This is a genomic window from Streptomyces sp. NBC_01433 (assembly GCF_026340105.1).
GTDB lineage: Bacteria > Actinomycetota > Actinomycetes > Streptomycetales > Streptomycetaceae > Streptomyces.
The window spans coordinates 2977867-3092701 of sequence record NZ_JAPEPM010000001.1 but is presented as its reverse complement, the minus strand read 5'-3'; the positions used below and the strand labels follow the sequence as shown (position 1 = coordinate 3092701).

Sequence of the window (114835 nt, the reverse complement as noted above, 5' to 3'; positions counted from 1 at the left end):
GGAGTGGCCGAGGATCATCGGCCCCCACGAGCACACGAGGTCGACGTACTCGCGGCCGTCGGCATCGGTGAGGTACGGACCGGTGCCGGACACCATGAACCGGGGCGTACCGCCCACGGCCCGGAAGGCACGCACGGGAGAGTTCACGCCGCCGGGCGTCACGACGGACGCACGGTCGAACAGCGACTGCGAAACTGGGGCTTCGTATGAATACGACACTTTGGTCCTGATCTGCGATTCGGGTGTCGGAGGGCCGGGCCGGAAATCTCGGCCGCCGGTGAGCAGGGAGCGCGCTCTCCCCGTATCACGAAAGGGCGTCGACCCTCTCACGTCTGCGAAACTGAGGCGTCATAGGGAAAGCTCACACATGCCATGGTGTCAGAGGCACGGACGGTCTTGCGGACAGGTGTTTCACCGCACGCCCGTGGGGGAGGTCACTGACACGATGATCGGGTTGCGCGGCGGGGGCTGTGTCTCCTAAGAAGTAGTCGGGTGGATGAGATATGCATCGCGGTGGCGGAGTGGGCGAAGGGACCGACGACCTGGGGCCCGAGCCTGCCCGGCGAGGGCGGCACCGGCGCGAGGCCGAGCGCGCACAGGGCAGGCAGGCGGGGAACGCCGCAGGCCCCGGGAGCAGGAGCAGTGGCCGGGTGGGGGTGACCTACAAGTATTTCGGTGCCCCCAACGGGGCCACCGCCGCACGCGTGCCCATTTCGATGCGCCCGGAGGAGCTGGGCGGCGACGAGCTGGGCATGGGCGGCATGTTCAGCAAGATCAAGCCGGAGACGGTGGCGGCCATGGTCCTCACCGGCATCCAGGGCATACCCCTGTACAAGGTCCCCCCGCTCGAACTGGTCGTGCTGCACCCCGACTACGCGGTGGTCAAGCTCCCCATGACGGTCGTCGACCCGCTGCGCGGCGTCGGTGAGGAATCGGTCGGCGCGGCGGCCTTCATCTGGTCCACGGTGCCCGACCGCGGCGGACCGCGTGACGCGTTCAACGTCTACCAGCTGCTCCACGAGTGGCAGGACTTCTCCCACCGGCTGCACGACGCGGGGCACCAGGCGTACTGCCTGGTCTGGCCCTGACAAGAAGCCGGATCCGATCCACGCGATGAGGGCTCGGCCGACAGGTGTCGGCCGAGCCCTCATCGCTTCTCGTCCGGCTGTCTTCGTGCCGGTGGATCACTGGTAGCTGAAGTCGCCCACGGTCCAGGCACCGACGTCCTCGATCGAGACGCGGTACATCCCGCCCGTCTCCGGGATCCCCACCGTGCCCTGCAGAATCCGGGCGACGTGGAAGTGAAGGTGCGTGGGCGGTCCGTCCGCGCGTACGGGGGCGGAGGCCGACGCGGGGGACGCGGCGGAGGCCGACGCGGTGAAGGTGCCGGAGAACTCGCCCAGCTGGGCCGAATCCGTCAGCACCTCCGCGACACGCCGCCTCCACACCGCTTCGGGAGCCAGGCGGCCGGTGATGACTGTGCCGCCGACGACCACGGTCAGGGACATCTGGTTGCTTTGTCCGGACTCCACCATCGTGGCGACATCAACGAGCAGTTCGTCAGGCTTCGACATGAGAGCCGAGTCTATTCCGGAGGCCCGCCGGATCGCGCGGCGCAGGTGTGCAACGGGGAGACACGGGAAGGGTGCCCCATCACTGGAGTCAAACTATCTACACCTCCAGCCCGCCAAAATCTGTCCTCGCGAGGATAGACATTGGCGATGGGCGCGGCTATGGTTTCTCTCGTAGCCAAGAACACGAAGGGTCCGGCAGACACGAACTGCCGGGCAGTCGGTGGTGCGCGGTATCTCGGCGGAGGCGCCTTCGGGCGCACGCGCCGAGGAGTTCGGCACTCGGGTCCTCCGCCCGGCCACGCAAGCGGGCGGCGGGACGGTCTGCCGGGCAAGGTGCCCGCAGTTGCAGGGGGCACCGCCGGGCACCACCGGTTCAGCAGAACGTTGATTCAGAGGAAGAACGCCAGAGGGAAGAACGGAGGAAGCAGGCGCCATCAGGATCGCCCGGGTGAGAAGTACGCAGCCCGGGTACCGCAAGACCCCGGAACGGAAGGTGGTCCCCGGTCACCGCAATCGCGATCCCCGCACTCCCGCCCTTCTCCAGGGCGAACCGCGGAAACAGGAGGTCGGCGCGGCACTAGCGTCGGCAGATGGTGTTGAATTTCCTTCGGGGCCCTGGTGCCGTACGGCATCGGGGCCCCTCGACGCGTTCCCAAGAAGAGGTGCAGATGACAGCGGATAATCCGCTCGGCGGCCGACTGGACGATGACGACTACCCCGCCTACACGATGGGCCGGGCGGCGGAGATGCTCGGCACCACGGCCGGTTTCCTCCGTGCCATCGGAGAGGCCCGCCTGATCACCCCGCTCCGCTCCGAAGGCGGCCACCGGCGCTACTCGCGCTACCAGTTGCGGATCGCCGCCCGCGCCCGTGAGCTCGTCGACCAGGGCACCCCGGTCGACGCCGCCTGCCGCATCGTCATCCTTGAGGACCAACTTGAGGAAGCCCAGCGCATAAACGCCGAATTCCGCCGCACCGCAGCGGCCGGGCGGGGTGCCGACGGTCCGGGCGGTCCCGGCGGACGTGGCGTGTCACCTCAGAAGCCTTGAATCAGAAATCCTGAATCAGAGGCCCTGGATCAGAAGCCTTGAAGCGCGCGCCGGGCGGTGGCCTCCCGCAGTTGCGGAGTCTGCGCCTGGATCAGATGGAACTGCGCCTCCCTGGCCAGCCGTCCCGCCGTGTTGCCGAACTGGACGGCCCGGCCCCCCGTCGCCGCGACACAGGCGGTGGCCGCCCGGACCCCGAGGTCCAGGATCGCGGCCCGGTTCTCGATCCGGGCCGCGACCTCCTCCTCGGGCGCCAGGTCGTCGCGCAGGGCGTACGACTCGGCGCGCAGCAGGACCGCCTCCTCGGCCACCCGGTGGGCAAGGGTCTCGAACGGGGCGCCCGCGCGGGGCGCCGACGCGAGCAACAGGTCGACGGCGGCGCGGATATGGCCGAGGACGGCGGGGTGACAGTTCGCGTTCTCCAGGTCGTAGTCGCGGGCCCAGTCCGACCGGGGCGCGAGGGAGATCACGTCCTCCGGCGGTACGACGACATCCCGTAGTTCCACCGACGCGGTGTGGGTCCCCTCCATCGACCAGAGCGCCTGCGACCCCACCGGGACGAGCCCGCTGCCGGGCGCGCAGCCGGTCCGTACGAACAGGGCCCGGTCGTCCGGGGTGACGGCCCCGATGATCGCCACGTCCGCAATGCCCCAGCCGGTCATCCACGGCACCCGCCCCCGCAGCCGCCACCCGCCGTCGGTCTCCTCCGCGGTCACCGGGGGACGCGGGTGCCGCAGGTAGGCGAACCCGGCCGTGGCCAGCGTCCCGCCCGTGAGCAGCGAGGGCAGCCACCGGTCTCTCAGCTCGGTGTTGGCGGTCTTCTCCAGCGCTTTCACCAGGGCGTAGTGCTGGGTGAACACGAACCAGGTGGAGGGATCGACGGCGGACAGGATCTCGTGCACCTCGCGGGTCACCCGGCTCCGCGACGTACCGCTGCCGGGGGCGGGCCGGTAGTCGGCGAGACCGTGGGCACCGCAGCGGGCCAGGGCGTCCAGGTGCGAGCGGGTGACGCCCTCCTGAGCGGTCCGCTCGGCGAGGGGCCGCAGCACGCCGACCGCCACCTCGGTGACCGCGCGGACCAGCGGCTCGGCCGCCAGCTCCGGCGGGGTGGCCAATACGGTTCCTTCACCCGGCGCCCCATGCATGCGGAGATCTCCTTGTCCTGGGTCGGTCACTGGCTCGTACGGTGAATCCACTCTCCCCCGCGCCCGCCGCGCGAACACGGTGTATTCACCAAGTGGCCGGACCTCCGCGCACCCGCCCCGCCGACCACCGCACGCCGAATGCCACACGCACACCCACACGCCCCTATGCACATACATTCGGTCATATTCAGCCATTCATTGGCCGAAGAATGATCTTCGGCTGACCTGTCCGCCCGTCGCCCACCCGCCCCACCGGCGGTCCCGGCCCGGCGCGACAAGGACGGCGAACCTCGCCGGGCATTCCCGGGAACGACCGGGCCCCTGCACCACCGTCCGCCTCCCCGACCGACTACGCGCCCTGCGCCCTCCCCGCAAATCCCTGGCCGCCCACGTCCCCCCAGTGGCATCCTGACGGCGTGAACGGACCCGAGATCGCCCTCGAAGTCGCCCCGGAACTAAGGCTCTTCGTCGCCCATGAACGCCGCAGGGGACGTACGGCCGTCACCACGGACGGCGCCTCGACGCTCGGCCATGTCATCGAATCGCTCGGCGTCCCGCTCACCGAGGCCGGCCGGCTGCTCGTCGACGGCCGCCCCGTACCCCCCTCGCACGTTCCGGCAGCGGGCGAACTGATCGAGGTACGCGCCGTGGAACGCCCCCAGCAGGTCCCGGGCGCCCCCCTCCGCTTCCTCCTCGACGTCCATCTCGGCACGCTCGCACGGCGGTTGAGGCTCTTGGGCATCGATGCCGCGTACGAGAACGAGGACATCGGCGACGCGGCGCTGGCCACGCTGTCGGCGCGGGAACAGCGGGTCCTCCTCTCCCGGGACCGCGGACTGCTGCGGCGGCGGGAGATCTGGGCCGGGGCCTACGTCTACAGCGACCGGCCCCAGGAACAACTCCGCGACGTACTGGGCAGGTTCGCGCCGGTCCTCGCCCCGTGGACGCGGTGCACCGCGTGCAACGGGACGCTGGCCGAGGCCGACAAGGACTCCGTCAGCACCCGGCTGGAGCACGGCACGCAGCAGGCGTACGACGTGTTCGCGCAGTGCACCCAGTGCGCCCGCGTGTACTGGCGCGGCGCCCACCACGGCCACCTGGAGTCGATCGTCGCGGACGCGGTAAGCGAATTCGGCGGAACGGCGGCGTAGCAACGTCGGCGGCGCGGCGACGCCCGACAGCGGCCCACCGGCTCAGAAGACGTACGCGTCGCCGGTGGACGGAGCCAGCACCTCGTGCACGTTGTTCCGCGGGTCGCGGTCCACCGCACCCCCGTTCCACACCGTGTCGATGCGCACGACCACCTCGGCGGGCCGGCCCGCGAGCCGCAGATCGAAAGCGGTCCGCCGCTCTTGGCCGTCCGCGGTCAGCGCCCCCGTCCCGCACAGCACCGCCCGGCTGCCGCCCCGCAGACAGCCCGGCGGCAGCCCCCGCGGGGCGGAGAACGGATCCGAGAAGCGCAGCCGTACCGTCGCGTCCGTCAGATCCGCCGGACCCCGGTTCTCGCTCCGGAGCCAGACCCCGAGCCGGTCGCCACTCAGCGAGACGTGACCGTGGTGGGAGACGTCCGCCTGCGGCCCCGCCTCCCTGCCCGGGGCCACCGGGGTGGCCGCGGCCGAACCGCCCGTCCCCGCCCCCGGGATCACGGCCGTCGCGACCATCGCCGCGGCTGCGGACAGCACCAGCAGAGCTCTACGCGTCACTACCATGCCCGGAACATACCGATAACGCCGAATTCCCCCTATTTAATGACCGATCCGACGCGCCCGCAGCAACCCGCACAGCCCACGCACAGCCGGGGCGCGGCCCACCCATGGCCCGCCCGCGGACCGCCCGCAGACCACCCGCGGCATGGGCGCGGCCCCAGCTCATGAAATTCTGCCGCCATGCTCTTCGCCCGCTCCGCCGCCCTCTTCGTCGTCGCCGCCCTCTTCGAGATCGGTGGCGCCTGGCTCGTCTGGCAGGGAGTACGGGAGCACCGGGGCTGGATCTGGATCGGCGCCGGAGTCATCGCCCTGGGCGCGTACGGTTTCGTGGCCACGCTCCAGCCGGACGGCGAGTTCGGCCGCATCCTGGCCGCGTACGGCGGGGTCTTCGTCGCCGGTTCGATCGCCTGGGGCATGGTCGCCGACGGCTACCGCCCCGACCGCTGGGACGTCATCGGCGCGCTGGTCTGCCTGGCGGGCATGGCCCTGATCATGTACGCCCCGCGCGGCCGCTGAAACCCGCCGCGGACGGCCCCCCTCCGTCGTCCGCGCGGCCGCCGGAACCCGTCCGCACCGGCCTGCCTATCCTTGGCCCGTACCGATCAGCTGTCCGAGGAGATCGCCATGGCCGCCACCCCCATCGCCGTCATCACCGGCGCGAGCAGCGGCATCGGCGCCGCGACCGCCCGGCAGCTGGCCGCCGCCGGCTACCGCGTCGTGCTCACCGCCCGCCGCGAGGACCGCATCGAGGCGCTCGCCGCCGAGATCACCGCGGCGGGTCACCAGGCGACGGCGTACGCCCTGGACGTCACCGACCGCGCCGCGGTGGACGAGTTCGCCACCGCGTTCCGCAGCCTCGCCGTGCTCGTCAACAACGCGGGCGGAGCGCTCGGCGCCGACCCCATCGCGTCCGGCGACCCGGCGGACTGGCGCCAGATGTACGAGACGAACGTCATCGGCACCCTGAACGTCACCCAGGCCCTGCTCCCCGCCCTCACCGCGAGCGGCGACGGCACCATCGTGGTCCTCACCTCGACCGCGGGCCTGTCCACCTACGAGGGCGGCGGCGGCTACGTGGCGGCCAAGCACGGCGAACACGTCCTGGCCGAGACCCTGCGCCTGGAGATCGTCGGCACCCCGGTCCGCGTCATCGAGGTCGCCCCCGGCATGGTCAAGACGGAGGAGTTCGCGACCACCCGCTTCCGCGGCGACACCGAGAAGGCGGCCAAGGTCTACGCGGGCGTCGACGCCCCCCTCACCGCCGACGACGTGGCCGACACGATCACCTGGGCCATCACCCGCCCCAGCCACGTCAACATCGACCTCCTGGTGGTCCGCCCCCGCGCCCAGGCCTCCAACTCCAAGGTCCACCGGACGGTCCGACCCGACGGGGCGAGGTCAAGCGCTGAGGGCCACGGGCCGAGGCCCGAGGACCGACGGGGCGCCGTCAGCCCTTGACGCACACCACCTGCTTGAGCTTCGCGACGACCTCGACCAGGTCCCGCTGCTGATCGATGACCTGCTCGATCGGCTTGTAAGCGGCCGGGATCTCGTCCACGACACCGGAGTCCTTACGGCACTCCACGCCCCGCGTCTGCTCCTCCAGGTCCTTCGTGGAGAAGCGCCGCTTCGCCGCGCCACGGCTCATCCGGCGTCCCGCACCGTGCGACGCCGAGTTGAACGACTTCTCGTTCCCCAGGCCCTTCACGATGTACGAGCCGGTTCCCATGGAGCCCGGGATGATCCCGAATTCACCGGCTCCGGCGCGGATCGCGCCCTTGCGCGTGACCAACAGGTCGAGGCCGTCGTAGCGTTCGGCGCTGACGTAGTTGTGGTGGCAGCTGATCTCGGGCTCGAAGGCGACCTTCGCCTTCTTGAACTCCCGGCGCACGACGTCCTGGAAGAGCTTCATCATGATCGCGCGGTTGTACTTCGCGTACTCCTGCGCCCAGAAGAGGTCGTTGCGGTACGCCGCCATCTGCGGGGTGTCCGCGATGAAGACGGCCAGGTCACGGTCGACGAGGCCCTGGTTGTGCGGCAGCTTCTGCGCCTGGCCGATGTGGAAGTCGGCCAGTTCCTTGCCGATGTTCCGGGATCCGGAGTGCAGCATCAGCCAGACCGAACCTGTCCCATCGAGACAGAATTCAATAAAATGGTTGCCGGACCCGAGTGTTCCCATCTGCTTCGTGGCGCGTTCCTGACGGAATTTGACCGCATCGGCGACCCCATTGAACCGCCCCCAGAAATCGTCCCACCCCGATGTCGCGAACCCGTGCAGCGAGGCCGGGTTCACCATCTCGCCGTGCATCCCCCGGCCCACCGGAATGGCCTGCTCGATCTTCGAGCGCAGTCGCGAGAGGTCACCCGGCAGATCGTTGGCGGTCAGGGACGTCTTCACCGCGGACATGCCGCAGCCGATGTCCACGCCCACCGCCGCCGGGCAGACCGCGCCGTGCATCGCGATCACCGAGCCGACGGTCGCGCCCTTGCCGAAGTGGACGTCGGGCATCACGGCGAGGCCCTTGATCCAGGGCAGCGTGGCCACGTTCTGCAGCTGGCGCATCGCGACGTCCTCGACCGAAGCCGGGTCGGCCCACATTCGGATGGGAACCTTCGCCCCCGGTATCTCTACGTACGACATAACCCCTCGATTCCCCCGAAAAGACTGAAAGCGCAAAACCGGTGCCAAGATCGGCAAATGAGTCGGCCGACCGGCATTCACAGCGGTGCGTGCGATACACATTGTGTCCATCGGCCGCCTCCGAGCGGCAACCTGTTTTCTCGTACCGAAGGGAGCCTGGGACCGTGCGACACATGGCGTACGTACCCGGCGTCGCGCTCCTCGCAGCGCTCGTCGTCGGCTGCAGTTCCGGCTCGGACGGCGACGCTGCCGACGCCGACAGCAAGCCGGGCAGCCCCACGGTCTCGGCCGCGCCCCCCGGCAAGTACCGCACGCTGCCCGAGGCTTGCCGCGCCGTGCCGCCCGGCACGCTGAAGGACCTGCTCCCCGGAACCGCCGAACTGCCGCAGGACCAGCAGGAGAAGGTCTTCCAGGGCGCCCCGTCCGTCACCTATGACACCGATCGCAAGGTCGGCTGCACGTGGAAGGCCGAGGCCCCGGACGGGTCCCGGAACCTGGTCATCGACTTCGAGCGCGTCGTGTCGTACGACCCCGCCGTCAGCGACGACGACCGCGCCCGCGACGTGTACGCGCAGCGGGAGAACGCGGCCGACCTGCCGACCGCCGCCGCGCCCCACGAGGACGAGAAGAAGGACAAGGAGGAGGAGACGGCGAAAAAGGACAAGGCCTCGGTCACCCCCTCCGGCACCCCCACCACCCCGTCCGCTCCCGCCACCGACGCCTCCACCGGCGGCGGGAGCGACACCGACGACCTCCGGCCGCGCGTCCTGGACCACCTCGGAGACACCGCGTTTCTGGACGATCTGCTCACACAGGCAGGTTCCACCGCACAGCACCGCACCGTAAGCGTGGTATTCCGCACATCGAACGTCATCGTGACCGTCGAGTACACCGAGCAGCCGTCCCTCGTCACCGAGGTGCCCGACAGCAAGGAACTCCAGGAGAAGGCCCAGGCACTGGCCCGGACGCTGGCCGAGGGGCTCAGCGAGTAGACCCGTCGCGGCCGCCGCCGCGAGGGCGGATTCCGGTCCGCCGGGGTCCGTGACCGTGGCGGCATCCGGGCCCCGTCCGTCGTACCGTGGCTCTTCGGCACCACCCACACCGACCGGCAGCACCCCCACCGACCGGCAACCCCCACCGACCGGCCGCCCGCCGAGAGACCGCCCGCCCGCACGACCGAGATCTCCGTGCCATCCGAGTGAAGGAACCATGCACCGATCAGCCCCGCGACTGTCCCGCATACTCGCCTGCGCCGCCGTTCCGGTGATGCTCGTAGCCGCCGGCTGCTCGTCGGACTCCGACGGCAAGAAGGACTCGGGCTCCTCCTCGGCCGCATCCCCGAGCGCGAAGAAGTCGAAGGCGACCGTCGAGGCGGCGAAGTTCGACGCCCTGCCCGACCCGTGCACCTCGATCACCAAGAAGACGATCGAGGACCTGGTGCCCAAGGCCAAGAAGAAGGGCGGCACGGCCGGCAAGTCCAGCGACCTCACGTCCCGCGGCAGCTGCTCCTGGAACGGTCTGGACGACAACGGCGTCAAGGGTTCGCAGTACCGCTGGCTCGACGTCGGCTTCACCCGCTTCGACTCGGACCAGGCCCTGGGCAGCGGCGCCAAGCGCGCCACGGACGACTACGCGAAGCAGATCGTCAAGGCCCAGGCGAGCGAGGGCGCCGAGAAGCTCGCGACGGCCCCCGTCACCGGCATCGGTGAGCAGGCAACCGCCGTCACGTACGGCCTGACCAAGACGAGCGAGGACTTCAAGTACGCGACGGTCGTGGCGCGTACGGGCAACGTCGTCGTCACCCTCACCTACAACGGTGCGGGCTACGCGGGCGCCAAGACCCCCTCCGCCTCGGACATCCTGAAGGGCGCCGAGAAGGCGGCCAAGGAAGCGGTCGCCGCGGTCGGCGGCGCCGACGGCTCCGAGGCCCCCTCCACCACCACCGGCAGCCCCTCGACGAAGCCCAAGGCCAAGACCGACGCCAAGGACGACGCCAAGTCCGGCTCCGGCGACAAGGCCAACCCGAAGACGACCCGCAAGCCGTCCGCGAAGACCACGCACTAGTCACCCGGGGCCCGGTCCGACGGCCCGGCAAGAAGCCGCCGGGCGCCCGAACGGCCCTGCCCAGCGGCACTTTTCCGAAGCCCGGTCCGCCCCCGCGGACCGGGCTTCGCCCCTCCCCGCGCAACGCGACCCGCACGCATGTGCCAGGCTGTGCCCGCGCCGGAGGTCGAAATCCGGGCGGAGAAAGACATCGGGGAGGGGATCGCGGGTGGCCGCGATGCAGCTGACACGCACGCACCGGATACTCATCGGGGTCGTCGTCGCCGGTGCGGTGCTCATCGCCGCGATCGGGTTCGCGGGCTCGTACGCCGCCGTGCGCGAGCTGGCGGAGCAGAAGGGTTTCGGGGACTTCGCCATCGTCTTCCCGATCGGCATCGACGCGGGCATCTGCGTCCTGCTGGCGCTGGACCTCCTGCTGACGTGGATGCGTATCCCGTTCCCGCTGCTGCGTCAGACGGCCTGGCTGCTGACGGCCGCGACGATCGCGTTCAACGGCGCGGCCGCCTGGCCCGATCCGCTCGGCACCGGCATGCACGCCGTGATCCCGATCCTGTTCGTCGTCTCCGTCGAGGCCGCCCGCCACGCGGTGGGCCGGATCGCGGACATCACGGCCGACAAGCACATGGAGGGCGTGCGCCTCACCCGCTGGCTGCTCTCCCCCATCCCCACGTTCAAGCTGTGGCGCCGGATGAAGCTGTGGGAGCTGCGCAGTTACGAGCAGGTCATCAAGCTCGAACAGGACCGGCTGATCTACCAGGCCCGGCTCCAGGCCCGGTTCGGCCGCAACTGGCGCCGCAAGGCCCCGATCGAGTCCATGATGCCGCTGCGCCTGGCGAAGTACGGCGTTCCGCTCGCCGAGACCGCCCCCGCCGGACTCGCCGCCGCGGGTATCGAGCCCGCCCTGCTGCCGCCGGTCGACGCCGGTCAGCCGAAGGGCGAGCTGCCGTACGCGTCGCAGCAGGAGCACGAGCAGGGCTACGAGCAGCAGCAGTACGGCGCCCCGCACCCGCAACAGCAGCAGCACCCCCAGCAGCACCCGCAACACCAGCAGCAGGTTCAGCAGCAGCAACTCCAGCAGCAACAGCAGTACCCGCAGCACCAGGGCCCCGGCTCCCACGACAGCCCCTGGTTCGCGGCCCCGCAGGTCCCGGACAACGCGCACGAGAGCGCGTACAACCCGACGTACGTCGAGGGCCTGGAGCCCATCCCGGTCATGATCCCGTCGGGCCCCGGTGGCCGGACCCGCCCGCTCGGCAATGTGGGCACGATCGGCGCGGTCCCCCACCCCCGCGCCGCGGAACCGCAGCCGACGGCCGGAGAGCCGCAGGAGCAACAGGCGCAGGAGCAGGACCAGGAGCAGGGCCGGCAGGAGCAACAGCAGTCCCAGCCGCCGCTTCTGCAAAAGCAGGAGCAGAGGCAGCAGCAGGCACAGCAGCAGGCTCAGGACCAGGAGCCCGACGCGGCGCAGTCCGCCCAGCTGGCCGAGGCCGAGGCCGAGTTCGTGGGCATCGCGTACGAGGTCTACGCGGCGTACACCAACCAGAACCAGAGCTACCCGAGCCTGGAGATCCTGGATATACACCTCACGGACGGGCACAACGTGCACCACCCGGACAGTGAGTCCCTGCTCCGTCGGCTGATGCCGGAGTTCAAGAAGCGCTTCGACAGCGAGATGGAAGCCGAGCACATCGCGTAACGGCTGTCCCGCGGCCGAGCACCTCGCGCGCCAACGACGAAGGGGCCGTCACCCCGGTTTCCGGCGTGACGGCCCTTTCGTTTTCGTACGAGAAACGCGACGCCTACGCGCCCAGCAGCCTGCGCACCCGGTCCGCTCCCACGGCGAGCAGCAGCGTGGGCAGTCGCGGCCCGGTGTCCCGGCTGACCAGCAGCCGGTACAGCAGGGCGAAGAACGACCGCTGGGCCGTCTTCAGCTCGGGCGTCGGCTTGGCGTCCGGCTCCAGACCGGCCAGCGTCTTCGGCACCCCGTAGACGAGCGTCGTCAGCCCGTCCAGCGACCAGTGCGAGTCCAGCCCCTCCAGGAGCAGCCGCAGCGACTCGCGCCCCTGCTCGTCCAGCGAGCCGAGCAGTTCCTTGTCCGGCTCGTCGCGCACGATGGTGCGGGCCTCGGCCGGGACCTGGGTGGTGATCCAGTTCTCGGCGCGGTCGAGGCGCGGGCGGGCCTCGTCCAGCGAGGTCAGCGGGTTCTCCGGGTCCAGCTCGCTGAGGATGCGCAGCGTCTGGTCCTCGGCACCGGCGGTGATGTCGGCGACCGAGGCGAGGGTCCGGTACGGCAGGGGGCGCGGGGTGCTGGGCAGCTCACCGGCGGCCGTGCCGATCGCGCGGGCGTACGCGGCGGCGTCGGCGGGCAGCACCGAGCCGTCGGCGACCTTGCGGCCCAGTGAGTCCCACTCGTCGTACAGCCGCTGGATCTCCTGGTCGAAGGCGATCTTGAAGGACTGGTTGGGCTTGCGGCGGGCGTACAGCCAGCGCAGCAGCGGCGCCTCCATGATCTTCAGGGCGTCGGCCGGGGTGGGCACACCGCCCTTGCTGGAGGACATCTTCGCCATGCCGGAGATGCCGACGAACGCGTACATCGGGCCGATCGGCTGGACACCGTCGAAGACCTCGCGCACGATCTGGCCGCCGACGACGAACGACGAGCCGGGCGAGGAGTGGTCCACGCCACTGGGCTCGAAGATCACGCCCTCGTACGCCCAGCGCATCGGCCAGTCGACCTTCCAGACGAGCTTGCCGCGGTTGAACTCGTTCAGCCGAACCGTTTCGGCGAAGCCGCACGCCGAGCAGGTGTAGTTCAGCTCGGTGCTGTCGTCGTCGTACGAGGTGACGACGGTGAGGTCCTTCTCGCAGTTGCCGCAGTAGGGCTTGTACGGGAAGTAGCCCGCCGAGCTGCCGCTGCCGTCGTCCTCGTCGGCGGCGCCGGAGCCCTCGGCGGCCTCCAGCTCGGCCTCGTCGACCTTCTTCTGCTGCTGGGGCTTCTTCCCGCCCTTGCCCGCAGGACCAGAACCGGCACCGGCGGCCGCACCGGGGTCCTTCTTCGTCCGGTAGCGGTCCAGGACGGCGTCGATGTCACCGCGGTGCCTCATCGCGTGCAGGATCTGCTCGCGGTACGTACCGGCGGTGTACTGCTCCGTCTGGCTGATTCCGTCGTACTCGACGCCCAGCTCGTCCAGCGCGCCCGTCATCGCGGCCTTGAAGTGCTCGGCCCAGTTGGCGTACGCCGATCCGGCCGGGGCGGGCACCGAGGTCAGCGGCTTGCCGATGTGCTCGGCCCAGGACGAGTCGACGCCGGGGACCCCGTTCGGGACCTTGCGATAGCGGTCGTAGTCGTCCCAGGAGATCAGGTGCCGCACGGTGTACCCACGGCGGCGGATCTCGTCGGCGACCAGGTGCGGGGTCATGACCTCGCGGAGGTTGCCGAGGTGGATCGGGCCCGACGGGGAGAGGCCGGAGGCGACGACGACCGGTTTGCCAGGCGCACGACGCTCCGATTCGGCGATGACATCGTCCGCGAAGCGGGAGACCCAGTCGGTCTCGGTGCTGCTCTGACTCTCGGCCACGGTCGGCACGTCCTTCTCTCGTGTAGGTCCCATCGGGGGCACCGCCCATTCTCCCAGGTACCGCCCACAGCGCGAAAACGGCTTTACACCACGTGGGATACTCGGGAGATCCCCTGTACCCCTACGGAAACGGCAGCCAGGCCATGGCATCGGTCACTTCCCTCGCTTCCACGCTCCAGCAGCAGCTGGCGGACGCCCTGACGGCAGCCCTGCCGGAGGCCGGCACCGCGGACCCGCTGCTGCGCCGAAGCGACCGGGCCGACTTCCAGGCCAACGGCATCCTCGCCCTCGCCAAGAAGCTCAAGGGCAACCCGCGCGAGCTGGCGTCCCAGGTCACCGCCGCCCTCCCGGAGACCGGTCTGATCAAGGACATCGAGGTCTCGGGCCCCGGCTTCCTGAACGTGACGCTCACCGACCGGGCGATCATCGAGACGCTCGCCGCACGGGCCGCGGACGGCGCGGGCCGCCTCGGTGTCCCGCTCAGCCTCACCGCCGGCACCACGGTCATCGACTACGCCCAGCCGAACGTGGCCAAGGAGATGCACGTCGGTCACCTGCGGTCGGCGGTCATCGGCGACGCGATGGTCCAGATCCTGGAGTTCACCGGCGAGAGCGTCGTCAGGCGTCACCACATCGGCGACTGGGGCACCCAGTTCGGCATGCTCATCCAGTATCTGATCGAGCACCCGGACGAGCTGGGCCACCAGGACGTCGAGGGCCACGACGGCACCGACGGCACCGACGGCACCAGCGACAGCGACAGCAGCGCGGGCGAAGCCGCCATGTCCTCCCTCAACCGCCTCTACAAGGCGTCGCGGGCGCTCTTCGACTCCGACGAGGAGTTCAAGGCGCGCTCCCGGGACCGGGTCGTCGCCCTCCAGGCGGGCGAGCCGGAGACGCTGGCCATGTGGCAGCGGTTCGTCGACGAGTCGAAGATCTACTTCTACTCCGTCTTCGACAAGCTCGACATGGAGATCCGCGACCCCGACATCGTCGGTGAGTCCGGCTACAACGACATGCTCGAAGAGACCTGCCGCATCCTGGAGGAGACGGGCGTCGCCGTCCGCTCCGAGGGTGCCCTGTGCGTGTTCTTCGACGATGTGAAGGGCCCGGACGGCAACAAGGTCCCGCTCATCGTCAAGAAGACGAACGGCGGCTACGGCTACGCGGCCACCGACCTCTCCGCGATCCGCGACCGGGTGCGGAACCTGAAGGCGGACACCCTGCTGTACGTCGTGGACGCCCGGCAGTCCCTGCACTTCAAGATGGTCTTCGAGACGGCCCGCCGGGCAGGCTGGCTGAACGAGGACGTCCATGCGCACCAGCTGGCGTTCGGCACGGTCCTCGGCAAGGACGGCAAGCCGTTCAAGACCCGTGAGGGCGTGACGGTCCGGCTGGAGGACCTGCTGGACGAGGCCGTGGCCAGGGCGACCGCGGTGGTCCGGGAGAAGGCCGAGAAGGTGGGCCTGTCCGAGGAGGAGATCGTCGAGAACGGCCGGTACGTCGGCGTCGGCGCGGTGAAGTACGCGGACCTGTCCACGTCCGCCGTGCGGGACTACAAGTTCGACCTGGACCAGATGGTGTCGCTGCACGGCGACACGTCGGTGTACCTCCAGTACGCGTTCGCGCGTATCCGGTCGATCCTGCGCAAGGCCGGGGACGCGAAGCCGGTCGCGCACCCGGAGCTGGAGCTGGCCCCCGCCGAGCGCGCGCTGGGCCTGCATCTGGACCAGTTCGGCGAGGTGCTGGCCGAGGTCGCCGCCGGGTACGAGCCGCACAAGCTGGCCGCGTATCTGTACCAGTTGGCGTCGCACCTCACGACGTTCTACGACCAGTGCCAGGTGCTCAGCGAGGACAACCCGCCGGAGGTCGTCGAGAACCGGCTGTTCCTGGTCGAGCTGACCGCCCGCACGCTGCACCAGGGCATGAAGCTGCTCGGCATCCGGACGCCCGAGCGCCTCTGAACGCCCGGCGGATCCGTTACGCGGACGGCGCGGCACACATGGTGTGTGCCGCGCCGTCCGCGTAACAGCGTCCGAAGCCGCGTAACCGCGTCCGAAGCCGCCGCGTTCCGGCGTCAGAATCAGAAGTCGGGTTCCACCCACTGGGCCGTGTCGTGCCGGTAGCGGTACTCGGGCCGGGTCTTGATGCTGCTCGTACGGAACAGCTTGCCGTGGTCGTCGATGCGCAGCGTCCCCTTCCGGCCCCCGCTGCTCCAGTCCAGCTCCAGGTACCAGGTGACGTCGTGCCCCTCCACGTGCGCGTCGAGGTTGAACACCTCCACGTCGGTGGAGCTGACCTGGTACGGGAAGTCCTTCGCGGGTACGACGGTGTCGCCCTGCTTCCCGGCGACCGGCTTCGAGCGCGGCCGGCCGTCGTCCAGGTCGATGTCGAAGCTCTGCGGTGTGACGCCGCTCCCGCACCCGTCGCCCATCGAGTACGCGGACCAGGGCAGCGGCGCGTTGCGTGCCAGTACCCGTACGTGCAGCCCGTTGAGGACGACCACGTCCTTCGAGGTCCCCTGGAGGGTGAGTTCGAGCATCATGGCGCCCCCGTCCACTCCGCCCAGCGCCCTCGCCCAGCCCCGGGTGTCCTGCGGTACGGGCGGCGGCGGTACGTCGTCGGGCTTCTGGTCGAGGAGGTAGTACTGCCCGCAGGGCTCCTCCCAGTTGTACGAACTGATGGTGGCGGTCACGGGTACGCCACCGGCGGCCGGTGCCTTGGGCGAAGCGGACCTCGGGGGCGTGGAACCCTTTGCCGGTGTGGAAGGCGTGGCCGGGGAACCGTCCTTGGAGGGTGTCCCCGAGGGCGTCGGAGTGCCGGTCGCCGCCAGGGCGCTCCTGTCGGCACCGGGCACCGGGGGGACGTCGCCCTCGGATGCGCCGGAGCCGTTGCGCGCGTCGTCCGCCGGTGCGCCCGCGAGGTTGCTGGCGATGAGCGCACCGGAGACGGCGAGCGCGACGACGGCGGTCGCCGCCAGCAGGACGCGCAGCCGCCGCGAGGCGAACCGCCCCGGACGGGCCGGGACGGTCCGCCCGGCGGCGGGTCCCCCGGCGAGTACGTCCGCAGGTTCATCGGCCTGTGAGTCGGCCTGCGTGTCGGCGGGTTGGCCGGCAGGTTGCCCGGCCGGTCGGTCGGCAGGCGCGTCGGACTTCGATACGGCCTCCGGCGGTGACGACGGCTCCGACACGGCCACCGGGACCACCGGCTCCACCGGAACCGCTGCCTCCGCCGGAGGCACAGGCGCAGGCACAGGCGCAGGCACCCGGCTCGCCCCCGCCTCCGGCTTCCCCGCGCCCCGCCGCCGCGCCTCATCGGCCACGATCCACCGCCGGTGCAGCGCCACCAACTCGTCGCCCGTGGCCCCGCAGAGCCGCGCCAGCCGCTCGACCGGCGCGTACTCGTTCGGCACGGCGTCCCCGTTGCAGTACCGGTGGAGGGTGGACGTGCTGACGTGGAGTCTTCCGGCGAGAACCCCGTAGCTGCGCCCCGAACGGTCCTTCAGTTCTTTCAGCAGAGCCGCGAACTCCACGGCCTCCGGCGTCGCCACTACGGCGTTCCCCCTCCTGATGCGTCCCGGAACACCGTTCCAGGGACGTGGAATCTGCCCAGGTCACCGTACGCGCAGGCGTTCCAGCATTCCCAATGGGCCGAGCGGCGTTGCGGCCGGAATCGTTCGCCCCGCAAGCTGTGACCACACCGCAGGGCAGCCCAGCACTCACCGGGAAGCAGCCGTGTCATTTCGTTTCCGCATCGAACCCATCGATGTCCTGGCGATCTGCGTGTTGATCGCGGCCACGACGGTCGTGACCCTCCTGATCCGCCATCACTGACCTGTCGGGTCAGCCTTCACACCACATCACCACGCACCACTCCACGGGGAGAAACACCATGCGCAGCAACCGCATCCGCACGACCGCCCTCGCCGCGACCGCCCTCCTGGCCGCCCTTTCGCTCACCGCCTGCAATGGCGAGGACAGCGCGGCGGGAGCCTCCGGTTCCACGCCTCCGGCGGCCTCCACCGGAGGCCAGGCGGACCAGAAGCCCTCCGCGAAGGACGATGCCAAGGACAGCGGCGGCGACACGGGAACCAGCGACGGAACGAGCAGCACCGCCGCTCCCGCCGCCAAGGCCCCGGATACCAAGACTCCGGACACCAAGACCCCGGCCAAGAGCTCCAGCTCGGGCGGCACGGCGTGCAAGGCCTCGAACACCAAGCTCACGCTCACCCCCGTGAGCCGCCCCGTCAACCACATGCTGCTCACGGTCACCAACACCGGCAGCAAGAACTGCGACGCGTACTACTACCCCGCCCTGCGCTTCGGCGAGGCCCAGTCCGTCCCGCCGGTCTACGAGGACAGCCAGCCGCAGGCCGTGGTCACCCTCGCCCCGGGTGAGTCCGGATACGCCGGTGTCATGACGTCCTCCGCCGACGGCAGCGGCACCGGCGGCTACTCGACCAAGAACCTGTCCGTCGGCTTCGCGGGCCGGGGCGGCATCTCCGACAGCACCGGCCCCGCGGCCGTCGTCCCGCTGGGCAAGAGCGTGTACGTGGACAGCACCCTGAGGGTCACCTACTGGCAGAGCGAGATGTCCGACGCGCTCAGCTGGTGAACCGCACTCCGCCGGAACACCGACCCGCCCTCCCCGAAGGGCAGTAGCTCGTACCATCGGGGAGGGGGCCGAGGACCGGGACCGGGGATCGGCACGGGGGAAGGGCGTGGTGGGTCATGCGCGGGACGACCGAACAGCCCGCCCGGCCCCCCTGGCCGTCCCGTGTGAGGACATGGGGCGCGATCGTCGGCCCACTCCTCCTGGCCTCCTTCCTGCCGCTCCTCATGGTCCTGTGGGCCGGGGACGGCGCACGGAAACTCATGACCGGCGAGTCCGCCACCGTCCGGAGCGTCGCGCGGTGCGTGGAGGGCGGCGCCGGACAGTCGGGCCCCTCCTACTGCTACGGGAGGTGGGCGTTCGCGGACGGCCACACGGAGTCCGGGAAGATCACCGGCGGAAGAGTGACCGAGGGCGACACGATCTTCGCGGGCCCCGGCTGGGCGTACGGGTCCACCTCACCGCTCCACACGAAACTCTGGATCACGATCGCCCTCTTCTGCGCCGGAGCCGGCGCCCTGGGCGTCAGTTGGGTGAGCTACCGCAGGAGCCGGGACGGCCGAGCCCCGGGCAAGGCCCCCGACGAGAATCCCGGCGACGCCGTCGCGGACACGGCTTAGCATCAGCGGCATGGCGATGTTCGTGCACCTGACACCCTCGGCGAACGCGGCGCGCATCCGCCGCTCCGGAATACGGGCCATCAGCCACGGCCGCACCGGATCACGGGGCCTCTACTGCTTCCCCGTTCTCCCCTCGTACACCCTCACCCACCAGTGGCTGCGCGAACTGGCCCGGCACTGCGGGCAAGGCCCCCTCGTCGCCGTCCACATCCGCCTGCCGGACGACGAACCCGTCACCCTGGGCCGCTACCACCTGGACCCCGCGACCACCACCGCCGCCGAGGCGGTCCGCCGCACGGCAGCCCTGGAGGACCCGCGCGGCTGGGAGGTGTTCGTCCCCCGTCCGGTCACCCGACGCGAGGTGCACCGGCTGCGCTCGGTCAAGCAGGTCACCGGCTGGCGCTACGTCCCCGACGCGCACGGCAGGCCCCCCTGCACCTGCTTCGGCTGCCGGGTACGCGGCGAGTACGGCTCACAACGCCTGCGCCGGCGCCGCCCGCACCCCCTGGACGGCCCGGCCCCCGCCACAGCGGTGCTCCTGCGCCGGATCGCCGCGGCGGGCGACCCCGGGGACCCCGCCCAACTCACGGATGCGCTCTACTGGTTCCGGATGCGCCGACGCGGCCCACTGGACCAGCTGACCCACCTGGCCGACCACCCCGCCCCCGCGGTCCGGGTGGCCCTGGTGGACGCGGTCGCCCACTGGTCGACGCCGGGCGTCGCGGACCTTCTCCACCGCCTGTCGGCCGACCCGGACGCGGACGTCCGCGAGGCGGTCGAAGACGCCACGCCGGACCGGGACGCCTGACCCGGACGAAGCCCCTGTCGAGAACCACGCACGTGCCGCGTTCGGCCAGGACGAGATCAGCGTCCTGGAACAGCGGGTATGTGATGCTGCGGAACAGGTCCTGAACGCCATGGACCGAAGCACCTGTTGGACCGGCTGCTAGGAGAGTTATGAGCACGGCACGCGAGTGGTTCAAGTCGAGCAACAGCGGCAGCGACGGCGGCGAATGCCTCGAAGTCGCCTACGACTGGCAGAAGTCGAGCTTCAGCGGAAGCGAGGGCGGGCAGTGCGTCGAGGTCGCCGCCCACCCCGCCGCCGTCCACGTCCGGGACTCCAAGAACCCCGAGGGCCCGACCTTCACCGTCGCGCCGGACGCGTGGTCCGCCTTCGCCGCGTTCGCCGGAACGGCCTGAACCACCTCACGCAGGAAGCCTGACCCGGACCCGTACAAATCTTTTGTACGGGTCGTGCGTGCGTGACGTCGGCACGTCGGTGGGAGTTCGAACCATATGCAACCCGGGAAGCGACAGCGCAAGAACGCGTCGGCCATGAAGCTCGTGGGCAAGCTCGTCGGACTGTTCCGCGTGACGGCGGGCCTGACCCAACCTCAACTGGCGGCCTCTGTCGGCGTACAGGTGGAGACCATCGCCTCCATCGAGCAGGGCAGACGCGCTCTGCTGCCCGATCTCGCCCGCCGCATGGACGTCCTGCTCGGTACGAAGGGCGCCCTGGAGACGTCTGTGGAGAACATGCCGGAGATCGACCTGATCCCGGCGTGGGCCGAGCAGTACATCGACATGGAACAGGAGGCGCTGGCCCTGTCCTGGTACGACAACCAGGTCATCCCGGGGCTCCTCCAGACGAAGGCGTACGCGGAGGCGGTCTTCCGCAACAAGGTTCCGGTCTTCAGCGCGCAGGAGATCGAGACCCAGACCGCGACGCGGCTGAAGAGGCAGGAGATCCTCAAGCGGGACGTGCCGCCGACGATCAGCATGGTGATCTGGGAAGCGGTCCTGATGCTGAAGATCCTCCCCGACGACGAGCACCGGGAACAGCTGCGTCATCTGCGTTACAGCGCCCAACTCCCCGGTGTCTGCCTTCAGGTGCTGCCCTTCAGCAGCAGCACGCACGCAGGACTGGCTGGCCCCTTCACTCTCCTGGAGACCCCGGACCATCAGCACGCCGCGTACTCCGAAACCCAGCGCGGCAGCCAGCTGATCTCTGACCCGAATGAGGTCAGCATCCTCACCCAGAAGTATGCGATGCTGCGAGCTCAGGGCCTCAGCCCCGAAGAGACCCTGCGCCTGCTGGACCGTTTACTGGGAGAGCGATGAACACCGCACTGGACTGGTTCAAGTCGAGCTACAGCGGCAGCGAAGGCGGCGCCTGCCTCGAAGTCGCCCACCAATGGCACAAGTCGAGCTACAGCGCCGACGAAGGCGGCGCCTGCCTTGAAGTCGCCTACGACTGGCAGAAGTCGAGCCACAGTAGCGACGAGGGCGGGCAGTGCGTCGAGGTCGCCGCCCACCCCGCCGCCGTCCACGTCCGGGACTCCAAGAACCCCGAGGGCCCGACCTTCACCGTCGCGCCCAACGCGTGGTCCGCCTTCGCCGCGTTCGCCGGAACGGCCTGAACCACCTCACGCACCGCACACCGCACACGCCGCACCCCTCACGCCCGGACCGCCTCATAACGCAGCTGCACCACACCGTTGCCGAAGGTCCGGGTTCCCGCCAGGCGCAGGTCCTCCCGTGTGTCCGAAGGCGCGAACAGCGGCCTGCCGCGCCCGAGCAGTACCGGGTGGACGTAGATCCGGTACTCGTCGATCAGGCCTAGACGGCGGAAGCCCGCCGCGAGGTTCGCGCCCCCGAGCGCGAGGTCCCCGTCCGCCCGCGCCCGTAGATCCTCGATCTGAGCGGCGTCGATCTCGCGCACCACGGTCGTGCCCCAGTCGGCCCGCTCCAGGGTGCGGGAGTACACGTACTTCGGCATGTCCCGCCAGATACCGGCGAATTCGGCCATCTGCGGAGAGCTCTCCGGGTCGGCGTCGGCGGTCGGCCAGAACCCGGCCATCAGTTCGTAGCTGACCCGGCCGTCCAGGAACGCGCCCACTGTGCGGAGTTCGTCGTTGAAGTGCTGGTGCAGCTCCTCGTCGACGAGGTGCCATGCGATGTCCCGCTCCGGACCTTCGAAGAAGCCGTCGAGGGACACCGACATCATCAAGACGATCTTGTTCATGGGGTACCCGCCGTTTCCGTATCCAGGAGTACGCCCTCCCGGGAACGGCCGCCGACGTTACGCCCGAGGCGCCCCCAGCACCCGCAGCCGCGCCGTCGCGCTCGCCGTCGCACTGTCAGTGGCGCCGCTTAGAGTCACGCTCATGGCATCGCTTCCGAACCCCCTGCCGTCGCTGGCCACCTCCGGCCTGGACCTCCCGCCCGGTTCCCTGGTGGACAACACCATGGACGGCACCTGGGACGAACCGCTCCTCTGGTACGCGAACGACCCCGCCACTCCCCGCACCTGGTCGGCGATGCGCGCCGCCGGGAAGCCGCTGGGGCTGCTGCCGGTGCTGATCGACGGCGGCAGGCGGGACCAGTGGCCCGAGGAGTGGGACCTCGACCCGGACGGGACGTCGTATCCCGGCGACCACGATGCCGAAGAGGTCCTCAACGACTACCGGTCGTACAACACCGAGGAGTTCGAGGACGACCCCGAGCACCTGGTCCTGGCCCCCCGCCCGGAGGCCGACGGGCTGGACGGCCCGGACTCGCTGGCCGCCGAGATCGCGGGCCAGATCATCGACGTGCGCGGCGGGGAGTCCGGTCCGCGGATCGCGCTCGTCCCGGCCCGCCGCAGCGCCGACATACCCGCGTCGATCGGCTGGACCGGCCCGATGAACCACGAGAACGACGTGGCCAGGCTCTGCGCGGTGCTCCGATCCTGGGAGGACCGGTTCGACATCCGGGTCGTGGAGCTGGGGTTCGACACCCTGGTCGTCTCGGTCGGACGGCCGCCCACGACCCCGGCGGAGGCGCGGGCACTGGCCGAGGAGCACTACGCGTTCTGCCCGGACAACATCGACCAGGGCCCGTCGGACGACCTGGCCGTCTACGCGGAGAAGTCGCTGCTCAACCAGGAGGCGTGGTCCTTCTGGTGGGACTGACCCACCGGCGTACGGGGAGGGTGTCGGCAGCACTTCCCGTACGTTCCTGAACGCCACCACGCCTCGCGGCCCCGCCGCCTCCGGCCCGACAGACAGAAGGCACCGCAGCGCCATGACCCACCCGGATGACGCGGGCGACACGGCCCACCCGGACGACGCGGACACCGCGCGACGCCTCATCGCGGAGTACCGCGCCCTGCCCGCCGACAGCGACCGCAAGCGCGCGATCATCGCCGAACTGGACGCCAACGTCGCCGCGCAGCCGTTCCTCGTCTCGGTGGTCGCCGACGCGGGCGAGTACGACCTCGCCCGCGTCGAGTGCGCCACGCTCCTGCGCCTGTGGCCACCGGCCGACCCCGCTCTTGCCCACCGCGCCGGCCGGGCCCTGCTGGCAGCGCTGAACGACCCGGAGGAGGACCTGGTGCGCCAGTACGCGGTGCTGGCGCTCGGCCCCTACGCCACGGCCGACCCGGCGGTCACCGAGGCCCTGACCGCCGCCGCGCGGGCGGACGAGGACCCCCTCGTCCAGGCCGGCGCGAGGTCCGTCCTCGAAGAGGCGGGCAGGGCCTGAGCGCTCCCACGGCCCGATGCCGCTCGGGCCACTTGTGCAGGTTGGGGCCCCCGAGACAACCTGATCGCTATCCGGAACATCTCCTCTCACAAGTCCGCGCCCCCGCTGCGGACGGTGAACGAGGAGCTGGAGCATGGCCCGACGCCCCAAACGCCGGAACCGCCACCGCGGACGCCTGATCGACTACCCCCGCCGGGGCAGAACCAGCTGGCGCCGCTGGGTCCCTTCGTGGCGGCACGTGCTGACCGGGGTCCTGCTCGGATTCAGCGCGCTGGCAGGGCTGTTCGCCGTGGTGTACGCGTCCGTCGACATCCCGGACGAGAACGCGGAGGCGCGCCGGCAGGGCTCCGTCTACTACTGGGCGGACGGCAGCCAGTTGGTGAGCGTGGGCACGGTCAACCGGCAGAACGTCACGCTCGCCGACATACCGGGTTCGGTGGAGGACGCGGTCATCGCCGCCGAGAACGAGACCTTCTACGACGACCCGGGGGTATCGGTGACGGGGCTCGCCCGCGCGGTCGTCAGCGTGGTCAAGGGCGGTGAGACCCAGGGCGGCTCCACCATCACCCAGCAGTACGTGAAGAACACCTATCTGACCCAGGAGCAGACGGCTACCCGGAAGCTGAAGGAGTTCTTCATCTCGCTGAAGCTGAACAACAAGCAGACCAAGCAGGAGATCCTCCAGGGGTATCTGAACACCAGCTGGTTCGGCCGCGGCGCCAACGGCGTCCAGGCGGCGGCGCAGGCGTACTACGGAATCCCCGCGAAGGACCTCGACCCCAGCCAGGCGGCGCTGCTCGCGGCCCTGCTCAAGGGGGCGGAGCAGTACGACCCGGCGATCAGCAAGGGCAACCACGAACGCGCCGTCGGCCGCTGGAAGTGGATCCTCGACCGGCAGGTGGAGACCGGCAGGATGACGAAGGCCGAACGGGCCAAGTACCGGGAGTTCCCCGAGCCGCGCACGGCCGCCAAGCCGACCAGCCTCGGCGGCCAGACCGGCTACCTCGTCGACATCGCCAACAAGTACATCAAGAAGAGCTCGGGCCTCACCGACAAGGATCTGGCCCGGGGCGGCTACCGGGTGCACACCACCTTCGAGAAGGACCGGACGCAGCAGCTGGAGCGGGCCGTGCGGAGCGTGCGCGAGCGCGACCTCGACCCCAAGAAGCGCCCCGAGGACAAGTACGTCGAGATCGGCGCCGCATCCGTGCGGCCCGAGGACGGGGCCGTGGTCGCGGTGTACGGCGGGGCCGACGCGACCACCCGCTTCGCCAACAACGCCGACACCGCGGGCGTCCCCGTCGGCTCGGCCTTCAAGCCCTTCGTGCTGGCCGCGGCCCTTCAGCACGGCCGCGGGATCACCCTGGAGAGCGGCTACGACAGTGAGGGGAATCTGATCTCGGGCGGCCCGCTGGCGGTGTCCACCCATCCGCCGGGGGCCGTTCCCGGCGGGGTGAAGGTCACGGCGCCGACGACCCTGAGCGAGGCGCTGATCACGTCGGCCAACGCCACCTTCGTCCAGCTCGGCAAGCACATCGGGCTGAAGAAGGTGAAGGAGCTGGCGGTCGCGGCCGGGCTGCACGAGGAGAGCCTGGCCCGCCTGGACAAGTCCTTCCCCCTCGGAACGTCCACACCGAGCGCGGTCAGGATGGCGGACGCGTACACCGCCTTCAGCAACGAGGGCATGCGGGCCGATCCCTACTCGGTGACCCGGGTGACCCGCGACGGCGAGGAGGTCGAGGGCTTCGCGAAGCCCGAGCTGCGGCGCGCGATGGACGCTTCGGTGGCGAACAACGTGAACAACGTCCTGGGGACGGTGGCCTGGACGAAACTGGCACGGGAGAAGCAGCTCGAACCGTTCATCAGGTCCCAGGCCCTCGACGGCCTCTCGGCGGGCGCGACCGGCGAGGGCGACCGGATGAGGTCGGCCTGGTTCATCGGCCACACCGAGGGACTGACCACCGCTGTCACGATGTTCCGCAACAAGCCCGGCACCCCCCAACTGCTGGGAATGCAGGGCGTGGGCGGGGACAAGTCGGACCGCGGCAACGCCTTCCCGCTCCGGATCTGGAGCGCCTACGCCACAGGGAAGTAGGCGCGCCCGCCGGGCGGGAGATCCCCCGGCCCGCGGCGGTGCGACGCCGAGGGACGCCCTCGGCGGTGCACCCGCCGAGGGACGGCCGTCAGGAGCCGCTGCGGCCCAGCCGCTGGGCGACCTCGGTCGCCCAGTACGTCAGGATCATCTGCGCCCCGGCCCGCCGGATGCCCGTCAGGCTCTCCAGAATGGCCGCGTCCCGGTCGATCCAGCCCTTCTCCGCCGCCGCCTCGATCATCGCGTACTCACCGCTGATCTGGTACGCGGCGACCGGCACGTCCACCGCGTCGGCGACCTTGGCGAGGATGTCCAGGTACGGTCCGGCCGGCTTGACCATGACCATGTCGGCGCCCTCGTCGAGGTCGAGCGCCAGCTCCCGCAGGGACTCGCGGGCGTTCGCCGGGTCCTGCTGGTACGTCTTGCGGTCGCCCTTGAGCGAGGAGCCGACGGCCTCGCGGAAGGGGCCGTAGAAGGCGGAGGAGTACTTCGCGGTGTACGCGAGGATCGACACGTCCTCGTGGCCCGTCTGGTCCAGCGCGTCGCGGACGACCCCGACCTGGCCGTCCATCATGCCGCTGGGGCCCACCACATGGGCGCCCGCGTCGGCCTGGACCTGGGCCATCTCGGCGTACCGCTCCAGGGTGGCGTCGTTGTCGACGCGGCCGTCGGCCGTCAGGACCCCGCAGTGGCCGTGGTCGGTGTACTCGTCCAGGCAGAGGTCGGACATGACGACGAGATCGTCACCGACCTCCTGCCGCACGGCGCGCAGACCGAGCTGGAGGATGCCCTCCGGGTCCGTGCCCGCCGTGCCCCGGGCGTCCTTCTTCGCGTCCTCCGGGACACCGAAGAGCATGATCCCGGAGACCCCGGCCGACACCGCGTCGACGGCGGCCTTCCGCAGGGTGTCCAGGGTGTGCTGCACCACTCCGGGCATGGCCGAGATGGCGACCGGGGCGCCGATGCCCTCGCGGACGAACGCGGGGAGGATCAGATTCGCCGGGTCGAGCCGTGTCTCGGCGACCATCCGCCGCATCGCCGGGGTCGTCCGCAGCCGCCGGGGGCGGGAGCCGGGGAAGTTTCCGTACACAGTCATCCTTCGACCATAGACCCGCGCACATCGGCGTCTTACCGACACCCGTGACGGAAAAGGCCCGGAAAAAGGCCCGGAACGACGGACGGGCCCGGCCACCGAAGCGGCCGGGCCCACAGCGGAATCCGCCGGTCAGGTCGTCGTACGACGGCGCCGCGCGCCCGGACGGCGCTCGCTCGGCCGGGTCACCGGGTCACCGGCCTCCTTCGCCGCGTCCCGGCGCTGCGCGCCGAAGGCGGCGAGCGCCTCGGCGAGCTTGTGCACGGACGGCTCCGGCGACAGGACGTCGACCCGCAGGCCGTGCTCCTCGGCGGTCTTGGCCGTGGCGGGGCCGATACACGCGATGACGGTCAGGTTGTGCGGCTTGCCCGCGATGCCGACCAGGTTGCGCAGCGTCGAGGACGAGGTGAAGAGCACCGCGTCGAAGCCGCCGCCCTTGATGGCCTCACGCGTGTCGGCGGGCGGCGGCGAGGCGCGGACCGTGCGGTACGCGGTGACGTCGTCGACCTCCCAGCCCAGCTCGATGAGGCCGGCCACCAGGGTCTCGGTGGCGATGTCGGCGCGCGGCAGGAAGACGCGGTCGATCGGGTCGAAGACCGGGTCGTAGGGCGGCCAGTCCTCCAGCAGACCGGCGGCGGACTGCTCACCGGACGGCACCAGATCGGGCTTCACACCGAAGTCGATCAGCGCGGCGGCGGTCTGCTCGCCGACGGCCGCGACCTTGATCCCGGCGAAGGCACGGGCGTCGAGCCCGTACTCCTCGAACTTCTCCCGGACGGCCTTCACCGCGTTCACGCTGGTGAAGGCGATCCACTCGTAGCGGCCGGTGACCAGGCCCTTGACCGCGCGCTCCATCTGCTGGGGCGTACGCGGGGGCTCGACGGCGATCGTCGGGACCTCGTGCGGCACGGCACCGTACGAACGCAGCTGGTCGGAGAGCGACGCCGCCTGCTCCTTCGTCCGCGGCACGAGCACCTTCCAGCCGAACAGCGGCTTGGACTCGAACCACGCGAGCTGGTCGCGCTGGGCGGCTGAGCTTCGTTCCCCGACCACGGCTATGACCGACTGGTGCCCGTCCGGCGACGGGAGGACCTTGGCCTGCTTCAGGACCTGGGCGATCGTCCCGAGGGTCGCCGTCCAGGTGCGCTGGCGGGTGGTCGTGCCCGCGACCGTGACGGTCAGCGGGGTGTCGGGCTTGCGGCCCGCGGACACCAGCTCACCGGCGGCGGCCGCGACCGAGTCCAGCGTGGTCGCCACGACGGCCGTCGCGTCGCTCGCGCCGACCTCGCTCCAGCAGCGGTCCGAAGCGGTACGGGCGTCCACGAAGCGCACGTCGGCACCCTGCGCGTCACGCAGCGGCACCCCGGCGTACGCGGGCACACCCACGACGTTCGCGACACCGGGGACGACCTCGAAAGGCACCCCCGCGGCGGCGCAGGCGAGCATCTCGGCGCCCGCGTTGCCGTCGAGACCGGGATCGCCGGTAACAGCACGGACGACCCGCCTGCCACCCTTCGCGGCCTCCATGACAAGATTGGCCGCGTCCCTGAGAACGGGTACTCCGGCGACTGTTGACGCCACGTCAACAACCGTCAGCTCAGGGGTGCTTACGCCTGCCCGCGCATGGCAGCGAACGACGTCGAGCACCTCCGGTTCGGCGACAAGGACGTCCGCGCTCGCGAGCGCCTCGACGGCGCGCAGGGTCAGCAGTCCGGGGTCGCCGGGACCGGCGCCGAGGAAGGTGACGTGTCCCTGTGCGGACAGGACCGGAAAGTCGGATGCGGCGGGGCCGGTGGGGCTCAAAGTGCTCGCTCCCCCATAAGACCGGCCGCACCCTTGGCAAGCATCTCGGACGCGAGTTCGCGACCGAGGGCCGCCGCGTCGTCGTGCGACGTGGGAACGGGACCGGTGGTGGACAGCTGCACCAGCGTGGAACCGTCGGTGGAACCGACGACACCGCGCAGGCGCAGTTCGTTGACAGACTGACCGTCGACCAGGAGGTCGGCCAACGCACCCACAGGTGCGGAGCAGCCGGCCTCCAGGGCGGCGAGCAGGGCACGCTCGGCGGTCACGGCGGCCCGGGTGTACGGGTCGTCGAGCTCGGCGAGCGCGGCGGCGAGGTCCGCGCTGGTCGCAGCGCATTCGATCGCCAGTGCTCCCTGGCCGGGAGCGGGCAGCATGATGTCGACCGACAGGAAGTCGGTCACCTCATCGGTGCGGCCGAGGCGGCTGAGCCCGGCGGCGGCGAGAACCACCGCGTCCAGCTCTCCGCTTCGTACGAAACCGATCCGGGTGTCGACGTTGCCCCGGATCGGCACGGTCTCGATGTCGATGCCGTGGGTCCGGGCGTACGCGTTGAGCTGCGCCATGCGGCGCGGCGAACCGGTGCCGACGCGGGCGCCGGACGGCAGCTGCGCGAAGGTCAGCCCGTCGCGCGCCACCAGGACGTCGCGCGGGTCCTCGCGCAGCGGCACGGCGGCCAGCACGAGGCCCTCGGGCTGTGCGGTCGGCAGGTCCTTGAGCGAGTGGACGGCGAAGTCCACCTCGCCCCGCAGCAGTGCGTCGCGCAGGGCGGCGACGAACACACCGGTCCCGCCGATCTGCGCGAGGTGCTCGCGGGAGGTGTCCCCGTACGTGGTGATCTCGACGAGCTCGACGGCGCGCCCGGTCACCTCGCTGACCGCGTCGGCCACCAGGCCGGACTGCGCCATGGCGAGCTTGCTGCGTCGGGTGCCCAGCCGCAGGGGCGCGGTGCTCTGCGCGCCCGGGGATGAGTTGTCGGTCATGACCGCCCTCTATTCGGGTCGTTCAGGTCTGCCCGGGAGACGGCGGCCACCGTCTGCGGGTCGAGGTCGAAGAGTTCCCGCAGCGCGTCGGCATACCCGGCGCCGCCGGGCTCACTGGCGAGCTGCTTGACCCGCACCGTGGGCGCGTGCAGGAGTTTGTCGACTACGCGGCGCACGGTCTGGGTGATCTCGGCGCGCTGCTTCTCGTTCAGGTCGGGGAGGCGCCCGTCGAGCCGGGCGATCTCACCGGCCACCACATCGGCGGCCATGGTGCGCAGGGCGACCACGGTCGGGGCGACATGGGCGGCGCGCTGAGCGGCGCCGAACGCGGCGACCTCGTCGCCGACGATGGTGCGCACCTGGTCCACATCGGCGGCCATCGGGGCGTCCGCGGACGCCTCGGCGAGCGACTCGATGTCGACGAGGCGCACACCGTCGATGCGGTGGGCCGCTCCGTCGATGTCGCGCGGCATGGCGAGGTCGAGCAGGGCGAGCCGGACGGGGCCGGTGCTCTGCGCGGGCACGAGGGCCCGCGCGGTCCTGGGGGCGGCAGCCGTGGCGGAACCGTTCTCCACCCACGCCGCGTGCTGGTCGAGGTCGCCGGGGGCGGCGGCGGCGGCGGCCGCGGGCGCCTCGACGGCGGCGTCGTAGGGGACGCCGAGCGCTCCGGCGACGGCCTCGGCGGTCAGGACGAGCCCGGTGGCGCCGGTGCAGGAGACCACGACGTCGGCACGTGTCAGTTCGTCCGCGACCACGGCCATCTCGACGGCACGGGCGCGCACACCGGTGCCGTCGGCCTGGTGCAGGATCTCGACGAGCCGGTCGGCGCGGGCCCGGGTCCGGTTGGCGACGACGATCTCGGAGACGCCGGTACGGGCGAGGGTGGCGGCGGCCAGCGAGGACATCGAGCCCGCGCCGATCACCAGGGCGCGCTTGCCGCCGGCCCAGGCGGCGGGGTCGGCGTCACCGGCGAGCTGCTGGAGCCCGAAGGTGACGAGCGACTGCCCGGCCCGGTCGATCCCGGTCTCGCTGTGGGCGCGCTTGCCGACCCGCAGGGCCTGCTGGAAGAGGTCGTTCAGCAGCCGGCCCGCGGTGTGGATCTCCTGGCCCAGCGCGAGCGCGTCCTTGATCTGGCCGAGGATCTGGCCCTCGCCGACCACCATCGAGTCGAGGCCGCAGGCCACCGAGAAGAGGTGGTGGACGGCCCGGTCCTCGTAGTGCACATAGAGATACGGAGTGAGCTCGTCGAGCCCGACCCCGCTGTGCTGGGCGAGCAGGGTGGACAGCTCGGCGACGCCCGCGTGGAACTTGTCCACGTCGGCGTACAGCTCGATGCGGTTGCAGGTGGCCAGCACGGCGGCCTCGGTCGCGGGCTCCGCGGCGAGGGTGTCCTGCAACAGCTTGGTCTGGGTGTCGGCGGCCAGCGAGGCCCGCTCCAGGACGGAGACGGGGGCGCTGCGGTGGCTCAGACCCACGACGAGGAGACTCATGCCGGCATCACGGCGGGCATGTCCCCGTCGGGTCCCTTCCGGCTCACCGGGGTGGCGCGCATCGGCGGCGCCGCCTCGTCGTCGCCCTCGGCGGCCGCGGCGTCCTCACTGGCCTTGCGCTGCTCGTGGAAGGCGAGGATCTGGAGCTCGATGGAGAGGTCGACCTTGCGCACGTCGACGCCGTCGGGCACCGAGAGCACGGTCGGGGCGAAGTTCAGGATGGAGGTCACGCCCGCGGCGACGAGCCGGTCGCAGACCTGCTGGGCGGCGCCGGGCGGCGTGGTGATCACGCCGATGGACACACCGTTGTCGCTGATGATCCGGTCCAGGTCGTCGGTGTGCTGGACGGCGATCCCGGCGACGGGCGTACCGGCCATGGCCGGGTCGGCGTCGATCAGGGCCGCGACCCGGAAACCGCGGGAGGCGAAGCCGCCGTAGTTGGCGAGCGCGGCGCCGAGGTTACCGATACCGACGATGGCGACCGGCCAGTCCTGGGTGAGCCCGAGTTCGCGGGAGATCTGGTACACGAGATACTCGACGTCGTACCCGACACCGCGGGTGCCGTAGGACCCCAGGTAGCTGAAGTCCTTGCGCAGCTTCGCGGAGTTGACCCCCGCGGCCGTGGCGAGCTCCTCGGAGGAGACCGTGGGGACCGATCGCTCGGAGAGCGCGGTCAGTGCGCGCAGATACAGCGGAAGTCGGGCGACGGTGGCCTCGGGAATTCCTCGGCTACGGGTCGCCGGTCGGTGAGTTCGGCCAGTTGCCACGGTGCTCCTGCGGGATGAGCGGGGCTGCAGGCGGCCGTATGTCCCAAGACCGCCCCGTCGAATGCAGGCTATGTCTTTGTGAACGCGTGCACAAAGATGGTGTCCGTTTTGTCCGGTCAAAGTGACCGGGGTCACGCACATTGCCTGCGCGATCCCGGAACCATGGACCGCATCAACCCGTTGCGGGCTCGAAGGGGACAAAGCGGTGCACGCTCCTCATGTCTACGCCCCCGAGACCACCCAAAACGCCCATGATGGTAACCGGGTTTTCGTCAGGCACCCAGTGCGTCCCGCAGCCTCGCCGGGTCCACGCGCCAGAACGTGTGCTGTTCACCATCGATGAGCACCACCGGAATCTGCTCCCAGTACTCCTTGTACAGCGCCTCGTCCTGGGTGATGTCCTTCTCCACCCACGACGCGCCGGTCTCCTCGCAGACCGCCCCCACGACCGCCCTCGCGTCGTCACACAAGTGACAACCGGGCTTCCCCACCAGGGTGATCACCCGCTCGGCGGGCTTCTTCCTCTTACGACGCAGCAAGGCACTCATGCACTCATTCTGCGCCCGCCGGAGCCCGGTCCGGTCCCCCGCGCCGCACGGCCGCCGATCCTGCGGCGGGCCGATGCCGTACGCCCGGAATCACCCGTTTAACGATTCGGCCTCGGAGAGTTCACGTCCGCGCATCCCGGCAGGTCGGGCACGTACGGACGGACTGGTTATGCTCACGGCATGGCCGCTCTTGGATGGCTCACACCTCGTAGGCGTTCCGCCACTGCACGGAGCGTGCTGGCCGGCGAGGCAGCAGCCGAAGCAGCACGCAGGACCTCGCTCGACACCGATGACCCCTCTCTTCTCCCGGAAGCGCCCGACGCGCCGGAAGCCGCGGCATCCGAGGCCGCCGGGGAACCCGCGTTCCCGGTGGCCGGGGACGACCGCGCCGCCGCCTTCTTCGACCTCGACAACACCGTGATGCAGGGCGCCGCGCTCTTCCACTTCGGCCGCGGCCTGTACAAGCGGAAGTTCTTCCAGCGCCGCGAGCTCACCCGGTTCGCCTGGCAGCAGGCGTGGTTCCGGCTGGCGGGCGTCGAGGACCCGGAACACATGCAGGACGCCCGCGACAGCGCCCTGTCCATCGTCAAGGGCCACCGCGTCTCCGAGCTGATGTCCATCGGCGAGGAGATCTACGACGAGTACATGGCCGACCGCATCTGGCCCGGCACCCGCGCCCTCGCCCAGGCCCACCTCGACGCCGGACAGAAGGTCTGGCTCGTCACGGCCGCCCCGGTCGAGACCGCCACGATCATCGCCCGTCGCCTCGGCCTGACCGGCGCCCTGGGCACCGTCGCCGAATCCGTCGACGGCGTCTACACCGGCCGCCTCGTCGGCGAACCGCTGCACGGCCCCGCCAAGGCCGAAGCGGTACGCGCCCTGGCGGCGGCCGAGGGCCTCGACCTGGACCGCTGCGCGGCGTACAGCGACTCGCACAACGACATCCCGATGCTCTCCCTGGTCGGCCACCCCTACGCGATCAACCCGGACACCAAGCTCCGCAAGCACGCCCGCGCCCTGGACTGGCGGCTGCGCGACTACCGCACCGGGCGCAAGGCCGCCAAGGTCGGCATCCCCGCCGCCGCGGGCGTGGGCGCCCTGGCCGGCGGCACCGTCGCGGCGGTCGCGCTGCACCGCCGCCGCCGCTGATCGCACGCGTGAGCACACCCGCGAGCGCGCCCGCGGCCCCGGCGCCCGTCCCGCGGGCCCCGGGCCACGCCCGGGGCCGCAGGTCCGATCGGAAGCGGATGAACACGCACCGCGACCACCCCTCCGGCCAGTCGGATTACCGACGCCCGACCACAACCTGTCGCGCCCGTAGGCAGATCACGAAGTAATCCGATCAATAACCGGTCACGATGTGCTACTTGATACGTCGCTAAACAGTAAGAGAAGCGACGTAATCGATGATTTGAGCAACTCGGTGTAGCGCCGCCTGTACGAAGCGTTATTCTCCTCAGACGCATACCGGAGCCGTCACCCGCTACGACGTGTGACGGTATTCGAACTGCTCGTGATGGAAGCTCTGCCTCTGGGAGTCCCGTGTACCCACACGTCGGGGTTGACGCCTCGGGCCTGGCTACGCTGCGTGCAACGGTCATTGACCGCTTGCGCGGCTTCGTCCCCACCGCGTACGCCGTCCCCGCCTTTGCCACCCCTGCACCTGCCGGCCCCTGCTACGCCCTGGCCGAACGCGGTGCGGCGGTCGGAAGACGCAGCAACCGCGGCGCCACGACCACGTCAACCGTTCGCCGGCCCACCGCCGACAGCGACAGCGCGCGCATGATGGATCTCGTCGAGCGCGCACAGGCCGGTGAGGCGGATGCCTTCGGCCGCCTATACGACCAGTACAGCGACACCGTGTACCGGTACATCTACTACCGCGTGGGCGGCAAGGCGACCGCGGAGGACCTCACCAGTGAGACCTTCCTCCGCGCGCTGCGCCGTATCTCCACGTTCACCTGGCAGGGCCGCGACTTCGGCGCCTGGCTGGTCACCATCGCTCGAAACCTGGTCGCCGACCACTTCAAATCCAGTCGATTCCGACTGGAAGTGACCACCGGCGAAATGCTCGACGCCAACGAGGTCGAGCGCAGCCCCGAGGACTCCGTCCTGGAGTCCCTCTCCAACGCCGCACTGCTCCAAGCCGTGCGCCGACTCAACCCACAGCAGCAGGAGTGCGTCACGCTGCGGTTCCTCCAGGGCCTCTCGGTCGCCGAGACCGCCCGCGTGATGGGCAAGAACGAGGGCGCGATCAAGACCCTCCAGTACCGGGCCGTACGCACACTGGCCCGGCTCCTCCCCGACGACGCCCGCTGATCCCACAACCGGGCAAAAAAATCACCTTCGGCAACCAATCCGTCACACACTGGTCCGATCATCCTTCGTGCGTAACCCAAGTGCCGAACAGCTCGTTGTGCCGGTCGAAGGCCCCCTGTCGTCACCCCCTGTCCGTTACCACTCACTCAATCGTGTGGAAACGCTCAAGGTGTGCAACCTTCCGGATCCCCAGGGGAGTCGACCGTCCATGACGAGAGGAGGTGCCGCCAGTGATCGCAAACGTTTCGGCACACCGGCGGGCGAACGCCTTCGCCCAGGCCCTGGAGGAGCAGACGCCCCAGGGTGCGGCGGCCGTACAGCCCGAGGAACCGGCCGAACAGGCCGACCACGGAAAGCTGTTGGCCCTGGCGAACGGCCTCGGTGAGCTACCGAAGCCACAGTTGGATCCCGAGGTCAAAGTGGTGCAACGAGCCCAGCTCGTCGCTGCCATGGAGACCATGTTCGCCGAGGGTGGCGCGTCCACGGCCCCTCCGGTACCCGAACAGCGGAACAGGGGGGCCCACCGGGCCTCCTCGCTCCGGAAGTTGCGCCCCCGCTCACGCTGGGCGAAGGGCCTCACCGCCGGTGGGCTCACCGTCGGTGTGGCCGCGGGCGCTTTCGGCGGAGTGGCCGCCGCCAGCTCCGACGCCCTGCCCGGTGATTCCCTCTACGGCCTCAAACGAGGCATGGAGGACATCAACCGCGGCATGGCCGACGGCGACGCGGACCGCGGCGAGGTCTACCTCGACCAGGCGTCGACCCGGCTCAGCGAGGCCCGCCGCCTGATGGAGCGGGCACGCTCGGGCGAGATGGACCACGAATCGCTCGGTGAGGTCAGGCGCGCCCTCAACGGCATGTCGCACGACGCCTCCGAGGGCCACCGGCTGCTCCACTCCGCCTATCAGCGGGACGGCACCATCGGCCCGATCCAGACCCTGGACTCCTTCTCCCGCTCGCACCGCGAGAGCTGGAGCAGCCTTCGCGACCGGCTGCCCGTGCAGCTGACCGACGTCGGCGAAAAGGTCAGCTCGGTCTTCGAAGCCATGGACGAGGAAGTCGCACCGCTCCAGTCCCTGTTCCCCCGTACTCCGGGAAAGGGCGGCGACACCGCGCGTTCCGGCTCCCCCGGACAGTCCCGCGATGCCATCCGGCCCCAGCGACCGGCACCCTCGCCCCCCGCGGCCTCCGAAGGCCGCGGCGGCGACACCACGTCACCGAAACCCTCCGGCTCCGGCGACGCCTCCGCAGAGGGCCTGCTCGGCGGCGGTACGGGCGGTCTGCTGGACAACCTCCCCACGGACGGCACCCTCCCGTCCCCCGACGACAAGGCCAGCACGTCCCCCGCACCGGACGTGACCCTGCCACCCCTGCTCCCGGGCCTGCTCCCGGGCCTGGGAATCGACGGCGAGAGCCTGAAGCCGTAAGGCAGCACGGGAGGGGGGGCCGGTCACTCGGATCGAGTGACCGGCCCCCCCCTCCCCGCGCGTCAGAAGAAGACCGACCGCCGCTGCACCAGCAGCTTGTACAGCGTGTGCTGGATCTGCTCCCGCACCTGGTCCGTCAGGTTGAACATCAGCATCGGGTCCTCCGCCGCCTCCGGCGGATACCCGTCCGTGGGAATCGGCTCCCCGAACTGGATCGTCCACTTCGTCGGCAACGGCACCGCCCCCAACGGCCCCAGCCACGGGAACGTCGGCGTGATCGGGAAGTACGGGAACCCCAGCAGCCGCGCCAGGGTCTTCGCGTTGCCGATCATCGGGTAGATCTCCTCCGCGCCCACGATCGAGCACGGCACGATCGGCACGCCGGCCCGCAGCGCCGTCGACACGAAACCGCCCCGCCCGAAGCGCTGGAGCTTGTACCGGTCGCCGAACGGCTTGCCGATGCCCTTGAAGCCCTCCGGCATCACCCCGACGATCTCGCCGCGCTCCAGCAGCCGCTGCGCGTCCTCCGCGCAGGCCAGCGTGTGACCGGCCTTCCGCGCGAGCTCGTTGACGACCGGCAGATGGAAGACCAGATCGGCGGCCAGCAGCCGCAGATGCCGCTCGGCCGGATGGTTGTCGTGCACCGCGACCTGGAGCATCAGCCCGTCCAGCGGCAACGTCCCGGAGTGGTTGGACACGATGAGCGCCCCGCCGTCGGACGGGATGTTCTCGATGCCCTTCACCTCGACCCGGAAGTACTTGTCCGCGATCGGCCGGAGCATCGACATCAGGACCTGGTCGGTGAGCTCCTTGTCGTAACCGAACTCGTCGACCTCGTAGTCCCCGGTGACCCGGCGCCGCAGGAAGGCGAGACCGCCCGCGATCCGCCGGTCCCAGCCATCACGCTCCAGGCCCTCCTGAGCCCCCTGTGACTCCTGGGGCGGCTCGGCCGCGGATTCGGGGACCTGCCCGCCCGGCAGCGCGCTCACGGGCGCAGTGGAGCCCTCGCCCTGCCCGGTCGCGCCGCTGCCCGCCCCGGTCCGGCGACGTGCCGAACGCGGTGCGCCACCGGACCGCGAACGGTCGTCGTCGAACGGAATGACCTTGGCATCCGCCATCGTCGGTGCGCTCCTCTACCTGGCGCCGTGAGTCGTCTGTACCGCACCGGCCCCGTCACCCGAAGGCCCGGCACCGCTCCCGCCACCCGCCGGCCCGCCACCGGAACCGCCCGGCAACGGCAGCGCCGACAGCCGGTCCACCGCCCTGCCCACCACGTCGGGCGGCAGCAGTCCCGGTCCCCGGCCCCGCGCGAATTCCGCGAAGGTCTCCGCCGTGCTGAACCTCGGCCGGAAACCCAGCGTCTCGCGCATCTGCACGGTGGAGACCACCCTGCCATGGGTGAGCAGCCGGATCTGTTCCGACGAGAAGTCGGTCATGCCGATCGTACGGAGGGCCGAGCCGACCCAGGTGACGGCGGGCAGCAGCACCGGCAGGGTCGGCCGCCCCAGCCTCCGCGAGCACTGCGAGAGCAGCAGCACCCCGTCGCCCGCGATGTTGAACGTCCCGCTGTTCAGCGTCCCTCGCCGGGGCTCGCGCGAGGCAATCCCCAGGACGTCGATGACATCGTCCTCGTGCACGAACTGGAGCCGCGGGTCGTACCCGAAGACCGTCGGCAGGACGGGCAGCGACAGATAGTCGGCGAGCGGCGAATCCGGATGGGGCCCCAGGATGTTCGCGAACCGCAGGACGCACACCGCGACGTCGGGCCGGCGCCGCGCGAAGCCCCGTACGTACCCCTCGACCTCCACCGCGTCCTTGGCGAAGCCGCCGCTGGGCAGGGACTTGGGCGGCGTGGTCTCGGTGAACACCGCCGGGTCGCGGGGGGCGGCGCCGTACACACTCGTACTGGACTTGATCACGAGCCGTTGGACGGTCGGCGACTTCTGGCACGCACCGAGCAGCTGCATGGTGCCGATGACGTTGTTCTCCTTGACCGCCGTCCGGCCGCCCGCCCCGAGCGCCTTGCCGGAGACGTCCAGATGGACGACCGTGTCGACGGAGTGCTGGGCGAGGACCCTGGCGATCGCGGGCTGCCGGATGTCCGCGCGGACGAATTCGGCGTCGCCCAGCCGATGCTCGGGCGTGACCGCGTCGACGGCGATCACCCGGTCCACACCGGGTTCGCGCTGGACGCGCCGCACGAAGCGGCCTCCCAGCTGCCGGGCCACTCCGGTGACGAGCACGACCTTGCCCAAGATCAGCGCCTTCCGTCGGTCGTGAGAGCGGGTCCCGCGCGAAGCGCGGGAATCCCCTGGCCGTCACCGTAGCCGGTGGATGTTGCCCTGTGACGACCCCATGGCGGGCTTGACGCGGGCTTGCCCGAAAAAAGCACCGCAGCCCTCCCGCCAGGACGGCGGGAGGGCTGCGGATTCACGAACTGCGTTCGCTTACTTCTTGTTGCGACGCTGAACGCGCGTGCGCTTGAGCAGCTTGCGGTGCTTCTTCTTGGCCATCCGCTTGCGCCGCTTCTTAATAACAGAGCCCACGACTACCCTCGCTCACTTCATCTTCACTGGTGCGGGGCGTCTGGGCCCACACGACCTACGTCGGCCTAGCCTACCCGCCACTGAGTGAGGGACGTAATCCGAGGGCGATGTCAGGCCGACTCCACCCCCACAAAGGACTCGCGGAGATACTCGTGAACCGCTTGCTCCGGCACCCGGAAGGACCTTCCCACCCGGATCGCCGGCAGATGACCGCTGTGCACCAAGCGGTACACGGTCATCTTCGACACTCGCATGACCGAGGCGACTTCCGCCACGGTCAGAAACTTGACCTCGTTCAGAGGCCTCTCGCTGCCAGCAGCCATGACCCACCTGTACCTTCCGCATGCGACGCGCACCGGCTTCCCCTCCGGTGACTCTTCGTCGTTGTGCGCTCACTGCCCAGATTAGGGGCGGGTGATGCGAGTGGGGAAGAGGAGAGGCGATCGGCCGCCTACTGTGACAGACACGCCCGATTGAGCACATAGCGAGTAAGCGGGCGGTAGTAGTCCGACTGCACGCCGTCATCAAGCGGAACCGCGACGGACACCCGCCCCTCGGCCTCCCCGACGAACAGCGCGGGATCGTCCGTATCCGCCAGCCCGATGGCCTCGATGCCCAGCTGACCTGCACCGCAGACCCAGCCGTGGTCCCCGATCACCAGCGCGGGCAGCACCCCGAACTGCTGCGCCGCCGCCGCCAGCGCGACCCGAACCGGCAGCGGCGAGTGGCTGTGCACGCCGGTCCCACCACCGGGGGCTCGCACGCCGGGTTCGCGCATCAGAGCGACGCGTCGTACGTAGTCGAGGTTGTACGTGCGTACGCCGAACCGGGTCGTTATGTCGACAGATCGCCCCTGCGCGGGGGTGAGTACGTGACACCCGGCCGCCGACAAGGCGTCTGCCAGCTCGGCGTAGAACCCGATCAGCCGGTGCGGATGACCGGTCCCGAACAGCACCGGCGCCCGCCTGGCCGCCACACCGGCGAGCCGCTCGGCGAACGCGGCCAGACCGGCCAGCGTCCGTTCCGGATCGATCACATCCTGACCGGAAACGTGCGCGGGATCGTCCGAGACCCCGCACTTGTCGGCCATCAGCCGCAACAGATCCCGCTCGCCCCAGGCCCACTCCGGATCGAGGCCGAGCGTCGCCCGCGGGTCTCGCGCGGCGAAGAGCCGATAACTCCGCAGGCTGTTCTCCCGCGAGGTGGCCACGGGCCCGGCCAGCCGGGCCGCCAGCAGATGAGCGCGCAGCGCTCCGGTGCTCAACACCCTTGCGATGCTCCCGCACGGCGGCCGGCCGGGGGCCGGAACCCTGACGACGCCCCACCGTTGGCGTAACGCACGGCCCCCACCGCGCCCGGGGCCCCTCAGGTCAGCAGCCCCCGCAGCGGAAACGCCGCCCGCCGGGTCGCCAGCACCGCCTGGTCCAGCCGGTCCGCCGGATCGTACCCGGCCTCCCACGGCTGCCAGGACGGCGTACGCCCATCCGTCATCCGGGCCGGACCCAACTGCCGCGTCCGGGCGTGGACCTCGTCCCGCCACGACGCCGGAATCACCGACTCCGGGTCCACCGGCGCATGCGCGGCGATCCCCACCAGATGGGTCCAGGACCGCGGCACCACATCGACGACCGCGTACCCGCCGCCGCCCAGCGCCACCCAGCGCCCGCCGTCCACGTACTCGTGCGCGAGATCGTGGCAGGACGCCATCACGGCCCGCTGCGCGTCCAGCGACACCGCGAGATGGGCCAGTGGATCCTCGAAGTGCGTATCGGCCCCGTGCTGCGTCACCAGCACCTGCGGCCGGAAGTCCGCCACCAGCTCGGGCACCACCGAGTGGAACGCCCGCAGCCAACCGGCGTCCCCCGTACCCGCGGGCAGCGCCACATTCACCGCACTGCCCTCACCCGCCCCGGAGCCGGTCTCCTCCGGCCACCCGGTCTGCGGAAACAGCGTGCGCGGGTGCTCGTGCACCGACACGGTCAGCACCCGCGGGTCCTCCCAGAAGGCGGCCTGCACACCGTCGCCGTGATGGACGTCCACATCGATGTACGCGACCCGCTCCGCGCCCAGCTCCAGCAGCCGGGCGATGGCGAGCGCCGGGTCGTTGTAGATACAGAACCCCGCGGCCGCGCCGGGCATGGCGTGATGCAGCCCCCCGGTGAAGTTCACCGCGTGCCGGGTCTCCCCCCGCCACACGGCCTCCGCCGCTCCCACCGACAGCCCGGCGATCAGCGCGGACGCCTCGTGCATCCCGGAAAAGGCCGGGTCGTCCACGGTGCCGAGCCCGTACGCCTGATCCGCGGACCGGGGGTCCGCGGACGCGGCCCGTACCGCCGCCACGTAGTCCGCCCGGTGCACCAGCCGCAGCGTGGAGTCCCCGGCGGCCTTCGCCGCCCGTACGTCCACTGCCCCGTCGAGCCCGAACGCCCGCACCAGCCCCATCGTCAGGGCGAGCCGGACCGGGTCCATCGGATGGCTGTCCCCGAAGTCGTATCCCGTTACTGCGTCATCCCACATCAGCTGTGCGCGGCCGCTCATGCCCGCCACCGTATCGGGCGGGTTCCGGCCCGAACGACCGGGCGTACACGAGGGTCGCGAGCACCAGCACCATCGGTACGAGCATCGCGCCCCGGTAGCTCCAGGCGTCCCCGAGCGCCCCCACGAGCGGTGAACCGACCAGGAACCCCACGTAGTTGAAGATGTTCAGCCGGGCGATGGCCACATCGCTGGCCCCGGGGAACATCCGCCCGGCCGCCGCAAAGGTCTGCGGCACGATCACACAGAGCCCGAGCCCCAGCATCGTGAACCCGAGCATCCCCGCCCACGCCCCCGGCGCCACCGCCACCACCCCGAACCCGGCCGCCGCCAGCACGCTCCCGCCCCGCACCACGGCCACCGCCCCGAGCCGCCGCACCCCGATGTCCCCGACGGCCCGCCCCAGCAGCGTCGTCACCATGTAGACGTTGTACGGAACCGTCGACATCTGCTCCGAACTGCCCAGCACGTCCTGGAGATACTTGGCACTCCAGTTGGAGACGGTCGAGTCCCCGATGTACGCGAAGCTCATCACGAGACACAGCGGCAGCAGCAGCTTGAACGGGACGGACACCCCACCGGCTCCGGCCACCGCGGCATCCGGCCCCTGTGGCCCCTTCCCCTCCGTGTACCAGCGGCTGCCGATGAAAGCGGCGGGCAGCAGCACCACCACGGCGGGCAGGTAGGACACGAGCAACGACAGATCCCAGTGCGCCCCGGCCCAGGCCATCGACGCCCCCGCGATCCCACCGAGGCTGTACACGGCGTGGAACCCGAGCATGATGCTGCGCCCGTACGCCCGCTGAAGGCTGACGCCCATCATGTTCATCGAGGCGTCCAGCGCTCCCACCGCCAGCCCGAAGACCCCCAGCGCGAGAGCCACGTGCCATACCTCGCCCCCGCCGCCCACCCCGAGCAGGGCCAGCAGCACGACGGGCTGCGCCCACCTCAGTACGGTCCCGGGCCGCACCCGCGCGACCACCTTCTCGGTGACCACGCTGCCCACCCCCGCCAGGATCGGCACGGCGGCCAGGAAGACGGGCAGCAGCCCGTCGGATATCCCGTACTGGTCCTGGATGGCGGGGATACGCGTCACGAGCAGGGCAAAGGTCACCCCTTGCACAAGGAAGCTCAACGCCAAGGAGGCCCGACCGTGCCGCAACCGCGCATCTGTCATGGCGGGAGCGTAGGGCCAGGATCTACCCATGGGTAGATGGATCAGGCAAGCAATTCCGGCAGCTGAGCCATCTCGGAGAAGTAGCCGGTCACACCGGTCAGCCGGTCCGCCGGCATCATCGACGTAAACCCGTACACATCCATCCCGGCGGCACGGGCGGCCTCGACGCCGAGCGGGCTGTCCTCGATCACGACGCACCGCTCCGGGGCGACCCCCATCCGTTCCGCGGCGTACAGGAACAGATCCGGCGCCGGCTTTCCCCGCCCGACATCCTCCGAGCTGAAGATCCACTCCTCCTCGAACCACTGGTCGAGCCCGGCCGCCCGGTGTCCGACCCTGATCCGTTCGTGGCTGCTGGACGACGCGACGCAGTAGTCCACCCCGTCGGCGACCAGCGTCCCCAGCAGTTCCTGCACCCCGTCCACCGCCACCAGCTCCCGCCGGAACGCGGCGAAGACCCGCGCGTGCAGCGTCTCGTCGAAGTCCGCGGGCAGCTTCTCCCCGGTCCTCTCGGCGACGAGGTCGTGCACGCGGTGCACGGCGGCCCCCATGTAGTCGCGGAGCGACTCCTCGTAGGAGGTGGGGTGACCGAGTTCGGTGAGGTAGCCGGCGAGGATGGTGTTGGAGATCGGCTCACTGTCGACGAGCACACCATCGTTGTCGAAGATGACCAGTTCGTAGCGCATGGTTCGACCCTAGACGTTCAGAACGCAGAAAAGCCCCGTGCCACAAGGCACGGGGCTTTCCCGGAAAAATTGTTCGGCGGCGTCCTACTCTCCCACAGGGTCCCCCCTGCAGTACCATCGGCGCTGAAAGGCTTAGCTTCCGGGTTCGGAATGTAACCGGGCGTTTCCCTAACGCAATGACCACCGAAACACTATGAAATTAACCAACACCGGAACACAACACGGCCGTTCGTTATTTCAGAACTAACACAGTGGACGCGAGCAACTGAGGACAAGCCCTCGGCCTATTAGTACCAGTCAGCTCCACCCGTTACCGGGCTTCCACATCTGGCCTATCAACCCAGTCGTCTACTGGGAGCCTTAACCCCTCAAGAGGGTGGGAATACTCATCTCGAAGCAGGCTTCCCGCTTAGATGCTTTCAGCGGTTATCCTTTCCGAACGTAGCCAACCAGCCATGCCCTTGGCAGGACAACTGGCACACCAGAGGTTCGTCCGTCCCGGTCCTCTCGTACTAGGGACAGCCCTTCTCAATATTCCTACGCGCACAGCGGATAGGGACCGAACTGTCTCACGACGTTCTAAACCCAGCTCGCGTACCGCTTTAATGGGCGAACAGCCCAACCCTTGGGACCGACTCCAGCCCCAGGATGCGACGAGCCGACATCGAGGTGCCAAACCATCCCGTCGATATGGACTCTTGGGGAAGATCAGCCTGTTATCCCCGGGGTACCTTTTATCCGTTGAGCGACAGCGCTTCCACAAGCCACTGCCGGATCACTAGTCCCGACTTTCGTCCCTGCTCGACCCGTCGGTCTCACAGTCAAGCTCCCTTGTGCACTTACACTCAACACCTGATTGCCAACCAGGCTGAGGGAACCTTTGGGCGCCTCCGTTACTCTTTAGGAGGCAACCGCCCCAGTTAAACTACCCATCAGACACTGTCCCTGATCCGGATCACGGACCCAGGTTAGACATCCAGCACGACCAGAGTGGTATTTCAACGACGACTCCACAACCACTGGCGTGGCCGCTTCAAAGTCTCCCACCTATCCTACACAAGCCGAACCGAACACCAATATCAAACTATAGTAAAGGTCCCGGGGTCTTTCCGTCCTGCTGCGCGAAACGAGCATCTTTACTCGTAGTGCAATTTCACCGGGCCTATGGTTGAGACAGTCGAGAAGTCGTTACGCCATTCGTGCAGGTCGGAACTTACCCGACAAGGAATTTCGCTACCTTAGGATGGTTATAGTTACCACCGCCGTTTACTGGCGCTTAAGTTCTCAGCTTCGCACACCCGAAAGTGCACTAACCGGTCCCCTTAACGTTCCAGCACCGGGCAGGCGTCAGTCCGTATACATCGCCTTACGGCTTCGCACGGACCTGTGTTTTTAGTAAACAGTCGCTTCTCGCTGGTCTCTGCGGCCACCCCCAGCTCAGGAAGCAAGTTCCCTCACCGGTGATGGCCCCCTTCTCCCGAAGTTACGGGGGCATTTTGCCGAGTTCCTTAACCATAGTTCACCCGAACGCCTCGGTATTCTCTACCTGACTACCTGAGTCGGTTTAGGGTACGGGCCGCCATGAAACTCGCTAGAGGCTTTTCTCGACAGCATAGGATCATCCACTTCACCACAATCGGCTCGGCATCAGGTCTCACCCTTATATGTGTGACGGATTTACCTACCACACGGGCTACACCCTTACCCCGGGACTACCACCGCCCGGGCTGGACTACCTTCCTGCGTCACCCCATCGCTTACCTACTACAAGTCTGGTTCATCGGCTCCACCACTACCCTCAACTCCGAAGAGATCGGGCCGGCTTCACGGACTTAGCATCGCCTGATTCAGTACTGGGCGTTTCAAAGCGGGTACCGGAATATCAACCGGTTGTCCATCGACTACGCCTGTCGGCCTCGCCTTAGGTCCCGACTTACCCTGGGCAGATCAGCTTGACCCAGGAACCCTTAGTCAATCGGCGCACACGTTTCTCACGTGTGTATCGCTACTCATGCCTGCATTCTCACTCGTGAACCGTCCACAACTCGCTTCCGCGGCTGCTTCACCCGGCACACGACGCTCCCCTACCCATCCGTACTCCCGTTGGGGATATATGTACGAATGACACGACTTCGGCGGTACGCTTGAGCCCCGCTACATTGTCGGCGCGGAATCACTTGACCAGTGAGCTATTACGCACTCTTTCAAGGGTGGCTGCTTCTAAGCCAACCTCCTGGTTGTCTCTGCGACTCCACATCCTTTCCCACTTAGCGTACGCTTAGGGGCCTTAGTCGATGCTCTGGGCTGTTTCCCTCTCGACCATGGAGCTTATCCCCCACAGTCTCACTGCCGTGCTCTCACTTACCGGCATTCGGAGTTTGGCTAAGGTCAGTAACCCGGTAGGGCCCATCGCCTATCCAGTGCTCTACCTCCGGCAAGAAACACACGACGCTGCACCTAAATGCATTTCGGGGAGAACCAGCTATCACGGAGTTTGATTGGCCTTTCACCCCTAACCACAGGTCATCCCCCAGGTTTTCAACCCTGGTGGGTTCGGTCCTCCACGAAGTCTTACCTCCGCTTCAACCTGCCCATGGCTAGATCACTCCGCTTCGGGTCTTGAGCGCGCTACTAAACCGCCCTATTCGGACTCGCTTTCGCTACGGCTTCCCCACACGGGTTAACCTCGCAACACACCGCAAACTCGCAGGCTCATTCTTCAAAAGGCACGCAGTCACGACTGCATGTGCAAGCACACACAGCGACGCTCCCACGGCTTGTAGGCACACGGTTTCAGGTACTATTTCACTCCGCTCCCGCGGTACTTTTCACCATTCCCTCACGGTACTATCCGCTATCGGTCACCAGGGAATATTTAGGCTTAGCGGGTGGTCCCGCCAGATTCACACGGGATTTCTCGGGCCCCGTGCTACTTGGGTGTCTCTTAAACGAGCCGTTAATGTTTCAGCTACGGGGGTCTTACCCTCTACGCCGGACCTTTCGCATGTCCTTCGCCTACATCAACGGTTTCTGACTCGTCTCACAGCCGGCAGACCATGAAAAAGAGATCCCACAACCCCGAATGCGCAACCCCTGCCGGGTATCACACGCATACGGTTTGGCCTCATCCAGTTTCGCTCGCCACTACTCCCGGAATCACGGTTGTTTTCTCTTCCTGAGGGTACTGAGATGTTTCACTTCCCCTCGTTCCCTCCACACTGCCTATGTGTTCAGCAGCGGGTGACAGCCCATGACGGCTGCCGGGTTTCCCCATTCGGAAACCCCCGGATCAAAGCTTGGTTGACAGCTCCCCGGGGACTATCGTGGCCTCCCACGTCCTTCATCGGTTCCTGGTGCCAAGGCATCCACCGTGCGCCCTTAAAAACTTGGCCACAGATGCTCGCGTCCACTGTGCAGTTCTCAAACAACGACCAGCCACCCATCACCCCGTCATATACGACGAGTTCACTGGGGCCGGCAACCGAAGGACAGACTCAAACGAGTCCGTACCCTCAGATACCCAACAGCGTGCCCGACCCGACCGACCATTCCCCACGTTCCACGCCGAAGCAGTACTAGTGAAAAACAACCTGTCGTGCCGAGTAGTCAACGTTCCACCCATGAGCAACCAGCACCGAACATTCGCCGGTGTACTGGCCTCTGACCAAACCGAAGCCTGGTAAGAAGTGCTCCTTAGAAAGGAGGTGATCCAGCCGCACCTTCCGGTACGGCTACCTTGTTACGACTTCGTCCCAATCGCCAGTCCCACCTTCGACAGCTCCCTCCCACAAGGGGTTGGGCCACCGGCTTCGGGTGTTACCGACTTTCGTGACGTGACGGGCGGTGTGTACAAGGCCCGGGAACGTATTCACCGCAGCAATGCTGATCTGCGATTACTAGCAACTCCGACTTCATGGGGTCGAGTTGCAGACCCCAATCCGAACTGAGACCGGCTTTTTGAGATTCGCTCCGCCTCGCGGCATCGCAGCTCATTGTACCGGCCATTGTAGCACGTGTGCAGCCCAAGACATAAGGGGCATGATGACTTGACGTCGTCCCCACCTTCCTCCGAGTTGACCCCGGCAGTCTCCTGTGAGTCCCCATCACCCCGAAGGGCATGCTGGCAACACAGAACAAGGGTTGCGCTCGTTGCGGGACTTAACCCAACATCTCACGACACGAGCTGACGACAGCCATGCACCACCTGTATACCGACCACAAGGGGGGCACCATCTCTGATGCTTTCCGGTATATGTCAAGCCTTGGTAAGGTTCTTCGCGTTGCGTCGAATTAAGCCACATGCTCCGCTGCTTGTGCGGGCCCCCGTCAATTCCTTTGAGTTTTAGCCTTGCGGCCGTACTCCCCAGGCGGGGAACTTAATGCGTTAGCTGCGGCACCGACGACGTGGAATGTCGCCAACACCTAGTTCCCAACGTTTACGGCGTGGACTACCAGGGTATCTAATCCTGTTCGCTCCCCACGCTTTCGCTCCTCAGCGTCAGTAATGGCCCAGAGATCCGCCTTCGCCACCGGTGTTCCTCCTGATATCTGCGCATTTCACCGCTACACCAGGAATTCCGATCTCCCCTACCACACTCTAGCTAGCCCGTATCGAATGCAGACCCGGGGTTAAGCCCCGGGCTTTCACATCCGACGTGACAAGCCGCCTACGAGCTCTTTACGCCCAATAATTCCGGACAACGCTTGCGCCCTACGTATTACCGCGGCTGCTGGCACGTAGTTAGCCGGCGCTTCTTCTGCAGGTACCGTCACTCTCGCTTCTTCCCTGCTGAAAGAGGTTTACAACCCGAAGGCCGTCATCCCTCACGCGGCGTCGCTGCATCAGGCTTTCGCCCATTGTGCAATATTCCCCACTGCTGCCTCCCGTAGGAGTCTGGGCCGTGTCTCAGTCCCAGTGTGGCCGGTCGCCCTCTCAGGCCGGCTACCCGTCGTCGCCTTGGTAGGCCATTACCCCACCAACAAGCTGATAGGCCGCGGGCTCATCCTTCACCGCCGGAGCTTTTAACCCCCACCCATGCAGGCAGAAGTATTATCCGGTATTAGACCCCGTTTCCAGGGCTTGTCCCAGAGTGAAGGGCAGATTGCCCACGTGTTACTCACCCGTTCGCCACTAATCCACCCCGAAGGGCTTCATCGTTCGACTTGCATGTGTTAAGCACGCCGCCAGCGTTCGTCCTGAGCCAGGATCAAACTCTCCGTGAATGTTTTCCCGTAATCGGGACACACATCACGAGAGCGGAACGACCGGTCGGAATAAGACCAGTCGTTCACAGCGTCCTCGCTGTGTAATTGCCCACCGGAACCGTAAGGCCCGGTAGGACTTTCAAAGGAACCACCAACCTGCCGAAGCAGGCCGGGGTATCAACATATCTGGCGTTGACTTTTGGCACGCTGTTGAGTTCTCAAGGAACGGACGCTTCCTTCGGTCCCGTTTCACCGGGGCCCTCCGGGCGCTTCCCTTCGTGTTCTTGCGTTTCCGACTCTATCAGACTCTTTCGTGTCCGATTCCCGGCCGAAGCGGGTCAAGCAGTTTTCGCTTTCCAGTTCTTCGCTTTCGCGTTTCCCTTTCCGGCGAGTCCGACTCTATCAGATCCTTTCGGGCCTGATTCCCAGTCAGTGGGGCTTGCCTTCCCGGCTGTTGGGCCGTTCCGACGAGTGAGACTTTAGCGGATTCCTTGGCTCCGACGCTAATCGGGCTGCGTTCCTTCGAACGCGGATTCCTCATTTCGCGAATGCGCACGAAAAACAGCGCGACACGTGGTCGCTCGTTTGTCGTGGTTACTGCGGAATGGCTGTCCGGGGACCGACCGGGGTCGGCGCTCACGTCGGACAACTCGGAGCACACTACGGATCCGTGCGGGGCGTGTCAACCCCGGCCCTGGTGGGTGCTTCGTGGAAGGCCAGGCGGTAGGCGTGGGGGCTGGTGGAGAGGTGGGCCGCGAAGTGCTGGCGCATGGTGATCTCGCTGCCGAAGCCCGTGCGGCGTGCCACCTCGGGGAGGGGGTGGTCGGTGCGTTCCAGGAGCTTCTGGGCTGCGGCGATGCGCTGGGTGATCAGCCAGCGCAGTGGGGTCGTGCCCGTGGTCGCCTGGAAATGGCGGGCGAAGGAGCGCGGGGACATGCCCGCGCGGGCAGCGAGGGTGGCGACCGTGTGGGGTTGCGCCAGATGGGTCAGGGCGTGGGCGCGTACCGAGGCGAGGGCGTCGGCGTCGCGGTCGGCGTGCGGGGTGGGCTGCTCGATGAACTGGGCCTGGGTCCCCGTACGGAACGGAGCGGTGACCATCGAACGGGCGATCGCCGCCGCCGCCTCGGCGCCCCGCGTCGTACGGACGAGGTGGAGGCAGAGGTCGATTCCGGCCGCGGTGCCCGCCGACGTCCAGATGTTGTCATCGTGGAGAAAGAGGGCGTCCGGGACGACGGTGACCCGGGGGTGGTGGGTGCGCAGGAGCTCGGTGAGGTTCCAGTGGGTGACAGCCCGGCGACCGTCGAGAAGGCCGGCCTGGGCGAGGGTGAACGCCCCTCCGCAGAGCGCGGCGATCGGGGTACCCCGGGTGTGGGCCAGACGCAGGGCCTCCAGGACCGGGGCGGGCGCCGGGGTCAGGTGGTCGTCGAGGCCGGGGACCACGATCAGGTCGGCCCGGGACAGCCAGGCCAGAGTGCGGTCGGGGGTGAGACCGAGGCCGCCGCGCATGGGGATCGGGGCCGGGTCGGCGGCGGTGCGGCGCAGGTCGAAGGCGGGGACCCCGCGGTCGGTACGGTCCACGCCCCACACCTCCGTGATGACGGAGACGTCGAACGCCCGGATACCGGGGAAGGCCACGAGTGCGATGCGCATCGTGGCAGTAAACCATCGGTCGATGACTTCCGCCGGTCTGGGCGACGGGGAGCGGGAGGCGCAGGATCGAAGCATGGAGATCACGGAGAACGCGGCGCTGGTTGTGGTGGACGTCCAGAAGGGGTTCGAGGAGGAGGCCTACTGGGGCCCCCGGAACAACCCGGACGCGGATCGGAACATCGCGGGGCTGATCGACGCGTGGCAGGCGAGCGGGCGGCCCGTCGTGTTCGTACGGCATGACTCGGACAAGCCCGATTCGCCGCTGCGGGCGGGGTACCCGGGGAACGACTTCAAGCCGTACGTGGAGGAGCGGCGGGGGAAGGGGAGCGGCGGTGAGCTGTTCCTGACGAAGTCGGTGAACTCCGCCTTCTACGGGACGCCCGATCTGGATGCCTGGCTGCGGGAGGCCGGGGTGCGGCAGATCGTGGTGGCCGGGATCCAGACCAATATGTGCGCGGAGACGACGGCGCGGATGGGCGGGAACCTGGGGTACGAGGTGTTCTTCGCGCTGGACGCGACGTACACGTTCGACGGGGTCGGGCCCTGGGGGTGGACGCTCAGCGCCCAGGAGCTGGCGCGGGCCACCGCCGTGACGTTGCACGGCGGTGGCTTCGCACAGGTCGTGAGGAGCGAGGAGCTGGTGGCCGCGGTGGCGGTCTGACGGGTCAGCCGTTGCCGGAGGCCAGCTCACGGCTGCGGTCCCGGGCTGCTTCCAGGGCGGCGATGAGCGCGGCGCGTACGCCGTGGTTCTCCAGTTCGCGGATGGCGCTGATGGTGGTGCCGGCCGGGCTGGTGACGGCCTCGCGGAGCTTGACCGGGTGTTCCCCGCTGTCCCGGAGCATGACGGCGGCGCCGATGGCCGCCTGCACGATGAGGTCGTGGGCCTGGGCGCGGGGCAGACCGAGCAGGATGCCCGCGTCGGTCATCGCCTCGACCAGGAAGTAGAAGTACGCGGGGCCGGAGCCGGAGAGGGCGGTGGCCGCGTCCTGCTGGGACTCCGGGACCCGGAGGGTCTTGCCGACTCCTCCGAAGATCTCCTCGGCGGTGGCGAGGTGCTCGGTGGTGGCGTGGCTGCCGGCCGAGATGACGGACATGCCCTCGTCGACGAGGACGGGGGTGTTCGGCATGACGCGGACCACGGGGGTGTCCGCGGTCAGCCGGTCCTCGATGAACGCGGTCGTGATGCCCGCGGCGGCGCTGATGACCAGGCGGTCGGCGGTGACGTGGGGGGCCAGTTCGTCGAGCAGCCTGCCCATGTCCTGGGGCTTGACCGCCAGGATGAGGATGTCGGCGCTCTTGGCCGCTTCGGCGTTGGTGACGGACTCGACGCCGTAGCGGGTGCGGAGCTCCTCCGCGCGCTCGGCACGGCGGGTGGTCACCAGCAGGTCGGCGGGGCGCCAGCCCGCCCGGATCATGCCGCTGAGCAAGGCCTCGCCGATCTTGCCGGTGCCGAGGACTGCGACTGTCTGGGTCATGCGTTCACCCTCCGGGCGGTGCTCTGTGCTGTTCGGTCGTCCTCGTCATCCTTGCACCGGGGTTACCGGGGCTTACCCGTTCTTGGGGCGCTTGCCCTTGGCCGTGCGGCGGGCCGCCGGGTTCCCCGTGCGGGACGAGCGGCGCTTCGTGTACTGGGCGAGCGCGGTCTCGTACTCCGTACGCCGCAGCTTCTCGCCGGGCGCCTCCAGGAGCGAGCGGCAGAAGTAGGCCAGCAGGGAGCCGATGAAACCGATCGACTTGAGGCCGCGCAGATTGTCCTCGCGGCCCGGGTCCGCCGGGCGGGCGCCGAAGCCTTCCCACGTCTTGCGGAAGGCGATGGCGCTGCAGATGCCGAACATCAGGATGACCAGCATCCCGATCAGGCTGCCGACCTCCGCGATCTCCAGGCCCTGATAGGCGAACCGGAGCACGAAGCACGCGGCGACCGCCACGGCGAGCGAGCCGATCGCGACTCCGGCGCGCCGCAGCCCGTAGCCCCCGTCGCGGTCGACCCAGGTCGTACCGAAGAAACGGATGGGCTCGGGCCGCGGGCCGGGTGCGGTGGTGGTGCCGCCGGACGCGACCGCGCCGGTGGGCGGGGTGCCGGGTGCTTCGCTGTTCTCGCTCACGGGGTCGATTATCCCCGGACGGGCGGTGGTCGCGTCGGACCGGCCCGCACGTGCGGGCCGGTGTCAGTCGCAGCGCGGGGCGACGTATCCGTCACTGCCGGTGTGGACGTACGCGTCCGAGACGAACTGGCCGTTGGCGATGTTGTCCCACAGGTTCGTGGTGCCGTACGGGCCGGTGACCCGCTCCCCCGGCTTCTGGCAGTAGACCGGGACCTTCATCCCGTACGGAAGGGTCCGCACGATCCGGTAGTTGGTGCCGGGGCCGACCCGGACGTTGACGCGGTAGCCCGGTGCGATCGGGTACTTCTGCAGGTCGTCGGACGCGGCTTCGACGGTGGCCGCCGCCTCCATGACCGCCTCCGTGTCCGTCGCTGTATCCGTCGCTGTGTCCACCGTGGTGACGCTGTCTTCCACACCCATGGGTGCCTCCCCCGTTGAGTAACGATGACTACGACGCGCAGGCTAACAAGCCCCACGCCGCTCGTACGCACCATCGACTAGGCTCCGTGCGTCGCGCTTGCGCACGAACACACGGGGGTGGGCGATGCCGCCGCTGCGAGGGACCGGAGCCAATCCGGAAGCGGAGCATCCGGAGTACGCGGGTACGTATCGGCTTGAGGCATGCCTCGGATCGGGCGGCATGGGTGTCGTGCACCTGGCCCGCTCCGCGTCGGGGCTCCAGCTCGCGGTGAAGGTGGTGCACGGGCCGTACGCGGCGGACCCCGAGTTCCGGGCGCGTTTCCGGCAGGAAGTGGCGGCGGCACGACGCGTGAGCGGGGCGTTCACCGCACCGGTCGTGGACGCCGATCCGGCCGCCCCGCGCCCCTGGATGGCCACGCTCTACGTGCCCGGCCCCACCCTCGCCGAGCAGGTGAAGCGGAACGGCCCCCTGGCCCCCGCCGAGCTGCGCAGGCTCACCGCGGGGCTGGCCGAGGCGCTGCGCGACATCCACCGGGCCGGGGTCATCCACCGCGATCTCAAGCCGAGCAACGTGCTGCTCTCCGATTCCGGGCCCAAGGTCATCGACTTCGGGATCTCCCGGCCGTACGACAGCGATCTGCGCACCGAGACGGGCAAGCTGATCGGCTCGCCCCCTTATATGGCGCCCGAGCAGTTCCAGCGGCCCCGCGAGGTCGGTCCCGCCGCCGATGTGTTCGCCCTGGGGGCCGTGCTGGTCCACGCGGCGACCGGCAGCGGGCCCTTCGACTCGGACAGCCCGTACATCGTGGCGTACCAGGTGGTGCACGACGAGGCGGATCTCGCCGGGGTGCCCGGGGATCTCGCGCCGCTGGTCGGCCGCTGCCTGGCGAAGGACCCGGCACAGCGGCCCACGCCGGACGAGGTCATGGCGGCACTGCGTCCGCCGTCGTACGAGGCCGCCGCGTTCATACCGGCACAGCGGCGGCCGGTGGCCGTGGAGGCGGCCGACGAGCCCACCACCCATGTGCGGGTCGCGCCCCCGGTCGTACGGCGCCGACCGCGCGGCCGGCTCGTGGCGGCGGGCGTCGCGCTGCTCGTGCTGGTGACCGGCGCGGGCGCGGCGGCGCTGGGGGTGTGGGGCGACCCGGACGATCCGCCCACCCCGGCGGGCGGCAAGAAGGGGGCGGCGGCGGCCTTCGCACCGTGGCGGACCCCGCTGCGGACCACCGGCAGTGACACCCCCGTCTGTTCCTCGGGCGGGAGCTCCGCCGCCGGGGCCGCGGCCGGGATCTACTGCGCGGTGGCCGGAGCGGGCATCGCGCGCCTGGACCCCACGGACGGCCGCGTGCTCTGGTCGGACCGGAAGGGCGCGCGGAAGGGCGCGTCGCCGCCGGTGGTCGCGGGCGGGCTCGTCCACAGCGCGGATCCGGGCGGGACGCTGCGCGCGTACGACCCGGCCGAGGGCACGCGGATACGGGAGACCGATGTGTCCGCGTACCCCGACGCCCCGTTCCCGGCGGGCGGCACGCTGCTGCTGGTCACGGACGACGGCACGGTGAAGGCGCTGGACGGCGCGACCGGGAAGGCCCGCTGGGAGCACACGGTCCCCGGGCACCTGCGCCCCGACTTCGCCGTCCACGACGGCGCGTCCGGGCTGGCCTACGCCTTCGCGCACTCGGCCTCCGGCTCCACCACACTCGTCACCGCGGTCGAGGCGGACAACGGCCGGACCGCGTGGCAGCGACGGCTGGACGGGATGCTGACTCCGGCCGGGACCGCCGACGGTGCGCTCGTCCTGACGGCGATGAACGAGGACTCGGAGACCGTCGCGCTCGTCCGCTACGCCCCCGGGCCGCGCACCCTGACCCGTATCGAACTGCCCTTCCGGATGAACGATCCGCAGGTGGTGCTGGGCGGCGACACCGCGTATCTGCTGGCACGGGGCGGAACGCTGCTCGCCGTCGACACCCGCTCGCACGGAAGGGCCGAACTGTGGCGGCTGGAGACGGGTGTCGGGCGCGCCTCGGCCCCCGTCCTCGGGCCGGGCGAGCAGCTGTACTTCTCCGCGGCGGACGGGCGGCTGCTGGCCGTCGACACGGGGCGGGGCGCCCTGGTGGGCCAGACCCGCGCCCGGCTGCGGGAGGGCAGGCTCACCTACGCGTCGGTGCTGCCCGCGCCCGTCGCGGCGGGGCGGATCGTGGTGGGTACGGCCCCGGACGGCTCGGTCTTCGCCGTCGACGGGCGGGACCCGGGGAGCTGGTGAGGCGGGGAGCCGGTGAGACGGAAAGCCGGTGAGACGGCCCCACGGCGACCGGCGGCCGTGCCCCCGGCTTTCTGGCCTCGGGACGGGCGGTCACATGAAACCGGGCTCGGCGACACCCGTGGGTGCCGCCGAGCCCGGTGACGTACCGCTCGGGTCGGCCCGGCGTGGAGACGTAGCGCTCCGGGTCAGCCCAGCTTGGAGACGTCGCGGACGGCGCCCCGGTCCGCGCTCGTCGCCATCGCCGCGTACGCCCGCAGCGCCGCCGAGACCTTGCGCTCGCGGTTCTTCGGGGCGTAGACGCCGTTCAGCGCCTCACGGCGGGTGGCCAGTTCGGCGTCGGGGACGAGGAGCTCGATGGACCGGTTCGGGATGTCGATACGGATGCGGTCGCCGTCCTCGACGAGCGCGATCGTGCCGCCCGATGCCGCCTCCGGCGACGCGTGGCCGATCGACAGGCCCGACGTACCGCCGGAGAAGCGGCCGTCGGTGACCAGCGCGCAGCTCTTGCCGAGACCGCGGCCCTTGAGGAAGGACGTCGGGTAGAGCATCTCCTGCATGCCCGGACCGCCGCGCGGGCCCTCGTAACGGATGACGACGACGTCACCCTCCTTGATCTCCTTGCGGAGGATCTTGTCGACGGCCGCCTCCTGCGACTCGCAGACGACCGCCGGGCCCTCGAAGGTCCAGATCGACTCGTCGACACCGGCCGTCTTCACGACACAGCCGTCCACCGCGAGGTTGCCCTTGAGGACCGCGAGACCGCCGTCCTTGGAGTACGCGTGCTCCAGGTCGCGGATGCAGCCGCCCGCGGCGTCCAGGTCGAGGGTGTCCCAGCGCTCCGACTGGGAGAAGGCGGTCGCGGAGCGGACGCAGCCGGGGGCGGCGTGCCACAGCTCGACGGCCTCTGGCGACGGGGAGCCGCCGCGCACGTCCCAGTTCTTCAGCCACTCGGCGAGGGTGTCGGAGTGCACCGAGTGCACCTCCTCGTTGAGCAGCCCCGCACGGTGGAGCTCACCGAGGAGGGCGGGGATGCCGCCCGCCCGGTGGACGTCCTCCATGTAGTACGTACCGCCGGGGGCCACGTTCGGGGCGACCTTCGACAGGCACGGGACGCGGCGCGAGACGGCGTTGATGTCATCGAGGCCGTAGGCCAGCTCCGCCTCCTCGGCGGCGGCGAGCAGGTGCAGGATCGTGTTGGTCGAGCCGCCCATCGCGATGTCCAGCGCCATCGCGTTGTCGAACGCGGCGCGGGTGCCGATCGCGCGGGGCAGGACCGTCTCGTCGTCCTGCTCGTAATAGCGCTTGGTGATCTCCACGACCGTGCGGCCGGCGTCCTCGTACAGCGCCTTGCGGGCGGTGTGCGTGGCGAGGACGGAGCCGTTGCCCGGGAGGGAGAGGCCGAGGACCTCGGTCAGACAGTTCATCGAGTTGGCGGTGAACATGCCGGAACAGCTGCCGCAGGTGGGGCAGGCGTTCTCCTCGATACGCAGGATGTCCTCGTCGGACACGTTCTCGTCGACGGCGTCGCTGATCGCGTTGATCAGGTCGAGCTTGCGGACCGTGCCGTCGACCAGGGTGGCCTTGCCGGCCTCCATCGGGCCGCCGGAGACGAAGACCGTCGGGATGTTGAGGCGCATGGCGGCCATCAGCATGCCGGGCGTGATCTTGTCGCAGTTGGAGATGCAGATCAGCGCGTCGGCGCAGTGCGCCTCGACCATGTACTCGACGGAGTCGGCGATCAGATCGCGCGACGGGAGGCTGTAGAGCATCCCGCCGTGACCCATCGCGATGCCGTCGTCCACGGCGATGGTGTTGAACTCGCGGGGCACGGCGCCCGCGGCCTTGATCGCCTCGGAGACGATCCGGCCGACCGGGGCGAGGTGGGTGTGGCCCGGGACGAACTCCGTGAACGAGTTGGCCACCGCGATGATCGGCTTGCCGATGTCCTCGCTCGCTACGCCCGACGCCCGCATAAGGGCGCGGGCGCCCGCCATGTTGCGGCCGTGGGTGACAGTGCGGGACCTCAGCTGCGGCATCGCGCTCGCTCCTTCGACAGAAAAGACTGTCTTCGAGCGTACGCCTCGAATCCAAGATCTGGACACGGCGTCCGGATGTCGGGACGAGGTGCTCAAGGAGCGGGCGGTGTACGGGCTCCGGGACGGGCGTTCACGGCGCCGGGCCGGGCCGGGCCGGCCCGGGAGTCAGGCTTCCGTGAAGTATCTCTGCAAGGTCGGGCCCACCAACGCGACGATCTTCTCCGGGTCCGCCGAAGCCAGCGGCTCCGCCTTGATCACGTACCGCAGGATCGCGGTACCGACCAGGTGCGAGGCGGCCAGTTCCGCCCGGAAGGTCGGGTCCGGTACGTCCAGTTCCGCCGCGATCCGCTCCAGCAGCCGTCGCAGGACGAAGCCGCGCAGGACCGACGCCGCCGCTTCGTGGGTGAGCGCCGAGCGCAGGATCGCCAGCAGCGGGGCCCGGGTGGCCGGGTTCTCCCATACGGAGAGGAAGTAGCGGACCAGCCGTTCGCCCAGGCCGTCCGTCGAGCCGCCGATGAGCGCGGGGAAGGCCAGGGCGGGTTCGAAGGAGACCTCTATGGCGGCGGCGAAGACCTCGTCCTTCGTACCGAAGTAGTGGTGGACCAGCGCGGCGTCGACGCCCGCCGCCCTGGCGATGCCCCGGATCGAGGTCTTGTCGTAGCCGCGCTCCGCGAACTGGGTGCGGGCCGCTTCGAGGATGCGGGTACGGGCGTCGGGGCCGGTTTCCCCGGCGGTACGGGAGGGGCGGCCGCGACGCCGGGGGGCGGGGTCCGCTCCGGGCATCACGCGCTTCTCGGGTTCCTCTCGCCTCTCGGGCGTCACGTGCTTCTCGGACGTCACGTGCTTCTCGCGCTTACCGGGTTTCACGTGTGGGGGCCTGGGCCGACGACGCCAGGTGGAGGCGGGTGAAGGCGAGCGCCTCCGCGAGGTCGGCCTCGCGTTCGGCGGAGGACATGGCGCGCCGGGTGTTGACCTCGATGACGACATGACCGTCGAACGCGGTACGGGCCAGCCGCTCCAGCAGCTCCGCGCAGGGCTGGTCGCCCCGGCCGGGCACCAGGTGCTCGTCCTTGCTGGAGCCCTTGCCGTCGGCGAGGTGGACATGGGCCAGCCGGTCGCCCATCCGGTCCACCATGGCCAGCCCGTCCGTGCGCGCGGTCGCGGTGTGCGACAGGTCCACCGTGAAGTGCCGGTAGTCGTCGTTGGTGACGTCCCAGTCCGGGGCGTACGCGAGCATCTCCCGGTCCCGGTAGCGCCACGGGTACATGTTCTCGACTGCGAACCGCACATCGGTCTCGTCCGCCATGCGCCAGATGCCGGTCACGAAGTCGCGCGCGTAGTTGCGCTGCCAACGGAACGGCGGGTGGACGACGACGGTCGACGCGCCGAGCTTCTCCGCGGCCGCCCTGGCCCGCTGGAGCTTCACCCACGGATCGGTGGACCAGACCCGCTGGGTGATGAGGAGGCAGGGCGCGTGCACGGCGAGGATCGGGACCCGGTGGTAGTCGGAGAGCCGCCGCAGGGCCTCGATGTCCTGGCTGACCGGGTCGGTCCAGACCATGACCTCGACCCCGTCGTAGCCCAGGCGCGCGGCGATCTCGAAGGCCGTCGCGGTCGACTCCGGGTAGACCGAAGCCGTCGACAGGGCGACCTTCGCATCGGGGATGCGCACCACTGGTTCTGCCACCTGGACAGCCTACGGGCAGCGATGCGCCCCGCCGAGGGGCACCGGCGGAAAGTGACCAGGGCCATGACGGGCCTCCCGTGCCCGCGGGGCCCGTACCCGTACGGGCGTCCGCGAACGGCGTCCGGGCGGGCTTCGTCAGTACAGAACGGCCTGTTCCGTCGGGAGGTGGTCCAGGCGGCGCAGGATGACGCCCTCGCGCAGCGCCCAGGGGCAGATCTCCAGCTCCTCGACCCCGAACAGGTCCATGGCGCCTTCCGCCACCAGCGCCCCGGCCAGCAGCTGGGCGGCGCGTCCCTCGGAGACCCCGGGCAGCCGGCCCCGCTCCTCGACGGTCATCGCCGCGAGTTTCGGCACCCACTCCTCCAGCGCCTTGCGGGTGAGGGAGCGCTGTACGTACAGGCCGTCGGTGGAGCGTGCGGCGCCCGCGATCCTGGCGAGCTGCTTGAAGGTCTTGGAGGTGGCGACGACGTGGTCGGGGCGGCCGAAGCGGCTGAACTCGCCGACGCTCCGGGCGATCCTGGCCCGTACGTGGCGGCGCAGCGCCCTCACCTCCGCCGGGTCGGCCGGGTCGGCCGGCAGCCAGGCCGCGGCGAGGCGTCCGGCCCCGAGCGGCAGCGACACCGCGGCATCGGGCTCCTCGTCGATGCCGAACGCTATCTCCAGGGAGCCGCCGCCGATGTCCAGGACCAGCAGCTTCCCGGCCGACCAGCCGAACCAGCGGCGGGCGGCGAGGAAGGTGAGCCGGGCCTCCTCCTCACCGCTGAGGACCGCGAGGTCGACGCCCGTCTCGTCGCGTACCCGGGCCAGCACCCTGTCCGCATTGGTCGCTTCACGCACCGCCGATGTCGCGAACGCCAGGACGTCCTCGCACCCCTTGTCCTCGGCGGCCTGGACCGCTCCGGCGATGGTCGACACCAGCCGGTCCACGCCCACGGGGCCGATGGCCCCGTCCGCGTCGAGGAGTTCGGCCAGCCGAAGCTCGGCCTTGTGCGAATGCGCGGGCAGCGGGCGGGCGCCGGGGTGCGCGTCCACCACCAGCAGATGAACCGTGTTCGACCCCACGTCGAGGACTCCGAGTCTCATACCGGAACGCTACTGCGACCGGTCGGTCCTCCTCCTGCTTACTCTTGGCGCGTGCCAAAGACGAAAAAGGCGAAGCCGGGCAAAGCCACGAAGAAGCAGAAGACGAACCGGGAGACATCGCAACCGGAAAAGAACGGACCGAACCGGTCCGACGAGACGGGCATCGATTTCGCGCGGGCCTGGGTGGAGTTCCCCGATCCCTCGGACGACGAGCAGATCTTCCGCTGCGATCTGACGTGGCTGACCTCCAGGTGGAGCTGCATCTTCGGCAGCGGCTGCCAGGGAATCCAGGCGGGCCGCGCCGACGACGGCTGCTGCACGCTGGGCGCCCACTTCTCCGACAAGGACGACGAGAAGCGGGTGGCAGGCCATGTCGCACGGCTGACACCGGAGCTGTGGCAGTTCCATGACGTCGGTACGCAGACGGGCTGGGTCGGCGTCGACGAGGACGGCGAACGCCAGACGCGTCGCTGGGAGGGCTCCTGCATCTTCCAGAACCGGCCCGGATTCGCGGCCGGTGCGGGCTGCTCGCTGCACATCCTGGCGCTGCGGGAGGGCAAGGAGCCCCTCGAAACGAAGCCCGACGTGTGCTGGCAGCTGCCGATCCGGCGTACGTACGACTGGATCGACCGGCCCGACGACACGCGCGTGCTCCAGGTCTCGATCGGTGAGTACGACCGCCGGGGCTGGGGTCCCGGCGGCCACGATCTGCACTGGTGGTGCACCTCGGCCACGTCGGCGCACGGGGCCGGGGACCCGGTGTACGTCTCCTACCGCCCCGAGCTCACCGAGCTGATGGGCAAGGAGGGCTACGACCGGCTGGTCGAGCTGTGCGAGGAGCGGCTGTCGTCGCTGCTGCCGATGGCTCCGCACCCAGCGGATCCGCGGACCGGTCCGTCTGCCTGATCCGGGTCCGGCGGCCTGATCCGTCGGCGGCCTTCTCGTCCCACGGACCGACAGCCCGCAGGCCCTGACCGGCCCCCGCGGGCTGTCAGTCCGTGGGGGCCGGTCCGGACGTGCCGGTGGGCGGGTCGGACGGGTTCGGGGAGGTCGGCGGGCCGGACGGCCCCGGGTCCGTGGGGTCCGTCGGGCCGGGGGTGGCATCCGTCGGGGTCGGGGTGGGGCCGGTGGGGCCGGTGGGATTCGGCGTGGGGTGTGTCGGGTTCGTTCCCGGGTCCGTCGGGCGGGGGGTGTGGTCCGTCGGACCCGACGGGCCGCCGTTCGCCGGAGACGTGGCTCCGTACCCCTCGATCTCGACCACGGCCCCGGAAGGGGCGATGCCGATGCGCGCGCTCCACGGCCCGCCCGGCTCCGCCGCGTGGTTCACCGAGACCCGGATCGTGACGCTCTCACCGGCGGCGAGGCTGCCCGACGTACGGCTGAGGCGCAGCCACGGCGCGTCCACCCACGCCGACCAGGCGATGTGGCCGCTGCCGGAGGCGGTCAGGGTGACGGTCGTGACGTCGCCGGAGGACCGGGCGGTGACGGCGAGGCGGCCGGGGCCGTGCTGTCCGTCGCCGGTGCTGATGACCTCGGCCGTCACGTCCTGGACACGGGCACCGTCCGTGAAACGGTCGCCGAAGCGGCCGCCGGGACGGGCGTTGCCCGCGTTCTCGTAACGGTCGTGCGGGGCCCCGTCCGTGCCGCCCCTGCCGTCCGTCTCGGTCGCGGTGACCGAGGAGCCGCCGTGGCCCTCGCCGGTGTGCGGCGCCCCCCGGTAGGCGGCCCACAGGGCGATCACGGGGGCGGCGACGACCGTCGCGACCACGGTCGTCGTCACGACCCGGGCGCGCAGCCGGTCCCGGCGCGCGGCGTGGTCCTTCGGGTCCAGCGGGTAGCCCGCCCGGTCGAAGCGCGGGGTGTGCGGCCTGGATCGCCGGGCGTGGACCATGGCGACGCGCACGGAGGGGCGGGGCGCCTCGACCAGCGGCAGCACCGTGGTGGGCGTGACGTCGGCTCCGGGCCAGGGACCGGCGGCACCGGCCCGTTCGGCGACGCGACGGCAGCGGGGGCAGTCGTCGACGTGCCGGACGAGCTCGCGGCGCAGCACGGCGGAGAGCAGGACCCGGTGGTCGCCCGTGAGACGGGCGACGGTGGGGCAGTTCCCGGTCTCGACCACGGCGAGGGCGGCGCGGGTGCGCTCCACCTCGCAGACGGCGGCTGCCAGCAGCTCCCGGGCGCCGGAGGGCTCCAGGCCGAGTACGGAGGCGACGGCGCGCGGGGTGAGCCGGTGGCGTACCGCGAGTTCGAGCGCCTCCCGTTGTTCCGGGGTGGTGCCCGCCGCCTCGGGCCAGGCGAGCCTGGCCAGTTCGCGCCGCCGTGCCTCGGCGGCCGGGGACTCGGCGGGGGCCGGGACGGCCGCTTCCTCCGGGGTGGGGGGCGTGGCGGGGCTCATGGGGGTTGCGCCGGGCGTGGACACCGGCGCGCGGTGGTTCACGTGCGCCGGTGCTTGCGCGGCCCAGGTCTGGGTGGCGTCCGACTGCGCGGTCCTGGTCCGGGCGGTGTCGGACTGCGCGGCCTTCGGGCGGGCGGACGGCTTGCGCGTGGCCCTGGCCTCCTTCGCCGGGTGACGGTGGGCGTGACGGCCGCGGTTGCGCTCGGCCAGCTTGCGCAGGCACGTCCACCTGGCCAGCGCGTACAGCCAGGTTTTACGTTCCTCCTCGCCCGCCGGGCACCGGCCGTCCTGCCGCTCCGCGATCACCAGGACCGCGCCGAGCGCCTCGGTGGCCGCTTCGTGGTCGCAGAGCACGGAGAGGCAGTACGTGAAGAGGCCGTCGAGATACGGCTCGTCGCCTGCGGGCAGCCGCAGTGCCGACGAGCGGGGCGCACGACGGTGCGCCCGGTGTGCGCCGGTGGTGTGCGTGGGGGGCTCCAGCCTGCTGCTCGTCACCCGGCGACCGTAGGCATTGAGGACATGCCCTTAGTACCCCTTCAGCACTTTTAACCCTTACGGGTGAACGTATCCCTCAAAAGGGGACAGGAATCACTGATTCCGCCGCGAGCGCCCCCGCACGCCCCCGCGCCGAGCCGCGCTGTCGTACCGCCCCGGGCCGCGCTGTCGTACCGCCCCGGGCCGCGCTGTCGTACCGCCCCTATACGGTGACGCCATGGCTGCCCGTACGAAATCCACGAAGGACCGGCCGTCCTACCGCTGCACCGAGTGCGGCTGGACCACCGCGAAGTGGCTCGGCCGCTGCCCCGAGTGCCAGGCGTGGGGGACGGTCGAGGAGTTCGGCGGCGCCCCCGCCGTGCGGACGACCGCGGCCGGCCGCGTCTCCACCGCCGCCGTCCCGATCGGCCAGATCGACAGCCGCCAGGCCACCGCGCGCTCGACCGGCGTCGGAGAGCTGGACCGGGTACTGGGCGGGGGGCTCGTACCGGGCGCCGTCGTGCTGTTCGCGGGCGAGCCGGGCGTCGGCAAGTCGACGCTGCTGCTGGACGTGGCCGCCAAGGCGGCGAGCGAGGACCACCGCACGCTCTACATCACGGCCGAGGAGTCCGCGAGCCAGGTACGGATGCGCGCCGACCGGATCCGGGCGATCAACGACCACCTCTACCTCGCGGCGGAGACCGATCTGTCCGCGGTGCTCGGCCATCTGGACGCGGTCAAGCCCTCACTGCTCGTGCTCGACTCCGTCCAGACCGTCGCCTCGCCCGAGATCGACGGCGCACCCGGGGGCATGGCCCAGGTCCGCGAGGTCGCCGGGGCGCTCATCCGGGCCTCCAAGGAGCGCGGGATGGCCACGCTCCTGGTCGGCCATGTCACGAAGGACGGCGCGATCGCCGGGCCGCGGCTGCTGGAACACCTGGTCGACGTGGTGCTGTCCTTCGAGGGCGACCGCCACGCCCGGCTCCGTCTGGTGCGCGGCGTCAAGAACCGTTACGGGGCGACGGACGAGGTCGGCTGCTTCGAGCTGCACGACGAGGGCATCACCGGACTCGCCGACCCGTCGGGCCTCTTCCTCACCCGTCGCGACGAGCCTGTGCCCGGCACCTGTCTGACCGTCACCCTGGAGGGCAAGCGGCCGCTGGTCGCCGAAGTGCAGGCGCTGACAGTCGACTCCCAGATCCCTTCACCCCGGCGCACCACCTCCGGTCTGGAGACCTCCAGGGTCTCGATGATGCTGGCGGTACTGGAGCAGCGCGGCCGTATCAGCGCGCTCGGCAAGCGGGACATCTACAGTGCGACGGTCGGCGGCGTGAAGCTCACCGAACCCGCCGCGGACCTGGCGATCGCGCTCGCCCTGGCCAGCGCTGCCAGCGACACCCCGCTGCCGAAGAACCTGGTCGCGATCGGTGAGGTGGGCCTCGCGGGCGAGGTCAGAAGGGTCACCGGAGTCCAGCGCAGGCTGGCCGAGGCGCACCGCCTCGGCTTCACCCACGCACTGGTCCCGACCGACCCGGGGAAGGTCCCGTCCGGTATGAAGGTCACGGAAGTCGCCGACATGGGCGACGCTCTGAGGGTGCTCCCGCGCCGGTCTCGTCCGGAGGCACCACAGGAGGACGGCGCGCGCCGGTAGACTTTGCCCTGGTCTCGCCCGCCCGTACGAACGGTATGAGGGACGCAAGGGCTTCGCAAACCTGTGACCGGAGGAGTGCAGTGGCAGCCAACGACCGGGCGGCATCGCCCGGAAAGTCCGGCCAAGGCACCGGCAACGAGGCGCTGATGCGCGCCTCGTTGAGCGCGGTCGCGCCCGGAATGGCCTTGCGGGACGGCCTGGAGCGCATCCTCCGCGGCAGTACCGGTGGACTGATCGTCCTCGGTATGGACAAGACCGTCGAGTCGATGTGTACCGGCGGATTCGTGCTGGACGTGGAGTTCACCGCGACGCGGCTGCGCGAGCTGTGCAAGCTCGACGGCGCGCTGATCCTCGACAAGGACATGACCAAGATCCTGCGGGCCGGTGTGCAGCTGGTGCCGGACGCGTCCATCCCCACCGAGGAGACCGGCACGCGCCACCGCACGGCGGACCGGGTCTCCAAGGCGTGCGTCTTCCCGGTCGTCTCGGTCTCGCAGTCGATGCGGCTGATCGCGCTGTACGTGGACGGGGAGCGGCGGGTCCTTGAGGAGTCCTCCGCGATCCTGTCCCGGGCCAATCAGGCGCTCGCGACGCTGGAGCGGTACAAACTGCGCCTCGACGAGGTCGCGGGCACGCTCTCCGCGCTGGAGATCGAGGACCTGGTGACGGTCCGGGACGTGACGGCGGTCGCCCAGCGCCTGGAGATGGTGCGCCGGATCGCGACCGAGATCGCCGAGTACGTGGTGGAGCTGGGCACCGACGGGCGGCTGCTCTCGCTCCAGCTGGACGAGCTGATCGCGGGCGTCGAGCCGGAGCGTGAACTGGTCGTACGCGACTATGTGCCGGAGCCGACGGCCAAGCGGTCCCGCACGGTCGCGGAGGCGCTGACCGAGCTGGACGCGCTGAGCCACACGGAACTGCTGGAACTTGCCGTGGTGGCACGGGCACTGGGGTACAGCGGCTCGCCGGAGACGCTGGACTCGGCGGTGTCCCCGCGGGGATTCCGGCTGCTGGCGAAGGTGCCGCGGCTGCCGGGGGCGATCATCGAGCGGCTGGTGGAGCACTTCGGCGGTCTGCAGAAGCTGCTGGCCGCGAGCGTGGACGATCTCCAGACCGTGGACGGTGTCGGGGAGGCCAGGGCCCGGAGCGTGCGGGAGGGGCTGTCGCGGCTGGCGGAGTCGTCGATCCTGGAGCGGTACGTCTAGGGGTGGCGGGGGGTTTGTCCTCAAGCGCCGGACGGGCTGGGGTGTGACGCCCTGCCGGGCGGGTGAGGTGCCGGGCCCACGGAGCGGCGGTTCCGTCCTCAAGCGCCGGACGGGCTGGGGTGGCCGCTCCGGTTCCGTCCTGAGCAACGGACGGGCTGGGGTGGGCCGCCCCGGTTCCGTCCTCAAGCGCCGGACGGGCTGAGGTGGGCCGCCCCGGTTCCGTCCTGAGTGTCCCGCGGGCTGGGGTTCAGTCCTTGGAGAGGACGAATGAGGCTCGTTGCAGGGGTTCTCCCGGGGCCTTTGCCTCCAGGAGGTACGTCCCCGGGCCCGCCTTCGCGGCGGAGGGTGTGGCGCATCGGGGGGCGCTCAGGGTGCGGTCCCAGGCCACGGTGTGGATCACGGTCGTGCCCGCCGGGACCTTCAGGAGCAGGCTGCCGGGGGCGGCCGGGCAGTCCTTCGAGGACCACACCTGACTGTCCTCGTCGCCCCCGGCCTCGGTGATGGTGAGGACCGCGTTCTTCGGGCCGAGGTCGGCCTTGCAGGAGGTGGCCGAGGTGTTCTTGGCGATCAGTTCGAACTTCGGCTTGTCCTCGGGGCCGTAACTGACCTTCGTACGCAGGCTCAACTGGATCGCGGCCGGGACGCAGTCGGGAAGCGGTGAGCCGGCCGGGACCTGCTGGCCCGCCGTTCCGCCGCCCGTCGACGCCCCGTCGGATCCCACCGTGCCGGCGGAGCCGGAGCCCGCGCTGCCGCCCGTGCCGGGGTCCCCGTTGCTGCCGTCGGTTCCCGCGTCGTCCCCGCCGGTGTCACCCGACTCGTCGCGTCCGCCCGGCTGTTGGCTGATCGCCGGTCCGGAACTTGAGGGGCCGGGGGTGATCGACCGCACCGGATCCGATCCGTCGGCCTTCGCGTCGCCGCTGTTCCCCTTGCCGTCACCGGAGGTGACGACCCATACGATCAGCAACGCGAGCAACGCAACCAGCGTCGCCGCGACTGCCCTCCGTCGCCAGTAAATGGTGGAGGGAAGCGGCCCGACCGGATTGCGCATAGAACCCACGGCCCGAACTCTACGAGAGATCCGGGCCAAGTCCCGCCCCACCCGCCGCTCCGATCGACAAGTTTTGCGGATCATCATCACGGAACCCCCGATGGCACCCGCTGGACAGGGGCAGAGGGGACAGAACGGGTGGCGTTCTCGCCCCCTGGACCGCCGGGACGGCCGACACCCCCGCACCCGTGACCCTCGCCCCGTCTTCCGTGCCAGGATCGGACGTGCGATGACTGCCATGACTTCGACACACACGCCCCCCACGTCCCTCCACACCCCCGTCATCGGGTGGTTCGAGCAGCACGCCCGCGATCTGCCCTGGCGCCGCCCCGAAGCGGGCGCCTGGGGTGTGATGGTGAGCGAGTTCATGCTGCAGCAGACCCCGGTGAGCCGGGTCCTCCCGGTGTACGAACAGTGGCTGGCCCGCTGGCCGCGCCCCGCCGACCTGGCCGCCGAGGCGCCCGGTGAAGCGGTCCGCGCCTGGGGCCGGCTCGGCTACCCCCGCCGGGCGCTGCGCCTGCACGGGGCCGCGCAGGCGATAACGGAACGGCACGGCGGCGACGTACCGAGCGAGCACAACCAGCTGCTGGCGCTGCCCGGGATCGGCGAGTACACGGCGGCGGCCGTGGCCTCGTTCGCGTACGGGCAACGACACGCCGTGCTCGATACGAACGTCCGCCGGGTGTTCGCCCGCGCCGCCGCCGGTATCCAGTACCCGCCGAACGCGACGACCGCCGCCGAACGCAAGCTCGCCAGGGCGCTGCTCCCCGAGGAGGACGAACGCGCGGCCCGCTGGGCGGCCGCGACGATGGAGCTCGGCGCGCTGGTGTGCACCGCGAGGAACGAGGACTGCTCGAAGTGCCCGATCGCCTCGCAGTGCGCCTGGCTGCTGGCCGGGAAGCCCGCGCACCAGGGGCCTGCCCGCCGTGGGCAGACGTACGCCGGTACGGACCGGCAGGTACGCGGCCGGCTGCTCGCGGTCCTGCGTGAATCGGTGGCTCCGGTTCCGCAGGCCGCGCTGGACGCCGTGTGGGACGAGCCCGTGCAGCGGGCCCGCGCCCTGGACGGGCTGGTGGCCGACGGGCTGGTCGAACCGCTGCCCGACGGCCAGTACCGGCTGCCGCTGACCTGAGCCGTATCCGACCGGACCTGAGCCGGACCCGACGGGACCTGAGCAGGACCTGAGCAGGACCCGACCGGTCCGGGTCCTGCCCCCTCCGCCCCGGTCCGACCCGGTCCGCCCCGGTCGTAGGACCGGGTCGGGACCAGGGCTGTTACACAACCGATGGGCAGCCGTGCGCCGGTGTATGGCTGCTGCGCACACCCTCGTGACAACGCCTCCGTAGCGTCTCCGACAGCAGCACACACGGGGAACTACGGGGTCGGAGGCGGTTGGAATGGCGCAGGGCGAGGTGCTCGAATTCGAGGACTATGTACGCACCCGGCAGGACGCTCTGCTGCGCAGCGCACGCCGTCTCGTCCCCGACCCGGTGGACGCGCAGGACCTGCTGCAGACCGCGCTGGTGCGTACGTACGGCCGCTGGGACGGCATCGCCGACAAGTCCCTCGCCGACGCCTATCTCCGCCGCGTCATGATCAATACGCGTACCGAGTGGTGGCGGGCCCGCAAGCTTGAGGAGATCCCCACCGAACAGCTGCCCGACGCGAGCGTCGAGGACGGCACCGAGCAGCGTGCCGACCGGGCCCTGCTGATGGACATCCTGGGCGTGCTGGCTCCCAAGCAGCGCAGCGTCGTCGTGCTGCGACACTGGGAGCAGATGAGCACCGAGGAGACGGCTGCCGCGCTCGGTATGTCGGCCGGTACGGTGAAGAGCACGCTCCACCGGGCGCTGGCGCGACTGCGCCAGGAGCTCGAGAACCGCGAGATCATGAGCCGCGAGGCGGTCGGCCGCGAGGCCGAGGGCCACCGGGCGACCGCGGCCCGTCCTTCCGGCCGTGCGGCGGTTGTCGGGGCGCGTGCACACACACCGGCGCAGCGGGACGGGCGCCACGACGAGCGGGGGCGGGAGCGGTGCGCGGCCTGACAGACAGCGGCGACGGCGGCGCGGGCGACAGCCCCGCGCACGACGGCGGTCGTGGAGGTACCGCCCGGAGCACCAGGCTCCGGGCGGGCATGGCGGCGAGTGGTACGGCCTTGGCCGGACTCGCCGCCATCGTGGTGTTCTGCGTCGGCTGCTCCACGGGCGGCACCGGCACCCGCGACGAGGGCCCGGCCGGAACCCAGCCGGTCACCCACGTCACGACGCCTCCCGTGAGTACGCCCACCGGCACGGCGAAGCCCGCCAGGCGGGTCGATGCCGTGGCACTGCTGCGGGCCGACGCGAAGGTGAGCGACCGGGTCAAGGACGGCCTCAAGCCCTGCGTCGGGGACGCGTACCCGGTGGACACCTCCTACGGTTCGATGACCGACGGCCCCGTGACCGATGTCGTGATCAACGTGATGGCCTGCGCCGATTCGGTGGGCATCGGGACGTATGTGTACCGCCAGCGCGACGACGGCTCGTACCAGAACGTCTTCACCGCCGAGACGCCCGCGGTCTACGGCACCATCGACCGGGGCGATCTGGTGGTGACGACGCAGGTGTACGGGTCGAAGGACCCGCTCGCCTACCCCTCGGGCTCGGAGGTGGTCACCTACCGTTGGGCGAGCGATCGCTTCAGCGAGCACGACCGGGTGCACAACGACTTCAACCGGGCCGTCGGCAGCACGGAGGGCACGCTCTCCGAGCCCGTGCCGCCGGAACCGGAGCCGGCGAAGAGCTGAGCCCGCGACGACGACGGGCGCGGCGAGCGACAGGTGCGAAGAACGACAGGCGCGACGGGACCCGGCGAAGAACGGCTCAACCCGAACGACGTGAAGTAATCGACGCGAAGTCGACGCGAAGAAGTCGACGCGAAGACATCAGAGCAACCGAGAGCAGCTGAAAGCAGTCGCATGGCCGAGACCCATGTCCTCTTCGTCGAGGACGACGACGTCATCCGTGAGGCCACCCAGCTCGCGCTGGAGCGGGTCGGCTTCGCGGTCACCGCGATGCCCGACGGGCTCTCCGGCCTGGAGGCGTTCCGGGCCGACCGGCCCGACATCGCCCTGCTCGATGTGATGGTGCCGGGCCTCGACGGGGTGAGCCTGTGCCGCCGCATCCGGGACGAGTCGACGGTGCCCGTGATCATGTTGTCGGCGCGGGCCGACTCGATCGACGTGGTGCTCGGCCTGGAGGCCGGGGCGGACGACTACGTCACCAAGCCCTTCGACGGCGCCGTGCTCGTCGCCCGCATCCGGGCCGTGCTGCGCCGCTTCGGCCACGCGGCCGGGGCGGACGGCCGGACGGTGGCCGGTACGGACCTGGATACGGGGCCCGAGGGCGGGGTCCTGGCCTTCGGCGATCTGGTGATCGACACCGAGGGCATGGAGGTACGCAAAGGGGGCGAGCAGGTGGCGCTGACGCCGACAGAGATGCGGCTGCTGCTGGAGTTCTCGTCCGCGCCTGGCACCGTGCTCTCCCGCGACAAGCTCCTGGAACGGGTCTGGGACTACGGCTGGGGCGGCGACACCCGGGTCGTGGACGTGCATGTGCAGCGGCTGCGCACCAAGATCGGGCAGGACCGCATCGAGACCGTCCGCGGTTTCGGCTACAAGCTCCGGGCATGAAGAAACTGGCCCTGCGGACGGGTGTCCGCTGGAAGATCAGCATCGCGATCGCGGCGGTCGGCGCGCTCATCGCGGTGGCGCTGAGCCTTGTCGTGCACAACGCCGCCCGGGTCTCGATGATCGAGAACGCCCGCGAGGTGCAGCTGGAACGGCTGCTGGGCGCCCAGCGGTTCTACGAGGCGACGAACATGAAGAGTTCGGCGCCCAAGTTCGGCGCCAAGCTCAACGACCCCACGCTGCCGCCGAGCGTGCGCGACGAGGTCCGCAACAACCGGCGCGCCACGCACGTCGAGGAGTACGAGGACGGGGTGCCCGACGTCTGGGCGGCCGTCCCGCTGGCCAACGGCGACATCCTCTCGCTGCACACCCGGTTCGCCGACCGCAGCGCCACGATCATGACCGACCTCGACCGGGCGCTGATCATCGGCTCGGTCTCGGTGGTCTTCGGCGGCTGCGCCCTGGGCGTCCTGATCGGCGGCCAGCTGTCGCGCAGACTGCGCAAGGCGGCGGCCGCGGCCGGCAAGGTCGCGCAGGGGCACACGGACGTACGGGTCAGGGAGGCCGTCGGCGGGGTCGTCCGCGACGAGACCGACGAGCTGGCGCGGGCCGTCGACGCGCTGACCGACGCGCTGAACGAGCGGATCGAGGCGGAGCGCCGGGTCACCGCGGACATCGCCCATGAGCTGCGTACCCCGGTGACCGGGCTGCTCACCGCCGCAGAGCTGTTGCCGCCCGGCCGGCCCACCGAGCTGGTGCGGGACCGGGCGCAGGCGATGCGGACGCTGGTGGAGGACGTACTCGAAGTGGCGCGGCTGGACAGTGCCTCGGAGCGGGCCGAACTGCAGCAGGTCCAGCTGGGTGAGTTCGTCAGCCGCCGGATCGCCCTGCTGGACCCGGACGTCACGGTGCGGGTGGTGCACGAGTCGTGGGTCTCCACCGATCCGCGGCGCCTGGAGCGCATCCTCGGCAATCTGCTGGGCAACGCCGCCAAGCACGGGTCCACCCCGGTGGAGGTCACGGTCGAGGGCCGGGTGGTGCGGGTCCGCGACCACGGGGCCGGTTTCCCGGAGGCGCTGCTGCGGGAGGGGCCCAGCCGGTTCCGTACGGGGAGCGCCGACCGGGCCGGGAACGGCCACGGGCTGGGGCTGACGATCGCGGCCGGGCAGGCACGGGTGCTGGGGGCCCGGCTGACCTTCCGCAACGCGGCGCCGCTGGGCGCGGCGGAGGGGACGGGCGGGGCGATAGCGGTGCTGTGGCTGCCGGAGCACGCGCCGACGAACACCGGGAGCTTCCCGATCCTTCAGCTTGCGGATCAGCGGCAGCCGGCGGAGTAAGCGCGTAGCGCGTAGGCGTGGACATGCGTGCGAACGCGGTCGGGCCCCGGAGACTCGCGTGTCTCCGGGGCCCGACCCCGTATCGCTGGGCTCGCGCTGCTGGCGCTGCTGGCGCTGCTGGCGCTGCTCGTGATGTTCGCGCCGTTCGCGCTGTTCGCGCTGCTCAGACGGTCTGCGACTTCTTCGCTCCGGACGGCCCGGAAGCCCCGGCCGTACCGGAAGCCCCGCTCGTACCCGTCGTACCGGAAGCCTCGGCCGTCACGTCGTCCGTCGGCGCCTGATCGTCGACCGTTACCGCCGGGCCCGCGCCCCGCAGCGGGACCTCCTTGACGAACAGGGACGCCACCAGGGCCAGCACCGCCACCGAGCCGCCCACCAGGAAGGCGATGTGGGTGCCCGAGGCCACCGCGAACCTGTACGCCTCGCTCAGCTCGTGCGGCAGCTTCGCCAGGCTTGCCGCGTCCAGCTGGGCGGACTTCTCCGTGGCGGCTCCGCCACCGCGCGCCGCCATCTCGTCCTGCACCCGGCCGGTGAACAGCGCGCCCATGATCGCGACGCCGAAGGAGCTGCCGAGCGTACGGAAGAGGGTGGTCGAGGACGAGGCGACGCCCATGTCCTTCATCTCGACGCTGTTCTGCGCGACGAGCATGGTGATCTGCATCAGGAAGCCCATGCCCGCGCCGAGCACCGCCATGTAGATGCCGGAGGTGACGCGCGAGGTCCCGGTGTCCATCTGGGCGAGCAGGAAGAGGCCCGTCACCATCAGGGCGCTGCCCACGATCGGGAAGATCTTGTACCTGCCGGTGCTGGTGGTGACCCGCCCGGCGACCAGCGAGACGATCATCATCGCGAGCAGCATCGGCAGGAGCAGCAGTCCGGAGTTGGTCGCGGACGCGCCCTGCACCGACTGCTGGAACAGCGGCAGGAAGAGCACCGCGCCGAACATCACGAAGCCGGCCATGAAGCCGATGACCGACATGAGGGTGAAGTTGGCGTTGCGGAATATGTGCAGCGGAATGATCGGCTCCGGAGCCTTGCGCTCGACGAGGAGGAAGCCGACGAGGGAGGCCACGCCGAGCGCGATCAGCTCCATGATCACGGCCGAGCCCCAGGCGTACTCCGAACCGCCCCAGGTCGTGACGAGGACGATCGCGGTGATGCCGACGGTGAGCAGTGCGGCGCCCAGGTAGTCGATGTTCGCCTTCGACCGTTCCTTCTTCGGCAGGTGCAGTACGACGGTGACCATCGCGAGGGCGACCGCGCCGAGCGGCAGGTTGATGTAGAAGCTCCAGCGCCAGCCGAGGTGGTCGGTGATGGCGCCGCCGACCAGCGGTCCGCCGATCATGGCTATGGCCATCACACCGGCCATCATCCCCTGGTACTTGCCGCGCTCCCGGGGCGGTACGAGATCGCCGATGATCGCCATGACGCCGACCATCAGGCCGCCCGCACCGAGCCCCTGCACCGCGCGGAAGCCGATCAGCTGGCTCATGTCCTGGGCCATGCCGCTCAGGACCGAACCGATCAGGAAGACCACAATGGCCGTGAGGAAGACGCCCTTGCGGCCGTACAGGTCGCCGAGCTTGCCCCAGATGGGGGTGGAGACGGCGGTCGTCAGCGTGTAGGCGGTGACCACCCATGACAGGTGCTCCATGCCTCCGAGGTCACCGACGATCGTCGGCATGGCGGTGCCGACGATCAGGTTGTCGAGCATGGCGAGCAGCATCGCGATCATCAGGGCGAGTATCACCACCCGAACGCTGCGTGGCTCCGGTTCCTGTTTTACGTCCGTCCGCCCCGCAGACGCCTTGCTCAGCTCCGCCATGGTCCCCACTCCCCTGTTTCCCGGTACACCGAGCACTTACTTGCCGCCCGGCTAGTTGACTAGACTGGGAACGTAGACCCGCAACTAGCCGGGCGTCAAGTAAGTACTGGGAGAGCACGATGGGCATGGACAGTGCGCCGCAACCGCGCCGGGGCAACACGCGCCAGCGCATTCAGGACGTCGCCCTGGAGCTCTTCGCCGAGCAGGGGTACGAGAAGACCTCGCTGCGCGAGATCGCCGAGCATCTGGACGTCACCAAGGCCGCGCTGTACTACCACTTCAAGACCAAGGAAGACATCCTCAAGAGCATCTTCGAGGACCTCAACCGGCCCGTCGAAGAGCTGATCGTCTGGGGCGGGACGCAGCCGCGCACCCTGGAGACGAAGAAGGAGATCCTGACCCGCTACAGCGAAGCGCTGGCGGGCGCCGCCCCGCTCTTCCGCTTCATGCAGGAGAACCAGGCGACCGTACGCGACCTGAGCATCGGCCACACGATCAAGAGCCGGCTCGTGACCCTGGTGGACCTGATCAGGGACGCCGACGCCCCGCTCACCGATCAGGTGCGCTGCTTCAGCGCGCTGTTCACGCTGCACGCGGGGATGTTCGCCATGAACGGCGTCGACGGCGACCCCGAGGACAAGCGCAAGGCTGTCCTCGAAGTCGCCGTCGAGCTGGTGACACGAGCCCACGACCCGGGGGCCGATCCCGAGGCGTAATGCCTCTGTCGGATCGGACGCCGGGGGGCATGGCCAGGGGCGTGGCCGGGGCTACCGGGTCAGGCCGGTCTCCGTCAGACGGAGACGTGCACGGACCGCAGGAACGAGACCGGGTTCAGCGCGGAGCCGTAGTTCGGCGTGGTGCGGATCTCGAAGTGCAGGTGCGGACCGCTGGAGTTGCCCGTGTTGCCGGACAGGGCGATGGTCTGGCCGGTGTTCACCTGCTGACCGACGCGCACGTTGATCTTCGACAGGTGCGCGTACTGCGAGTACTTGCCGTTGGAGTGCTTGATCACGACGGCGTTGCCGTACGCGGGGCCGTCGCCGCCGCCGTTCGGGCCCGCCTTGACGACGGTGCCGGAGTGGGCGGCCTGGACCTTGGTGCCGATCGGCACGGCGAAGTCCTGGCCGGAGTGCTTGGCGGCCCAGCGGGCGCCACCGGTGCCGTAGCTGGCGCTCAGCGTGTAGTGGTCGACCGGGGCCTCCCAGGCGGCGGCCTTCGTCTTCGCCGACGCCTTCTTGGCCGCTGCCGTCTGCTTGGCCGTCGCGGCCTTGTCGGCCGCGGCCTTCTTGGCGGTGGTGGCCGCCTTGCCCTGGGCCGCCGCCTGCTTGGCGACCGAGTCGGCCGTCACGCTGCTGACGAGGGCGGTGGTGCCGGTGGCGCCCGTGGTGCCGGACGCGAACGCGGCGCCCGCACCGAGCACCATCGATGTACCGAGGCCGACGGCCACGACGGCACCACGGACGCGGGACACCGACGGGCGGGTGGAGTGCTGGATCGTTGCGCGCTTCGACATACGGGGAAGTCCTCCGGAGGTGAGTGGACCCGGCGTGTTGTCCGGGCTTGCTCCACCTTGGTAACCCGCACCCCCGCCAGTGCTCAACCCCCCCATCTACGATCAAAAGCCGTAGATGAACCCTCGGGAATTCGCCGCGAAGGGCCCCGCCGGGAGACCCCGACAGCCTTCGGAATCTCTTTCGCGGAACAGGTTTAGCCCCTGTTCCATACGCCCCCAATCGGACATCGCGCCGCAATACAGGCTTTTCACCTGAACCGTCCAACGTCCCTCCCCGCCCCGGGACCAAAGTCCCTCCGGCGATCACCGCCCGGTCTCCTAAGCCGCCTAGTACGCTCCGAACAGGCTGTGCGCCTTGTCACCGCCGGTGGGACCAAAGGCTGTCCGGTTCGGGACCTTCGGCCCGCAACGGCGTTACGCCGACGAGAGTCCGGAACCGCTCCCGGGGGACCCCATGACTGACGAGAACACCCACGCGCTGGACGGCATCGAGCTCGCCGACGCCGTCGAATCCATCCGCAACCAGCTCGTCGAGGCGGCGACCCGGGCCACGGACCACCCCGTCTCCTTCGCGGTCGGCGACATCCAGATGGAGTTCACCCTCGAACTCCGCAAGGAGGCCAAAGCGGGCGGCAAGGTGAAGGCGTGGGTGGTGGAGGCGGGCGCCGACGCCTCCCGCGCCACCGGACGTACGCACAAGGTCGCCTTCACACTGACCCCGCACAACGCCGTGACCGGCGAGGCGTGGGAGATCGGCCATGAGGACGAGGGCAGTACCGCGCACTTCGGCCGGGGGCAGGGCAGCCCGTGAGCACACCCCCGGTGAGCCCGGCGGCCCGCACGGTCGTCGTCCACGGCGCCGGATCCGTCCAGGGCAGCGGGGTCCTGCTCACCGACCACCTGGTGCTGACCTGCGCCCATGTCGTCAAGGGCGGCAGCCGCAGCGGGGTCTCCCATACGGACCTCCCCGAACGGTCGGCGGCGACGGTCGTCTGGATCGACCACGACATCGACGCGGCCCTGCTGCGCACCGAGGAACCGGTGCTGCCGGTCGGCCCGGTCAGGCTCGGGGTGCTGGAGACCGACCAGTCCCTGTTCGACTGCGAGATCACCGGCTTCCCCGACATCCAGCGCCAGGCCGGCGGCCACCTGGAGGCGGACCAGTACACCGTTACGGTGCTGCCGCTCGCCGGACGGGTGCGCAACCTCCTGGTCTGCGAGTTGGACGGCCCGCCCCCGGCCCTCAATGAGCAAGGGCTCCCCACGCTGCGGGGCCTGTCCGGCGGCCCGGTGTTCGCCGGGAACGTCCTGCTGGGGATCGCCCGCCTCATCCCGCGTCAGCGCGCCGGGCGCCGGGTCGAGTGCGTCCCCATCACCTGCCTCGTCGCCTCGCAGCCCTTCTCGCTCGTCTACCGGCAGTCCGGCACCCCCCTGCGGTACGAGCAGGTACGCGGCCATTACCCCAGGGACCTGCGGTACGAGGAGGAGTACGCGGACGCGGTCGGCGCCGCGTACCGGCGTACGAAGATCTTCGGGCTGGACGAGCTGGGCCGGCACGACTCGGAATGGGACCTGGACACCGCCTACCTCAGCCTGGAGGCGCAGGCGCCGACCGGCCGGACGGCGAAGCACGCGCCCGCCCCGCCCCAGCGGATCGACGCCCTGCTCACCGACCGCCCCCGGGTCCTGCTGCGGGGCGAGGCGGGCGCGGGCAAGACCACCCTGCTGTGGTGGCTGGCCGCCCACGCCTCGGCCCGCACCCTGGGCGACACACTGGCCCCGCTGAACGGCCTGGTGCCCTTCGTAGTGCCACTGCGCACCCTGCGGGCCCGCGGCGGTACGTTCCCCGGGCCCGCGCAGCTGGCCGACGCGGCCGCTCTGGTGGTCGACCGGGCCCCCGAGGGATGGGCCGGCCGGGTCCTGGAGTCGGGCCGGGCGCTGCTGCTGGTCGACGGGCTGGACGAGGTGCCGCCGGATGACCGGGAGCAGGCGCACAGCTGGCTGTCCCAGTTACTGCGCCGCTACCCGGACACGCGGTGCGTCGCGACCGTCCGGCCGCTCGCCGTGGAGCCGGACTGGCTGCGCTCGGAGGGATTCGAGGAGCTGCGCCTACTGGCAATGCGGGACGAGGACATCCAGGCGTTCGTGGCCTCCTGGCACCGGGCGGCCCGGCTGACCGAGGCGGACGACCAGGAGCGGCTGGACGAGCTGGAGGGCGGCCTGTCCCGGCAGTTCGACCGGAACCCCGGTCTGCGCGAGCTGGCCCGCACCCCGCTGCTCTGCGCGGTGATCTGCGCCCTGCACCGCCGCCGCGAGGGATTCCTCCCCGAGACCCGCTGGAAGCTGTACCGCTCGTCCCTGGAGATGCTGCTCGGCCACCGGGACCGGCGCCGCCGCATCGAGGACCCCGAGGGCATCGAGATGGACGTCGAGGAGCACACCCAGCTCCTCCAGCGGCTCGCCGTCTGGCTGGTCCGCGAGGGCCAGTCGGAGTTCACCCGCGAGCAGGCCCTGCGCCAGCTGGCCCGCGGCCTGACCGGAATGGAGCGGGTGAGCGCGCAGGGGCCGCCCGAGAAGATCCTCACCCATCTCCTCAACCGCAGCGGCCTCCTCCAGGAGCACAGCGACGACACCTACCAGTTCGTCCACCGCACCTTCCAGGACTTCCTCGCCGCGAAGGAGCTCGTCGAGGACGACCACCTGAACGAACTGCTGCGCCACGCGGACGAAGAAGCCTGGCAGGACGTGATCCTGCTGGCGGCGGGGCATTGCGGCCGACGTCAGCTGCCGCTGCTGATCGATGGGTTACTGAAAGCCGGGGAGAGGCACGCCGAGCCGTCCGAGGAACGCACCGACATCCATGTCCTGGCCGCACTGTGCGAGCAGCACGCCACCTGGCTGGACAGCGCGGTACGGGAACGGGTCCGGCGCGGCACGGCGGCACTGTTCCCGCCGGCCGACCACAACCACCTCGACTCGCTGACCCGGCTCGGCGCCGCCGCCCTGCCGTTCCTCCCCTCGCCGGAGAGCCTGCCGTCGGAATCGGTTTCCACCCTGAACATGATCGACCTGATCGGCCGGGTCGGCGGCCGGGAGGCACTCCCCCATGCCCGCACCTGGGCCCGCTCCCACCCCGCTCACGGCAGTCTCCTCTCCCATCGCTGGGCCAATTTCCCGGCGGACGATTACGCGTCCGAGGTGCTGGCGCAATGCGACCTGATGAACGCGATCATCTTGGTCGGGCGAGAACAGGTGAGTGCCCTGCGGCATCTGCCCGCCCTCCGGCACCTCCATGTGTCCAGCGATGTCGAGGACGCGGAGCTGCGCACCGCACTGACCCGGCTGCAGCTGAGCACGCTGATGCTCGACGGCACCGCGCTCCTCGCGGACCTATCCTCACTGGAAACCCAGGCCGGGACGCTGAAGCAGCTGGACCTCTACGGATGCCTTGCGGTCAAGGACCTCACCCCCCTCGCCATACTGACCTCGCTGGCCTATCTGACGATCGACGCGATGGGTCGGCCGCTCAGCCTGCTGCCCCCGACCGCTCACATCCGCAGCCTGGAGCACCTGAGCCTTCACAACGTCGGTCCGGGCCGGCTGAGCGAACTGCACGCCCACCCAACGGTGCATCGCCTCAGTGTGGACGGCGGGCATCCGCTGCCTCTGGACGGTCTCGAAGCCTGGGAGTCACTCACCTCGCTGAGCTTCTTCGCGCTGGGCTCGCTGGACGATGCGCTGGCCGAGTTCCGGGAGAACCCCCGTATCACCTGGCTCCGGCTCAGGGCGTTCCCGTGGGCCGGACCGTTCGCCTCCGCCGGAACGGTCCCGTCGCTCAGGATCCTGACGGTCCCCGCCCCGCAAGACGGCGAGGACGTATCGGTTCTGCGTGGGCTCTTCCCCGAACTCACCGCTCTCACCCTGAACACGTCCCCGCACACACCGGAGCTGGACCTCACACCGCTGCTGGCGTGGCCCGGCCTCCAGGTAACGGTCAGCTGCGGCTTCCACCAGCCGCCGCCGCTACTCGGAAGCGAAGAACTGGGCCACCGGCTCACGGTCGAGAACTACTGAGCCACACCTCACCACCCGCGAAAAAGGGGCTGCCCCGGACCGGTCGAAACCGGTCCGGGGCAGCCCCTTCACGCTCAGGCGCTACGCGCCCCTACGCTTCCTTCGTCATGTTCGGGCCGGCGCCGCCTGCCGCCTGCTCGATCGGCGGGACGTCGGGCAGTGCCGACTTCTCCTCGCCGCGGAACGAGAACTTCTTCTCCTCGCCCTCGCCCTCGGTGCCCACGACCACGATGTGACCGGCACGCAGCTCACCGAAGAGGATCTTCTCGGAGAGGATGTCCTCGATCTCGCGCTGGATCGTCCGGCGCAGCGGCCGGGCGCCCATCACGGGGTCGTAGCCCTTCTTCGCCAGCAGTGACTTGGCCTCGGCACTGAGCTCGATGCCCATGTCGCGGTCCCTGAGGCGCTCGTCCACCTTGGCGACCATGAGGTCGACAATCTGGATGATGTCTTCCTCGGTCAGCTGGTGGAAGACCACCGTGTCGTCGACACGGTTGAGGAACTCGGGCCGGAAGTGCTGCTTGAGCTCTTCGTTGACCTTGGTCTTCATGCGCTCGTAGTTCGTCTTGACGTCGCCCTGGGCGGCGAAGCCCAGGTTGAAGCCCTTGGAGATGTCCCGGGTCCCGAGGTTGGTCGTCATGATGATGACCGTGTTCTTGAAGTCCACGACCCGGCCCTGGGAGTCGGTCAGGCGACCGTCTTCCAGAATCTGGAGCAGGGAATTGAAGATATCGGGGTGGGCCTTCTCGACCTCGTCGAAGAGGACGACGGAGAACGGCTTGCGGCGCACCTTCTCGGTGAGCTGGCCGCCCTCTTCGTAACCCACGTAACCGGGGGGCGAACCGAAGAGGCGGGAAACCGTGTGCTTCTCGCTGAACTCCGACATGTCGAGGGAGATCAGCGCGTCCTCGTCGCCGAAGAGGAATTCGGCGAGCGTCTTGGAGAGCTCCGTCTTACCGACACCGGACGGGCCGGCGAAGATGAACGAGCCACCGGGGCGCTTCGGGTCCTTCAGGCCGGCTCGCGTACGGCGGATCGCCTGCGAGAGGGCCTTGATGGCGTCCTTCTGGCCGATGACGCGCTTGTGGAGCTCGTCCTCCATGCGCAGCAGACGGGAGGATTCCTCCTCCGTCAGCTTGAAGACCGGGATGCCGGTGGCGGTGGCCAGGACTTCGGCGATCAGCTCGCCGTCGACCTCGGCGACGACGTCCATGTCGCCGGCCTTCCACTCCTTCTCCCGCTTGGCCTTCGCCGCCAGCAGCTGCTTCTCCTTGTCGCGGAGGGAAGCTGCCTTCTCGAAGTCCTGGGAGTCGATGGCCGACTCCTTGTCGCGGCGGACACCCGCGATCTTCTCGTCGAACTCGCGGAGGTCCGGCGGCGCGGTCATCCGGCGGATGCGCATCCGGGAACCGGCCTCGTCGATCAGGTCGATCGCCTTGTCCGGCAGGAAGCGGTCCGAGATGTACCTGTCCGCCAGGGTCGCGGCCTGCACCAGCGCCTCGTCCGTGATGGAGACCCGGTGATGGGCCTCGTAACGGTCGCGCAGACCCTTGAGGATCTCGATGGTGTGCGGCAGCGACGGCTCCGCGACCTGGATGGGCTGGAAGCGGCGCTCAAGAGCGGCGTCCTTCTCCAGGTGCTTGCGGTACTCGTCGAGCGTGGTGGCACCGATGGTCTGGAGCTCGCCTCGCGCCAGCATGGGCTTGAGGATGCTCGCCGCGTCGATCGCGCCCTCGGCGGCGCCCGCACCCACGAGGGTGTGGAGCTCGTCGATGAACAGGATGATGTCGCCGCGGGTGCGGATCTCCTTGAGAACCTTCTTCAGGCGCTCCTCGAAGTCACCGCGGTAGCGGGATCCCGCTACCAGGGCGCCGAGGTCCAGGGTGTAGAGGTGCTTGTCCTTGAGGGTCTCGGGCACCTCGCCCTTGACGATGGCCTGCGCCAGGCCCTCGACGACCGCCGTCTTGCCGACGCCGGGCTCGCCGATGAGTACCGGGTTGTTCTTGGTACGGCGGGACAGCACCTGCATGACCCGCTCGATCTCCTTCTCGCGCCCGATGACCGGGTCGAGCTTGGATTCACGAGCGGCCTGGGTGAGATTCCGGCCGAACTGGTCGAGCACCAGGGAGGTGGAGGGCGTGCCCTCCGCGGGGCCGCCTGCGGTGGCCGCCTCCTTGCCGCCCGAGTACCCGGAAAGCAGCTGGATGACCTGCTGCCGGACCCGGTTCAGGTCGGCGCCCAGCTTCACGAGGACCTGGGCGGCGACGCCCTCGCCCTCGCGGATAAGGCCGAGCAGGATGTGCTCGGTGCCGATGTAGTTGTGACCCAGCTGAAGGGCCTCGCGGAGCGAGAGCTCCAGGACCTTCTTGGCACGGGGAGTGAAGGGGATGTGGCCGGACGGGGCCTGCTGCCCCTGACCGATGATCTCCTCCACCTGCTGGCGGACCGCCTCGAGCGAAATCCCGAGGCTCTCCAGGGCCTTAGCGGCGACACCCTCACCCTCGTGGATAAGGCCCAGGAGAATGTGCTCGGTGCCGATGTAGTTGTGGTTGAGCATCCGGGCTTCTTCCTGAGCCAGGACGACAACCCGCCGCGCGCGGTCGGTGAACCTCTCGAACATCGTTAATCGCTCCTCAGAGCGGTCGGTCAGTGAGGGGTCGGTCCCCTCCCAGTCCTTCCGCATGCTAGTCCCGCAGGACGGGACAGCTCATTCCAACTGCCGACATCCGTCCGGATCACCCCCGCACCGGCGGGGAAACTTACTGCCGAACAGCTGACAACTGCTCCAACCCGATGGTGCGAGACGATGTTCCCGCAGGCCAGGCAGATACCCCTTTCGCCAGTACGCCGATGGCGAACGTGAGACGCCTCGGCCTGCGTGTCGCCCCTTCCCACTAGGAAAGTCTTACCCGCAATCACTGACAGTCCATGCGGCGCGCCCCGGTTCCCTCCGCTACGGGCGAACATCCCCGCGCTCCTGAATGCGTCCGCACGCCCCCAGGACGGGCACCCAGCGCGATCGATCACCAACCCTGCGTAACCCCAGGGGTGGTTCGGCTGTTCATCGGACATGGCTTTCACCGTCCCGCCACCCCGCTCGTCCCCAGAAGCCCGCGCGCGCGCCGCGGAAGCCGGTGGTGGTGCCGTTGTCGCTGATGACGCTGGTGCTGCCGAAGCCACCGTTACGCCTGGTGCCGACGGTGCCGCTGGTGCCATCGGTACCGCTGATGCCGACGGTGCCGACGGTTCCGACGGTGCCGGGGGTAGCGCTGATGCCGGTGTTGCCGCTGATGCCCTCGCGTGGTGGTACGAGCGCGAACTCGGCTGGGCCACCGCGGGAAGGGCTCCCGTACGACTGCTGACCGGGCTGCGCTTCGATGTGCTGGAGCTCCCCGCCGACGCCGGCCTCGCGGTCCTGCGGCGTGCCGTACGCACCGGCCCGGTGGCACTGACCGGAGCACGGATGAGGCTGCTGGTGGCCGCGGGAAGCGCCGATGAGCTGCCGGGGCTGCTCGACTGGCTGGAGTGGAACGGCGTCGCCCTCGACCTGACCGCTCTCGGCACCGGTGGCCGCATCACGGCCCCGGCACCGGCAGGAGCGCCGGAAAGCTCACCGGGGGCCGCGTTATGGCTGCGGCCCCCCGCACCGGGGCACGAGGTGGAGCCGACACTTCCGGCTCTCGCGGGCTTCGGGAGCAGCGGTGGGGGTGCCCCCGATCTCGTACGGCTGGTGGACGCGGCGGCGACGGAATGCCACCGGGTCCGGCTGTCGCGCGCCCGGATGGGGCTGCTGACCGATAGGTCGGCAGCTCAGCCGTTGGCCTTCTCGTAAGCCTCACGGATCTCGGCGGGAACGCGGCCGCGGTCATTCACATTGTGGCCGTTCTCGCGCGCCCACTTACGGATCTCGGCGGTGTCCTTGTTACCACCGGCAACGGCGCGGCCCTTGCCACGACCGGTCGCGGCACGGCCACCCGTACGACGGCCACCCTTGGTGTACGGCTCAAGAAGACCACGGAGCTTGTCCGCGTTCGACGTGGTGAGGTCGATCTCGTACGTCTTGCCATCAAGCGCGAACGTCACAGTCTCGTCCGCCTCGACACCGTCGAGGTCATCGACAAGAAGGACCTGAACCTTCTGTGCCACCGGATTTCCTTTCATCGAAAATGGAGTACGCGGAAAGGAAACCGCTTTTCCCCGGAAAACACAAACCCCCGGGAGAGGTTCAGGAGCTCAAGAACGCGGGAAACATGCGCGATTCGGACATAGGGTTCCGGCATCTTCTGTCGATCACAGGTGCAGAAGCATCCGGCTGTTGCCCAAGGTGTTCGGCTTCACTCGTTCGAGACCGAGGAACTCCGCGACACCTTCGTCATAGGAACGCAGCAGCTCACTGTAGACATCTGTGTCGACCGGTGTCTCTCCGATCTCGACGAAGCCGTGCTTCGCGAAGAAGTCGACTTCGAAGGTGAGACAGAAAACCCGCCGTACACCGAGCCAGCGTGCGGTCTGCAAGAGCTTGTCCAGTACGTGATGCCCTACTCCGCCACCTCTGATGCTGTGATCGACGGCAAGGGTGCGCACTTCAGCGAGGTCTTCCCACATCACATGGAGTGCGCCGCAGCCGATGACCCGCGCGTCCTCGTCGCGTTCCGCGACCCAGAACTCCTGGATGTCCTCGTAAAGCGTGACCGTCGCTTTGTCGAGCAGGATCCCTTCGGTCACGTACCCGTCGAGGAGTCGGCGGACCGACGCCACATCGCTCGTCCTGGCACGCCGGACGGTGATCGCGGGCTTTTTTACCGACGGGTCGGTATCAAAATCGGTTTGCGGCCCGGTATGCGACGACTCTTCGGTATCCGGTGGCTCTTCGGTATGCGGCAGCTCTGAGGACATGTCCCCGACGCTATCGCCCGCTCTCCGGCGCCGCGTCATCGGCCACAGGCCCGTCGGCACCGGGGGACACGTCACCGGAGGCGCTTGTGGACGGCGGATCGGTGAGGCCCGGGGAAACCATGCGGACCGCGTCCTGGAGGGCTTCGCGCTGCTCGGCGGACATCATGCCGAAGAACGCGACAAGAGCGGCCGCCGGGTTGTCACTGCGGGACCACGCTTCGTTCATGAGTGCGGCCGAGTACGCGGCCCTGGTGGAGACGGCCGTATATCGATATGCCCGGCCATCGACTTCCCGGCGTACCCAGCCCTTCTGATGGAGATTGTCCATTACCGTCATGACAGTCGTGTAGGCGATGGACCGTTCCTGCTGGAGGTCCTCAAGGACTTCCCGCACAGTGACCGGACGGTTCCATTGCCAGACGCGAGTCATCACGGCGTCTTCCAGCTCTCCCAATTGGCGAGGCACAGCGTCACCTTAGTGCCAGATGTCTTGAATGAGCCGGTATTTACACAGCGAAAGGGCGTACGGCTCCCATGAGCCGTACGCCCTTGACGGTGCACGGGGTGCGCCGCGCGCCCGCCGTACGGGCACGCGGGGCCGCTGCCCAGCGGTCAGACACTCTCCGGACGAGCGGTCTGCTTCACCGACTCCACGCGGGTGAGCGTCGCGTCCACGGCGGCGTCCTCCTTGGTCTTGTTCGGACCGCCCTGACTCTTGACGATCGTCACGACAAGGCCGATGAAGAAGACGGCCATCACCACAGGGGGCACGAGCGCGGATACGTAGTCCATGCCGTCCAGAGTAGCGAGCCCCGATCAGCAGGACGCGGCGCCCTCCCGAGGAGGGCGCCGCGTCCTGCCGGGAAAGATCCCGGGATCGCCGATTGCGGAGGAGGGGCCTCAGCCCGCCGCGCGTTCGCCGGGCGGCGGCACGGGGCGGCGGCGGGGCGGGAAGACCTCGGAGGGCTTCGGCATCGGACGCTCCCCGGGGGTCTGCGGACGGCCGGGTGCGACCGGCACCTTGGGGCGCTCGGGTTCCCGGTCCCGGTCCCGGTCGGCGGCGCGGCCGCCGGGCAGGGCGAGCAGCCGTCCTCGGGGCGCCGGGGCCGTCACCGCGACGGAGCGGCCGGCGAGCCGGGCCCGTACGGAACGTTCCGCGAGCACCTGGCAGCGTTCCAGGAGCGCTGCCGCGACCGGCCTGCCGCGCAGGGCCCGCAGGGCGGCCAGATCGTCCGGGCGGGGGTCGTAACCGGCGGCCACGGCGTCCTGGAGGAGCTCCAGATAGCCGGTGACGGAGCCGGGGAGAGCTTCGCGGTAGCGGGCGAGATCGGCGAGGAGGAACGTGCGCAGCCTCCCCGCCTCGCTGACCGCCTCGTCCACGGCACCCGCGAGCCGCAGGCAGTCCTGGACATCCTCGTCGGGCAGGGGCGTCGGGTGGAGGGCGATGGCGAGGGCACGTCGGAGCACCCGCAGCTCGTCCGCACCGAACGCCATGCCGCCTCGTGATCCGTAGGGCGTGGGCATGACGCGACAATACGTGCTAAATAGACAAAATCCGTTTAACTGGCCGACGGCGGCGCGGCGTCCGCCGGGGGTCCACCGGGGCTCCGCCGACGGTTCAGCGGAGGGCGGCGGTACGCCGTCGGCGGGCGTTGTCGCAGGTGAGCCGCCCGCGTCCGGCGCCCCGCCCGCCGTCCGTCCCCGGCGGCGCCTACATGCGTGCGACGTTGCGCTCGTACACGAGACGCAGCCCGATGAGCGTCAGCCACGGCTCGTGCTCGTCGATGACGGAGGACTCCCCCAACACCATCGGAGCAAGGCCGCCGGTCGCGATGACCGTGACGTCCTCGGGGTCGCCCGCCAGCTCCTTCTTCATCCGCGCCACGACACCGTCAACCTGGCCCGCGAAGCCGAACACGATGCCGGACTGCATGGCCTCGACGGTGTTCTTGCCGATCACACTGCGCGGCTTGGCCAGCTCGATCTTGCGGAGCTGGGCGCCCTTCACCCCGAGCGCCTCGACCGAGATCTCGATACCGGGGGCGATGACTCCGCCCACGTACTCACCACGCGCGGACACCGCGTCGAACGTGGTGGCCGTGCCGAAGTCGACCACGATCGCCGGACCGCCGTAGAGATCGACGGCGGCGACCGAGTTGATGATGCGGTCCGCGCCGACCTCCTTCGGGTTGTCCACCAGGATCGGCACCCCGGTCTTGATGCCGGGCTCCACGAGCACCGCGGGGACGTCGCCGTAGTAGCGACGGGTCACCTCCCGCAGCTCGTGCAGCACCGCCGGGACGGTGGCGCAGATCGCGATGCCCTCGATGCCGTCGCCCAGCTCCATGCCGAGCAGCGGATGCGTGCCCATCAGGCCCTGGAGCAGCACGGCGAGCTCGTCGGCGGTGCGACGGGCGTCGGTGGAGATCCGCCAGTGCTCGACGATCTCCTCGCCGTCGAACAGGCCGAGGACGGTGTGGGTGTTGCCGACGTCGATGGTGAGCAGCATCAGACGCGGGCCTCACCGGTGGCCGGGGCGACGTCCCGGAAGTCCAGGCCGATGTCGAGGATCGGCGAGGAGTGGGTGAGCGCGCCGACGGCCAGATAGTCGACGCCCGCCTCGGCGTAGGCACGGGCCGAGTCGAGGGTGAGCCGGCCGGAGGACTCCAGCACCGCGCGGCCGCCGACCAGGGCGACGGCCTCGGCGGTCTCGCCCGGCGTGAAGTTGTCCAGCAGGATCAGGTCGACGCCCGCGTCGAGCACCTCGCGGACCTGCTGCATCGTGTCGACCTCGACCTCGATCGGTACGTCGGGGAACTCCTCCCGCACCCGCTTGAACGCCTCGGCCACGCCGCCCGCCGCGATGACGTGGTTGTCCTTGACCAGGGCCGCGTCGGAGAGCGACATACGGTGGTTGACCCCGCCGCCGCAGCGCACCGCGTACTTCTCCAGGGCGCGCAGGCCCGGAGTCGTCTTACGGGTGTCGCGGACCTCCGCCTTCGTCCCTTCGAGTACGTCGGCCCAGGCACGGGTGGCCGTCGCGATGCCGGAGAGGCGGCACAGCAGGTTGAGCGCGCTGCGCTCGCCGGTGAGCAGATCGCGGGTGCGGGTGGTGACGGTCAGCAGCTTCTGGCCGGGGGCGACGCGGTCGCCGTCCTCGACATGGCGCTCGACCTCGAACTCGCTGGTGCAGACGATGGACAGGACTGCCTCGGCGACCCGCAGACCGGCGACCACACCCGCCTCACGGGCGGTGAAGTCACCGGTGGCGACGGCGTCCTCGTCCACGGTCGCCACGGTCGTGATGTCCACGCCGCCGTCGAGGTCCTCCTCGATCGCGACATGGGCGACGTCCTCGACCTGGACGGGGTCCAGACCCGCCTCGGCGAGGAGCTGGGCGAGCGCGGGGTCCAGACCGCACTCCAGGGCGTCCGGGTCGTAGCCGTCGCCACAGCCGCAGTCGTCGCCGCAGCCGCCCGCGGACGGTGCGGGCGCGCCGATCTGGATCAGCGGTACGTCCACGGGTGTGGGGCGCGGATTCTCTTCGGGCGTGCTCACGGTTACGGCTCCTCGGGGGCGTCTGCGGGTGGTACGGGCGGGGCGGTCGGGCTGCTGGTGGTGCGGGCGGTCGTGTCGCGGTGGTGCGGGGTGGTGCGGGGTTCGCCCAGCGGCCCGGGCCCCGATCCCGGGTCCTGGTTCCGGGTCCCGGGTCCGGTCCGTTGTGGGCCTGCTGAGCAGTCTGCTCAATTCGAGGGGCGTACGGGCGGGAACGCGGCGGTCTCCGTCCGGTGCAGCACCGGCTTCCGGTCCGGCGCGATCCGGACGACGAGGTGACGGCGCCAGTGCTCGTCGTCGCGGTCGGGCCGGTCCTCGCGCCAGTGGCAGCCACGGGTCTCCTCGCGGGCGCGGGCGGCGGCGACCAGGACCCGGGAGACGAGGAGCAGGTTGGTGACCTCCCACGCCTCGACCCCGGGCACGGTGACCTTGGCCTCGGCCGTACCGGCGCTCCCGGCGTCGGCGACCGCGTCGGCGACCGCGTCACGGTGCAGGGCCTCCAGCTCGTCGGCCGCGGTGGCGAGGCTGTCGGCGGAGCGCAGGACCCCGGCGCCCCGGGTCATGATCCGCTGGATCGCGGTACGGGACTCGGGGGCGAGCAGCGGCGCGGGCGTGGCGTCGCCGCCGTGCACCGCCTCCGTGCGCCGCGGGTGGTCCTCGGCGATGTCCGCTGCGATGCTCTCGGCGAAGACCAGTCCCTCCAGGAGGGAGTTGGACGCCAGCCGGTTGGCGCCGTGCACCCCGGTGCAGGCGACCTCCCCGCAGGCGTACAGACCGGGCACGGTCGTCCGTCCCCGCAGGTCGGTGCGGATGCCGCCGGAGGCGTAGTGCGCGGCGGGCGCCACCGGGATCGGCTCGGTGATCGGGTCGATGCCGTGGGCGCGGCAGGCCGCCAGGATGGTGGGGAAGCGCCGCTCCCACATCTCGGCGCCGAAGTGCCGGGCGTCCAGATACATGTGCTCGGTGCCGTGCAGGTGCATCTGCTCGGTGATGGCCTTGGCGACGATGTCGCGCGGGGCCAGCTCCGCCAGCTCGTGCTGCCCGAGCATGAAGCGCGTACCGGACGCGTCCACGAGATGGGCGCCCTCGCCCCGCACCGCTTCCGACACGAGCGGCTGCTGGCCCTCGGAGTCGGCGCCGAGGAAGAGGACGGTCGGGTGGAACTGGACGAATTCGAGGTCGGAGACCTCCGCACCGGCCCGCAGCGCGAGCGCCACCCCGTCGCCGGTGGAGACCGGTGGGTTGGTGGTGGCGGAGAAGACCTGGCCCATGCCGCCGGTGGCGAGGACGACCGCGGGGGCGCGGACGGCGCCGACACCGTCGTGCTGGCCCTCGCCCATGACGTGCAGGGTGACGCCCGCCGTACGGCCTTCGGCGTCGGTGAGCAGGTCCAGGACCAGGGCGTTCTCGACGGTGTGCAGGGCGGCCGAGCGGACCGCCTCGACCAGCGCGCGGGAGATCTCGGCGCCCGTCGCGTCGCCGCCCGCGTGCGCGATGCGGCGGCGGTGGTGGCCGCCCTCACGGGTCAGCGCGATGTCGCCGTCGTCGGTGGTGTCGAAGTGGGCGCCGGTCTCGATCAGCCTGCGTACGGCGTCGGGACCCTCGGTGACCAGGGTCCGTACCGCCGCCTCGTCGCACAGGCCGACGCCCGCGACGAGGGTGTCGTCGAGATGCTGCTCGGGGGTGTCGCCCTCGCCCAGGGCCGCGGCGATACCGCCCTGGGCCCAGCGCGTGGAGCCGTCGTCCAGCCGGGCCTTGGTGACGACGACGGTGGCGAGGCCCGCGGCCGCGCAGCGCAGGGCGGTGGTGAGACCGGCCACGCCGGAGCCGACCACCACGACGTCCGCGTCGATGGCCCAGCCGGGGGCGGGGGCGGTCAGCCGTATTCCGGTCACGTGAGGGCTCCGAAGGTCAGGGGGATGTTGTCGATCAGACGGGTGGCACCGACCCGCGCCGCGATGGCGAGGATCGCCTCCCCGCTCTCGCGGTCGTCGGGGATCTCGGTGAAGTCCACCGGGTCCACGAGGGCCAGATAGTCCAGGACGAGCGGCTGCCGTTCCCGGGCGGCGTCCAGGAGGACCAGCTGTGCGGCTGCCCGTACGGCGGCGGGTCCGCCGCTCGGCCGGGCCAGCGCCACCGCCTGGGCGTCGGCCGCCGCGCGGGACTCGCCGAGCGCGGTGAGCCCGGCGGCCCGGCCCGTGCTCGACGCGGTCGCCTGCGCGCGCTCGTGCAGCGCCTGCTGGGCGGCCAGTCTGTCCCGGGCCGCGAACAGGGCGCGGGGCAGGGCGAGGGCGGTGTGCCGTTCCTCGGCGGAGAGGAAGCGGTTGCGGCTGGAGAGCGCCAGGCCGTCCGGGTCTCGCACCGTGGGTACGCCGGTGATCTCGACGCCGAAATTCAGGTCGCGCACCATGCGGCGGATCAGCGCCAGCTGCTGGGCGTCCTTCTGTCCGTAGAACGCCACGTCGGGGCGGGTGAGGTGGAGGAGCTTGGCGACGACGGTGAGCATGCCGTCGAAGTGTCCGGGGCGGGCGGCGCCTTCGAGGCGCTCGCCCATGGGGCCCGCGGTGATCCGGACCTGGGGTTCGCCGCCGGGGTAGACCTCGTCGGCGGAGGGCGCGAAGACCGCGTCGGCCCCCGCCTCCGAGGCGACCGCGACATCGGCGTCGAGGGTGCGCGGGTAGCGGTCCAGGTCGGCGGCCTCACCGAACTGGAGCGGGTTCACGAAGACGGTGACCACGACCTGCCCGGCCGGACCGGCGGCGGCGCGCGCGGCCCGGATCAGGGTGGCGTGGCCGTCGTGGAGGGCGCCCATCGTCATGACGACGGCACGCACCGCACCGGCCGGGCGGCGCAGTGCGTCCAGCTCGGCGGCCGTACGCAGGACGCTCATCGTGCCTCCCCCGGTCATTGGACCTCCCCCGGTCCGCTTTCGCCGTCGGCCAGGACGTCGAGCAGGTCCGCGGCCAGCTCCGGCTTGAGCAGACCGTGGGCGAGCGCCCGGTCGGCCGTGGCGCGGGCCATCGCGAGATAGCCGGCCACCGTCTGCGGGGCGTGCTTGCGCAGCTCGCCGACATGGGCGGCGACCGTGCCCGCGTCGCCACGGGCCACGGGTCCGGTCAGCGCCGCGTCGCCGGAGCGCAGGGCGTTGTCCAGCGCCGCGCCGAGGAGCGGGCCGAGCATCCGGTCGGGCGCCGTGACCCCGGCCTTGGCCAGCAGCTCCATGGCCTGCGCGACCAGGGTGACCAGGTGGTTCGCCCCGAGGGCGAGGGCCGCGTGATAGAGCGGGCGGGCCTCCTCGGCGATCCACTCCGGCTCGCCGCCCATCTCGATGACCAGGGCCTCGGCCGCCAGTCTCAGCTCCTCGGGGGCGGTGACCCCGAAGGAGCAGCCGGCCAGCCGCTGGACGTCGACGGAGCTGCCGGTGAACGTCATCGCCGGGTGCAGGGCGAGCGGCAGCGCACCGGCCCGCCGGGCGGGGTCCAGGACCTTGGCCCCGTACCGCCCCGACGTGTGGACGATGAGCTGTCCCGGCCGTACGGCACCGGTCTCGGCAAGGCCCTCGACCAGGCCGGGCAGGGCGTCGTCGGGGACGGTCAGCAGCACCAGCTCGGCGCGCGCGAGGACCTCGGCGGGCGGCACCAGCGGTACGTCGGGGAGCAGCGTCGCCGCACGGCGCACCGACGCGTCGGAGACGCCGGACACCGCCACCGGGCGGTGTCCGGCGAGCTGGAGCGCGGCGGCGAGGGCGGGACCGACCCGGCCCGCGCCGACGACACCGACGGTGAGGCGGGCGGGGCGGTCCCTCGCGTCGAGGGGTTCCTTCGAAGCTGTCGTATTCACGCGGCGATGGCCTTCCGTTCCAGTCCGCGGGGGGTACCGGACGATTTCTCTGCATGCTACGCCAGCGTTTCGGGAGACCCCCCGGCTGTCCACAGCCTGTGGGTAACTCTGCGGCCCGAGCGGAAACCGGCTGGGCGATGTCAGTGGTCCAGGCGATGATCGTCCCATGGCAGTCACCGATGAGCAGGAGCAGCGGCAGCGCAGACTGACCGCTTGGCAGCGATCCCACCGGGTCCTGGCGCGGGCTTCGGCGGAGGGCACGCTCGGCGGACGGCTGGCCGCGCTGGTGGCCGACGCGGGAGCCGTCCACGACCTGGACGAGTGGACTGACGTCTACGGGGACGGGGTCGTCGCCGAGGTCGAAAGGCGGGTCGCGGCGCTCCTCGGCATGGAGGACGCGGCGTTCTTCCCGACCGGGACGATGGCCCAGCAGGTCGCGCTGCGCTGCTGGGCGGGGCGTACGGGCAACGCGACGGTGGCGCTGCATCCGCTCTCCCATCCGGAGATGCACGAGCGGGGTGCGCTCGCGGTGGTGAGCGGGCTGCGCACGGTGCATCCGACGTCCGCACCCCGGCTCCCCACGGCGGACGAGATCCGTGACTTCCCCGAGCCGTTCGGCACGCTGATGCTGGAGCTGCCACTGCGGGACGCCGGTTTCGTCCTGCCCACCTGGGAGGAGCTGGAGGCCGTCGTGGCCGCCGCGCGCGAGCGGGACGCGGTCGTGCATCTGGACGGGGCGCGGCTCTGGGAGTGCGGCCCGCACTTCGGGCGGGAGCTGTCGGAGATCGCGGGGCTCGCGGACAGCGTGTACGTCTCGTTCTACAAGTCGCTCAACGGGCTGTCCGGGGCGGTGCTGGCCGGTCCGGAGACGCTGGTCGAGGAGGCGCGCACGTGGCGCCATCGGTACGGGGGCCAGGTCTTCCAGCAGTATCCGGCGGCGCTGTCCGCGCTGCTGGGCCTGGAGCGGGAGCTGCCGAGGCTGCCGGAGTACGTGGCGCAGGCGAAGGTGGTGGCCGGGGCGCTGGCGGAGGGCTTCGCGGCCTTTGGGGTGCCGTGGTTCCGGGTGCGTCCGGAGCCGCCGCACACGCACCAGTTCGTGGTCTGGCTGCCGTACGGCGCCGAGGCGCTGAACGAGGCGTCGGTGCGGCAGGCGGAGGAGACGGGGGTGACCCTGTTCCGGAAGTGGTTCGAGGGGGCTGCGGGGGCGGGGTTGCCGCCGGGGGTGTCGTTCACCGAGGTGACGGTGGGGGCCGAGGGGCTGGAGTGGACCGCGGGGGATGTCCGGGAGGCGGTGGGGGAGTTCGTGGCGCGGTTGGGGTAGTGGGGTAGGCAGGGGGCGCGGTACTCACTCACGGATGCGGGGCTCAGCGAGTGAGGGCTCCGCGAGTAGGGCTCACGGCTGCTCGGCTCAGCGAGCAGGGGCTCCGCGAGTGCGGCTGACTCAGGGTTACGGGTGGTGGTGGTCGTCGGCGCGGAGGGTGTGGCGGGAGCGCCAGTGGTCGCGGAGGGTGCGCAGTACGTCCCAGTCGTGGCGTCCCGGCAGCGGGGGCGGGATCTCGCCCAGCCGGGCCGCGCGGTAGGTGTCGAGCATCTGCTGCTGAATGGCGTCCATGCCCTCAGACTGCGCGGATCCGGGCCGTGCGGCCCGCCGATTGACGACCGCCGTCAAGTGGCGCCCGGCCCCGTTCGCGTAGCCGCACTATGGAGGGGTGAGCGTGAACATCGACATCGCGGGCCTGCCCCCGGAACGCATCGTTTTCGAGACCTCGCCCCTCGCCGAGCTGGGGCTGGCTCTGCATGCGCTCTCCGAGCCCGGTCACCACCCGGGGCTGCACGGCTGGGCGACCGCGACCGCCGCCGGGCTGGAACCGGACCTCGCCGACCGGATGCTGGAGGCGGAGTTCCTCTGGCGCACCACGTTCTCCGACATCTTCATGCCGTTCGCCGGTGTCCGCGGCGGCGACGGCAGGACCGGGGCGAGCCTCGCCGAGGACCTGGACATCCTCGACCGGCTGGACGACGAGCGGTTCGTCTCCGCCGCGCTGGAGTTCACCTGCGCCGGTCTGTACGGGATCGGGGCGCCGTCCCCGCTCGCGAACGCGGCCATGCGGGCCCGCGCCCTGGACCTGGCGGCCGCCCGCGGCCCGCAGCAGGTGGAGTTCACGCAGCGGCTGCTGGCCGACCCCGTCACCGTACGGAGCTGGATACGGCGTCTCTTCGAGGACTGCGACCAGGCGTTCTTCTCGGACACCTGGCGGCGGGTGCGGGTCCAGCTGGTCGCCGACGCCCGGTACAAGACGGAACTGCTGCGGCGCAAGGGACTCGGGGAAGCGCTGGGAGCGGTCTCCGCCGCACTGTCGCTGAACGAGGACGCGAGCCGGATCAGCGTCGACAAGCTGACCGAGGGCCGGACCAACGCCGCCGACCCCGCGGTCGGCCCCGGCCTCACCCTGATCCCCAGCAGCTTCGGCTGGCCGCACCTGATGGTGCTGCACGCCCCGGGCTGGCGGCCGGTGATCCACTACCCGGTACACCTTCCCGAACTGCCCTCCCCCGCCTCCGTCGAGCTGCTCCAGCTCCGGATGGAGGCGCTGGCCCACCCCATGCGGATGCGGCTGTGCCGCAACCTCGCCCGTTCCCCGTACACCACCGGCGAACTCGCCGACTCGCACGGCATCACGCCCCCCGAGGTCTCCCGCCATCTGTCACTGCTCAAGAAGGCCGGTCTCGTGACGACCCGGCGGCGCGGCCGCTATGTGCTGCATCAGCTGGACCTGACCGTCGTCGCCCGGCTCGGCAGCGACTTCCTGGAGGGCGTGCTGCGGTAGCGCGGTACAGCGCCTCAAAAGCCGGGAGGAGTGAAGGCCGGAGGGGTGGAGCCGGACTGTGGCGGCCGGTGCTCAGCCCGCGCCGCCGCCCGCCCGGACCAGCCCGGTCTCGTACGCGAGGACGACGACCTGAACCCGGTCGCGCAGGTTCAGCTTGGTGAGGATGCGGCCGACGTGCGTCTTCACGGTCGCCTCCGAGAGCACGAGCCGCGCCGCGATCTCCCCGTTCGACAGGCCCTGGGCGACCAGCAGCATCACTTCGCGCTCGCGCTCGGTGAGCTTCTCGATGTGCTTGTGCTGCGGCTCCTTGCCGCTGCTCGGCAGCATCGGCGCGAACCGGTCGAGGAGCCTGCGCGTGGTCGACGGGGCAACAACGGCGTCTCCGCTGTGCACGGAACGGATCGCGGCCAGCAGCTCGCCCGGCGGCACGTCCTTGAGCATGAACCCGCTGGCGCCCGCCTTCAGCCCCGAGAAGGCATACTCGTCCAGGTCGAACGTGGTCAGGATGAGCACCTTGGGCGGGTCCTGCTGGGCGCAGATGCGACGGGTCGCCTCGACACCGTCCAGCCTCGGCATCCGGACGTCCATCAGCACCACGTCGACGGCCGCGGAGCGCAGGACCTCGACCGCCTCGGCACCGTCACCGGCCTCGGCCACGACCTCCATGTCCGGCTGGGCGGCGAGCACCATCCGGAAGCCGGTGCGCAGCAGCACCTGGTCGTCGACGAGCATCACGCGGATGGCCATGAGGGTCCTTGTCTTGCGATCGAGGTTCAGCGGTCGGTGGGCGGGCGAAACAGGCGGGCGGGCTGGACGGGCGAAACGGACTGGCTGGACGGACGGGCGGGCGGGCGGAACGGGCAGGCAGGCTGGACGCGCGGGCGAAGGCGCCCGGCCTTTCAGCTGGCGGGCTTGAGCGGCAGCAGCGCGCTGATCCGGAAGCCGCCGCCCGGCCGCGGCCCCGCGTCCAGCGTGCCTCCGACCATGCCGACCCGCTCCCGCATACCGATCATCCCGTGCCCGGCACCGTCGGCGCCGCCGTCCTCGTACAGTTCGTGCGCGGCGCCCCGGCCGTCGTCCTCCACCAGCAGCCCGAGCCCGTCGTCGAAGTAGACCAGCCGCACGCTGGCGCCGGCATCCGGACCGCCGTGCTTGCGCGTGTTGGTGAGGGCCTCCTGCACGATGCGGTACGCGGTCAGCTCCACCCCGCTCGGCAGGGGGCGCGGGGTGCCCTCGATCTTGAAGTCCACGGCCAGGCCGGTCTGCCTGACCTGCTCGATCAGGTCCTCGATCTGCTCGACGTCGGGCTGCGGCACGTACTCGCCGCTCTCCCGGGTGTCCCCCGTACGCAGCACCCCGAGCAGCCGGCGCATCTCGGCGAGCGCCTGGCGGCCGGTGCTGGAGATGGTCTCCAACGCCTGCCGGGCCTGGTCGGGTGCGGCGTCCATGACATAGGCGGCGCCATCGGCCTGCACCACCATCACGGAGACGTTGTGCGCGACGACGTCGTGCAGCTCACGGGCGATCCGGGCCCGTTCGGCGGCGACGGCGACCTTGGACTGGGCTTCGCGCTCCCGCTCCAGCCGCGCGGCGCGCTCCTCCAGCTGATCGAAGTAGGCCCGCCGGGTCCGCATCGAGTCGCCGAGCACCCAGGCGAGCACGAACGGCACCGTCATGATGATCGCGACGACGACCGACTGGACCCAGGTGTTCGTGTTCCCCTCCGGCCAGCGCAGCTGCGCCAGACCGGCCGCGCCCAGGCTGCAGACCAGGGCGAGCCTGGACGCCCAGCGCTCCCCGACCGTGGCCACGGTGAAGATGATCACGAGCATGGCGAAGTTCGCGAGGCTCGGCCGGATGCCGAGGACCAGCTGCACGACGCCCACCAGGATGCTGAGGAGCAGCATCTTCTCGGGTGCGCGGCGGCGCAGGGCGACGACGGTGCACAGGCCCATCGCGACCGGAACGAGCAGCACGCGCTCCCGGGCGGAACCGAAGTTGTCCACGACGATCGACACGCCGGAGATCCCGAGGAGGAAGACCGCCCAGAAGCAGTCGACGCCCGTCGGGTGTCTGCGGATGAAAGCGTAGAAGCGCTGCACGTAACCCAGCGTAGGGACAGCCGACCCGTGCCCGGGTCAACCGGAGGACCGATCCAGGTCCGGGGACCGTACTCCCCAAGGTGGAGACTTGCCAACGTGACGGATGAGTGGCGTGGGTGGCGGGAAGCGGCAGAGACCGCTTTGTACGGAGACGGGGGCTTCTACCGGAGCCCGGAAGGACCGGCGGGCCATTTCCGCACCTCGGTGCACGCCTCACCGCTGTTCGCCACCGCTGTCGCCCGGCTGCTGACCGGAACCGCGCGTGAGCTGGGGACGGACACCGTCGACCTGGTGGACATGGGCGCGGGCCGGGGCGAGCTGGTGACCGGGGTGCTGGCCGCCGTCCCGGACGGTCTGACGGTACGGGCGTACGCCGTGGAGGTCGCCGCGCGCCCTCCGGGCCTCGATCCCCGGATCGAGTGGTGCGCCGAGCCGCCGCGGGGAACCACCGGGGTGCTGTTCGCCAACGAGTGGCTGGACAACGTGCCCACGGAGATCGCGGAGGCGGACGGGGACGGGATCGCCCGGTACGTCCTCGTCCGGTCCTCGGACGGTACGGAGCGACTGGGCGATCCCGTGACCGGCGAGGACGCGCGCTGGCTGCGACGCTGGTGGCCGCTGTCCGGGCCGGGCGACCGGGCGGAGATCGGCCGGCCCCGCGACGAGGCGTGGGCGCGCGCGGTGGGGTCGCTGTCCGGCGGTCTCGCGGTGGCGGTGGACTACGCGCATGTACGGGGGGCCCGGCCGCCGTACGGGACCCTGACCGGTTTCCGGGCGGGGCGGGAGGTCAGGCCGGTGCCGGACGGTTCCTGCGATCTCACCTCGCATGTGGCGCTGGACGCGTGTGCGGCGGCGGTGGAGGTGGCCCAGGGCGCCGTACCGCCGGAGCTGACGGATCAGCGGGCGGCCCTGCGCGAGCTGGGCATCGGCGGGGAACGGCCGCCCCTGGCGATGGCCTCGACCGATCCGGCCGGTTACGTCCGGGCGCTGTCGGCGGCGGGCGAGGCGGCTGAGCTGACCGCGCGGGGCGGTCTGGGCGACTTCGGATGGCTGACGCACCGGGTGGTGCCACCGGTCAGGGAATACTGTCCCGCATGACGGAGACGACAGTCGGCATCGGCGGCGCGGCGGAGAGCACCGACATGGTGCTCAACATCGGGCCGCAGCACCCTTCCACCCACGGCGTGCTCCGTCTGCGGCTCGTCCTGGACGGTGAACGGATCCAGCACGCGGAGCCGGTCATCGGCTATATGCACCGCGGCGCGGAGAAACTCTTCGAGGCCCGCGACTACCGGCAGATCGTGATGCTCGCCAACCGCCATGACTGGCTGTCGGCGTTCTCGAACGAGCTGGGCGTCGTCATGGCCGTCGAGCGCATGCTCGGCATGGAGGTCCCCGAGCGCGCCGTCTGGACCCGCACGCTCCTCGCCGAACTGAACCGGGTCCTCAACCACTTGATGTTCCTCGGCTCGTACCCCCTCGAACTGGGCGGGATCACCCCGGTCTTCTACGCGTTCCGGGAGCGCGAGGAGCTCCAGGCGGTGATGGAGGAGGTCTCCGGCGGCCGGATGCACTACATGTTCAACCGGGTCGGCGGCCTCAAGGAGGACCTTCCCGCGGGCTGGCTCGGCCGGGCCCGGGACGCGGTCGCCTCGGTCCGGTCCCGGATGGGCGTGTACGACGACCTGGTCCTCGGCAACGAGATCTTCCGGGGCCGTACCCGCGATGTGGGCGTCCTGTCGGCCGGGGCGGTGCACGCCTACGGGGTGTCGGGGCCGATCGCCCGCGCCTCCGGGGTCGACTTCGACCTGCGGCGCGACGAGCCGTATCTCGCGTACGGGGATCTCCAGGACACCCTGAAGGTCGTCACCCGTACCGAGGGCGACTGCCTGGCCCGCTTCGAGTGCCTGCTGGAGCAGACGACCAACTCGCTGGACCTGGCGGACGCCTGCCTGGACCGGATGGACGACCTGGCACCCGGGCCGATCAACCAGCGGCTGCCCAAGGTGCTGAAGGCCCCGGAGGGCCACACCTACGCCTGGACCGAGAACCCGCTCGGTGTCAACGGCTACTACCTGGTGTCCAAGGGCGAGAAGACCCCGTACCGGCTGAAACTGCGTTCCGCCTCGTTCAACAACATCCAGGCGCTCACGGAACTGCTGCCGGGCACGCTGGTCGCCGACATGGTGGCGATCCTGGGCTCGCTCTTCTTCGTCGTCGGGGACATCGACAAGTAGTCCGGCGCACCAACCGCGCAGGCGCCCGGCGCACCAACCCGCCGGGCCGACGGCGCAGGCCGCACGGTGGGCCGACCGCGCAGGCCGCGGGCCGCCCGGTGAGCGGCCCCGCCCCTCGTCGGGTGGGTGGCCCCGCTACGAAATGGCGGTGCGCAGTTCCGCCAGGTCCAGCTGCTCGGTCTCGTCGTGCGCGGTGAGGTCGATGACCTTGCCCACGGCACGGTTCTCGGCGGCGCCCGTGCGATGGGCGGCCAGCGCCTCCTCGCCCACCACGTCCGCGAGGTCCTCGTTCTGCACGGCCTCGATCGCGGCGCCGGCCTTCTGCGTACCGAAGAAGTCGAAGCTTCCCTGCGGGACCAGATGGCGGCGCGCGGCGGCGTACGGAACGACGGCCGAGGCCGCCGGTACGGTGCGCGGCACATGGACCGGCGCGGTGGACGACGCCGGGGCGAGCTGGGGGGCGGGCGGGGCGGCCGACGGACGGCGGTGCTGATGGTGGTGGTCACCCGCGCCGGTGGCCGCCGCGTGCTTCCCCTGCGGGCCCTCCGCCTCCGTGTTCCGCGCCTTCGCCCGCTCCTCGATATCGCGCCGCCCGGCCTGCTCGGCGGTGCGGCGGGTCCTCTGGAGCTCGGCGTTGCGCGTGAGGTCCGCGAGCGCCTGGGCGGCACGCAGATACGCGGCCGGGGTCGGCGTGGACCGGGCGGCGGGCAGCTCCCGGGGGGCGGCGGCCGCTTCGATCGCGAGCTGCCGACGGCCCTCCAGCGCGCTGGCCCGCTCGGTCTCCGCGTTCGCGTACCGGCGCAGCAGCGCGGCGTGCTCCCCGCGCAGTCCGGCGAGCTCCACGCGCTTGCGGCGCAGCTTCGCCTCCAGCCGGGTGCGCAGTTCGCGCGACTCCTCCAGGTCCTGCTCCAGCTCGGCTATCCGCTCCTCGGCGCGCCACTCGTCACCGGCGCGGGCGCGCGTCAGCTCGGCGACCCGCAGCCCGGCGGCCCGGTCCCAGCTGCGCATCAGATACGCACCGGTGACGGCGGTGGCCGCCACGGCGGCGACCAGCCCGCGCAGGACGAGGGGTTCGGCCAGCAGCCAGGCGCCGGCGGCACCGACGACCGACACTCCGGCGACCACGGAGGGGGGCAGGATTCTGTGAAGGGGCGGCGAATGGCGGTGGCGTCCACGTGGCATGGCCTGAAATTTACCGTGTGTGCGGGCGCCTTGGGGGGCCACCCGGCAATCTGTTCCCCGCCGGTGACCCAGCGACCCCGGAAAGGGCTTCCCTCCGGTGTCGACGGAAGTCCGAAAAGGTCGGCGGAAGCCCGAAAAGCACTCTCCGGGCGCCCGATTCCGGTTCAATCGGGCGCCCCTTCGTTCCGCGTACCGCCCTACTTCTTGATCAAACCTTTGGACTGCAGATAGTCCTTGGCCGCATCGGCGGGCTTGGCACGCTCGGCGTCGATCTTGCGGTTCAGTTCCGCGAGATCTTCCGTGGTGAGCGTGTCGGTGAGCTTCCCGAGCGCGTCGGCGATGTCCTGTGCGCCCGCGTCCTTGGCATTGAGCACCGGAAGTACGTTGTCGGCGTTCTGGAGCTTCTTGTCGTCGTCCAGGAACACCAGCCCGTCCAGCACCGCGTCCGTGGTGGTCGTCAGGACCAACTGGTCCTTGCCGTCCTTGACCGCCTGCTTGGACTGCGGGGTGCCGACGCCCTTGGGGTCGATACCGGTGACGTCAATGCCGTACGTCTTCTTGAGACCCGGTGCGCAGAAGGGCCGCACCGCGCACTCGTCGCCCGCCGCGATCTTCACCTTGAGCTTCGACTTACCAAGATCGGAAAGGGTCTTGAGGTTGTTCTTCTCGGCGAATTCCTTGGACACCGCGAAGGCGTTCTGGTCGACGGCGGCGCCGACCGGGAGCACCTTCAGACCGAGCGGAGTGGCGAGCTTCTCCAGGGCGGCGACCGTGGCCGTGGCATCCCCGGAGGCGACCGGCTTCTTCTCGGCCTGCGCGGCCCCGTTCACCTTGGCGTTGAGGAATTCGGCGATCGTGGCGGCGTATTCCGGGACGACGTCGATCTCGCCCTTCTCCAGCGAGGGCTCGTACAGCTCGCGGTTCTTCACCGTGGTGATAGAGGTGCTGTAACCGGCGTCGGCCAGGATCTGCGCGTACAGCTCGGCGAGCACCTTGGACTCGGTGAACGAGGCGGAGCCCACGACGAGCGAGCCCTTCTTGCCCGAGCCGGCCGACGCGCCGGAGCCGCCCTTCTCCTTCTCCAGGCTGTCGCCGCCGCAGGCCGCGAGCGACCCGGCCAGCGCCACCATGCCGATGACCGCACCCGCTATGCGCGAGGTCCTGCTCATGTTGTTCTCCGTCCGAACGAAATGGGGTGACAAACCATCAAGAAAAGGTCGCGTACGGCACGCGGTCATACGGCCCTGCGGCGGCGCTGCGGCGACAGCAGCCGGTCCAGCGCCACCAGCACCCCCTCCACCAGCAGAGCCAGCAGGGCGACCAGCACCGCACCGGCGAAGACCTGCGCGGTGTCGTACGTGTTGAATCCGGCGGTGATGATCCGGCCCAGGCCACCGAGGCCGACCATCGCGGCGATCGAGGCGGTGGCCACGACCTGGACCGCGGCGGACCGCAGCCCGGTCATGATCATCGGGTAGGCCAGCGGGAGCTCGACCCGCAGGAAGAGCTGCCCGCCGGACATCCCCATGCCGCGCGCGGCCTCCACCACCGACCGGTCCACCTCCGTCATCCCGACGTAGGCGTTCGTCAGCAGCGGGGGCACGGCGAACAGCACCAGGGCGATGATCGTGGGCAGATAGCCGGAGTTGCGCAGGGGCGTGACCATGAAGAGGGCCAGCACCGCGAAGACGGGGATCGCCCGGCCCACGTTGGAGATGTTGACCGCGAGCGCACCCCCCTTGCCGATGTGCCCCAGATACAGGGCGAGCGGCAGGGCGATGGCACAGGCCACCGCGAGCGCCACCCCGCTGACATAGAGATGCTCGGAAAGCCGGTGCGCGGCCCCGTTCTCCCCCGACCAGTTGGCCCCGGTGACGAGCCAGGTCCAGGCCCCCTCGATGACTCCCACGGGTCAGCCCGCCTCCACCTTCGCGACGACGGGCGATCCCGGCGCACCCGCCGGGCCGCCGGCCATTCCACCCTGTCCCGCCGTACCCGCCGACCCCGCCGTACCCGCCGACCCTGCCGATCCCGCCTGTCCCGCCGCACCCGTCGTCGGGCGTATGCGGGTCCAGGGCGTCAGCAGTCGCTGGAGCCCGAGCAGCAGCAGATCCGCCGCCACCGCGAGCAGTACGCAGAGCACCGAGGCGGTCAGCACCTGGGCCTTGAAGAAGCTCGGCAGCGCGTCCTCGATGAGATTGCCGAGCCCTCCCTTGCCGACGAGTGAGCCGACGGTCGTCAGCGCGACCGTCGACACCGTGGCTATGCGCAGGCCCGCCATCAACGCGGGCAGCGCGAGCGGCAGTTCCACTTCCCAGAGCAGCCGGGCGGGGCCGTACCCCATGCCCTTGGCGGCTTCCTTCGCCTCCTGCGGCACCGCTTCGAGCCCCGCCAGGATGTTCCGTACGAGGATGGTCAGCGAATAGAGCACCAGGCCGGTGACGACCAGCGCCGCGGAGAGTCCGAACAGCGGCAGCAGCAGGGAGAACATCGCCAACGACGGCACGGTGTAGAGCACGGTCGTCAGCCCCAGCACCGGCCCCGCGAAATGCCGTCCGCGGCGTGCGAGCAGCGCCAGCGGAAAGGCGACCGCGAGCCCGATCAGCACCGAAACCGCGGTGATCCAGATGTGCTGCACGGTGGCGTCGGTCAACTCCTGACTGCGGGAGCGCAGATACTCCCCGCAGATCCAGTCGTTCGCCACCAGGCAGTTCTCTCCGGCCATCCGTCCCCCACCTCCAGCTTTCCGTCGTGATGCCGCCCCGAACTGATGTCTGGCGAGCCTATCCTCGACCACTGACAATCGCCGAGGCTGTCGCATTCCGGCAACATGTCCTTCACAGAACGCCCGTCACAATGGGGAATCATGATCCGTTTCGAGCACGTCACCAAGCGGTACGCGGACGGCACCACCGCCGTCGACGACCTTTCCTTCGAGGTCGGCGAGGGCGAACTGGTCACGCTCGTCGGACCTTCCGGCTGCGGCAAGACGACCACCATGAAGATGGTGAACCGGCTGATCGAACCGACCGAGGGGAGGATATTCCTCGACGGGGACGACATATCCGCCATCGACCCCGTCCAGCTCAGGCGCCGGATCGGCTATGTGATCCAGCAGGTCGGCCTCTTCCCGCACAAGACGGTCCTGGAGAACACCGCGACCGTCCCCCATCTCCTCGGCTGGAATCGCGGAAAGGGGCGCGAGCGCGCCGCCGAACTCCTCGACCTGGTCGGACTTGATCCTTCCGTTTATGGCGGACGCTATCCGGAGCAGCTCTCCGGTGGTCAGCGCCAACGCGTCGGGGTGGCCCGCGCATTGGCCGCCGATCCCCCGGTCCTGCTGATGGACGAACCTTTCGGGGCGGTCGACCCGGTCGTCCGTGAACGGCTGCAGAACGAATTCCTGAAACTCCAGGCCCAGGTCCGTAAAACCGTGCTGTTCGTCACGCACGACATCGAGGAGGCCGTCCGGCTCGGCGACCGTATCGCCGTCTACGGACAGGGCCGCATCGAGCAGTTCGACTCCCCCGCCACCGTGCTCGGCGCCCCCGCGACCCCGTACGTCGCGGACTTCGTCGGCGCCGACCGGGGGCTGAAGCGGCTCTCGGTGACGCCGATCGAGGAGAGCGACCTCGACCAGCCGCCCGTCGTCCACCTCGACGACCCGCTCGCGACGGCGACCGAACGGCTCCGGTCCGAGGGGGCGCGCTGGGCGGTCGTCCTGGACGGCCGGGACAACCTGCACGGCTGGATCTCCGCCACCAGCGCCGCGTCGGCCACCGCCGGGGGCACGGTCCGCGAGCACGCCCGCCGCATGGAGGCGTGGCTCCCGCTCGGCGCCCCGCTCAAGCAGGCGTTCGCCACGATGCTCCAGCACGACGCGGGCTGGATCGCGGTCATCGACAAGGAGAGCGCCGGCCGCTTCCTCGGCGTCCTCACCCCGGCCCGGCTGCACGAGGCCCTGCGCCGCTCGATCGACGCGGACGCCCAGGACGTACCGCGTGCGGAGGTCGCCGTGGAGACCGTGGCGACGGTGGAGACGACGGGAGCACCGGGCGCCAAGGCGGGCTGACCCGGACAGGCAGCCGCGGCGGGGCGACCGGACGAGCGGCCGCACAGTGGCGGCCGCGGGGACCACCAGGGCGACCGACGGCCGCGGCGCCGCCCGCGTCAGTTCTCGCTGAGCCTGCCGCTCATCCAGTCCAGGGCCGCCGGGATCTCCCGCCGCCACGTGGTGAAGTTGTGCCCGCCGCTGTCGAGCACGATCGACGACACCCGGGCGGGAGCCTTCACCCGCTTGATGAACTCCTTGGTCGCCTTGAGGTTCCCCTCGCCCTGCCGGGACGTCGTGACCAGGAAGGACCCGCCGGGCGGCGGCCGGTTCTCCAGGGTCCACAGCAGGTCGGCACGCTTGCGCGCCGCCTCGTCGCCGTGGAACAGGTCGCCCGTCGTCGGGTCCTCGGCCGCCCGGTAGTACGCGGAGAGTCCCGCGCTCACCGTGAACCGGTCCGGGTGGTGCAGCCCGATCTTCAGCGCGCAGTAGCCGCCGGTCGAGTTGCCGATGATGCCCCAGTTACGGGCCCGGTTCCCGACCCGGTACGACTCCGAGATCGTCTGCGGCAGGTCCTTCGCGAAGAACGTCTCCGTCTGCGGGCCCTTGGGGATGTCCACGCACTCGGTGTCCCTCGGCGGTGCCACCGTCGGCCGCAGCATCACCAGGATCATCGGCTGGGCCTTGCCCGCCTTCACCCGTTCGAGGGCCGTCTGTGGATAGCGCAGCCCCTTGAACAGGTTCTCGGCCGTGCCCGGGTAGCCCGTGAGCACGACGACGGCCGGGAAGCTCCGCCGGGCGTAGGCGGCCTGGAAGTACTCCGGTGGCAGATACACGTACGCCGAGCTCTCGATGCCCGAGAGCTGCCCGGAGACGACGACCTTGTCGATCTGTCCGCCTCTGGCGGGCCGCGAGCCACCGGGCCCGTCCGGCCGCTGGGTGCCCACCCGGACCATGTTCGCGGACCCCGCCGCGCCGTCCGCGTGCTCGCTGACCACGCCCAGGTCCTGCTGCTGCCCGAAGAGGTCGGCCCAGGAGCCGTAGAAGAGGAACGAGTTGTTGGCCGCCAGGCCGACCGAGGCGAACACCATCACCTGGGTAGCCAGCAGCAGTCCGACCCGGCCCGAGACCGCGCGGACGCCGTGCCGCGCCAGCCGCGGCCACAGCCAGATCGTGGCGGCGAACAGCACGACGGCCAGTGATGCCGCCAGCGCCAGAACTGCGTTACTGGTGAGACCCATGAGTGAAGTAGAGCTTTCTGTGCATGAATTTTCCGGAATGTGGGGGAACCTACTCCCCGGAAGCCTCGTCCTAGAGGGCGCACATCGTCCGTAGGGGCTTCGGCCGACGGACCTAAGAATCTCTCGCGGAGCCACGGGAAGCGATGTCTGTCACGATAGATGGGGATAAAACAGGGTCGGTTCCGCATCGCGTACGTCAGTTCGTACGCGGGCCGCGCCCCGAATCCGTACCGGCCCTGGTCGGCGGTGCCTGCGCCGTCGTCGGTCTGATCGACGTCGCCGCAGGGGTCTTCCCGCGCTTCCGGCACAGCCGGATGCACACCGTCGCCGAGGTGCTCCCCGGCGCGCTCGGCCCCTTCGCCGCAGCGCTCTCGCTGAGCGCGGGCATGCTGCTGCTCCTGCTCGCGCACGGGCTGAAGCGGCACAAGCGGCGGGCCTGGCGAGCCGCCGTGGTGCTGCTTCCGGCGGGGGCCGCGGCCCAGTTCGCGTACCGGCACTCGATCGTCGGCGTCCTCGTCTCCCTGACGCTGTGTTACCTGCTGGTGCGCCACCGGAGTGAATTCCGGGCTCTCCCCGACCCTCGGAGCCGTTGGAGGGCACTGGCCAACTTCGTCCTGCTCGGCGCCGGTTCCCTCGCGCTCGGTCTGGTCATCGTCAGCGTCCACCCCGGGCGGGTCGTCGGGAACCCGTCCATCGCCGACCGCCTCCAGCACGTGATGTACGGACTGTTCGGCTTCGAGGGGCCCGTCGACTACGCCGGACGGACCTCCTGGACCGTGGCGTACTCGCTCGGCGCCCTCGGCCTGCTGACCGCCGTCACCACCGTGTACTTCGCCTTCCGCCCCGAACATCCTGCCGCCCGCCTCACCGAGGACGACGAGGCCCGGCTGCGGGCGCTGCTGGAGCGGCACGGCGGCCGTGACTCGCTCGGCCACTTCGCGCTCCGCCGCGACAAGGCCGTCGTCTTCTCCCCCAGCGGCAAGGCGGCCGTCTGCTACCGGGTCGTGTCCGGGGTGATGCTGGCCAGCGGCGACCCGATCGGCGACGTGGAGGCGTGGCCCGGCGCCATCGAACGCTTCATGGACGAGGCGAAGGCGCACTCCTGGACCCCGGCGGTGATGGGCTGCAGCGAGACCGGCGGCGAGGTCTGGACCCGTGAGACTGGTCTCCTGGCCCTGGAACTGGGCGACGAGGCGGTGGTGGACGTCGCGGATTTCTCCCTGGCCGGGCGGGCGATGCGGAACGTGCGCCAAATGGTCAAGCGCATCGAACGTAACGGCTACGAGACCCGGGTCCGGCGCGTACGCGACATCGGCGACACCGAACTGGAACGCATTCGGGCGGCCGCCGCCGACTGGCGCGGCACCGACACCGAACGCGGCTTCTCCATGGCGCTCGGCCGGATCGGCGACCCCAGCGACGGCGACTGCGTCATCGCGACCGCCCACCTGGCCGGCGCCGGCCCCGAGAACTCCCCGTACGGGGACCTGAAGGCAGTCCTCCACTTCGTGCCCTGGGGGCGCGACGGGATGTCCCTGGAACTGATGCGGCGCGACCGCTCCGCCGACCCCGGCATGAACGAGCTGCTGATCGTCGCCTCCCTCCAGGCCGCCCCGAAGCTCGGTGTCGCCCGTGTGTCACTGAACTTCGCCATGTTCCGCTCGGCGCTCGCGCGGGGTGAACGACTGGGCGCGGGGCCGGTGCTGCGCTGCTGGCGCGGGCTCCTGATCTTCCTTTCGCGCTGGTTCCAGATCGAGTCGCTGTACAAGTTCAACGCCAAGTTCCGGCCGCGCTGGGAGCCCCGCTTCGTGGTTTTCCGCACCAGCCGTGACCTGCCCCGCATCGGCTTCGCGGCGATGCAGGCGGAGGGCTTCGTGAACCTCTCGCTCCCCCGGCCGTTCCCGGCCCGCCGCCCCCGCCCGTGCGGCCATCCGCCCCAGCGTGGCCAGGAGCACGGGGTACGTGCGGCGTAGCGGGCCGCCGCACGGGCCTACGCTGGTCGTATGAGTACGTTGCGCGGACGGGGCACGGTGCGAGACCTGCCGGACTGGGACCGATGTGCGGTCATGGGAGTCGTCAATGTGACGCCCGATTCCTTCTCCGACGGGGGCCGCTGGTTCGACACCGGGGCCGCGATCAAGCACGGCCTCGATCTGGTGGCCGAGGGCGCGGACCTGGTCGACGTCGGCGGTGAGTCGACCCGGCCCGGTGCCAGCCGGGTGGACGCGTCGGAGGAGCTGCGGCGCGTCGTCCCCGTCGTGCGGGCCCTGGCGGCCGAGGGCGTCACCGTCTCCGTGGACACGATGCGGGCCCGCGTCGCCGAACAGGCCGTCGCCGCCGGGGCGTCCCTCGTCAACGACGTGAGCGGCGGCCTCGCCGACCCCGACATGATCCCGGTCGTCGCCGCCGCCGATGTGCCGTTCGTCGTCATGCACTGGCGCGGCTTCAGCGAGTCCATGAACAGCCGGGCGGTGTACGAGGACGTCGTCGCCGAAGTCGTCGCCGAACTGCGCGAGCGCATGGACGCCGTGACGGCGGGCGGCGTGGACCCGGAACGCCTGGTGATCGACCCCGGCCTCGGCTTCGCCAAGAACGCCTCCCACGACCTCTCGCTCGTCGCGCACCTCTCCGACCTGCGCGTCCTCGGCCGCCCCCTGCTGGTGGCCGCCTCCCGCAAGCGGTTCCTCGGCCATGTCCTGGCCGGGCCGGGCTCCGCACCACCACCCGCCCGCGAGCGCGACGCGGCCACCGCCGCGATCTCCGCACTCTCCGCACAGGCGGGTGCCTGGGCGGTCCGGGTCCACGAAGTGCGGGCCACCGCCGACGCCGTGCGGGTCGCCCGCGCCGTGGAAGGAGCCGCGTGAACGACGACCGCGCACAGGCCGCCGAGGACATCGCTGAGGTCGAACAGGCCAATACGGCGTTCTACGAAGCGTTGGAACGCGGCGACTTCGAGGAGCTCTCCGGCCTCTGGCTGCCGGGCGAGGACCTCACCGTCTCCTGCGTGCACCCGGGCTGGCCGGTCCTGACGGGCCGCGGCGAGGTGCTCCGCAGCTACGCGCTGATCATGGCGAACACCGAGTACATCCAGTTCTTCCTGACCGACGTCTCGGTCGCCATGACCGGTGACACCGCAGTGGTCACCTGTACCGAGAACATCCTCAGCGGCGGCCCGGCCGAGGACGGCAACGCCCTGGGCCCGCTCGTGGGGCAGCTCGTCGTCGCCACCAACGTGTTCCGCCGCACCCCCGACGGCTGGAAGCTCTGGTCCCACCACGGCTCCCCCGTGCTCACCGAAAACGATGACGAAGAGGACGAGGAAACGCCGTCCTGAGCGGGTACCCGCCCATGAGGGGTTGGGTTCCGGAACCACGGGGTAGGGGCGGCTACCAGCCCCGTGAGGTCCTGTCCATAGCCCCCACGGGCGAGCACTGTCGGTGCTCGCAGGTAGATTCGAAGCAAGTCGTCCCGCCGCCCGCACGCGGCAGGGTGCCTTGCCGACCAACGACAGCAGGAGTGATTCGCGTGGATCGTGTCGCGCTGCGCGGCCTCAAGGCCCGTGGGCACCATGGCGTCTTCCCCCGGGAACGGGAAGAGGGCCAGACCTTCATCGTGGATCTGGTGCTCGGCCTCGACACCCGCCCCGCGGCGGCCGCCGACGACCTGGCGCGCACCGTGCACTACGGCGTGGTCGCGGAGGAGGTCGTCGACGTCGTCACGGGCGAACCGGTCGATCTGATCGAGACACTGGCCGAGCGCATCGCCCAGCAGTGCCTCAAGCACGAAGGCGTCCAGGAGGTCGAGGTCGTCGTGCACAAGCCGGACGCCCCGATCACCGTCCCCTTCGACGACGTGACCATCACCATCACCCGGAGCCGAGCATGACCGCATTTTCCGCCGAGGGGCAGAGCGACCCGACCGTACAGCCGGTTCCCGCCGCGGTGGTCGAGCAGGTGGACGCCGCGGACATCACCCTCTCCAACCCCAAGCGTGCCGTGCTCTCGCTCGGCTCGAATCTGGGCAACCGCCTGGAGACCCTCCAGGGCGCCATCGACGCGCTGGAGGACACCCCCGGCCTGCGGGTCAAAGCGGTCTCCCCGGTCTACGAGACGGAGCCCTGGGGCGTCGAGCCCGGCTCCCAGCCCTCGTACTTCAACGCGGTGATCGTCGTGAAGACGACCCTGCCCCCGTCCTCCCTGCTGGAGCGCGGCCAGGCCATCGAGGAGGCGTTCGACCGGGTCCGCGACGAGCGCTGGGCGCCGCGCACGATCGACGTCGACATCGTGGCGTACGCCGATGTGGTCTCCGACGACCCGCTGCTCACCCTCCCCCACCCCCGCGCCCACGAGCGGGCCTTCGTGCTCGCCCCGTGGCACGACGTGGACCCCGAGGCCCAGCTGCCGGGCGCCGGTGCGATCGCCGACCTGCTGGCCGGTGTCGGACGCGAGGGCGTACTGCCCCGGACCGATCTGGAACTCCGGCTGCCCGAGTAGTCGTTAGGCTCGAAGGACACCGGGCCGGCACGGGCGGTCCGGTCATCAGGACGGCGAAGGGCGGCTCACGCGGTGAAGGAACTACGGCTCGGGGTACTGGCGGGCCTCTTCGCCGCCGCCGGAGTGCTCTCCTGGGGCGCGGCCAGGCTCTGGGACTCCCTGGACAGCCTGCCGAGCGTCCCGCTGGCCGCCCCCATCGTGCTCGCGGTGATCGCGGTCGTCCTGCTCGCCACGGCGCTCTCCATCCGTGCCCGGCTGCGCGCCCAGCGGGAGCGCCGTCCGGGGGCGAAGGGCGTCGAGCCGCTGATGGCGGCCCGCTCGGTCGTCTTCGGCCAGGCGAGCGCCCTCGTGGCCGCCCTGGTCGCCGGGATGTACGGCGGCACGGGCGTCTTCCTGCTCGGCTTCCTCGACATCCCGCCCCGCCGCGACCAGGCCATCTACGCGGGCCTCTCGGTCGTGGCCGGCATCGCGGTCATCGCGGCCGCCCTGTTCCTGGAGCGCGTCTGCAAGCTCCCGGAGGACCACGACGACGACAAGAGCACGGCAGCCGCGTAAGCGGTCTGCCGTGCCCGTCCGTGGCTTTCCCGGCGCCGTATCCCTGTGTCGTCCGCCCCGGCGTCAGCGCGCCATGATGAGGCTCATCGCCTCCGCGCGCGTCGCGGGGGCGCGGAGCTGGCCGCGTACCGCCGAGGTGATCGTCTTCGCACCGGGCTTGCGGATGCCCCGCATCGACATGCACATGTGCTCGCACTCGATGACGACGATGACGCCGCGCGGCTCCAGTATCTGCATCAGCGAGTCGGCGACCTGTGTGGTGAGCCGCTCCTGGACCTGCGGGCGGCGGGCATAGACGTCGACCAGCCGGGCCAGCTTCGACAGACCGGTGATCTTTCCGGTGGCCGCGGGAATGTAGCCGACGTGCGCGACGCCCCGGAACGGCACCAGGTGGTGCTCGCAGGTGCTGAACACCTCGATGTCCTTGACGAGCACCATCTCGTCGTGACCCAGGTCGAACGTGGTCGTCAGGACATCCTCGGGCTCCTGGTACAGGCCCGCGAATATCTCCTTGTACGCCCGTGCCACGCGCCCCGGCGTCTCCCGCAGGCCCTCGCGGTCCGGGTTCTCGCCGACCGCGATGAGAAGTTCGCGCACCGCCGCCTCGGCCCGCTTCTCGTCGAACTCGCCGATCGGACCCTCGCCGTCCAACGTCACCGGGTCGGTCATCTGTGCCTCGTTCCTCTGTGCTGTCACAAGCGCGGGCTGCGCGCAGAACTCGCAGGCATACGGAAAAGCCGCGCCCCCCATAGGCTAAAACCTGGGGGGCGCGGCATCCATTCCGGGCCCGGTGGGACTCCCGTGACAGGGGCCACACCGAGGTCGGTACGGGGGCTAGCTCTCCGGACGCTCTTCCGGTGTCGCCTCGGTGGACGGGGCGGCATCCTTCGTCAGGTCCGTCGGGGCGATCTCCGCCGGAGTGGCCGAACCATTGGCGGTGGAGGCGCCATTGGTGAGGGCCAGCTCCTTCGGCGAGAGCACCGGCGGCCGCGTCGACGGGGTACGCCGGGCGGAACCGGTCCACGCCGGGCGGGCCGGGCGCTTCACGATCGGGGCGAAGATCTCGGCGATCTGCTCCTTGCCGAGCGTCTCCTTCTCAAGGAGTTCGAGCACGAGGGCGTCGAGGATGTCGCGATTCTCTACGAGGATCTCCCACGCGTCGTTGTGCGCGGTCTCGATGAGCTTCTTGACCTCTTCGTCGACGAGCGCCGCGACCTCTTCCGAGTAGTCGCGCTGGTGACCCAGCTCCCGGCCCACGAAGGGCTCGGTGTTGTCGCCGCCGAACTTGATCGCGCCGAGCCGCTCCGTCATGCCGTACTGCGTGACCATCGCGCGGGCCGTGGCACTGGCCTTCTCGATGTCGTTCGCGGCACCGGTGGTCGGGTCGTGGAAGACCAGCTCCTCGGCAGCGCGCCCGCCCAGCATGTAAGCGAGCTGGTCGAGCATCTCGTTGCGCGTCGTGGAGTACTTGTCCTCTTCCGGGAGCACCATCGTGTAACCGAGGGCACGGCCGCGGGAGAGGATCGTGATCTTGTGGACCGGGTCCGACTGGGGAGAAGCCGCCGCGACCAGGGCGTGGCCGCCCTCGTGGTACGCGGTGATCTTCTTTTCCCGCTCGGACATGATCCGGGTCCGCTTCTGCGGGCCCGCCACGACGCGGTCGATGGCCTCGTCGAGCATGCTGTTGTCGATCAGCGTCTTGTTGCTGCGCGCCGTGAGGAGCGCGGCCTCGTTCAGCACGTTCGCCAGGTCGGCACCGGTGAAGCCGGGCGTGCGGCGGGCGACGGCGCCGAGATCGACGTCCTTCGCTACCGGCTTGCCCTTCTGGTGCACCTTGAGGATTTCGAGACGGCCCAGCATGTCCGGACGGTCGACCGCGATCTGCCGGTCGAAACGTCCCGGACGCAGCAGCGCCGGGTCGAGGATGTCCGGCCGGTTCGTGGCGGCGATCAGGATGACGCCGCCCTTCACGTCGAAGCCGTCCATCTCGACGAGCAGCTGGTTGAGGGTCTGCTCGCGCTCGTCGTGACCGCCGCCCATGCCCGCACCGCGGTGCCGGCCGACAGCGTCGATCTCGTCGACGAAGACGATCGCCGGGGCGTTCGCCTTGGCCTGCTCGAAGAGGTCACGCACTCGGGAGGCACCGACACCGACGAACATCTCGACGAAGTCGGAACCGGAGATCGAGTAGAACGGCACGCCCGCCTCGCCCGCGACGGCGCGAGCGAGCAGCGTCTTGCCCGTACCGGGCGGCCCGTACAGCAGGACACCCTTGGGGATCTTGGCGCCGACGGCCTGGAACTTCGCCGGCTCCTGCAGGAACTCCTTGATCTCGTGGAGCTCCTCGACAGCCTCGTCGGACCCCGCCACATCGGCGAACGTCGTCTTCGGGGTGTCCTTGGTGATCAGCTTGGCCTTGGACTTGCCGAACTGCATGACCTTGGATCCGCCGCCCTGCATCTGATTCATCAGAAACAGGAAGACGACCACGATCAGGACGAAGGGCAGCAGCGAGAGGAGGATCGAGACGAACGGGGACTGCTTCGACGGCGAGACGGTGTAACCCTTCTCGATGTCACCGCTCTCGAACTTCTTCTGCAGCGTGTCGGCAAGCTCGACACCCTGGTTGCCGATGTAGCTCGCCTGGAACTTGCTGCCGGACTCGCCGTCGAGCTTCTGGCCGCCCTTCAGCTCAATCTTGAGAATCTGTTCGTCACCGGTGGTCAGCTTGGCCTGCTCCACCTGGTCCTTGCTGATCGCCTGGATCACCTTGCCGGTGTCCACCGTCTTATAGCCGCCAGACGAGCCGACGACCTGCATCAACACGACCACGGCGAGGACGGCCAGCACGATCCACATGACCGGCCCACGGAAGTATCGCTTCACGTCCATCCATACGGAGCGAAGACGCCCCGTCCCTCCTGCCCGTAGGTAAATGCTGCTGTGAGATAAAGACTGTTCTTCGGACGGTACCCCAGCATTGTCACCTGCGACCGCCGGGGACGTCTGACAAACCCGCTTTCGAAGCCTTCAACGGCGGGAAAACAGTGAGGGTTCCCCAGAGTTCGGCCCGGTTCGGGCCCGTTCGGGGCCCTGCGGGGTGTCAGCCGCCGTAGACGTGCGGGGCGAGCGTGCCGACGAACGGAAGGTTGCGGTACTTCTCCGCGTAGTCCAGTCCGTAGCCGACGACGAACTCGTTGGGGATGTCGAAACCGATCCACTTCACATCGATCGCGACCTTCGCGGCATCCGGCTTGCGCAGCAGGGTGCAGACCTCAAGGGTGGCCGGCTCCCGGGAGCCCAGGTTGGACAGCAGCCAGGACAGCGTCAGACCCGAGTCGATGATGTCCTCGACGATCAGGACGTGCTTGCCCTTGATGTCGGTGTCCAGGTCCTTGAGGATCCGGACGACGCCGGAGGACTGGGTGCCCGCGCCGTACGAGGAGACGGCCATCCAGTCCATCGTGACGGGGGTGGACAGCGCGCGCGCCAGGTCCGCCATCACCATCACCGCGCCCTTGAGCACGCCGACGATGAGCAGGTCCTTGCCCGCGTACTCCGCGTCGATCTTCGCGGCCAGCTCGACGAGCTTCGCGTCGATCTCTTCCTTGGTGAGGAGCACCGACTGAAGGTCGGTACCCATGTCCTTCTCGTTCACCCGCGTCTCTTTCTTCGCCTGCCGGACCCGGGGCGCACCCCGGACCGGCCCGGCTGTTTCGCCTGCTCTTCAGCCGCTTGCGCTTCAGCTCTGCCGAATCACCAGTCTGCCACCCTGCCGTCGGGCTTCGACGCGGCCGGGCAGGTTGATGGCCCGCTGGCCGCGCCAGCCGGTGATCAGGCGGTCGACTTCCTCGATGTGCCGGGCGAACAGCGAACCGGCCGGCGCCCCGGCGTCGAGCACGGCCCGGCGCAGCACCCGGCGGCGTACCGCGGGCGGCAGGACGTAGAGCTTGGCGCACTCCAGCCGGCCGTCGTCGTCGCGTACGGAGGTCTCGGCCTCGGCGGCCCAGGTGTCGAGGGCGTCGGCGTCGTCGCGGGAGAGCTGGGCCGTACGGGCGAGGGCTTCGACGACGCCCTTGCCGAGCGCCTTCTCCAGGGCGGGCAGGCCCTCGTGGCGCAGCCGGGAGCGGGTGTAGGCGGGGTCGATGTTGTGCGGGTCGTCCCAGACGGGGAGGGACTGGACCAGGCACGCCTTGCGGGCGGTCTGCCGGTCGAGCTGGAGGAAGGGGCGGCGGTAGCGGCCGGCCGGCCCGGACGCGGCGGCCATCCCGGAGAGCGAGCGGATCCCGGAGCCGCGGGCGAGGCCGAGCAGAACCGTCTCCGCCTGGTCGTCGCGGGTGTGGCCGAGGAGGACGGCGGCCGCACCGTGGCGCTCGGCGGCGGCGTCCAGGGCGGCGTAGCGGGCATCGCGGGCGGCGGCCTCGGGACCGCCGTCACGGCCGACGTCCACGGCGACGGACTCGACCGGGTCGAGGTCCATGGCGGCGAGCCTGGCGACGACCTCGGCGGCGCGCAGGTCGGAACCCGGCTGGAGGTTGTGGTCGACGGTGATGCCGCCGGCCCGGACGGAGAGCTTGCGGGACTCGAAGGCGAGGGCGGAGGCCAGCGCCATGGAGTCGGCGCCGCCGGAGCAGGCGACGAGCACGAGGGGGGTGTCGGGCCGTTCGGGGAGTGCGGCGCGGTGGCTGCCCGCACCGGCTTCGGCGAACCGGGCGCGTTCGGCGAGCGGGGACTGCCGGGCCTGTTCCGGGTGCCGGTCGTGGTCGGAGTGCCGGTTGTAGTCGGTGAGTACGTCGTGGAGTACGCGGCGGACCGCCAGGCGTATCGCCGCGACCGCAGGATGGGGACCCATGTCCGGTGCCCTTCAGGGAGTTGGGGGGTGCGTCGAGCGCCGGAACGGGTGCGTTCCGTCACTCAGAGTGCGTCGATGGTGACAGAGCCAAGCTGTCCATCGAGCATTGCACGCCTTCCCATGCCCCTATGGTCCCTCGGATGGGTGATTGGCGGGCCATTCCGCGGTCGTCGGGCGGTGCGGGATCACGACTCTGCCTTACGGTGCACCCGCGCGACCCAGTCCGCCGGCTTGGCGATCTCCGCCTTGGTCGGCAGGGTGTTCGGTGAGGTCCAGACCCGGTTGAAGCCGTCCATACCGACCTCGCCGACCACGGACCGGACGAACTTCTCGCCGTCGCGGTACTGCCGCAGCTTGGCGTCGAGGCCCAGGAGCTTGCGCAGGGCCAGGTCG

103 protein-coding genes, 3 rRNA genes and 1 pseudogene (2 of these 107 running past the window's edge) are annotated in these 114835 nt (G+C 70.2%); 46 read left to right on the top strand and 61 right to left on the bottom strand.

The window, feature by feature from the left end; genetic code table 11:
* Positions 1–219, bottom strand: the start of a protein-coding gene (gene hemL, locus OG413_RS13950; protein WP_266805571.1) for a glutamate-1-semialdehyde 2,1-aminomutase. The gene continues 1089 nt to the left of window position 1, outside the view; 219 of the gene's 1308 nt are visible here — the first part of the coding sequence; its start codon is at positions 217–219; its stop codon lies beyond the left edge, outside the window.
* Positions 220–503: 284 nt separating this feature from the next.
* On the opposite strand from hemL, the gene OG413_RS13945 reads away from it, so the two are divergent.
* Positions 504–1088, top strand: coding sequence for a hypothetical protein (locus OG413_RS13945; RefSeq protein WP_266805570.1), 585 nt, complete (start codon positions 504–506; stop codon positions 1086–1088).
* A gap of 96 nt (positions 1089–1184) precedes the next feature.
* Here OG413_RS13945 and OG413_RS13940 read toward each other — a convergent pair whose 3' ends face one another.
* Complete coding sequence (locus OG413_RS13940) at positions 1185–1574, bottom strand: hypothetical protein (RefSeq protein ID WP_266805568.1); 390 nt, start codon at positions 1572–1574, stop codon at positions 1185–1187.
* Positions 1575–2242: 668 nt separating this feature from the next.
* Here OG413_RS13940 and OG413_RS13935 point away from each other — a divergent pair.
* On the top strand, positions 2243–2623 hold the full coding sequence (locus OG413_RS13935; RefSeq protein WP_266805566.1) for a MerR family transcriptional regulator: 381 nt from the start codon (positions 2243–2245) through the stop codon (positions 2621–2623).
* Positions 2624–2652: 29 nt separating this feature from the next.
* Here the strand turns inward: OG413_RS13935 and OG413_RS13930 are convergent, their stop codons facing one another.
* Entirely contained in the window at positions 2653–3735 is a 1083-nt protein-coding gene (locus OG413_RS13930) for an acyl-CoA dehydrogenase family protein (RefSeq protein WP_266805564.1), read from the bottom strand.
* A 446-nt stretch (positions 3736–4181) separates the two neighbouring features.
* On the opposite strand from OG413_RS13930, the gene OG413_RS13925 reads away from it, so the two are divergent.
* Entirely contained in the window at positions 4182–4916 is a 735-nt protein-coding gene (locus OG413_RS13925) for a Mut7-C RNAse domain-containing protein (RefSeq protein ID WP_266805562.1), read from the top strand.
* Positions 4917–4958: 42 nt separating this feature from the next.
* Here the strand turns inward: OG413_RS13925 and OG413_RS13920 are convergent, their stop codons facing one another.
* Positions 4959–5474, bottom strand: coding sequence for a hypothetical protein (locus OG413_RS13920; protein WP_266805560.1), 516 nt, complete (start codon positions 5472–5474; stop codon positions 4959–4961).
* A gap of 177 nt (positions 5475–5651) precedes the next feature.
* Here OG413_RS13920 and OG413_RS13915 point away from each other — a divergent pair, with 177 nt between their 5' ends.
* Together OG413_RS13915 and OG413_RS13910 are read left to right on the top strand one after the other, a co-directional pair.
* Positions 5652–5987, top strand: coding sequence for a YnfA family protein (locus OG413_RS13915; RefSeq protein ID WP_073725575.1), 336 nt, complete (start codon positions 5652–5654; stop codon positions 5985–5987).
* A gap of 108 nt (positions 5988–6095) precedes the next feature.
* Positions 6096–6851 (top strand): annotated as a pseudogene (locus OG413_RS13910) (SDR family NAD(P)-dependent oxidoreductase); the annotation flags it as partial.
* Positions 6852–6918: 67 nt separating this feature from the next.
* Here the strand turns inward: OG413_RS13910 and OG413_RS13905 are convergent.
* Positions 6919–8112 (bottom strand): RtcB family protein, encoded by a 1194-nt coding sequence (locus tag OG413_RS13905; protein ID WP_266805558.1) that lies wholly within the window; start codon positions 8110–8112, stop codon positions 6919–6921.
* Between the two features lie 173 nt (positions 8113–8285).
* Between OG413_RS13905 and OG413_RS13900 the strand changes: the two genes are divergently transcribed.
* From OG413_RS13900 to OG413_RS13890, 3 genes are all read left to right on the top strand, one after another.
* Complete coding sequence (locus tag OG413_RS13900) at positions 8286–9104, top strand: DUF3558 domain-containing protein (RefSeq protein ID WP_266805557.1); 819 nt, start codon at positions 8286–8288, stop codon at positions 9102–9104.
* A 217-nt stretch (positions 9105–9321) separates the two neighbouring features.
* Positions 9322–10176 (top strand): DUF3558 domain-containing protein, encoded by an 855-nt coding sequence (locus OG413_RS13895; RefSeq protein ID WP_266805556.1) that lies wholly within the window; start codon positions 9322–9324, stop codon positions 10174–10176.
* A 208-nt stretch (positions 10177–10384) separates the two neighbouring features.
* The gene (locus OG413_RS13890; RefSeq protein ID WP_266805555.1) at positions 10385–11872 is read left to right on the top strand and encodes a DUF2637 domain-containing protein; all 1488 of its coding nucleotides are present in this window, start codon (positions 10385–10387) and stop codon (positions 11870–11872) included.
* Between the two features lie 103 nt (positions 11873–11975).
* On the opposite strand, the gene lysS is transcribed toward OG413_RS13890, so the two are convergent.
* A complete protein-coding gene (gene lysS, locus OG413_RS13885) occupies positions 11976–13763 on the bottom strand; it encodes a lysine--tRNA ligase (protein WP_266810133.1) in 1788 nt (595 codons plus the stop codon).
* A gap of 134 nt (positions 13764–13897) precedes the next feature.
* Here lysS and argS point away from each other — a divergent pair, with 134 nt between their 5' ends.
* Complete coding sequence (gene argS, locus OG413_RS13880) at positions 13898–15718, top strand: arginine--tRNA ligase (protein WP_266805554.1); 1821 nt, start codon at positions 13898–13900, stop codon at positions 15716–15718.
* A gap of 119 nt (positions 15719–15837) precedes the next feature.
* Here the strand turns inward: argS and OG413_RS13875 are convergent, their stop codons facing one another.
* The gene (locus tag OG413_RS13875; RefSeq protein WP_266805552.1) at positions 15838–17304 is read right to left on the bottom strand and encodes a helix-turn-helix transcriptional regulator; all 1467 of its coding nucleotides are present in this window, start codon (positions 17302–17304) and stop codon (positions 15838–15840) included.
* 341 nt (positions 17305–17645) lie between these two features.
* Here OG413_RS13875 and OG413_RS13870 point away from each other — a divergent pair, with 341 nt between their 5' ends.
* From OG413_RS13870 to OG413_RS13845, 6 genes are all read left to right on the top strand, one after another.
* Positions 17646–18368 (top strand): DUF4232 domain-containing protein, encoded by a 723-nt coding sequence (locus OG413_RS13870; RefSeq protein ID WP_266805551.1) that lies wholly within the window; start codon positions 17646–17648, stop codon positions 18366–18368.
* A 116-nt stretch (positions 18369–18484) separates the two neighbouring features.
* Entirely contained in the window at positions 18485–18985 is a 501-nt protein-coding gene (locus tag OG413_RS13865) for a hypothetical protein (protein ID WP_266805549.1), read from the top strand.
* Positions 18986–18995: 10 nt separating this feature from the next.
* On the top strand, positions 18996–19793 hold the full coding sequence (locus tag OG413_RS13860) for a HEAT repeat domain-containing protein (protein WP_266805547.1): 798 nt from the start codon (positions 18996–18998) through the stop codon (positions 19791–19793).
* A 149-nt stretch (positions 19794–19942) separates the two neighbouring features.
* Positions 19943–20185 (top strand): DUF397 domain-containing protein, encoded by a 243-nt coding sequence (locus OG413_RS13855; protein ID WP_266805545.1) that lies wholly within the window; start codon positions 19943–19945, stop codon positions 20183–20185.
* 135 nt (positions 20186–20320) lie between these two features.
* Positions 20321–21106 (top strand): helix-turn-helix transcriptional regulator, encoded by a 786-nt coding sequence (locus tag OG413_RS13850; protein WP_266810131.1) that lies wholly within the window; start codon positions 20321–20323, stop codon positions 21104–21106.
* Positions 21103–21405 carry a DUF397 domain-containing protein gene (locus OG413_RS13845; protein WP_266805544.1) on the top strand — a complete coding sequence of 101 codons (303 nt, stop codon included), beginning with the start codon at positions 21103–21105 and terminating at the stop codon, positions 21403–21405. The genes OG413_RS13850 and OG413_RS13845 overlap by 4 nt, the downstream gene beginning before the upstream one ends.
* 38 nt (positions 21406–21443) lie before the next feature.
* On the opposite strand, the gene OG413_RS13840 is transcribed toward OG413_RS13845, so the two are convergent.
* Positions 21444–22010: a dihydrofolate reductase family protein gene (locus OG413_RS13840; RefSeq protein ID WP_266805543.1), complete on the bottom strand. Its 567-nt coding sequence runs from the start codon at positions 22008–22010 to the stop codon at positions 21444–21446.
* 142 nt (positions 22011–22152) lie between these two features.
* On the opposite strand from OG413_RS13840, the gene OG413_RS13835 reads away from it, so the two are divergent.
* The 3 genes from OG413_RS13835 (at position 22153) to OG413_RS13825 (ending at position 25604) form a co-directional block, all read left to right on the top strand.
* Positions 22153–22938: a DUF4253 domain-containing protein gene (locus tag OG413_RS13835; RefSeq protein ID WP_266805542.1), complete on the top strand. Its 786-nt coding sequence runs from the start codon at positions 22153–22155 to the stop codon at positions 22936–22938.
* Positions 22939–23050: 112 nt separating this feature from the next.
* Positions 23051–23509, top strand: coding sequence for a hypothetical protein (locus OG413_RS13830; protein ID WP_266805541.1), 459 nt, complete (start codon positions 23051–23053; stop codon positions 23507–23509).
* A 133-nt stretch (positions 23510–23642) separates the two neighbouring features.
* Positions 23643–25604, top strand: coding sequence for a transglycosylase domain-containing protein (locus OG413_RS13825; protein WP_266805539.1), 1962 nt, complete (start codon positions 23643–23645; stop codon positions 25602–25604).
* Between the two features lie 88 nt (positions 25605–25692).
* On the opposite strand, the gene hemB is transcribed toward OG413_RS13825, so the two are convergent.
* The 6 genes from hemB to OG413_RS13795 form a co-directional block, all read right to left on the bottom strand.
* Positions 25693–26697: a porphobilinogen synthase gene (hemB, locus tag OG413_RS13820; protein ID WP_266805537.1), complete on the bottom strand. Its 1005-nt coding sequence runs from the start codon at positions 26695–26697 to the stop codon at positions 25693–25695.
* 129 nt (positions 26698–26826) lie between these two features.
* The gene (locus OG413_RS13815; RefSeq protein ID WP_266805535.1) at positions 26827–28497 is read right to left on the bottom strand and encodes a bifunctional uroporphyrinogen-III C-methyltransferase/uroporphyrinogen-III synthase; all 1671 of its coding nucleotides are present in this window, start codon (positions 28495–28497) and stop codon (positions 26827–26829) included.
* Complete coding sequence (gene hemC, locus OG413_RS13810) at positions 28494–29480, bottom strand: hydroxymethylbilane synthase (protein WP_266805533.1); 987 nt, start codon at positions 29478–29480, stop codon at positions 28494–28496. The genes OG413_RS13815 and hemC overlap by 4 nt, the downstream gene beginning before the upstream one ends.
* Positions 29477–30970 (bottom strand): glutamyl-tRNA reductase, encoded by a 1494-nt coding sequence (locus OG413_RS13805; protein ID WP_266805531.1) that lies wholly within the window; start codon positions 30968–30970, stop codon positions 29477–29479. The genes hemC and OG413_RS13805 overlap by 4 nt, the downstream gene beginning before the upstream one ends.
* Positions 30967–31737, bottom strand: a complete 771-nt coding sequence (locus OG413_RS13800) for a redox-sensing transcriptional repressor Rex (RefSeq protein ID WP_266805529.1) — start codon at positions 31735–31737, stop codon at positions 30967–30969. The genes OG413_RS13805 and OG413_RS13800 overlap by 4 nt, the downstream gene beginning before the upstream one ends.
* Positions 31738–32009: 272 nt before the next feature.
* Complete coding sequence (locus tag OG413_RS13795; RefSeq protein WP_266805528.1) at positions 32010–32285, bottom strand: glutaredoxin family protein; 276 nt, start codon at positions 32283–32285, stop codon at positions 32010–32012.
* Positions 32286–32465: 180 nt separating this feature from the next.
* On the opposite strand from OG413_RS13795, the gene OG413_RS13790 reads away from it, so the two are divergent.
* From OG413_RS13790 to OG413_RS13780, 3 genes are all read left to right on the top strand, one after another.
* Positions 32466–33434 (top strand): HAD family phosphatase, encoded by a 969-nt coding sequence (locus OG413_RS13790; protein ID WP_266805526.1) that lies wholly within the window; start codon positions 32466–32468, stop codon positions 33432–33434.
* A gap of 393 nt (positions 33435–33827) precedes the next feature.
* Entirely contained in the window at positions 33828–34604 is a 777-nt protein-coding gene (locus OG413_RS13785) for an ECF subfamily RNA polymerase sigma factor, BldN family (RefSeq protein ID WP_073725534.1), read from the top strand.
* Positions 34605–34834: 230 nt separating this feature from the next.
* Positions 34835–36028 (top strand): DUF5667 domain-containing protein, encoded by a 1194-nt coding sequence (locus OG413_RS13780; protein WP_266805524.1) that lies wholly within the window; start codon positions 34835–34837, stop codon positions 36026–36028.
* Between the two features lie 62 nt (positions 36029–36090).
* Here OG413_RS13780 and OG413_RS13775 read toward each other — a convergent pair whose 3' ends face one another.
* The 12 genes from OG413_RS13775 to OG413_RS13720 all read right to left on the bottom strand — a co-directional run bounded on the left by OG413_RS13775 (position 36091) and on the right by OG413_RS13720 (position 49827).
* Positions 36091–37146 carry a lysophospholipid acyltransferase family protein gene (locus tag OG413_RS13775; RefSeq protein WP_266805523.1) on the bottom strand — a complete coding sequence of 352 codons (1056 nt, stop codon included), beginning with the start codon at positions 37144–37146 and terminating at the stop codon, positions 36091–36093.
* A gap of 15 nt (positions 37147–37161) precedes the next feature.
* Positions 37162–38283 (bottom strand): NAD-dependent epimerase/dehydratase family protein, encoded by a 1122-nt coding sequence (locus OG413_RS13770; RefSeq protein ID WP_266805521.1) that lies wholly within the window; start codon positions 38281–38283, stop codon positions 37162–37164.
* A gap of 192 nt (positions 38284–38475) precedes the next feature.
* Positions 38476–38574, bottom strand: coding sequence for an AURKAIP1/COX24 domain-containing protein (locus OG413_RS13765; protein ID WP_003948845.1), 99 nt, complete (start codon positions 38572–38574; stop codon positions 38476–38478).
* 110 nt (positions 38575–38684) lie between these two features.
* Positions 38685–38897, bottom strand: a complete 213-nt coding sequence (locus tag OG413_RS13760) for a helix-turn-helix domain-containing protein (RefSeq protein ID WP_014046653.1) — start codon at positions 38895–38897, stop codon at positions 38685–38687.
* A 128-nt stretch (positions 38898–39025) separates the two neighbouring features.
* Positions 39026–39841, bottom strand: a complete 816-nt coding sequence (locus tag OG413_RS13755; RefSeq protein ID WP_266805519.1) for a phosphatase — start codon at positions 39839–39841, stop codon at positions 39026–39028.
* A 98-nt stretch (positions 39842–39939) separates the two neighbouring features.
* On the bottom strand, positions 39940–41112 hold the full coding sequence (locus OG413_RS13750) for an acetoin utilization protein AcuC (RefSeq protein WP_266805517.1): 1173 nt from the start codon (positions 41110–41112) through the stop codon (positions 39940–39942).
* Positions 41081–42286 carry an MFS transporter gene (locus OG413_RS13745; protein WP_266805515.1) on the bottom strand — a complete coding sequence of 402 codons (1206 nt, stop codon included), beginning with the start codon at positions 42284–42286 and terminating at the stop codon, positions 41081–41083. Before OG413_RS13745 ends, OG413_RS13750 begins: the two co-directional genes overlap by 32 nt.
* A 41-nt stretch (positions 42287–42327) precedes the next feature.
* A complete protein-coding gene (locus tag OG413_RS13740) occupies positions 42328–42972 on the bottom strand; it encodes an HAD family phosphatase (protein ID WP_073725520.1) in 645 nt (214 codons plus the stop codon).
* Positions 42973–43043: 71 nt separating this feature from the next.
* Positions 43044–43160, bottom strand: a 5S ribosomal RNA gene (gene rrf, locus OG413_RS13735).
* Between the two features lie 79 nt (positions 43161–43239).
* Positions 43240–46364, bottom strand: a 23S ribosomal RNA gene (locus tag OG413_RS13730).
* Positions 46365–46669: 305 nt separating this feature from the next.
* Positions 46670–48195, bottom strand: a 16S ribosomal RNA gene (locus OG413_RS13725).
* Together the 16S, 23S and 5S rRNA genes form the textbook arrangement of a ribosomal RNA operon.
* Before the next feature lie 642 nt (positions 48196–48837).
* A complete protein-coding gene (locus OG413_RS13720) occupies positions 48838–49827 on the bottom strand; it encodes a GlxA family transcriptional regulator (RefSeq protein WP_266805511.1) in 990 nt (329 codons plus the stop codon).
* Between the two features lie 73 nt (positions 49828–49900).
* On the opposite strand from OG413_RS13720, the gene OG413_RS13715 reads away from it, so the two are divergent.
* Complete coding sequence (locus tag OG413_RS13715; RefSeq protein ID WP_266810129.1) at positions 49901–50488, top strand: cysteine hydrolase family protein; 588 nt, start codon at positions 49901–49903, stop codon at positions 50486–50488.
* 4 nt (positions 50489–50492) lie between these two features.
* Here OG413_RS13715 and proC read toward each other — a convergent pair whose 3' ends face one another.
* From proC to OG413_RS13700, 3 genes are all read right to left on the bottom strand, one after another.
* On the bottom strand, positions 50493–51302 hold the full coding sequence (gene proC / locus OG413_RS13710; protein ID WP_266805510.1) for a pyrroline-5-carboxylate reductase: 810 nt from the start codon (positions 51300–51302) through the stop codon (positions 50493–50495).
* Between the two features lie 72 nt (positions 51303–51374).
* The gene (locus OG413_RS13705; RefSeq protein ID WP_266805508.1) at positions 51375–51932 is read right to left on the bottom strand and encodes a hypothetical protein; all 558 of its coding nucleotides are present in this window, start codon (positions 51930–51932) and stop codon (positions 51375–51377) included.
* 63 nt (positions 51933–51995) lie between these two features.
* Positions 51996–52352, bottom strand: a complete 357-nt coding sequence (locus tag OG413_RS13700) for an SH3 domain-containing protein (protein ID WP_266805506.1) — start codon at positions 52350–52352, stop codon at positions 51996–51998.
* Positions 52353–52476: 124 nt separating this feature from the next.
* Between OG413_RS13700 and OG413_RS13695 the strand changes: the two genes are divergently transcribed.
* A complete protein-coding gene (locus OG413_RS13695) occupies positions 52477–54615 on the top strand; it encodes a serine/threonine-protein kinase (protein ID WP_266810128.1) in 2139 nt (712 codons plus the stop codon).
* A gap of 185 nt (positions 54616–54800) precedes the next feature.
* Here OG413_RS13695 and ilvD read toward each other — a convergent pair whose 3' ends face one another.
* The 4 genes from ilvD to OG413_RS13675 all read right to left on the bottom strand — a co-directional run bounded on the left by ilvD (position 54801) and on the right by OG413_RS13675 (position 59421).
* Positions 54801–56651, bottom strand: coding sequence for a dihydroxy-acid dehydratase (gene ilvD, locus OG413_RS13690; protein ID WP_266805504.1), 1851 nt, complete (start codon positions 56649–56651; stop codon positions 54801–54803).
* Positions 56652–56816: 165 nt separating this feature from the next.
* Entirely contained in the window at positions 56817–57434 is a 618-nt protein-coding gene (locus tag OG413_RS13685; RefSeq protein WP_266805502.1) for a TetR family transcriptional regulator, read from the bottom strand.
* A gap of 70 nt (positions 57435–57504) precedes the next feature.
* A complete protein-coding gene (locus OG413_RS13680) occupies positions 57505–58326 on the bottom strand; it encodes a sugar phosphate isomerase/epimerase (protein WP_266810127.1) in 822 nt (273 codons plus the stop codon).
* A 147-nt stretch (positions 58327–58473) separates the two neighbouring features.
* Complete coding sequence (locus OG413_RS13675) at positions 58474–59421, bottom strand: Ppx/GppA phosphatase family protein (protein WP_266805500.1); 948 nt, start codon at positions 59419–59421, stop codon at positions 58474–58476.
* Positions 59422–59472: 51 nt separating this feature from the next.
* Between OG413_RS13675 and OG413_RS13670 the strand changes: the two genes are divergently transcribed.
* Positions 59473–60327, top strand: a complete 855-nt coding sequence (locus OG413_RS13670; RefSeq protein WP_266805498.1) for a hypothetical protein — start codon at positions 59473–59475, stop codon at positions 60325–60327.
* Between the two features lie 85 nt (positions 60328–60412).
* Here the strand turns inward: OG413_RS13670 and OG413_RS13665 are convergent, their stop codons facing one another.
* The gene (locus tag OG413_RS13665; protein WP_266805496.1) at positions 60413–62311 is read right to left on the bottom strand and encodes a hypothetical protein; all 1899 of its coding nucleotides are present in this window, start codon (positions 62309–62311) and stop codon (positions 60413–60415) included.
* Positions 62312–62528: 217 nt separating this feature from the next.
* On the opposite strand from OG413_RS13665, the gene radA reads away from it, so the two are divergent.
* On the top strand, positions 62529–63941 hold the full coding sequence (gene radA, locus OG413_RS13660; protein ID WP_266805494.1) for a DNA repair protein RadA: 1413 nt from the start codon (positions 62529–62531) through the stop codon (positions 63939–63941).
* Positions 63942–64021: 80 nt separating this feature from the next.
* Complete coding sequence (gene disA / locus OG413_RS13655; protein WP_266805493.1) at positions 64022–65146, top strand: DNA integrity scanning diadenylate cyclase DisA; 1125 nt, start codon at positions 64022–64024, stop codon at positions 65144–65146.
* Positions 65147–65393: 247 nt separating this feature from the next.
* On the opposite strand, the gene OG413_RS13650 is transcribed toward disA, so the two are convergent.
* Positions 65394–66194: a hypothetical protein gene (locus OG413_RS13650; RefSeq protein WP_266810126.1), complete on the bottom strand. Its 801-nt coding sequence runs from the start codon at positions 66192–66194 to the stop codon at positions 65394–65396.
* A gap of 229 nt (positions 66195–66423) precedes the next feature.
* Between OG413_RS13650 and OG413_RS13645 the strand changes: the two genes are divergently transcribed.
* The 5 genes from OG413_RS13645 to cseC all read left to right on the top strand — a co-directional run bounded on the left by OG413_RS13645 (position 66424) and on the right by cseC (position 71198).
* Positions 66424–67326, top strand: a complete 903-nt coding sequence (locus OG413_RS13645; RefSeq protein ID WP_266805491.1) for an A/G-specific adenine glycosylase — start codon at positions 66424–66426, stop codon at positions 67324–67326.
* A gap of 265 nt (positions 67327–67591) precedes the next feature.
* Positions 67592–68239, top strand: a complete 648-nt coding sequence (locus OG413_RS13640) for a SigE family RNA polymerase sigma factor (RefSeq protein WP_266805489.1) — start codon at positions 67592–67594, stop codon at positions 68237–68239.
* Positions 68227–68979: a hypothetical protein gene (locus OG413_RS13635; protein ID WP_323137854.1), complete on the top strand. Its 753-nt coding sequence runs from the start codon at positions 68227–68229 to the stop codon at positions 68977–68979. The genes OG413_RS13640 and OG413_RS13635 overlap by 13 nt, the downstream gene beginning before the upstream one ends.
* Positions 68980–69150: 171 nt before the next feature.
* Positions 69151–69864, top strand: a complete 714-nt coding sequence (gene cseB / locus OG413_RS13630; protein WP_266805466.1) for a two-component system response regulator CseB — start codon at positions 69151–69153, stop codon at positions 69862–69864.
* Entirely contained in the window at positions 69861–71198 is a 1338-nt protein-coding gene (gene cseC / locus OG413_RS13625) for a two-component system sensor histidine kinase CseC (RefSeq protein ID WP_266805464.1), read from the top strand. The genes cseB and cseC overlap by 4 nt, the downstream gene beginning before the upstream one ends.
* A gap of 163 nt (positions 71199–71361) precedes the next feature.
* Here cseC and OG413_RS13620 read toward each other — a convergent pair whose 3' ends face one another.
* Positions 71362–73023, bottom strand: coding sequence for an MDR family MFS transporter (locus OG413_RS13620; protein ID WP_266805462.1), 1662 nt, complete (start codon positions 73021–73023; stop codon positions 71362–71364).
* A gap of 125 nt (positions 73024–73148) precedes the next feature.
* On the opposite strand from OG413_RS13620, the gene OG413_RS13615 reads away from it, so the two are divergent.
* The gene (locus OG413_RS13615; protein ID WP_266810124.1) at positions 73149–73739 is read left to right on the top strand and encodes a TetR/AcrR family transcriptional regulator; all 591 of its coding nucleotides are present in this window, start codon (positions 73149–73151) and stop codon (positions 73737–73739) included.
* Between the two features lie 74 nt (positions 73740–73813).
* Here OG413_RS13615 and OG413_RS13610 read toward each other — a convergent pair whose 3' ends face one another.
* On the bottom strand, positions 73814–74536 hold the full coding sequence (locus tag OG413_RS13610; RefSeq protein ID WP_266805461.1) for a M23 family metallopeptidase: 723 nt from the start codon (positions 74534–74536) through the stop codon (positions 73814–73816).
* A gap of 454 nt (positions 74537–74990) precedes the next feature.
* Between OG413_RS13610 and OG413_RS13605 the strand changes: the two genes are divergently transcribed.
* Together OG413_RS13605 and OG413_RS13600 are read left to right on the top strand one after the other, a co-directional pair.
* A complete protein-coding gene (locus OG413_RS13605) occupies positions 74991–75347 on the top strand; it encodes a trypco2 family protein (protein WP_266805459.1) in 357 nt (118 codons plus the stop codon).
* Complete coding sequence (locus OG413_RS13600; RefSeq protein ID WP_266805457.1) at positions 75344–78610, top strand: NACHT domain-containing protein; 3267 nt, start codon at positions 75344–75346, stop codon at positions 78608–78610. The genes OG413_RS13605 and OG413_RS13600 overlap by 4 nt, the downstream gene beginning before the upstream one ends.
* 91 nt (positions 78611–78701) lie before the next feature.
* On the opposite strand, the gene OG413_RS13595 is transcribed toward OG413_RS13600, so the two are convergent.
* Positions 78702–81230 (bottom strand): ATP-dependent Clp protease ATP-binding subunit, encoded by a 2529-nt coding sequence (locus OG413_RS13595; RefSeq protein WP_266805455.1) that lies wholly within the window; start codon positions 81228–81230, stop codon positions 78702–78704.
* A gap of 594 nt (positions 81231–81824) precedes the next feature.
* Here OG413_RS13595 and OG413_RS13590 point away from each other — a divergent pair.
* Positions 81825–82442 (top strand): SCO3374 family protein, encoded by a 618-nt coding sequence (locus OG413_RS13590; protein WP_266810123.1) that lies wholly within the window; start codon positions 81825–81827, stop codon positions 82440–82442.
* On the opposite strand, the gene OG413_RS13585 is transcribed toward OG413_RS13590, so the two are convergent.
* The 10 genes from OG413_RS13585 to OG413_RS13540 form a co-directional block, all read right to left on the bottom strand.
* Positions 82421–82756, bottom strand: a complete 336-nt coding sequence (locus tag OG413_RS13585) for an Lsr2 family protein (protein ID WP_073719617.1) — start codon at positions 82754–82756, stop codon at positions 82421–82423. The genes OG413_RS13590 and OG413_RS13585 overlap by 22 nt on opposite strands.
* A 144-nt stretch (positions 82757–82900) precedes the next feature.
* Positions 82901–83506 (bottom strand): amino-acid N-acetyltransferase, encoded by a 606-nt coding sequence (locus tag OG413_RS13580; protein ID WP_266805451.1) that lies wholly within the window; start codon positions 83504–83506, stop codon positions 82901–82903.
* A gap of 10 nt (positions 83507–83516) precedes the next feature.
* Entirely contained in the window at positions 83517–83972 is a 456-nt protein-coding gene (locus OG413_RS13575) for a BlaI/MecI/CopY family transcriptional regulator (protein ID WP_266805449.1), read from the bottom strand.
* Positions 83973–84118: 146 nt separating this feature from the next.
* A complete protein-coding gene (locus tag OG413_RS13570) occupies positions 84119–84298 on the bottom strand; it encodes a hypothetical protein (protein ID WP_266805447.1) in 180 nt (59 codons plus the stop codon).
* A gap of 108 nt (positions 84299–84406) precedes the next feature.
* Positions 84407–85000: a hypothetical protein gene (locus OG413_RS13565; protein WP_266810121.1), complete on the bottom strand. Its 594-nt coding sequence runs from the start codon at positions 84998–85000 to the stop codon at positions 84407–84409.
* 217 nt (positions 85001–85217) lie between these two features.
* Positions 85218–86015, bottom strand: coding sequence for a type III pantothenate kinase (locus tag OG413_RS13560; RefSeq protein WP_073719613.1), 798 nt, complete (start codon positions 86013–86015; stop codon positions 85218–85220).
* The gene (nadC, locus tag OG413_RS13555) at positions 86015–87064 is read right to left on the bottom strand and encodes a carboxylating nicotinate-nucleotide diphosphorylase (protein ID WP_266805443.1); all 1050 of its coding nucleotides are present in this window, start codon (positions 87062–87064) and stop codon (positions 86015–86017) included. The genes OG413_RS13560 and nadC overlap by 1 nt, the downstream gene beginning before the upstream one ends.
* A 185-nt stretch (positions 87065–87249) precedes the next feature.
* The gene (locus tag OG413_RS13550; protein ID WP_266805441.1) at positions 87250–88956 is read right to left on the bottom strand and encodes an L-aspartate oxidase; all 1707 of its coding nucleotides are present in this window, start codon (positions 88954–88956) and stop codon (positions 87250–87252) included.
* Entirely contained in the window at positions 88953–89951 is a 999-nt protein-coding gene (gene panC, locus OG413_RS13545) for a pantoate--beta-alanine ligase (RefSeq protein ID WP_266805439.1), read from the bottom strand. Before panC ends, OG413_RS13550 begins: the two co-directional genes overlap by 4 nt.
* Positions 89952–89965: 14 nt before the next feature.
* Positions 89966–90901 carry a Rossmann-like and DUF2520 domain-containing protein gene (locus OG413_RS13540; protein WP_266805437.1) on the bottom strand — a complete coding sequence of 312 codons (936 nt, stop codon included), beginning with the start codon at positions 90899–90901 and terminating at the stop codon, positions 89966–89968.
* Between the two features lie 166 nt (positions 90902–91067).
* Here OG413_RS13540 and OG413_RS13535 point away from each other — a divergent pair, with 166 nt between their 5' ends.
* On the top strand, positions 91068–92222 hold the full coding sequence (locus tag OG413_RS13535) for a low specificity L-threonine aldolase (protein ID WP_266805435.1): 1155 nt from the start codon (positions 91068–91070) through the stop codon (positions 92220–92222).
* A 126-nt stretch (positions 92223–92348) separates the two neighbouring features.
* Here OG413_RS13535 and OG413_RS13530 read toward each other — a convergent pair whose 3' ends face one another.
* Entirely contained in the window at positions 92349–92513 is a 165-nt protein-coding gene (locus tag OG413_RS13530) for a hypothetical protein (protein WP_266805433.1), read from the bottom strand.
* A gap of 103 nt (positions 92514–92616) precedes the next feature.
* On the opposite strand from OG413_RS13530, the gene OG413_RS13525 reads away from it, so the two are divergent.
* Positions 92617–93729 carry a DUF5937 family protein gene (locus OG413_RS13525; protein WP_266805432.1) on the top strand — a complete coding sequence of 371 codons (1113 nt, stop codon included), beginning with the start codon at positions 92617–92619 and terminating at the stop codon, positions 93727–93729.
* Between the two features lie 72 nt (positions 93730–93801).
* Here OG413_RS13525 and OG413_RS13520 read toward each other — a convergent pair whose 3' ends face one another.
* Together OG413_RS13520 and OG413_RS13515 are read right to left on the bottom strand one after the other, a co-directional pair.
* Positions 93802–94476, bottom strand: a complete 675-nt coding sequence (locus OG413_RS13520; protein WP_266805430.1) for a response regulator transcription factor — start codon at positions 94474–94476, stop codon at positions 93802–93804.
* 152 nt (positions 94477–94628) lie between these two features.
* Complete coding sequence (locus OG413_RS13515; RefSeq protein WP_266805429.1) at positions 94629–95831, bottom strand: sensor histidine kinase; 1203 nt, start codon at positions 95829–95831, stop codon at positions 94629–94631.
* Positions 95832–95927: 96 nt separating this feature from the next.
* Between OG413_RS13515 and OG413_RS13510 the strand changes: the two genes are divergently transcribed.
* Together OG413_RS13510 and OG413_RS13505 are read left to right on the top strand one after the other, a co-directional pair.
* The gene (locus tag OG413_RS13510) at positions 95928–96929 is read left to right on the top strand and encodes an SAM-dependent methyltransferase (protein WP_266805427.1); all 1002 of its coding nucleotides are present in this window, start codon (positions 95928–95930) and stop codon (positions 96927–96929) included.
* The gene (locus tag OG413_RS13505) at positions 96926–98068 is read left to right on the top strand and encodes an NADH-quinone oxidoreductase subunit D (RefSeq protein ID WP_266805425.1); all 1143 of its coding nucleotides are present in this window, start codon (positions 96926–96928) and stop codon (positions 98066–98068) included. The genes OG413_RS13510 and OG413_RS13505 overlap by 4 nt, the downstream gene beginning before the upstream one ends.
* A gap of 135 nt (positions 98069–98203) precedes the next feature.
* Here OG413_RS13505 and OG413_RS13500 read toward each other — a convergent pair whose 3' ends face one another.
* The 4 genes from OG413_RS13500 to OG413_RS13485 all read right to left on the bottom strand — a co-directional run bounded on the left by OG413_RS13500 (position 98204) and on the right by OG413_RS13485 (position 101975).
* The gene (locus tag OG413_RS13500; RefSeq protein ID WP_266805423.1) at positions 98204–99250 is read right to left on the bottom strand and encodes a hypothetical protein; all 1047 of its coding nucleotides are present in this window, start codon (positions 99248–99250) and stop codon (positions 98204–98206) included.
* 197 nt (positions 99251–99447) lie between these two features.
* Entirely contained in the window at positions 99448–100419 is a 972-nt protein-coding gene (locus OG413_RS13495) for an ABC transporter substrate-binding protein (RefSeq protein WP_266805421.1), read from the bottom strand.
* Positions 100420–100484: 65 nt separating this feature from the next.
* Entirely contained in the window at positions 100485–101159 is a 675-nt protein-coding gene (locus OG413_RS13490; RefSeq protein WP_266805419.1) for an ABC transporter permease, read from the bottom strand.
* A gap of 3 nt (positions 101160–101162) precedes the next feature.
* Positions 101163–101975, bottom strand: coding sequence for an ABC transporter permease (locus OG413_RS13485; RefSeq protein ID WP_266805418.1), 813 nt, complete (start codon positions 101973–101975; stop codon positions 101163–101165).
* Between the two features lie 141 nt (positions 101976–102116).
* On the opposite strand from OG413_RS13485, the gene OG413_RS13480 reads away from it, so the two are divergent.
* Positions 102117–103322, top strand: coding sequence for an ABC transporter ATP-binding protein (locus OG413_RS13480; RefSeq protein ID WP_266805416.1), 1206 nt, complete (start codon positions 102117–102119; stop codon positions 103320–103322).
* A 98-nt stretch (positions 103323–103420) separates the two neighbouring features.
* Here OG413_RS13480 and OG413_RS13475 read toward each other — a convergent pair whose 3' ends face one another.
* The gene (locus tag OG413_RS13475) at positions 103421–104542 is read right to left on the bottom strand and encodes an esterase family protein (protein ID WP_266805414.1); all 1122 of its coding nucleotides are present in this window, start codon (positions 104540–104542) and stop codon (positions 103421–103423) included.
* A gap of 143 nt (positions 104543–104685) precedes the next feature.
* Here OG413_RS13475 and OG413_RS13470 point away from each other — a divergent pair, with 143 nt between their 5' ends.
* From OG413_RS13470 to OG413_RS13445, 6 genes are all read left to right on the top strand, one after another.
* Positions 104686–106515 carry a phosphatidylglycerol lysyltransferase domain-containing protein gene (locus tag OG413_RS13470; protein WP_266805412.1) on the top strand — a complete coding sequence of 610 codons (1830 nt, stop codon included), beginning with the start codon at positions 104686–104688 and terminating at the stop codon, positions 106513–106515.
* Between the two features lie 93 nt (positions 106516–106608).
* Positions 106609–107406, top strand: coding sequence for a dihydropteroate synthase (gene folP / locus OG413_RS13465; RefSeq protein WP_266810119.1), 798 nt, complete (start codon positions 106609–106611; stop codon positions 107404–107406).
* On the top strand, positions 107403–107876 hold the full coding sequence (locus OG413_RS13460; protein ID WP_266805411.1) for a nuclear transport factor 2 family protein: 474 nt from the start codon (positions 107403–107405) through the stop codon (positions 107874–107876). The genes folP and OG413_RS13460 overlap by 4 nt, the downstream gene beginning before the upstream one ends.
* 191 nt (positions 107877–108067) lie before the next feature.
* Positions 108068–108427, top strand: a complete 360-nt coding sequence (gene folB, locus OG413_RS13455; RefSeq protein WP_010063731.1) for a dihydroneopterin aldolase — start codon at positions 108068–108070, stop codon at positions 108425–108427.
* The gene (gene folK / locus OG413_RS13450; RefSeq protein ID WP_266805408.1) at positions 108424–109035 is read left to right on the top strand and encodes a 2-amino-4-hydroxy-6-hydroxymethyldihydropteridine diphosphokinase; all 612 of its coding nucleotides are present in this window, start codon (positions 108424–108426) and stop codon (positions 109033–109035) included. The genes folB and folK overlap by 4 nt, the downstream gene beginning before the upstream one ends.
* Positions 109036–109107: 72 nt before the next feature.
* A complete protein-coding gene (locus tag OG413_RS13445) occupies positions 109108–109590 on the top strand; it encodes a DUF3180 domain-containing protein (RefSeq protein ID WP_266805407.1) in 483 nt (160 codons plus the stop codon).
* Positions 109591–109653: 63 nt separating this feature from the next.
* On the opposite strand, the gene folE is transcribed toward OG413_RS13445, so the two are convergent.
* The 5 genes from folE to OG413_RS13420 form a co-directional block, all read right to left on the bottom strand.
* A complete protein-coding gene (gene folE / locus OG413_RS13440; RefSeq protein WP_266805405.1) occupies positions 109654–110259 on the bottom strand; it encodes a GTP cyclohydrolase I FolE in 606 nt (201 codons plus the stop codon).
* A gap of 165 nt (positions 110260–110424) precedes the next feature.
* Complete coding sequence (gene ftsH, locus OG413_RS13435; protein WP_266805403.1) at positions 110425–112482, bottom strand: ATP-dependent zinc metalloprotease FtsH; 2058 nt, start codon at positions 112480–112482, stop codon at positions 110425–110427.
* Positions 112483–112693: 211 nt separating this feature from the next.
* Positions 112694–113233, bottom strand: a complete 540-nt coding sequence (gene hpt / locus OG413_RS13430; RefSeq protein WP_073719669.1) for a hypoxanthine phosphoribosyltransferase — start codon at positions 113231–113233, stop codon at positions 112694–112696.
* Positions 113234–113332: 99 nt separating this feature from the next.
* Complete coding sequence (gene tilS, locus OG413_RS13425) at positions 113333–114442, bottom strand: tRNA lysidine(34) synthetase TilS (RefSeq protein WP_266805402.1); 1110 nt, start codon at positions 114440–114442, stop codon at positions 113333–113335.
* A 185-nt stretch (positions 114443–114627) separates the two neighbouring features.
* Positions 114628–114835, bottom strand: the final stretch of a protein-coding gene (locus OG413_RS13420; RefSeq protein ID WP_266805400.1) for a zinc-dependent metalloprotease. It continues 929 nt past the right edge of the window; only the last 208 of its 1137 coding nucleotides appear in the window; its start codon lies off the right edge, out of view — the gene reads right to left on this strand; its stop codon occupies positions 114628–114630.

Bases quoted from the DNA above. Each gene is read 5' to 3' on its own strand.
- OG413_RS13895 (WP_266805556.1), top strand. From the start codon at position 9,322: ATGCACCGATCAGCCCCGCGACTGTCCCGCATACTCGCCTGCGCCGCC.
- ftsH (WP_266805403.1), bottom strand. From the start codon at position 112,482: ATGGACGTGAAGCGATACTTCCGTGGGCCGGTCATGTGGATCGTGCTG.
- OG413_RS13935 (WP_266805566.1), top strand. From the start codon at position 2,243: ATGACAGCGGATAATCCGCTCGGCGGCCGACTGGACGATGACGACTAC.
- OG413_RS13945 (WP_266805570.1), top strand. From the start codon at position 504: ATGCATCGCGGTGGCGGAGTGGGCGAAGGGACCGACGACCTGGGGCCC.
- OG413_RS13480 (WP_266805416.1), top strand. From the start codon at position 102,117: ATGATCCGTTTCGAGCACGTCACCAAGCGGTACGCGGACGGCACCACC.
- OG413_RS13720 (WP_266805511.1), bottom strand. From the start codon at position 49,827: ATGCGCATCGCACTCGTGGCCTTCCCCGGTATCCGGGCGTTCGACGTC.
- OG413_RS13500 (WP_266805423.1), bottom strand. From the start codon at position 99,250: ATGCCACGTGGACGCCACCGCCATTCGCCGCCCCTTCACAGAATCCTG.
- OG413_RS13840 (WP_266805543.1), bottom strand. From the start codon at position 22,010: ATGAACAAGATCGTCTTGATGATGTCGGTGTCCCTCGACGGCTTCTTC.
- OG413_RS13595 (WP_266805455.1), bottom strand. From the start codon at position 81,230: ATGTTCGAGAGGTTCACCGACCGCGCGCGGCGGGTTGTCGTCCTGGCT.
- OG413_RS13580 (WP_266805451.1), bottom strand. From the start codon at position 83,506: ATGTCCTCAGAGCTGCCGCATACCGAAGAGCCACCGGATACCGAAGAG.
- hemC (WP_266805533.1), bottom strand. From the start codon at position 29,480: ATGACCGACAACTCATCCCCGGGCGCGCAGAGCACCGCGCCCCTGCGG.
- OG413_RS13685 (WP_266805502.1), bottom strand. From the start codon at position 57,434: ATGCCCGGAGCGGACCCCGCCCCCCGGCGTCGCGGCCGCCCCTCCCGT.
- OG413_RS13905 (WP_266805558.1), bottom strand. From the start codon at position 8,112: ATGTCGTACGTAGAGATACCGGGGGCGAAGGTTCCCATCCGAATGTGG.
- OG413_RS13615 (WP_266810124.1), top strand. From the start codon at position 73,149: ATGGACAGTGCGCCGCAACCGCGCCGGGGCAACACGCGCCAGCGCATT.
- OG413_RS13740 (WP_073725520.1), bottom strand. From the start codon at position 42,972: ATGCGCTACGAACTGGTCATCTTCGACAACGATGGTGTGCTCGTCGAC.
- OG413_RS13700 (WP_266805506.1), bottom strand. From the start codon at position 52,352: ATGGGTGTGGAAGACAGCGTCACCACGGTGGACACAGCGACGGATACA.
- OG413_RS13940 (WP_266805568.1), bottom strand. From the start codon at position 1,574: ATGTCGAAGCCTGACGAACTGCTCGTTGATGTCGCCACGATGGTGGAG.
- OG413_RS13745 (WP_266805515.1), bottom strand. From the start codon at position 42,286: ATGACAGATGCGCGGTTGCGGCACGGTCGGGCCTCCTTGGCGTTGAGC.
- OG413_RS13850 (WP_266810131.1), top strand. From the start codon at position 20,321: ATGAAGCTCGTGGGCAAGCTCGTCGGACTGTTCCGCGTGACGGCGGGC.
- ilvD (WP_266805504.1), bottom strand. From the start codon at position 56,651: ATGCCGCAGCTGAGGTCCCGCACTGTCACCCACGGCCGCAACATGGCG.
- OG413_RS13650 (WP_266810126.1), bottom strand. From the start codon at position 66,194: ATGCGCAATCCGGTCGGGCCGCTTCCCTCCACCATTTACTGGCGACGG.
- OG413_RS13920 (WP_266805560.1), bottom strand. From the start codon at position 5,474: ATGGTAGTGACGCGTAGAGCTCTGCTGGTGCTGTCCGCAGCCGCGGCG.
- OG413_RS13560 (WP_073719613.1), bottom strand. From the start codon at position 86,015: ATGCTGCTCACCATCGACGTCGGCAACACCCACACCGTCCTCGGCCTG.
- OG413_RS13570 (WP_266805447.1), bottom strand. From the start codon at position 84,298: ATGGACTACGTATCCGCGCTCGTGCCCCCTGTGGTGATGGCCGTCTTC.
- OG413_RS13795 (WP_266805528.1), bottom strand. From the start codon at position 32,285: ATGAGTGCCTTGCTGCGTCGTAAGAGGAAGAAGCCCGCCGAGCGGGTG.
- argS (WP_266805554.1), top strand. From the start codon at position 13,898: ATGGCATCGGTCACTTCCCTCGCTTCCACGCTCCAGCAGCAGCTGGCG.
- OG413_RS13750 (WP_266805517.1), bottom strand. From the start codon at position 41,112: ATGAGCGGCCGCGCACAGCTGATGTGGGATGACGCAGTAACGGGATAC.
- OG413_RS13900 (WP_266805557.1), top strand. From the start codon at position 8,286: ATGGCGTACGTACCCGGCGTCGCGCTCCTCGCAGCGCTCGTCGTCGGC.
- OG413_RS13760 (WP_014046653.1), bottom strand. From the start codon at position 38,897: ATGGCTGCTGGCAGCGAGAGGCCTCTGAACGAGGTCAAGTTTCTGACC.
- OG413_RS13775 (WP_266805523.1), bottom strand. From the start codon at position 37,146: ATGGCGGATGCCAAGGTCATTCCGTTCGACGACGACCGTTCGCGGTCC.
- OG413_RS13805 (WP_266805531.1), bottom strand. From the start codon at position 30,970: ATGAGTCTCCTCGTCGTGGGTCTGAGCCACCGCAGCGCCCCCGTCTCC.
- OG413_RS13915 (WP_073725575.1), top strand. From the start codon at position 5,652: ATGCTCTTCGCCCGCTCCGCCGCCCTCTTCGTCGTCGCCGCCCTCTTC.
- OG413_RS13610 (WP_266805461.1), bottom strand. From the start codon at position 74,536: ATGTCGAAGCGCGCAACGATCCAGCACTCCACCCGCCCGTCGGTGTCC.
- radA (WP_266805494.1), top strand. From the start codon at position 62,529: ATGGCTGCCCGTACGAAATCCACGAAGGACCGGCCGTCCTACCGCTGC.
- hpt (WP_073719669.1), bottom strand. From the start codon at position 113,233: ATGGGTACCGACCTTCAGTCGGTGCTCCTCACCAAGGAAGAGATCGAC.
- OG413_RS13860 (WP_266805547.1), top strand. From the start codon at position 18,996: ATGGCGATGTTCGTGCACCTGACACCCTCGGCGAACGCGGCGCGCATC.
- OG413_RS13475 (WP_266805414.1), bottom strand. From the start codon at position 104,542: ATGGGTCTCACCAGTAACGCAGTTCTGGCGCTGGCGGCATCACTGGCC.
- proC (WP_266805510.1), bottom strand. From the start codon at position 51,302: ATGACCCAGACAGTCGCAGTCCTCGGCACCGGCAAGATCGGCGAGGCC.
- panC (WP_266805439.1), bottom strand. From the start codon at position 89,951: ATGAGCGTCCTGCGTACGGCCGCCGAGCTGGACGCACTGCGCCGCCCG.
- OG413_RS13530 (WP_266805433.1), bottom strand. From the start codon at position 92,513: ATGGACGCCATTCAGCAGCAGATGCTCGACACCTACCGCGCGGCCCGG.
- OG413_RS13485 (WP_266805418.1), bottom strand. From the start codon at position 101,975: ATGGCCGGAGAGAACTGCCTGGTGGCGAACGACTGGATCTGCGGGGAG.
- OG413_RS13495 (WP_266805421.1), bottom strand. From the start codon at position 100,419: ATGAGCAGGACCTCGCGCATAGCGGGTGCGGTCATCGGCATGGTGGCG.
- cseB (WP_266805466.1), top strand. From the start codon at position 69,151: ATGGCCGAGACCCATGTCCTCTTCGTCGAGGACGACGACGTCATCCGT.
- OG413_RS13520 (WP_266805430.1), bottom strand. From the start codon at position 94,476: ATGGCCATCCGCGTGATGCTCGTCGACGACCAGGTGCTGCTGCGCACC.
- OG413_RS13865 (WP_266805549.1), top strand. From the start codon at position 18,485: ATGCGCGGGACGACCGAACAGCCCGCCCGGCCCCCCTGGCCGTCCCGT.
- OG413_RS13470 (WP_266805412.1), top strand. From the start codon at position 104,686: ATGTCTGTCACGATAGATGGGGATAAAACAGGGTCGGTTCCGCATCGC.
- OG413_RS13845 (WP_266805544.1), top strand. From the start codon at position 21,103: ATGAACACCGCACTGGACTGGTTCAAGTCGAGCTACAGCGGCAGCGAA.
- OG413_RS13620 (WP_266805462.1), bottom strand. From the start codon at position 73,023: ATGGCGGAGCTGAGCAAGGCGTCTGCGGGGCGGACGGACGTAAAACAG.
- OG413_RS13675 (WP_266805500.1), bottom strand. From the start codon at position 59,421: ATGAGACTCGGAGTCCTCGACGTGGGGTCGAACACGGTTCATCTGCTG.
- OG413_RS13830 (WP_266805541.1), top strand. From the start codon at position 23,051: ATGACCCACCCGGATGACGCGGGCGACACGGCCCACCCGGACGACGCG.
- OG413_RS13715 (WP_266810129.1), top strand. From the start codon at position 49,901: ATGGAGATCACGGAGAACGCGGCGCTGGTTGTGGTGGACGTCCAGAAG.
- OG413_RS13535 (WP_266805435.1), top strand. From the start codon at position 91,068: ATGGCAGTCACCGATGAGCAGGAGCAGCGGCAGCGCAGACTGACCGCT.
- OG413_RS13695 (WP_266810128.1), top strand. From the start codon at position 52,477: ATGCCGCCGCTGCGAGGGACCGGAGCCAATCCGGAAGCGGAGCATCCG.
- OG413_RS13505 (WP_266805425.1), top strand. From the start codon at position 96,926: ATGACGGAGACGACAGTCGGCATCGGCGGCGCGGCGGAGAGCACCGAC.
- OG413_RS13835 (WP_266805542.1), top strand. From the start codon at position 22,153: ATGGCATCGCTTCCGAACCCCCTGCCGTCGCTGGCCACCTCCGGCCTG.
- OG413_RS13790 (WP_266805526.1), top strand. From the start codon at position 32,466: ATGGCCGCTCTTGGATGGCTCACACCTCGTAGGCGTTCCGCCACTGCA.
- OG413_RS13640 (WP_266805489.1), top strand. From the start codon at position 67,592: ATGGCGCAGGGCGAGGTGCTCGAATTCGAGGACTATGTACGCACCCGG.
- folE (WP_266805405.1), bottom strand. From the start codon at position 110,259: ATGACCGACCCGGTGACGTTGGACGGCGAGGGTCCGATCGGCGAGTTC.
- OG413_RS13855 (WP_266805545.1), top strand. From the start codon at position 19,943: ATGAGCACGGCACGCGAGTGGTTCAAGTCGAGCAACAGCGGCAGCGAC.
- hemB (WP_266805537.1), bottom strand. From the start codon at position 26,697: ATGACTGTGTACGGAAACTTCCCCGGCTCCCGCCCCCGGCGGCTGCGG.
- OG413_RS13645 (WP_266805491.1), top strand. From the start codon at position 66,424: ATGACTGCCATGACTTCGACACACACGCCCCCCACGTCCCTCCACACC.
- tilS (WP_266805402.1), bottom strand. From the start codon at position 114,442: ATGGGTCCCCATCCTGCGGTCGCGGCGATACGCCTGGCGGTCCGCCGC.
- folK (WP_266805408.1), top strand. From the start codon at position 108,424: ATGACCGCATTTTCCGCCGAGGGGCAGAGCGACCCGACCGTACAGCCG.
- OG413_RS13565 (WP_266810121.1), bottom strand. From the start codon at position 85,000: ATGGCGTTCGGTGCGGACGAGCTGCGGGTGCTCCGACGTGCCCTCGCC.
- OG413_RS13605 (WP_266805459.1), top strand. From the start codon at position 74,991: ATGACTGACGAGAACACCCACGCGCTGGACGGCATCGAGCTCGCCGAC.
- folP (WP_266810119.1), top strand. From the start codon at position 106,609: ATGGGAGTCGTCAATGTGACGCCCGATTCCTTCTCCGACGGGGGCCGC.
- OG413_RS13825 (WP_266805539.1), top strand. From the start codon at position 23,643: ATGGCCCGACGCCCCAAACGCCGGAACCGCCACCGCGGACGCCTGATC.
- cseC (WP_266805464.1), top strand. From the start codon at position 69,861: ATGAAGAAACTGGCCCTGCGGACGGGTGTCCGCTGGAAGATCAGCATC.
- OG413_RS13870 (WP_266805551.1), top strand. From the start codon at position 17,646: ATGCGCAGCAACCGCATCCGCACGACCGCCCTCGCCGCGACCGCCCTC.